This is a genomic window from Paenibacillus tabacirhizosphaerae (assembly GCF_040812395.1).
In the GTDB taxonomy this organism is placed as follows: domain Bacteria; phylum Bacillota; class Bacilli; order Paenibacillales; family NBRC-103111; genus Paenibacillus_E.
Genome location: NZ_JBFNXH010000005.1, coordinates 1 through 115343 on the forward strand (window position 1 = coordinate 1; position 115343 = coordinate 115343).

103 protein-coding genes, 2 riboswitches and 1 other annotated feature (1 of these 106 running past the window's edge) are annotated in these 115343 nt (G+C 47.5%); of the genes, 16 read left to right on the forward strand and 87 right to left on the reverse strand.

The features are described from left to right. Positions 1-655 precede the first annotated feature (655 nt). From mqnC to metA, 4 genes are all read right to left on the reverse strand, one after another. On the reverse strand, positions 656-1792 hold the full coding sequence (mqnC, locus tag ABRS97_RS10690; RefSeq protein ID WP_367813654.1) for a cyclic dehypoxanthinyl futalosine synthase: 1137 nt from the start codon (positions 1790-1792) through the stop codon (positions 656-658). Positions 1793-1991: 199 nt separating this feature from the next. Next, positions 1992-3164 (reverse strand): trans-sulfuration enzyme family protein, encoded by a 1173-nt coding sequence (locus ABRS97_RS10695; protein ID WP_367813655.1) that lies wholly within the window; start codon positions 3162-3164, stop codon positions 1992-1994. Next, a complete protein-coding gene (locus ABRS97_RS10700; protein WP_483312442.1) occupies positions 3165-4334 on the reverse strand; it encodes an aminotransferase class I/II-fold pyridoxal phosphate-dependent enzyme in 1170 nt (389 codons plus the stop codon). It abuts the gene before it with no gap. 33 nt (positions 4335-4367) lie between these two features. After that, the gene (gene metA, locus ABRS97_RS10705) at positions 4368-5309 is read right to left on the reverse strand and encodes a homoserine O-acetyltransferase MetA (protein WP_367813659.1); all 942 of its coding nucleotides are present in this window, start codon (positions 5307-5309) and stop codon (positions 4368-4370) included. Between the two features lie 99 nt (positions 5310-5408). Further along, positions 5409-5539, reverse strand: a riboswitch (SAM riboswitch). A gap of 264 nt (positions 5540-5803) precedes the next feature. Between metA and ABRS97_RS10710 the strand changes: the two genes are divergently transcribed. Beyond that, positions 5804-6037 (forward strand): hypothetical protein, encoded by a 234-nt coding sequence (locus tag ABRS97_RS10710; RefSeq protein ID WP_367813661.1) that lies wholly within the window; start codon positions 5804-5806, stop codon positions 6035-6037. A 58-nt stretch (positions 6038-6095) separates the two neighbouring features. Here the strand turns inward: ABRS97_RS10710 and ABRS97_RS10715 are convergent, their stop codons facing one another. Beyond that, on the reverse strand, positions 6096-6473 hold the full coding sequence (locus ABRS97_RS10715; RefSeq protein ID WP_367813663.1) for a hypothetical protein: 378 nt from the start codon (positions 6471-6473) through the stop codon (positions 6096-6098). A gap of 99 nt (positions 6474-6572) precedes the next feature. Then, entirely contained in the window at positions 6573-6977 is a 405-nt protein-coding gene (locus ABRS97_RS10720) for a helix-turn-helix domain-containing protein (protein WP_367813665.1), read from the reverse strand. Between the two features lie 410 nt (positions 6978-7387). Between ABRS97_RS10720 and corA the strand changes: the two genes are divergently transcribed. Continuing rightward, positions 7388-8323: a magnesium/cobalt transporter CorA gene (corA, locus tag ABRS97_RS10725; RefSeq protein ID WP_367813667.1), complete on the forward strand. Its 936-nt coding sequence runs from the start codon at positions 7388-7390 to the stop codon at positions 8321-8323. Between the two features lie 59 nt (positions 8324-8382). Here the strand turns inward: corA and tyrS are convergent, their stop codons facing one another. Both tyrS and ABRS97_RS10735 read right to left on the reverse strand, forming a co-directional pair. Then, a complete protein-coding gene (gene tyrS / locus ABRS97_RS10730; RefSeq protein ID WP_367813668.1) occupies positions 8383-9642 on the reverse strand; it encodes a tyrosine--tRNA ligase in 1260 nt (419 codons plus the stop codon). Between the two features lie 46 nt (positions 9643-9688). Further along, positions 9689-9917, reverse strand: a binding site (T-box leader). Between the two features lie 68 nt (positions 9918-9985). After that, a complete protein-coding gene (locus tag ABRS97_RS10735) occupies positions 9986-10999 on the reverse strand; it encodes an HRDC domain-containing protein (RefSeq protein WP_367813670.1) in 1014 nt (337 codons plus the stop codon). A 202-nt stretch (positions 11000-11201) separates the two neighbouring features. On the opposite strand from ABRS97_RS10735, the gene ABRS97_RS10740 reads away from it, so the two are divergent. After that, positions 11202-11498 (forward strand): DUF3055 domain-containing protein, encoded by a 297-nt coding sequence (locus ABRS97_RS10740; RefSeq protein ID WP_367813672.1) that lies wholly within the window; start codon positions 11202-11204, stop codon positions 11496-11498. A 68-nt stretch (positions 11499-11566) separates the two neighbouring features. Beyond that, the gene (locus ABRS97_RS10745) at positions 11567-11869 is read left to right on the forward strand and encodes a hypothetical protein (RefSeq protein ID WP_367813674.1); all 303 of its coding nucleotides are present in this window, start codon (positions 11567-11569) and stop codon (positions 11867-11869) included. Between the two features lie 246 nt (positions 11870-12115). On the opposite strand, the gene ABRS97_RS10750 is transcribed toward ABRS97_RS10745, so the two are convergent. Beyond that, on the reverse strand, positions 12116-13600 hold the full coding sequence (locus ABRS97_RS10750; RefSeq protein WP_367813676.1) for a tagaturonate epimerase family protein: 1485 nt from the start codon (positions 13598-13600) through the stop codon (positions 12116-12118). Between the two features lie 178 nt (positions 13601-13778). On the opposite strand from ABRS97_RS10750, the gene ABRS97_RS10755 reads away from it, so the two are divergent. Next, positions 13779-14624 (forward strand): AraC family transcriptional regulator, encoded by an 846-nt coding sequence (locus ABRS97_RS10755; RefSeq protein ID WP_367813678.1) that lies wholly within the window; start codon positions 13779-13781, stop codon positions 14622-14624. A gap of 175 nt (positions 14625-14799) precedes the next feature. Here ABRS97_RS10755 and ABRS97_RS10760 read toward each other — a convergent pair whose 3' ends face one another. The 5 genes from ABRS97_RS10760 to ABRS97_RS10780 form a co-directional block, all read right to left on the reverse strand. After that, positions 14800-15675, reverse strand: a complete 876-nt coding sequence (locus tag ABRS97_RS10760) for a 5'-3' exonuclease (protein ID WP_367813680.1) — start codon at positions 15673-15675, stop codon at positions 14800-14802. 132 nt (positions 15676-15807) lie between these two features. Beyond that, positions 15808-16350: an NADPH-dependent FMN reductase gene (ssuE, locus tag ABRS97_RS10765; RefSeq protein WP_367813682.1), complete on the reverse strand. Its 543-nt coding sequence runs from the start codon at positions 16348-16350 to the stop codon at positions 15808-15810. Between the two features lie 170 nt (positions 16351-16520). Next, positions 16521-19736 (reverse strand): glycosyltransferase family 39 protein, encoded by a 3216-nt coding sequence (locus ABRS97_RS10770; protein ID WP_367813684.1) that lies wholly within the window; start codon positions 19734-19736, stop codon positions 16521-16523. A gap of 88 nt (positions 19737-19824) precedes the next feature. Further along, on the reverse strand, positions 19825-20052 hold the full coding sequence (locus ABRS97_RS10775; protein ID WP_367813686.1) for a DUF7667 family protein: 228 nt from the start codon (positions 20050-20052) through the stop codon (positions 19825-19827). A gap of 106 nt (positions 20053-20158) precedes the next feature. After that, positions 20159-21082 carry a LysR family transcriptional regulator gene (locus tag ABRS97_RS10780; RefSeq protein ID WP_367813688.1) on the reverse strand — a complete coding sequence of 308 codons (924 nt, stop codon included), beginning with the start codon at positions 21080-21082 and terminating at the stop codon, positions 20159-20161. Between the two features lie 120 nt (positions 21083-21202). Here ABRS97_RS10780 and ABRS97_RS10785 point away from each other — a divergent pair, with 120 nt between their 5' ends. Then, positions 21203-22066: an SDR family NAD(P)-dependent oxidoreductase gene (locus ABRS97_RS10785; protein WP_483312443.1), complete on the forward strand. Its 864-nt coding sequence runs from the start codon at positions 21203-21205 to the stop codon at positions 22064-22066. Here ABRS97_RS10785 and ABRS97_RS10795 read toward each other — a convergent pair. The 20 genes from ABRS97_RS10795 to ABRS97_RS10890 all read right to left on the reverse strand — a co-directional run bounded on the left by ABRS97_RS10795 (position 22056) and on the right by ABRS97_RS10890 (position 44435). After that, a complete protein-coding gene (locus ABRS97_RS10795; protein ID WP_367813690.1) occupies positions 22056-23075 on the reverse strand; it encodes a hypothetical protein in 1020 nt (339 codons plus the stop codon). The two genes, ABRS97_RS10785 and ABRS97_RS10795, sit on opposite strands and share 11 nt — an antisense overlap. 16 nt (positions 23076-23091) lie before the next feature. Continuing rightward, on the reverse strand, positions 23092-24462 hold the full coding sequence (locus ABRS97_RS10800) for a peptide ligase PGM1-related protein (RefSeq protein WP_367813692.1): 1371 nt from the start codon (positions 24460-24462) through the stop codon (positions 23092-23094). Between the two features lie 30 nt (positions 24463-24492). Then, positions 24493-25506, reverse strand: a complete 1014-nt coding sequence (locus tag ABRS97_RS10805) for an LLM class flavin-dependent oxidoreductase (RefSeq protein WP_367813693.1) — start codon at positions 25504-25506, stop codon at positions 24493-24495. After that, entirely contained in the window at positions 25496-26776 is a 1281-nt protein-coding gene (locus ABRS97_RS10810; RefSeq protein WP_367813695.1) for a type III PLP-dependent enzyme, read from the reverse strand. Before ABRS97_RS10810 ends, ABRS97_RS10805 begins: the two co-directional genes overlap by 11 nt. A gap of 3 nt (positions 26777-26779) precedes the next feature. Beyond that, complete coding sequence (locus tag ABRS97_RS10815) at positions 26780-27481, reverse strand: dTMP kinase (RefSeq protein WP_367813697.1); 702 nt, start codon at positions 27479-27481, stop codon at positions 26780-26782. 21 nt (positions 27482-27502) lie between these two features. Next, positions 27503-28630 carry a nucleotidyltransferase family protein gene (locus ABRS97_RS10820; RefSeq protein ID WP_367813699.1) on the reverse strand — a complete coding sequence of 376 codons (1128 nt, stop codon included), beginning with the start codon at positions 28628-28630 and terminating at the stop codon, positions 27503-27505. A gap of 30 nt (positions 28631-28660) precedes the next feature. Further along, a complete protein-coding gene (locus ABRS97_RS10825; protein ID WP_367813701.1) occupies positions 28661-30136 on the reverse strand; it encodes a class I adenylate-forming enzyme family protein in 1476 nt (491 codons plus the stop codon). 1 nt (position 30137) lies between these two features. Next, positions 30138-30392 (reverse strand): phosphopantetheine-binding protein, encoded by a 255-nt coding sequence (locus ABRS97_RS10830; RefSeq protein WP_367813703.1) that lies wholly within the window; start codon positions 30390-30392, stop codon positions 30138-30140. A gap of 27 nt (positions 30393-30419) precedes the next feature. After that, positions 30420-31559, reverse strand: coding sequence for a BtrH N-terminal domain-containing protein (locus ABRS97_RS10835; RefSeq protein WP_367813704.1), 1140 nt, complete (start codon positions 31557-31559; stop codon positions 30420-30422). 30 nt (positions 31560-31589) lie between these two features. Then, a complete protein-coding gene (locus tag ABRS97_RS10840; RefSeq protein ID WP_367813706.1) occupies positions 31590-33164 on the reverse strand; it encodes a bifunctional metallophosphatase/5'-nucleotidase in 1575 nt (524 codons plus the stop codon). A gap of 36 nt (positions 33165-33200) precedes the next feature. Then, positions 33201-34025, reverse strand: coding sequence for an ABC transporter permease (locus ABRS97_RS10845; RefSeq protein WP_367813708.1), 825 nt, complete (start codon positions 34023-34025; stop codon positions 33201-33203). Between the two features lie 7 nt (positions 34026-34032). Continuing rightward, positions 34033-34824, reverse strand: coding sequence for an ABC transporter permease (locus tag ABRS97_RS10850; RefSeq protein ID WP_367813709.1), 792 nt, complete (start codon positions 34822-34824; stop codon positions 34033-34035). Then, positions 34796-35806 (reverse strand): ABC transporter ATP-binding protein, encoded by a 1011-nt coding sequence (locus ABRS97_RS10855; protein WP_367813711.1) that lies wholly within the window; start codon positions 35804-35806, stop codon positions 34796-34798. Before ABRS97_RS10855 ends, ABRS97_RS10850 begins: the two co-directional genes overlap by 29 nt. A gap of 12 nt (positions 35807-35818) precedes the next feature. After that, a complete protein-coding gene (locus ABRS97_RS10860; protein WP_367813713.1) occupies positions 35819-36079 on the reverse strand; it encodes an acyl carrier protein in 261 nt (86 codons plus the stop codon). 223 nt (positions 36080-36302) lie between these two features. Further along, on the reverse strand, positions 36303-36953 hold the full coding sequence (locus tag ABRS97_RS10865; RefSeq protein ID WP_367813715.1) for a response regulator: 651 nt from the start codon (positions 36951-36953) through the stop codon (positions 36303-36305). Between the two features lie 66 nt (positions 36954-37019). Continuing rightward, positions 37020-39110 carry a methyl-accepting chemotaxis protein gene (locus tag ABRS97_RS10870; protein WP_367813717.1) on the reverse strand — a complete coding sequence of 697 codons (2091 nt, stop codon included), beginning with the start codon at positions 39108-39110 and terminating at the stop codon, positions 37020-37022. Positions 39111-39210: 100 nt separating this feature from the next. Next, positions 39211-40842, reverse strand: a complete 1632-nt coding sequence (locus ABRS97_RS10875) for an alpha-amylase family glycosyl hydrolase (protein WP_367813719.1) — start codon at positions 40840-40842, stop codon at positions 39211-39213. After that, positions 40839-41687: a sugar ABC transporter permease gene (locus ABRS97_RS10880; RefSeq protein ID WP_367813721.1), complete on the reverse strand. Its 849-nt coding sequence runs from the start codon at positions 41685-41687 to the stop codon at positions 40839-40841. Before ABRS97_RS10880 ends, ABRS97_RS10875 begins: the two co-directional genes overlap by 4 nt. Next, positions 41684-42997: a carbohydrate ABC transporter permease gene (locus ABRS97_RS10885; protein WP_367814276.1), complete on the reverse strand. Its 1314-nt coding sequence runs from the start codon at positions 42995-42997 to the stop codon at positions 41684-41686. The genes ABRS97_RS10880 and ABRS97_RS10885 overlap by 4 nt, the downstream gene beginning before the upstream one ends. Positions 42998-43118: 121 nt before the next feature. After that, positions 43119-44435 (reverse strand): sugar ABC transporter substrate-binding protein, encoded by a 1317-nt coding sequence (locus ABRS97_RS10890; protein ID WP_367813723.1) that lies wholly within the window; start codon positions 44433-44435, stop codon positions 43119-43121. A 486-nt stretch (positions 44436-44921) separates the two neighbouring features. On the opposite strand from ABRS97_RS10890, the gene ABRS97_RS10895 reads away from it, so the two are divergent. Beyond that, on the forward strand, positions 44922-45947 hold the full coding sequence (locus tag ABRS97_RS10895) for a LacI family DNA-binding transcriptional regulator (protein WP_367813724.1): 1026 nt from the start codon (positions 44922-44924) through the stop codon (positions 45945-45947). 18 nt (positions 45948-45965) lie between these two features. Beyond that, positions 45966-47930: a glycoside hydrolase family 15 protein gene (locus ABRS97_RS10900; protein WP_367813726.1), complete on the forward strand. Its 1965-nt coding sequence runs from the start codon at positions 45966-45968 to the stop codon at positions 47928-47930. 68 nt (positions 47931-47998) lie between these two features. On the opposite strand, the gene ABRS97_RS10905 is transcribed toward ABRS97_RS10900, so the two are convergent. The 6 genes from ABRS97_RS10905 to ABRS97_RS10930 all read right to left on the reverse strand — a co-directional run bounded on the left by ABRS97_RS10905 (position 47999) and on the right by ABRS97_RS10930 (position 53957). Then, positions 47999-48655, reverse strand: a complete 657-nt coding sequence (locus ABRS97_RS10905) for an HAD family hydrolase (RefSeq protein ID WP_367813728.1) — start codon at positions 48653-48655, stop codon at positions 47999-48001. Positions 48656-48806: 151 nt separating this feature from the next. Further along, on the reverse strand, positions 48807-49988 hold the full coding sequence (locus tag ABRS97_RS10910) for a DNA sulfur modification protein DndB (protein WP_367813730.1): 1182 nt from the start codon (positions 49986-49988) through the stop codon (positions 48807-48809). After that, positions 49988-51163 carry a DNA sulfur modification protein DndB gene (locus ABRS97_RS10915; protein WP_367813732.1) on the reverse strand — a complete coding sequence of 392 codons (1176 nt, stop codon included), beginning with the start codon at positions 51161-51163 and terminating at the stop codon, positions 49988-49990. Before ABRS97_RS10915 ends, ABRS97_RS10910 begins: the two co-directional genes overlap by 1 nt. A 91-nt stretch (positions 51164-51254) precedes the next feature. Then, positions 51255-52430, reverse strand: a complete 1176-nt coding sequence (locus ABRS97_RS10920) for an LL-diaminopimelate aminotransferase (RefSeq protein ID WP_367813734.1) — start codon at positions 52428-52430, stop codon at positions 51255-51257. A 56-nt stretch (positions 52431-52486) separates the two neighbouring features. Beyond that, positions 52487-53584, reverse strand: a complete 1098-nt coding sequence (locus ABRS97_RS10925; protein ID WP_367813735.1) for a site-2 protease family protein — start codon at positions 53582-53584, stop codon at positions 52487-52489. 7 nt (positions 53585-53591) lie between these two features. Next, the gene (locus ABRS97_RS10930) at positions 53592-53957 is read right to left on the reverse strand and encodes an arsenate reductase family protein (protein ID WP_367813736.1); all 366 of its coding nucleotides are present in this window, start codon (positions 53955-53957) and stop codon (positions 53592-53594) included. A gap of 191 nt (positions 53958-54148) precedes the next feature. Here ABRS97_RS10930 and ABRS97_RS10935 point away from each other — a divergent pair, with 191 nt between their 5' ends. Further along, complete coding sequence (locus tag ABRS97_RS10935) at positions 54149-54784, forward strand: pyridoxamine 5'-phosphate oxidase family protein (RefSeq protein WP_367813738.1); 636 nt, start codon at positions 54149-54151, stop codon at positions 54782-54784. 51 nt (positions 54785-54835) lie between these two features. Here ABRS97_RS10935 and ABRS97_RS10940 read toward each other — a convergent pair whose 3' ends face one another. The 22 genes from ABRS97_RS10940 to ABRS97_RS11045 form a co-directional block, all read right to left on the reverse strand. Beyond that, complete coding sequence (locus ABRS97_RS10940) at positions 54836-55777, reverse strand: RluA family pseudouridine synthase (protein WP_367813740.1); 942 nt, start codon at positions 55775-55777, stop codon at positions 54836-54838. Then, entirely contained in the window at positions 55774-56343 is a 570-nt protein-coding gene (locus tag ABRS97_RS10945) for a cob(I)yrinic acid a,c-diamide adenosyltransferase (protein WP_367813742.1), read from the reverse strand. The genes ABRS97_RS10940 and ABRS97_RS10945 overlap by 4 nt, the downstream gene beginning before the upstream one ends. 15 nt (positions 56344-56358) lie before the next feature. Next, positions 56359-57951 carry a cobyric acid synthase gene (locus ABRS97_RS10950; protein WP_367813744.1) on the reverse strand — a complete coding sequence of 531 codons (1593 nt, stop codon included), beginning with the start codon at positions 57949-57951 and terminating at the stop codon, positions 56359-56361. Continuing rightward, entirely contained in the window at positions 57938-59050 is a 1113-nt protein-coding gene (cobD, locus tag ABRS97_RS10955; protein WP_367813745.1) for a threonine-phosphate decarboxylase CobD, read from the reverse strand. The genes ABRS97_RS10950 and cobD overlap by 14 nt, the downstream gene beginning before the upstream one ends. Positions 59051-59100: 50 nt before the next feature. Next, positions 59101-59952, reverse strand: a complete 852-nt coding sequence (gene cobS, locus ABRS97_RS10960; RefSeq protein ID WP_367813747.1) for an adenosylcobinamide-GDP ribazoletransferase — start codon at positions 59950-59952, stop codon at positions 59101-59103. Further along, positions 59928-60920, reverse strand: a complete 993-nt coding sequence (cbiB, locus tag ABRS97_RS10965; RefSeq protein WP_367813749.1) for an adenosylcobinamide-phosphate synthase CbiB — start codon at positions 60918-60920, stop codon at positions 59928-59930. The genes cobS and cbiB overlap by 25 nt, the downstream gene beginning before the upstream one ends. Positions 60921-60948: 28 nt before the next feature. Next, a complete protein-coding gene (gene cobU / locus ABRS97_RS10970) occupies positions 60949-61515 on the reverse strand; it encodes a bifunctional adenosylcobinamide kinase/adenosylcobinamide-phosphate guanylyltransferase (RefSeq protein ID WP_367813750.1) in 567 nt (188 codons plus the stop codon). Positions 61516-61608: 93 nt separating this feature from the next. After that, positions 61609-62658: a nicotinate-nucleotide--dimethylbenzimidazole phosphoribosyltransferase gene (gene cobT, locus ABRS97_RS10975; protein ID WP_367813752.1), complete on the reverse strand. Its 1050-nt coding sequence runs from the start codon at positions 62656-62658 to the stop codon at positions 61609-61611. A gap of 24 nt (positions 62659-62682) precedes the next feature. Continuing rightward, positions 62683-63459: a heme ABC transporter ATP-binding protein gene (locus ABRS97_RS10980; protein WP_367813753.1), complete on the reverse strand. Its 777-nt coding sequence runs from the start codon at positions 63457-63459 to the stop codon at positions 62683-62685. Between the two features lie 5 nt (positions 63460-63464). Beyond that, on the reverse strand, positions 63465-64502 hold the full coding sequence (locus tag ABRS97_RS10985) for a FecCD family ABC transporter permease (protein ID WP_367813755.1): 1038 nt from the start codon (positions 64500-64502) through the stop codon (positions 63465-63467). After that, positions 64503-65510: an ABC transporter substrate-binding protein gene (locus ABRS97_RS10990; RefSeq protein ID WP_367813757.1), complete on the reverse strand. Its 1008-nt coding sequence runs from the start codon at positions 65508-65510 to the stop codon at positions 64503-64505. A gap of 154 nt (positions 65511-65664) precedes the next feature. Next, positions 65665-65864: riboswitch (cobalamin riboswitch) on the reverse strand. Positions 65865-66043: 179 nt separating this feature from the next. Beyond that, on the reverse strand, positions 66044-66571 hold the full coding sequence (locus tag ABRS97_RS10995; RefSeq protein ID WP_367813759.1) for a hypothetical protein: 528 nt from the start codon (positions 66569-66571) through the stop codon (positions 66044-66046). A gap of 61 nt (positions 66572-66632) precedes the next feature. Continuing rightward, entirely contained in the window at positions 66633-66899 is a 267-nt protein-coding gene (locus ABRS97_RS11000; RefSeq protein WP_367813761.1) for an aspartyl-phosphate phosphatase Spo0E family protein, read from the reverse strand. Positions 66900-66966: 67 nt separating this feature from the next. After that, positions 66967-68172, reverse strand: coding sequence for an aminotransferase class I/II-fold pyridoxal phosphate-dependent enzyme (locus ABRS97_RS11005; protein WP_367813763.1), 1206 nt, complete (start codon positions 68170-68172; stop codon positions 66967-66969). A gap of 15 nt (positions 68173-68187) precedes the next feature. Next, positions 68188-68679 carry an Lrp/AsnC family transcriptional regulator gene (locus ABRS97_RS11010; protein ID WP_367813765.1) on the reverse strand — a complete coding sequence of 164 codons (492 nt, stop codon included), beginning with the start codon at positions 68677-68679 and terminating at the stop codon, positions 68188-68190. Between the two features lie 185 nt (positions 68680-68864). Next, positions 68865-69155, reverse strand: coding sequence for a hypothetical protein (locus ABRS97_RS11015; protein ID WP_367813767.1), 291 nt, complete (start codon positions 69153-69155; stop codon positions 68865-68867). 148 nt (positions 69156-69303) lie between these two features. Beyond that, complete coding sequence (gene cysK / locus ABRS97_RS11020) at positions 69304-70212, reverse strand: cysteine synthase A (RefSeq protein ID WP_367814278.1); 909 nt, start codon at positions 70210-70212, stop codon at positions 69304-69306. A gap of 83 nt (positions 70213-70295) precedes the next feature. Beyond that, complete coding sequence (locus ABRS97_RS11025; protein WP_367813769.1) at positions 70296-71609, reverse strand: MFS transporter; 1314 nt, start codon at positions 71607-71609, stop codon at positions 70296-70298. A gap of 111 nt (positions 71610-71720) precedes the next feature. Continuing rightward, positions 71721-72212, reverse strand: coding sequence for a hypothetical protein (locus tag ABRS97_RS11030; RefSeq protein WP_367813771.1), 492 nt, complete (start codon positions 72210-72212; stop codon positions 71721-71723). A gap of 171 nt (positions 72213-72383) precedes the next feature. Continuing rightward, the gene (locus tag ABRS97_RS11035; protein WP_367813773.1) at positions 72384-72803 is read right to left on the reverse strand and encodes a DUF350 domain-containing protein; all 420 of its coding nucleotides are present in this window, start codon (positions 72801-72803) and stop codon (positions 72384-72386) included. 82 nt (positions 72804-72885) lie between these two features. Continuing rightward, positions 72886-73566, reverse strand: a complete 681-nt coding sequence (locus ABRS97_RS11040) for a PspA/IM30 family protein (protein WP_367813775.1) — start codon at positions 73564-73566, stop codon at positions 72886-72888. A 131-nt stretch (positions 73567-73697) separates the two neighbouring features. Continuing rightward, positions 73698-76058: an endonuclease MutS2 gene (locus ABRS97_RS11045; protein WP_367813777.1), complete on the reverse strand. Its 2361-nt coding sequence runs from the start codon at positions 76056-76058 to the stop codon at positions 73698-73700. 247 nt (positions 76059-76305) lie between these two features. Between ABRS97_RS11045 and ABRS97_RS11050 the strand changes: the two genes are divergently transcribed. Both ABRS97_RS11050 and ABRS97_RS11055 read left to right on the forward strand, forming a co-directional pair. Continuing rightward, entirely contained in the window at positions 76306-76674 is a 369-nt protein-coding gene (locus tag ABRS97_RS11050; protein ID WP_367813779.1) for a phage holin family protein, read from the forward strand. 191 nt (positions 76675-76865) lie between these two features. Next, positions 76866-77246, forward strand: coding sequence for a cupredoxin domain-containing protein (locus ABRS97_RS11055; RefSeq protein WP_367813781.1), 381 nt, complete (start codon positions 76866-76868; stop codon positions 77244-77246). Positions 77247-77324: 78 nt separating this feature from the next. On the opposite strand, the gene nasC is transcribed toward ABRS97_RS11055, so the two are convergent. The 9 genes from nasC to pheS all read right to left on the reverse strand — a co-directional run bounded on the left by nasC (position 77325) and on the right by pheS (position 92168). After that, on the reverse strand, positions 77325-79460 hold the full coding sequence (gene nasC, locus ABRS97_RS11060; protein WP_367813783.1) for an assimilatory nitrate reductase catalytic subunit NasC: 2136 nt from the start codon (positions 79458-79460) through the stop codon (positions 77325-77327). A 9-nt stretch (positions 79461-79469) separates the two neighbouring features. After that, complete coding sequence (nirB, locus tag ABRS97_RS11065) at positions 79470-81842, reverse strand: nitrite reductase large subunit NirB (protein WP_367813784.1); 2373 nt, start codon at positions 81840-81842, stop codon at positions 79470-79472. A 60-nt stretch (positions 81843-81902) separates the two neighbouring features. Next, a complete protein-coding gene (locus ABRS97_RS11070; protein WP_367813786.1) occupies positions 81903-83078 on the reverse strand; it encodes an MFS transporter in 1176 nt (391 codons plus the stop codon). A gap of 19 nt (positions 83079-83097) precedes the next feature. Then, the gene (nirD, locus tag ABRS97_RS11075; protein ID WP_367813787.1) at positions 83098-83433 is read right to left on the reverse strand and encodes a nitrite reductase small subunit NirD; all 336 of its coding nucleotides are present in this window, start codon (positions 83431-83433) and stop codon (positions 83098-83100) included. Between the two features lie 15 nt (positions 83434-83448). Next, the gene (nirB, locus tag ABRS97_RS11080; protein WP_367813789.1) at positions 83449-85878 is read right to left on the reverse strand and encodes a nitrite reductase large subunit NirB; all 2430 of its coding nucleotides are present in this window, start codon (positions 85876-85878) and stop codon (positions 83449-83451) included. Positions 85879-86814: 936 nt separating this feature from the next. Next, a complete protein-coding gene (locus tag ABRS97_RS11085; protein WP_367813791.1) occupies positions 86815-87366 on the reverse strand; it encodes a CvpA family protein in 552 nt (183 codons plus the stop codon). A 9-nt stretch (positions 87367-87375) separates the two neighbouring features. Continuing rightward, a complete protein-coding gene (gene zapA, locus ABRS97_RS11090) occupies positions 87376-88452 on the reverse strand; it encodes a cell division protein ZapA (RefSeq protein WP_367813793.1) in 1077 nt (358 codons plus the stop codon). A gap of 92 nt (positions 88453-88544) precedes the next feature. Then, positions 88545-90998, reverse strand: a complete 2454-nt coding sequence (gene pheT, locus ABRS97_RS11095; protein WP_367813795.1) for a phenylalanine--tRNA ligase subunit beta — start codon at positions 90996-90998, stop codon at positions 88545-88547. A gap of 135 nt (positions 90999-91133) precedes the next feature. Further along, the gene (gene pheS, locus ABRS97_RS11100) at positions 91134-92168 is read right to left on the reverse strand and encodes a phenylalanine--tRNA ligase subunit alpha (RefSeq protein WP_367813797.1); all 1035 of its coding nucleotides are present in this window, start codon (positions 92166-92168) and stop codon (positions 91134-91136) included. A 561-nt stretch (positions 92169-92729) separates the two neighbouring features. Here pheS and ABRS97_RS11105 point away from each other — a divergent pair. Together ABRS97_RS11105 and ABRS97_RS11110 are read left to right on the forward strand one after the other, a co-directional pair. Next, positions 92730-93167, forward strand: a complete 438-nt coding sequence (locus ABRS97_RS11105; protein WP_367813799.1) for a MarR family winged helix-turn-helix transcriptional regulator — start codon at positions 92730-92732, stop codon at positions 93165-93167. A gap of 72 nt (positions 93168-93239) precedes the next feature. Further along, positions 93240-94877: an MDR family MFS transporter gene (locus tag ABRS97_RS11110; protein WP_367814279.1), complete on the forward strand. Its 1638-nt coding sequence runs from the start codon at positions 93240-93242 to the stop codon at positions 94875-94877. 49 nt (positions 94878-94926) lie between these two features. Here ABRS97_RS11110 and lepB read toward each other — a convergent pair whose 3' ends face one another. Further along, positions 94927-95451 carry a signal peptidase I gene (gene lepB / locus ABRS97_RS11115; RefSeq protein ID WP_367813801.1) on the reverse strand — a complete coding sequence of 175 codons (525 nt, stop codon included), beginning with the start codon at positions 95449-95451 and terminating at the stop codon, positions 94927-94929. 172 nt (positions 95452-95623) lie between these two features. On the opposite strand from lepB, the gene ABRS97_RS11120 reads away from it, so the two are divergent. Then, positions 95624-96544 (forward strand): aldo/keto reductase, encoded by a 921-nt coding sequence (locus tag ABRS97_RS11120; protein ID WP_367813803.1) that lies wholly within the window; start codon positions 95624-95626, stop codon positions 96542-96544. A gap of 25 nt (positions 96545-96569) precedes the next feature. Further along, positions 96570-97526 carry a glutaminase A gene (gene glsA, locus ABRS97_RS11125; protein WP_367813805.1) on the forward strand — a complete coding sequence of 319 codons (957 nt, stop codon included), beginning with the start codon at positions 96570-96572 and terminating at the stop codon, positions 97524-97526. A 28-nt stretch (positions 97527-97554) separates the two neighbouring features. Here the strand turns inward: glsA and ABRS97_RS11130 are convergent, their stop codons facing one another. From ABRS97_RS11130 to nikR, 7 genes are all read right to left on the reverse strand, one after another. Continuing rightward, on the reverse strand, positions 97555-98817 hold the full coding sequence (locus ABRS97_RS11130) for an APC family permease (protein ID WP_367813806.1): 1263 nt from the start codon (positions 98815-98817) through the stop codon (positions 97555-97557). A gap of 202 nt (positions 98818-99019) precedes the next feature. Further along, positions 99020-100663: an S-layer homology domain-containing protein gene (locus ABRS97_RS11135; protein ID WP_367813808.1), complete on the reverse strand. Its 1644-nt coding sequence runs from the start codon at positions 100661-100663 to the stop codon at positions 99020-99022. A gap of 28 nt (positions 100664-100691) precedes the next feature. Continuing rightward, the gene (locus ABRS97_RS11140) at positions 100692-103052 is read right to left on the reverse strand and encodes a family 14 glycosylhydrolase (RefSeq protein ID WP_367813810.1); all 2361 of its coding nucleotides are present in this window, start codon (positions 103050-103052) and stop codon (positions 100692-100694) included. A 401-nt stretch (positions 103053-103453) separates the two neighbouring features. Beyond that, positions 103454-103642 carry a hypothetical protein gene (locus ABRS97_RS11145; RefSeq protein ID WP_367813811.1) on the reverse strand — a complete coding sequence of 63 codons (189 nt, stop codon included), beginning with the start codon at positions 103640-103642 and terminating at the stop codon, positions 103454-103456. Between the two features lie 17 nt (positions 103643-103659). Beyond that, positions 103660-105309: a copper resistance CopC/CopD family protein gene (locus ABRS97_RS11150; protein ID WP_367813812.1), complete on the reverse strand. Its 1650-nt coding sequence runs from the start codon at positions 105307-105309 to the stop codon at positions 103660-103662. An 11-nt stretch (positions 105310-105320) separates the two neighbouring features. Beyond that, the gene (locus tag ABRS97_RS11155) at positions 105321-105722 is read right to left on the reverse strand and encodes a DUF2203 domain-containing protein (protein ID WP_367813814.1); all 402 of its coding nucleotides are present in this window, start codon (positions 105720-105722) and stop codon (positions 105321-105323) included. A 104-nt stretch (positions 105723-105826) separates the two neighbouring features. After that, on the reverse strand, positions 105827-106312 hold the full coding sequence (gene nikR, locus ABRS97_RS11160) for a nickel-responsive transcriptional regulator NikR (RefSeq protein ID WP_367813815.1): 486 nt from the start codon (positions 106310-106312) through the stop codon (positions 105827-105829). 134 nt (positions 106313-106446) lie between these two features. On the opposite strand from nikR, the gene ABRS97_RS11165 reads away from it, so the two are divergent. Continuing rightward, positions 106447-107334, forward strand: a complete 888-nt coding sequence (locus ABRS97_RS11165) for a PhzF family phenazine biosynthesis protein (protein WP_367813817.1) — start codon at positions 106447-106449, stop codon at positions 107332-107334. Positions 107335-107350: 16 nt separating this feature from the next. Here the strand turns inward: ABRS97_RS11165 and ABRS97_RS11170 are convergent, their stop codons facing one another. The 8 genes from ABRS97_RS11170 to ABRS97_RS11205 all read right to left on the reverse strand — a co-directional run. Next, positions 107351-109081: a diguanylate cyclase gene (locus ABRS97_RS11170; RefSeq protein ID WP_367813819.1), complete on the reverse strand. Its 1731-nt coding sequence runs from the start codon at positions 109079-109081 to the stop codon at positions 107351-107353. Positions 109082-109206: 125 nt separating this feature from the next. Continuing rightward, on the reverse strand, positions 109207-109599 hold the full coding sequence (locus ABRS97_RS11175) for a gamma-glutamylcyclotransferase family protein (protein WP_367813821.1): 393 nt from the start codon (positions 109597-109599) through the stop codon (positions 109207-109209). An 83-nt stretch (positions 109600-109682) separates the two neighbouring features. Further along, positions 109683-109970, reverse strand: a complete 288-nt coding sequence (locus ABRS97_RS11180) for a CD3324 family protein (RefSeq protein WP_367813822.1) — start codon at positions 109968-109970, stop codon at positions 109683-109685. A 770-nt stretch (positions 109971-110740) separates the two neighbouring features. Then, entirely contained in the window at positions 110741-111502 is a 762-nt protein-coding gene (locus tag ABRS97_RS11185) for a LamB/YcsF family protein (protein WP_367813824.1), read from the reverse strand. Positions 111503-111819: 317 nt separating this feature from the next. Continuing rightward, a complete protein-coding gene (locus ABRS97_RS11190; RefSeq protein WP_367813826.1) occupies positions 111820-112845 on the reverse strand; it encodes a 5-oxoprolinase subunit C family protein in 1026 nt (341 codons plus the stop codon). Beyond that, positions 112842-113597: a 5-oxoprolinase subunit PxpB gene (pxpB, locus tag ABRS97_RS11195; RefSeq protein ID WP_367813828.1), complete on the reverse strand. Its 756-nt coding sequence runs from the start codon at positions 113595-113597 to the stop codon at positions 112842-112844. The genes ABRS97_RS11190 and pxpB overlap by 4 nt, the downstream gene beginning before the upstream one ends. Further along, complete coding sequence (locus tag ABRS97_RS11200) at positions 113594-114388, reverse strand: alpha/beta hydrolase (protein ID WP_367813830.1); 795 nt, start codon at positions 114386-114388, stop codon at positions 113594-113596. The genes pxpB and ABRS97_RS11200 overlap by 4 nt, the downstream gene beginning before the upstream one ends. A 46-nt stretch (positions 114389-114434) precedes the next feature. Beyond that, positions 114435-115343: the 3' portion of a bifunctional metallophosphatase/5'-nucleotidase gene (locus ABRS97_RS11205; protein WP_367813832.1), read on the reverse strand. 687 nt of this gene lie beyond the right edge of the window; 909 of the gene's 1596 nt are visible here — the last part of the coding sequence; the start codon falls outside the window, past its right edge; the stop codon is at positions 114435-114437.

Sequence of the window (115343 nt, forward strand, 5' to 3'; positions counted from 1 at the left end):
AAAAGACATCCGCCCCCTAAAAAATGGAGGTAGATGTCTTTTTTGCAACTTATGCGAGACGCCCGTAAAAAAACATAAGTTCTTCAGTGGCCTCGAATTCATCAGAGGTCATCTTTTTTAGTTTCTATTACAAACAGTCTGTATGGTAAAAGATCATTTCTTTGTAGCGTGTCTTATAAAGCGTTTATAGCCTATATATATTCCATAGACTATCAGTCCTATCAAAGAAACATAAGACATAATGGTAAGTATGATGCTGAACTGATTGAATATTATACCTATAACTCCAATTAATAAACTGGTAGGCAATATGAGGTTATTCATTGATTTATCGGTAAGGTAAGCAAAGATTGCCCTTGTCAAAGATATGAGTAACACAATGATATAAATCCAACTTGTAAATTGTGCTTTTTCAGTATTTTCGGAATAGTTAATCCACCATAAAAAAATGATAATAATTGCTATTAATAATGTATCCCAAAATTTGAATATCTTGTTCCAGCTCATGTCAGGATAACCCCCTCTAATGAATGACAATGGAATTCACATCTTCCTTCCTCAACTTACATTTTATACCATTAAAATCATTATAACACCAGAACACAAAAAAAAAGCTACCCCTTTCGGATAGCTTTTCACCAGTAGATTTTACCCCTTAGTTTTGCATCACAAAATCTTTATTCACTTTAACGCTATCGTCGTGGAACACACGCAGCGTCTCGTATTTCGTATTGCGCTGCGCAGGGATTTTGCCTGCTTCACGGATGATTTGCAGTGTCGATCCAATGTTGACCTTGTGCGTCGTACCCGCCGCGGAGACAACATTTTCCTCGATCATCGTACTGCCAAAGTCGTTGCACCCATAGCTGAGGGTAAGTTTGCCCACTTCAGGTCCCATCGTAACCCAAGACGACTGGAAGTTCGGAATATTATCCAGCATAATCCGGCTAATCGCCAACGTCTTCAAATATTCTTCAGGCATCACTTTCTCCGCTTTCATGTTCGTGTTGTCAGGCTGGAACGTCCATGGAATGAACGCGAGGAAGCCTGGCGTATTCAATTTCTGCAGCAGCACGTCGTCCTGTGCATCACGGATACGAAGCATATGAAGCGCGCGCTCTTCAAACGACTCGCCGAAACCGATAACCATCGTACCGGTCGTGTGCATACCCAGCTTATGTGCGGTTTGCATCACGTCCATCCAATCCCGCCATGAGCCCTTCAATTTGCTAATTTTACGTCGTGTGCGATCATCCAAAATTTCAGCCCCGCCGCCCGGAAGGGAATCCAGTCCCGCTTCATGCAATTGCCGAACGACTTCTTCGAGCGATAATCCGTCCGAAACGTCTTTCATCTTCATAATCTCGGCTGGTGAGAACGAATGCATCGTGATATTGAACCGTTTCTTTATTTCACGCAAAATATTCGTATAATAACTGAACGGTAAATTCGGATTTGTTCCGCCCTGCATCAGAATTTCAGTACCGTCAACATCAAGCGTTTCTTGAATTTTCTGGAAAATAGTCTCATCTGGCAGCACATAGCCCTCAGCTGAACCAGGGGCACGGTAAAATGCACAAAATCTGCAATACACATCGCAAATATTCGTGTAATTAATGTTCCTGCCAATCACGAAAGTCGTGATCGGATCTGGATGCCATTTTTTCATAATCTGGTTGGCGGCATCGCCAATTTTTTCTATTTGATCGGATTCGAACAGCGTGATGCATTCCTCTACATCAATTCGTCCGCCCGAAAGTGATTTATGTAAGATGCGATCAATTGGTTTCACGACTACTCACTCCTTCTTTTTTCTAAAAGCCTGTATCCATCTATCGTACCATATTCCTTTCACATCGTCACGGCAATTCCCTACTTTCTGGAAGCGGTGATCGCTTAGACATCAAGGTTAAGAACCCAGCGGAGAATTACCGCCAGGTTCTAGGTATTGAGTTTATATTTTCGTTTGTATAAGGACTGGTAAGCCTAGTCTAGCTTCTAAGCGCTTGTTCCAAATCTTCTATAATATCTTCAATGTCCTCAAGTCCTACAGAATAACGGACGAGACCGTCTGTTATTCCGCGCTCCAGGCGCACTTCTTTTGGCATAGCAGCATGGGACATCATAGCAGGATAGGAAAGAATGCTTTCCACAGCCCCTAAACTCACTGCCACTAAAGGTATGCGTACCTTGCTCATTAGTTTCTTGGCTTTTTCGCCGGAGCCTACATCAAAGGAAACAACTGCGCCATAGCCAAGCGACTGCTTCTCGTGAACTTCTCTTCGCGGATGATTCGGAAGTCCCGGATAGTAAACAACATCAACATCAGGTTGTTCGGACAGCCACTGCGCAAGTCTGCGAGCGCTTTTCTCCGATACTTCCATACGTGCTTGCAACGTCTTCATGCCGCGAATGAGCAGCCATGAATCCTGAATGCCGAGCACATTGCCCATGCCGTTTTGAATTTGTTTCATGCGGCGTCCCAAGCTCGAATTAGCGACTACAGCCAGACCTGCAAGCACATCACTATGGCCTCCGAGGAATTTGGTCGCGCTATGCAGGACGATATCTATGCCGAGTTCGATGGGACGCTGATGGTAAGGGGTCATAAACGTGTTATCCAGCATAGTAAGCAAATTATGCTCCTTCGCCCAAGCGGCTACTTCGCCTATATCCGTAATTTTGAGCGTCGGATTGGATGGCGTTTCAATAAACACAGCACTTGTATTGGGACGCAGGGCCGCTTTCACCTGATTGATCTCTGTCATATCAACGAATGTGGACTCAATGCCCATACGATTCATGATTGTTGTAAGCAGCCGGTAGGTGCCGCCATACACATCCTCGGTACAAATAACATGGTCACCCTGCGAAAGAAGCATAAGCGCAGATGAAATGGCTGCCATACCGGAAGCGAACGCGAAACCGCGGTGGCCGCCTTCCAGCAAAGCAATGTAATCTTCCAAAGCCTGGCGGGTCGGGTTGCCCGAACGCGTATAGTCATACTCCGGAGATACTTCCAAATCGGATTGATGAAAGGTTGAAGCTTGGTACAAAGGCACGCTGGAAGCGCCAGTAGCCTCATCGATTTCCGCGCCAAAATGAATAAGTTTTGTAGCGAATTTGCCGTGCGGTTTCCGTTTATCGTCTTTGGAACTGGTCATTTATCGTACATCTCCTTCGATTTCAGCTTTCGCTTGATTGAGTGCATTAGAAAGATCGGCGATCAGATCATCAATGTGCTCGATGCCGACGGAGAACCGCAATAAGCGATCATCAACGCCAATTTGCTGGCGAATTTCCAACGGAATATCTGCGTGCGTCTGCACAGCCGGATACGTCATCAGCGATTCGACGCCGCCTAAACTCTCAGCGAAAGCAATCAGCTGGATATGACGCAGAATCGGTTCGACCAGTCTGGCATCCTTCACCTTAAAGGAGAAGATACCTGTATTGCCGCTCGATTGCTTGTTCTGTATGGCATACCCCGGATGGGTTTCCAAGGCCGGGTAAAACACTTCATCGACAAGCGGATGCTCCAGCAGAAACTTGGCGATCGCTGTTGCATTGAACTCGTGTCGTTCCATGCGCAGCGCAAGCGTCTTCATCCCTCTCATGAGCAGCCAGCTATCCTGCGGCCCAAGCACAGCTCCAATGGAGTTGTGCAGGAACGCCATTTGTTCAGACAATTCCTGGCCTTTGGTCACAATAAGACCGGCAAGCACATCGTTGTGGCCGCCGAGGTATTTGGTGGCGCTGTGTATAACGATGTCAGCGCCCAGCTCAATAGGGCGTTGCAGGAATGGCGTCAACAGCGTATTATCGACGATCGACACGATGCCCTTTGAGCGGGCCCATGTACAGACAAGCTCGAGATCTGTAATCATCATAAGCGGGTTCGTAGGCGTCTCAATAACGAGCCCTTTGGTATTAGGCTGGTAAGCGGCCTCAAGGCCATCCAGATCATTCGTATCTACATAAGTAGCCGTCACGCCAAAACGGGACATAATTTTCTCAAGCAGACGGTAAGTCCCGCCGTACAAATCCAAGGAAACGATAAGATGGTCGCCTTGGCTGAAGTAAGCAAAAATGGTTTGCAGAGCCGCCATACCTGAGGAGCAAGCGAATCCTGCATCTCCCGATTCTAACTGAGCGATTGCATCTTCGAGCACTTTACGGGTTGGACTCTTGGTCCGCGCGTAATCAAATCCAGTGCTCTGTCCAAGCTTCGGATGGCGGAATGCAGTTGCTTGGTAGACCGGGAAGCTGACAGCTCCGGTTACGGGTTCTTGGATGGAGCCAATTTGGGCGAGACGGCTTTCGATTTTAAACAAGGGAAGTTCCTCCTTCAAAGGGTTCGTGTTCAATTATAATTGTGAGCTGAACAGGGAGCTGTTAACCGCATTCAGATCAAAGGGCGTCTGTTGATACACATAGTAATTCAACCAGTTGGAAAACAGCAAATTTGCATGCGCTCTCCACGTATTATAAGGTTGGCGGGTCGGGTCGTTGTTCGGATAATAATTTTTCGGAACGGCAATATCGAGCCCTTTATTCACATCGCGATCGTATTCCAATTTCAATGAGCACGCATCGTATTCCGAATGGCCGGTTACGAATATGTGCTTACCGTCGCGAGTCGCAGCAATGTAAACGCCGGCTTCCTCCGAAGCGGACAAAACCTCCAAATCCGGACATCGTTCAATGTCTTCCCTCCGGACGTCCGTATGACGGGATTGCGGCACATAGAAAACCTCGTCAAAGCCGCGCAGCAGCTTCGTATTCTGCACGTCCACCGTGTGTGGAAACACACCGAACATCTTGGCGTCAAGTGGATACTTCTGCACTCCGTAATGATGGTAAAGACCAGCTTGAGCAGCCCAGCAGATATGCAAGGTGGACGTCACGTTTTCTTTGCTCCAGTTGAGAATTTGGGTCAATTCTTCCCAATAGTTTACATCTTCAAATTCCATTTGCTCAACCGGCGCGCCTGTAATAATCATGCCGTCCAGCTTATCGTTTTTTATATCGTCAAATGTTTTATAGAACATATCCAGATGCTCAGCGGATGTGTTTTTGGATGTGTGAGTTTTAGGATGCAGGAGCACGAACTCCACCTGCAGCGGCGTATTCCCGATTAAACGCAGCAACTGCGTCTCCGTCGTTTCTTTCGTTGGCATCAAATTCAACAAAGCAATACGAAGTGGACGAATATCTTGGTGATACGCGACAGATTCGTCCATCGTGAAGATGTTCTCTTGATTTAAAATTTCTTTGGCTGGCAGGTTGTCAGGAATCTTAATCGGCATCCTGTTCACTCCTTTTCACAAATTTTGGGTTAGGTGAAAGCAAAAATGACCTTCTCTGGAATCAGAGAAAGGTCATGGAAACTCAAACGTATGTCCTTACTCTTATCTCCCAGATTCGCTTCATACAGCGTTTCCGCAAGAATTAGCACCGTGCATTCCTTTGACTTTGCAAAGGTTTGTCGGTTGCCGGGTATCATCGGGCTAGTCCCTCCACCTACTCTTGATAAGATCGACTTATTCAGTTGTAATTAATATTACTATAAAATGCTGCAATGTCAAGGGGTCGACGACCAGCTTAATGATCTGCTTGAATATGATTCGTGACCACTTTATCCATGAATATTTTTAACGCTACGGGTACACAATAAAGCCAAATTATTCATTCAAAGCCAGTGGAACATTGCTGGTACACTTTCTTCAATTGTGATAATATAGATACATATTGTATCACCCATTTATTTAACATACCCATTCAAACGAAAGAGGGTTGTCCAATGTCCATCAAAACATCAGACAGTTTTGACGCATTTGCTTCCTTGCATCGGTACTTCGCATGGATTGAATCCTCGAAGCCGACCTCCAAGCAGGCTGACGAGGCTATCGCATTGCTTTGCCAAATTTATGGAGCCAGCACAGAAGAGGAATTGTTACAGCTTGGCGACTCAGAAATTACTGCTGCTTATCAGGAAATGAAACATAAAATTTTGAAAGAAGCCGCTTTGGACTAGCTGATTACTTGGCTATGGCACAATAAAAACCCTTGGAGTCCAAGGGTTTATTTGTATTTTAATTTATTTCTCGCCTCTTTGTCTGGCGAATCCCTAAAAAGCCTTGAAGGAAGATGTCCGCGATCAGCGTATCGGTCTTGCGGATTTCGTTTCCTAGGTGCTTAAGAAAATGCATGTCCTTTTTGAGCATGAGACGTTCTGTACCTTTCAGTTCCGTATTGTGGTGCTTGATCAGCAGATGAACAACGTTCTCCTGCATGTCGATATCTACATTAGCATTCACAAATATGCGGTACCTGCCGGGCGTCGTTTGTTTGTATAGTCCGCAAATTTCACCCAGATCATCCAGATAGGTGAGTTTAACACCTTGATGTTTGGCCAACTTATACGGGCAACGTTCTCCTATTTCTTTGTATAAATCCTCTATACGATCCAAACAAATCAACTCCTCAAAAATAGGACAATTCTGGAAATAATTATATCACGAAAAATGATTAAAAAAATGGATAAAAAAAAATTTCTAGGTACTTTTTGACTATTTTTTACTTTGTTTACTCGCTTCGAGATCTTCAAGGAATGTAAATTCCATGAATTTTAATGTATAGACCAGTTTATCTTCATCCAATTTTCCTTTTTCGCGCAGCAAAGCTTCCGTATCTTTCAAAAACTGCGTCAACAAAGCCTGATCAACCACTTGGCTTGAACTCTCCCCACCCGAAGTAAAATAAGTCTTTTCCGCACCAGGCCGTCCTAATAAGTAATCGATAGTTACATTAAAGTAATCGGCAATTTTCACCAAATCCGCGTACTGCGGCTCCGTCTTGCCTAGTTCATAATTAGACACCGTCGCTCTTTTTCTCCCCAAAAATTCCGCCAATTCGTCTTGAGAAGCGCCTTTTTTCAAACGGAGCTCTTGAATACGATTCCGAAATATCGTCATGACGATTCATTCTCCCACAAGTCAAATTTAAATGACAAGAAACTTTGCAGCACGCAAACTTTTTTAACATTTTCCATCAATTTGATCATACAACGGCTCTTAATTTTGGGCAATAGCTGAAACTAGGAAGCACCCTTCTCCTCTAGTTCCCATACAGTATCCTAAACGTCGAAATATGACTCTCATTCCTACTTTTCGGCTTGAAACACGCAATATGAAGGGTTATACTAGACAAGTATTCGACACGGACGGAAAAGGGGGGCATACGCATGGACGGGGACCCGGGGAGTAGAAGCTGCTTGATTAGCAAACAATTTCATATGTTAGGAAGCAGCCGGTCTTCTATCCATTCGTAGCCTTCTTACGATTTAGAACACAACGGGCTGCTTCCATTCAAAGGGGTGGAACAGATGAAAACACGATGGGTACAAGACGGCGTATTTACTCTGATCGAGGACGTTACCGCCGCACTTACACCTCCGGAAACCGGCTTTTATTGGATAGATGCGGGAGTAGAGGATTTAGAAATTTTACAGCCTTTATTTCATCTCCATGATTTGGCCGTAGAGGATTGCTTGAGCGAGGAAGAACAGCGTCCTAAAATTGAAATTTACGACTCGCACTATTTTATCGTTATTAATAGCATTCGGTTTGACGACGAAGAAATTTTCCTGCGCGCTCTAAACATTTTCTTAGGCAAGCACGTCATCATTACGGTTACTAGACAGAAGATTAATGAACTTCGCGCATTGAAGCCTTTCCTCTGGGAAGAGGAAGTTAATACCGCTGACCGGTTCTTATACCATCTAGTCGATCTTGTCGTCGATAATTACGTAGCCGTCGGCGATCGTATCGAGGCCAAGATTGAGAAGCTGGAAGAAGACATTCTTATGGCGACTAAAAAGTCGCATTTGAATGAAATTATCGGGCTTCGTTCCGAAATTCTATGGCTTAAAAAAGTGCTCGTTCCTCAGCGCGACGTGATCGGTACGCTCGGTAAAAAGGATTTGCGATTGATCGACAATCGCTTGCAGAAATATTTTGGCGACATTTACGAGAATGCCGTTAAAATCGTGGATACGTTCGATACGCTGCGCGATCTCATGGGCAACTTACGAGAAGCTTATCAGTCCAGTGTCGCGAATCGAGCGAATGAGATCATGCGCGTGTTTACCGCACTGACAACGATCTTCATGCCGCTGACGTTCATCACCGGGGTATTCGGAATGAATTTCGATAATATTCTAGGACTACGCATTCCGCATGGCGATGAAATGGTGCTGGCGTTCATGGCCGCATTAGGGATTGCGATGTACTGGCTGTTTAAGAAAAAAGAATGGCTATAAACTTATGAAAGAGGCACCCACTGAGCGGCGTAACTGCTTATTGGATGCCTCTTTCCTGTTTAAACGAACTTTATTTGGACGAATTTGCGTTTGCCGACCTGCACAATATCGCCTTCTTGCGGTGTGATTAGTGTGTGAATGTCCGTTATTTTCTGCTTGTTCAATTTAACTGCGCCCTGTTCCACGCTGCGTCTTGCTTCCCCATTGGAAGCTTGCAATTGAAGGGAAACCAACAGCTTAATAATGGATATATGCCCATCCTCCAGCACGTCTCGATGCAATTCTGCAGCCTCGATTTCATCCGGCAAAGCCCGCTTCTGGAATACAGTTACAAAATGCTGCTCCGCTTCTCCCGCTGACTGTTCCCCATGATACATGCGCACGTATGCACTTGCCAACTTCATTTTCGCATCCCTCGGATGTACAGTTCCTGCTTCTAGGCCCTCTTGAAGTTCCCGGAGCTCCTCATTCGAAATCGGAGTGGTTAATTCATAATATTTCAGCATCAAGTGATCAGGAATGGACATCGTTTTGCCGAAAATTTCACTCGGCGACTCATCAATGCCTATATAATTACGCAAGCTTTTGCTCATTTTCTGAACGCCATCCAAGCCTTCGAGCAGCGGCATCAGAATGGCGACTTGCCCTTCTTTCATCTCATAGGCGCCTTGCAGTGTTCTTCCCATCAAGATGTTGAACGTTTGATCCGTTCCGCCAAGCTCAATATCACTTTGCAAGGAAACGGAATCATAAGCCTGCATAAGCGGGTAAAAGAATTCATGAAGATGAATGGGCTGGTTGCCCGCGTACCTTTTCGCAAAATCGTCTCGTTCCAACATTCTCGCTACCGTCACTTTGCCGGCTAGCTTCAGAACGTCGTCAAATTTGAGCTGACCGAGCCAGGATGAATTGTAATAAAAATTCGTTTGGGCCGGATCCAGTATTTTGTAAAGTTGCTTCTGATACGTCTCGGCATTTCTCTGAACATCTTCCTCCGTAAGTTGTTTGCGCGTTTCCGACTTGCCCGACGGATCGCCGATTCGTCCTGTGTAATCTCCGATGATGAGTTGAACTTGATGCCCCAATTGTTGAAATTGGCGCAGCTTTTGCAATACTACGGTGTGCCCGATATGGATATCCGGTGCGGAAGGATCTAGCCCAAGCTTGACTCTAAGCGGCCGCCCTGTCGCAACGGCCCCGATAATTTTCTGTTTCAAAGCTTCTATCGGAACGATCTCGGCAATGCCTCGGCGTATGATCGAAAATTGGCGTTCAACCTCAATTTGCTGCTCTTTGGTTAACTGCTCCCAGGTATGCATGTGACTTCCTCCTTTTTTTGAAAAAAAAGACAACCTCCACGCCCCACAAAGGGACGAGAAGATTGTCTCGCGGTACCACCCTAATTAAAGAGATTGCTCTCTTTCACTTAGAAATTTAACGGCTTATTGCCGGGCGAAAGCTACTAATGCCTTGGCAGGCATGTTCCCTTTTCCAACTCAGGACTGTAATTCAGATCTATGCTTGCACCGGTTCTCACCTGCCACCGGCTCTCTGCAGCATTGGCATATTTCCTACTCAGGGCGCTCGCCCATATCCGTCATCGCTTTATTCGATATGAAGATTAGTGACTATTTAAACACAATCACAACCCCCCTGTCAACTCTAGCTCGCCGCCTGAACTGCGATGCTATCTTTCTCCCTGCGGAAACGCAATCGAAGCAGGCGAAGCCATTCGTAGGCACGGTCCAACTCCTTGCCTTTAAGCTCTTCGGCAGCTGTCATACGTTGAAGCACAGGCTTCAAATAGCGGTCGCCCTCCGTCTCGAAAGCGCTCCATGCCTTGATCTGCTCTTCTTCCGGGATCGGGCTTAGCTCCGTTTCGATAAGCGGGTCCATATCGTAGCCTTCCCGCTCCAGTTCTTCAACCCATAGCAGAATTTCTCTGCGCGGCATCGTTATCGCCACCTGCAAATCATCCAGGCTGCCTCCGCCCGCTACGATTTCGAGCAACTTGCGTTTGCTGACTTCCCGATCAAGCTCTGTGCGCAGCTTTTGCTCTTTCTGTGCAATCAGCCAAGATTCAAATTTGGCAGTGTCCACGACTCTGGCGACCCAATCGAGCGGGAAGCCAAACGTTCGCACATGCTCAGCGGTTAGCCCCAGCACATCCGCAGCGTACATCGCTGTCTTTTGTGCGCCAAATCCAGGAATTTGCTGCAGTTCCTCCACACTGTGCGGAAGGAAAACCGAAATCATGCGCAGCACTCGATTGGTCGCCAAAATATAAGGTGCTTTCCCCTCGCGCGCAGCCTGCTCCCTCCTCCATACTCTTAAGCTTTCGAACACTTCTTCGTTCGGGAACTCCTCGCAGTAATACGTAAGCAGTTGTGTCATCCTGGCTTTGCCTGAAAGCCCTTGGGTCGTTTCCCAATCCGTATTTACAAGCGGCCGATACCCGCTTCGCATTTTATCGCGAAGGCCTTGCCGGAATGCGCTTAGCATTTCATCCCAGCTGATGCCCTGGTACCATTGATCCTGGATTAGTTTGCCGGCGGTATCCGGCTCATTCCAAAACACGTTCCAAATGCCTTGCGACTCCCCAATTGATACTTGTGCCGATATAACCCGAGCTTCCCCCGTTCCCTTCTCCAATGTGTTTAAAAATACAACATTCATGCTTTTCTCCTCCTGACAGTGGTTAAAATGAAGTTCAGAAAAACAAAAAAGCACCTCCTCCGCGCGTACGCAGAAAAGGTGCTTCCCTTTTTCGAATACCCAAATCATACCATGTTTGCCAGATAGGCGCAAGTTGTGTTTTGTAGCCGAGTCCATTTCGGTTATAATGAATGTCATACTAAGATGAGAATGGAGGGCCATCATGTCAGATTTTGATTTTTTATACGACCATTCGGAAGAAACGACGACCCGATTCGTTTGTTTTATCGGCGGCGAGTCGATGCATCGCTTTGATCTTGCCATTATGACAACAACCCGCTATTATGGCAAAAAGCTTGTCATTGATCTGCAAACAGGGCGCAGTGCAGTTATGGGACCGGACGACTTGGCAGAAGAAGGTTATTTGGAATATGCCTTTAAAATTTCAGAGGAACAAGCGCAAGAGCTGAACGGCTTCTTGTCTCAAGTCATCGGCTCTATTCACTTTACGGATATTTAAACCGCGTAATGGGGAAAATGGAAAAAGCTTTCTTATGCGTTGCCAGACAGGAACAGGAGGCTTTTTCCATGAGTAACGATGAAAATGAGCAAGAATTTACACAGTCCGAAGGTTTCATTCAAGAGCATTGGGATGGCTACACCGATCTAGAAACCGTTGAATCGCAGCGTAACGATCTGGTTCCTGAGGAGTTTCCTGAGGGTCCCTATGGAACGGACCTTGGCACCGAATCCCTTGGCAAAAGCACGCCATGGCGGAAAGACCAGCGCGCACCGAACCCGTTCTCATATGAAAATCGGGAACTGCACGAAGGGCTCAAACGCGACTATCCGGGCGAAGACGATCTGAACAATGAGCCTACGAACCAATAGGATGCAAACGGGAAGGCTACGATCACACATGGATCATAGCCTTTTTCTCATAGCGGCCTTTCCGCTACGCAGCGGGCTCCGTTCAGGATTTACTGCCGATAGGCTGCCGGTTTGAATGATCCTGCGATATGCCCAGGCTGGCAAATAGATCACCTTGCCTAAGCCATAATCTTGTCAACCCGAGCGCATTTTAGCCGCGGGAGCCGGCCTCTAAATGCGAGGTCGGCTCTTTGCAACACGTGCTGCTTATTTGCCCAACAGCTCCAAATGCTTGCCAATGTGATGCTTTAAGCCTTCGGTGAAGGCATCTTCCTGTTCCGAAAGTGTTTGGAAGAATTCGTCCGCGAATGTTTTACTGCCGTCCGCATTTTTAGCTTGCAGCAGCAAACCGTATGTGATGTGCAGCAATTGACGGGCGTTATTCTCGTTCATATATTCCGGTAATTGCGCATCTGCCACATTGGATAGAGAAACGATGGCGTTAATATCTGTCGTTACATGGTAGTATGCAGTCGCCTCTTCAAAGTGCTCCAGCGCATATTGATGCATGCGGCGGTACAACGAAGGGTTCACTTTCGTTACGACACGCACGGCTTCGAGCCAATTCGTACCCGCGGTCTTTAAGTGGAACAAGCCATTCGTGTACTGTCCGATCAACGGGAATACGCTGAATTTGTCGCTGCCGGAATGAATGCTTAATTTATATTCAAAATGAACCGCGATAGCCGCATGGCTGGCAAGCTCCTTCTCAAACTGCTGAATATCGCCAATGTAGTCGATCCCCTTCTGGAATTCCCCGCAAAAGCGCGGCGCCATGCTGAAGATCTTAACGCCGCGCTCGCGCAGTTCGTTCGCAACCAGGAAATGCGCCTCCGGTGATGTCGGAGTTGCCGTCTCATCGATCGAGATTTCGAAATCGACTGCACGCTCAAGCGTCGTGATATAACGGCGGAAAATGGCTTCCATGAAATCGATTGCCGCAGCATAAATCAGCACGTCTTTCATCAAAGATTGGCGTGTGAACGTCAAGCTGGCGCCTGGTACGTTAGGAGTCGCTTGCAAGTAACGTTCCTCATAGCTGTCGCGCAAGCTTGCAGGAAGCTGTTCGTACTTGACTGCTATTTCCGTTTCGGACAGCCCTTCAATCGTGTTGTCGATATTCTCCGAGCAATCCAGTGTTAACATCGTAAAGCCCAAACGCAGCGCATACTCGATATCTTCTTCCTTCTTCAAGTGATCCCCGTCTGCGCCATAACCGTCACGGTATCCTTCTTGAAATACTGCATAGGCGGCTGCGTCCAGCACATCTTCGTAAGTCCGCCCTGTTAAGGCAAGCTCACGAATGCTTTGCTGCGCCAGTACGGGGCGAATATCTTTTCCGCGGATCGTCTGAATATGTCCTGGGCTAGCAATACCAAGACGATCTCCCAAACCCATGGTAGCGACTTTCGTACCGAAAGCCTGCGGAGCTGTGTATGGCAGGAATTGATTAAGCGCAAGTCGATTTTCATGCGATAGCGGACATACTTTGCCGCCTTCGACGATCTCCCCCGTTAATTGATCGAAGATTTCGCCTTCACCTGCGGCTATAAGCTTTTTCCCTGCTGTGGTTTTTACTAGAAGCAAGGTTGATCTTCCAACTTTCGTTAAGGATGGTGCGTATACGGTCACATCGTCTGAGGCGAATGTGGACAGATTTCCGGATTGTAAGGCTTCTATCAGTTGCTTCATGGGAATATTTCCTCCTTCAAGGTTTGCAAGCGTTTGCTATATTTTTGTACGTTCATCATATCGCAATTTTCGTGATTTTTCTCTTCATCTATTCCTATTTTCCGCAAAAACTATTCATATTTTTCACAGGATACAAATGATATAATACATGCAGATCCTACCCAGAGGAGTCGATCCCATGTCACGCACGGTCACCTTCGGCAATGAAGAGGAAGGGCCCTTTTATATTCAACAAATTCACCGTTCCGGCTCTTTTGAACGCACACAGCACATGCATGAAATGTATGAGCTTTACTATCTGTACGAGGGAGAGCGCATGTATTTCATCCGCGACCGTTCGTATCTCATTCTCCCCGGTGATCTGGTTCTTATCGATCGGAGGGAGCTGCATGCCACCTCAGATTCCGGCAAAGAGGGCCACGCACGAGTCGTGATTAACTTTAGCGACTTGTTTCTGGAAGCGCCTCTGACCGACGCTCCCTTTCTGCTGGATGCCTTTACCCATAGTTCTCCCGTTCTGCGTTTGGATTTGCCTGCAAGGCGTGCAGTGGAGGAAATACTGGGCAAATTGCTTTTAGAAGCCAAAGAGCCTCAGCTCGGACAAATCTTCGCGCTTAGGCATCATCTTGTCGAGCTTCTCCTGTTTACGGCTCGCTTCGTTCGCGTGCATCCCATCACTTCACCTGAGCATGTGAGCCCGCTGCATCGCAAAATATCGACGATTGTCCGATATATTAACACCCATTATGCAGAAATCATCCGCTTGGAGGAGCTTGCGCTGCATTTCGAAATCAGTCCGGCGTACCTCAGCCGGATGTTCAAAGAAATAACTGGATTTTCGCTCGTTGAATATGTCAATCTGGTACGTATTCAAGAAGCTCAAAGACTGCTTATGACGACTAAAATCAAAGTCATCACCATTGCCGAGCAGGTCGGATTTGGCTCTCTTGTCCAGTTCGGACGCGTATTTCGCCAAATTACCAAGACCACGCCACTGCGTTACCGCCAATCTTCACTGACTTAGTGGAAAACGTGAAAGCTGTGGACGCTGAGCTGGGGACAGATACCTTGGAGCAAATTGAGCGTACTTTGAAACAAGTCGGACGCTTCGCTCCTGCGCATTAAACGGCAAAAAGGGACAGTCCCGCAACCATCGCGGTCTGTCCCTTTCCTATTCCTAGAACCATGTTCGTTTAGCTTTAGCTGATCAGCCTCATCAGGCCTTTATATGCGATCTCTTCGAATTTACTGATCACCTTGTCCCGATCCATAGCCCATTCGCAATCTTCCAGCGCGCATGCCACTGGCGCATCGAGGCGAATGGTTGCCAAATCGCGTGAAAGATGCAGCATGTCAAGCTCCGCTTCAATCTTAGCGCGAACTCCTTTAGGCAGAGCGGCCAAGTTTTCTAAAATGCCGTCAATGTTCTGATACTCGACCAGCAGCTTCGTTGCGGTCTTCTCGCCAATCCCTTTTACACCTGGGTAATTGTCAGCTGTATCCCCGGTTAAGCCCTTCAGATCGATAATCTGCGGCGGCGTTAAGCTCTTCTCCTCTAACAACGTATCAGGCGTGTATACCATGTAGTTTGAATGGCCTTTTTTCATAATAATAACTTCCGTCTGTTCATCAACCAACTGTAACATGTCATGGTCGCCTGTCAGAATTTGCACTTTGGTTTGAGAACGGTATGTACGTGCCAGAGTCCCAATACAATCATCCGCTTCGAAGCCGGTCACTCCGACATTCGGAATATTAAAGCTTGCTGTCACTTCCTTCACCAAATCGAACTGAGGAATAAGCTCATCGGGTGCGGGACCACGATTTGCTTTGTAAGCGTCAAATTTCTCGGTACGAAATGTTTTGCTCCCCATATCCCAGCAGCAAACAACGTGAGTAGGCTTGAACGTTTGAATCGCATCAAGCAAATATTTGAGAAAGCCATAAACACCATTAATCGGCGTGCCGGATTCAGTTCTCATGATATAACCGCTGGACGAAGTGGCATAAAAGCCGCGAAATAATAAAGCCATGCCGTCGACAAGCAGCACAGATCCAGAAGATGTTTCGGACAAAATAATCGCTCCTATTCTATAAATCGAACTGTTGACTTGTATGCGTATTATACCATGACCAGGATCGACCAGCACGCAAAAAACCGCCGCTAGTAAAACATACCAGCAGCGGCTCTTTCCATTTGGCTATAATTAGCGGCTTGTATGCCACTTGATTTCTTGAATGAATTCCGTCACCGACTCATGCAGACGTTCGGAAATTTCGTCGTCCAGAATCGCTTGTCCTTGATCGCCCCATGTCACTTGTTTATCAAGCACGTATACGCCTTGAAGAATGTTCTGTGCGCCAAGCGCGGACAATACGGGCTTAAGCGCGTAGTCAATGGCGAGTAAATGAGAGATTGTGCCACCCACTGCGAGCGGGAGCACAATTTTGCGATCGAGCCCTTTTTGCGGGAGAAGATCGAGGAACGCCTTCAGCACGCCTGTGTAGGACGCTTTGTATACGGGCGTAGCCACGAATACGGCGTCTGCTCCAGCGACTGCGGCATTTGCATTTACGATAGCTTCGCTATCGAACTTGGCATACAACAGATCCTCGGCAGGAATATCGCGAACCTTGATCCATTCAACTTCCAAGCCGGCTTGCAATAATTCAGCTTTAGCCACTTCGATAACCCCGTGCAATCGGGACGTAGGTGTCGGACTTCCTGAAATAATAACCACTTTTGCCATGTCATCCACTCTCCATTTATAAATTATATTTGAAAAAAAAGACTCCTCTGCCTTTGTTTTGCTTGCAAAGGGATGGGAGTCTCCAGCTATCCGGTCGACATGATTTAATTCATAGTAAATCACTTGGAATTATTTTATCATTCCTGTTTGGGATCGTCAACTCCCATTCATTAAAAAAAGTTCCAGCCGGGCAGCCAACGCAGGAAGAACGAGTACTTAGCAGGAATGATCATCCCGGATAAAATCGGATAGAACAGAATGAATAGCACGAACACGGCAACCAGATAACCATATACATATTTTCTTCTGTGGAGCGGACCTTCCTCCAGGTACTCTTTCACATAGTAAGTCAAAATAAGGATCAGGAACGGAACCATCGCGAAGTAATGATAAATGAACGTTAGCCTTGGCACCAAAATCCACGGCAAATATTGTGAGCAGTACGCGATGAGCAGCATGCGCAACTTTTTATCTTTTCGGCGGAACACCACATAAAACGAAAGCACAACGGAAACGAATCCCGGCCACCAAACCAGCGGATTCCCGAAAGATATAATGCTGGATAGCATCCCCTCCGGCATCAGCTTCGCTTGATAATACCAGATCGGCCTAAGCATCATCGGCCATTCCCACCACGGGGATGCGAATGGGTGCGTCGCCACGAGATCCTTATGATAGTTATACATATGCACCTGGTAAGTAACGACATCCTTCAAGTCGTGCCCCGGCCCAGGAACCATCATGAACGGAATGTAGGATAACGTATAGACGCCAAGCGGAATAACGACAAATGTAAGCACGCACCAAGCGATGGTAAGCAGCGTGTTTCTGGCGAAGAGCTTCCGCACGAGCTGCAGCCGGTCGCGCTCACCATCCGTGAGCGGCAGGCGCCCAGCTTTTGATAGGGATGTCCCCCGGGATTCCCCACCCCCCGGGGCCTTATCTTCGCTCAGCAATTTGCCTGCAAACCTGTACTCGCTGAAACGCTCCAGCAGCGATAAAAGCAGCAGCAGCGCGAGCCCTGCGCCTCCATAAATGACAATCCATTTGGAAGCGGCGCCAATCCCAAAAAACAATCCGGAAAGCCCCAGCGGCACCAGTGTCGCCCAAAGCCGTTCCCGATAAAAACTAAGCATGGAATAGCGATACATGTAGTAAAACATCAGCATGATGAAAAACACGCCATATACATCAATCGTCGCGATTCGCGTCTGCGCAAAGTGCATGAAATCGAACGTAAGGAGAAACGCAGCGATAAACGCATACTCCGAACGCCCAAACATTCGCTTCGCGAACACATACATGATCGGAATCATGCCGACACCGAACAGAGTGCCTATGATTCTCCATCCGAAAGGATTCAGGCCGAAGACATAAATCCCAATCGAGATGAGAATCTTGCCTAGCGGCGGATGCGTGCTTTCATAAGGTTCAATTTGATGCAGATGTTCATATGCGGTTCTGGCATGATAGATCTCGTCAAAATACGAGCCTTCCATATAGGTAGGCGTGTAAGGCACTACGCTGCCTTCATCGAATAGAAGGGCAGGTTTCCCTTCATCGTTAGCGTTCGTTTCTTGTTCAGTTACCTGAGCCACTGGCAGAACCGATGTGTCTCCATCTCCGAAAATGCCCACTTCATGTAAATGCAGCGCGGCGTTTTCCTGAGAATCGATCGTGATCTTCACGTATCTCGCGTCATGCTTAGGTTCTACCGTATGCCATGCTAATACCTTCGCATGATCGGATTTCACCGCAATCGGATCGCTCCATGTTTTCCCATCTTGTGAAAACCAATAGGAATAAGAGCCTTCTCCAACACCTGCAAAGCTGTTAATTCTTGTAATGGTATGTGACCCGCCGAGATCGGCGATGACGGCTTCCCCGGCTTTGGCCGGCTTCCAGAAAGTTGTTGGATCCTTGTGTCCACCAAGATGAAACAAAGCAATAAGTGTATATACAAGCACTAGTGCGCCAACGTAGATCATATCTTTTTTCGAGAAAAATCTTCCCTTGCCGCTCCGCTCGACACCGTCTTCTCTCGGATTAAACATAGCTTTCCACCGTTCGGAAACTGAAGACTTATTGATTTCAGGCTGCTGCGCATTCCTGTCTTTCGCAGGTTCCTGTTGTTGTGATCGTGATCCCACAAAAAGCCTCCATCCCAATAAGCATGCATAAACGAATAAAATCACATTTATAGCTGATGTCATTAGCATCAACGAATCATAACGCGGAATGTGATAATCGTGGTGAAAATTGCGCGAGAGCACATCCGCTAAATTGACAAAGTGAGTCACGCTAAATCCAATAAACAACCATAAAATCCTTCGATCTTTGAGGTAGATGAAGCTTGTAAGCGCCAGCAGCAGCCCGTAATGCAAATAACGTTCGTGCATTTTGGTCATGCACATGAAAACAGCCGTTATAAACAGGAAAGCGATATACAATAATGCACCGCGTTGTCCCTTGCTTCGTATGTACAAATAACTCGTGTATACAATCGCTAGCGCCATCAGCACCCAGCCTATCATTTGATAGGAAATGGGCCCTGCCCCTTTCGTCATCTCAATAAAGTTGCCGCCTAGGAGGGCCATCAAATTAAAGGCATTGAGCGAAGCGTACGGATAGGACGCCAGTGTACCTGAATACAGTTCAATCAGCCAGCCATATCCTCTTCCCATCGAAAATGGAAGCGCAAACACAGCGATTGTCGCTGCTCCGCTCAGAACGCTTAACAGGAAAGTCATCAGGCTCCGTTTGCGGACGACATCCAGAAGCAGAAAGATCCCGAACAACAACGCCTGAGGCTTCAACAAAATCGATAAAGCCATCCATACCGAGGCTTGAGGCAGCTTTCCCTGTTGCTGCAATAAGAATGTAACCAAAATAAATAACATAAAAAAAGAGTCAATTTGCCCCCAAATCGCCGAGTTCACCCAAATCGCAGGATCAAACGCAAACAAAGCAGCCAATCCAAATGCTTGCAGCCACAATCCGGCGCCTGCCCTCGCGTTTATAGCCAACCGATATACGATGAACGCGCTTGCCAAATCAGCCATCATTGCTGGCAGCTTTAAGATCAACAACGATTCGCTGCTTATCCACGGAATAGCAAGCTTGTGGTGAAGCAGCCCGACCAAATAGAGCACGTACATATACCCGGGTGGATAGTCCAGAAAATAGTCTTTAGCATTCGAATACAAACCAGTTAGACCCACTGTATAGGCGCGGTCTGACCACGCTAAAAACGTTTGCACATCCGTTTCGTAACCGATCCAGACAGGTGCTATGATTAGCCTAAACAGTAGTGCTGCGAACAGAAGAATGCCTAGGAGCAGCATTCGGTGAGGAGGGCTCCCCCATTGCTTGAACGAGCTTAACATGCGATATTCTCCTTTTCCCCAAACATGACTAATCCTATTATACTCGTCCACTTCCCCACAGAAAAGGAAAAAAGCACCGATCGCCAGGTCAGTGCTTAGGCTCAAGCTTTTCGATGCGTTCACATATTTCATGCAGCCAATCATAATCTCCTGTGAGCGATGCGCAAAGCGATAAATTTTCTAGTTTTAATCGGCTCCACACATAGGTCGCATTCGCTTCCAAACACAGCATCAGCTCATCCTGCTCCGTTCGTGACAACTCCCTCGCTCTGCGCAAAGTCCATAACTCTGCCATACGTTGATGAACAGCCAACATCGTCCAAATGCCCTCCTGCTTGTATAGTGGCTAACATTATGCAGTATGGACAAAGAACAGTGTTGTGAAACAAGGTAATGCAAAGCAGAACAAGCTACAAGTAAACTTAAGTTCGTACAATGTCCCCTCTGCTTTTGTGAATATCCGACAGTGGATACATGGGGAGAATGACGTTCAAGAAACCTTGCAGGATCGGCGAAATATCCCTCTTCCTCCAAGCAAGAGAAATGCGGTACACGGGCTCATTTACGCCTTGAATTGGCCTATAAGCGATATCATTTCTCAAATGAACAGCCGATTCATGCACCATGGCAATACCCATTCCGGAAGATACCAGTGACAACACCGTAACCATATTGACTGCCGTTTGTATAATGTGCGGGCTTATTCCGGCTTTCATGCATATATGGATCATGGCATCATAATAGGCGGTGCCAGTCTCTCTTGTTGTTGAGATAAAAGGCTCTCCCTCCAGATCAGACATTGCGATTTCAGGCTTGTCGGCCAACCTGTGATCAATCGGCAACGCAATCCGAACGGATTCCTCCCGGATCACGTGAAATTGCAGTTCCGGCTGATCCAACGGCACGCCTACGATTCCGACCGAAAGGCTTCCATCCTGAAGGGCGCGGATTTGTGCAGATGAGTTCAGCGTGTGCAGATTCACGTCGACCTCAGGATAACAAGCACGATACGCCCGGATAACTTGTGGAAGGATATCCCAAACTGTTGACTCAACGAAACCGACAGCTAGTGTTCCGCTCTCGCCTGAGAGCGCCCGCTTTACGGTTTGGATGGCATGATCCGATTGAGCAGCCAGCACTTTCACCTCATCCAAAAAAAGTTGCCCCGCCTCTGTGAGCTTGACGCTGCGTTTAGTCCGAATGAGAAGTTTCCCACCGAGTTCTCGTTCAAGTTGAATGATCTGTTGACTTAGTGCGGGTTGTGCGATTCCGACACGGGACGCGGCTCGACCGAAGTGCAGTTCCTCTGCAACGGCAATAAAATAGTTGACTTGTCTAAGCTCCATGTCCAATCCCCTTTAATCATATGATCAGCTTATTACAGCCATACAAAAAAGATATTTCACTTCTTATTTCTCCCATTCTACAATAAAATCCGAGTCTATTGTTAGGAGGAGGATTTAACTATGACCCCTAATCGAATCGCCATTGTCACAGGCGGCAGCAGCGGAATCGGCTTCGAAATTGCCAGGAAGCTGGTTCAGCAAGAAGTCTTGGTCATCCTCGTAGGGCGAGGAGAGGAAGCTCTTGCAGCGGCCACTGAAGATTTGGGTAACGGCACTCGCTGGATCAAGGCCGACGTTAGTGATCGCTCAGATGTGGAATCGCTTATCAGAAAGGTCGCCGAGTGGACCTCCTATGTGAATATTCTGGTCAATAATGCAGGTTCAAGTGGCAATGTAACCACACAAACCCTATCCCATGAAACGGAAACGACTTGGAATGAGGTCATCGCCGCCAATTTAACAAGCGCTTACCTCATGACGGCGGCTGTCGCTCCGTATTTAACCCGTCCTGGCGGACGAATCGTGAACATCAGTTCAATCGCAGCATTCAGCGGCGGCAGCGGTGCGGGATCATTGGCGTATGCGGCGGCGAAGTCCGGCCTGCACGGGCTCACCTATGCTTCGGCACGCGAATTGAGCGGAGAAGGCATCACAGTCAATGCGATCGCGCCTGGACTAATCATTGACACGAAATTTTTCAAGAATGGTTTAACCGAGGATCGGCTGAACAGAGTCATTGCCCAAAACGCCAGCGGCACGCGCCGGCCGTACCGAAGATATCGCAGAAGCTGTCCTTTATTTGGTATCACCAGATGCATCCTTCGTCACTGGAGAAATTCTAAACGTCAATGGAGAATGGCTCTTTGGCCGGTAACTTGCGGAAACAACTGCTGCTCTGAAAAAAAAGACCGGGACTCTTTATTTTTCAAGGAGTCCCCGTCAACTAATTGGAGCTTAAACTATTCCACATTCCCTAAACGATAACAGGCAGCGTCTTAAGCGACTCGACTACACGATGAATCTGCTCATACTCATTTTGCTTAATTTGGTTCAGCAATTGTATGACAGCATGCAAATTATCTTTATTTCTGGATCTATAAAACTTAATCAGCATATTTCTAGCTGACTCGCTGCTTTTTTCAATCTCCTTAAACTTCTCGTAAAAACCAGCTTCCCGGTCCAAGTAACCGCGTTCAATCAAGAATTGGATTCTTTCCGACATGCAGTGCTTGTGCTCCCACAACATATGCGCATAGCGCAGGTCGACGTACCCGTCCGGATTTTGCAACAAATGCTCCATATACAATTGGAGGATCGGGTAAGTATCCATGCCAAATATTATAGTTGACTCTGGCTCCGCCAGGAGTCGGTATTTGGCCGCACTATCTCGCGCATACAAATAATCCTCTAATCCCTCAATGACCACTTTAATATCAAAGGTAAACGTGCCCTTTTCATTAAATTGATAGAGATAAATCTGTTCGCAAGGGTTCGGAATATGATCCAAATGGTGATACCCTTTCTCAAATTCTGCAAAACTTATGACCGATTTATCAAATATCAGCCTCTCATTATAGCCAAGAAGATTAAATGTTTCCTGTTCATCATCGAAACCATAGACAAGAACGTCGTGTGTCCGGTTAAATTTCTGGTAAGGAACACGGTTAGGCACGTAAAATTCATCTAGGTTTAAATATACATAATGTCCGAGGCTCAATGAATCCTTCACAAAATCCACAATCGAAGTCCGAAAAGTGGGGAAAATCCCTCTATCCAACCGCTGAACCTTTAACCAAGGATTATAAGCGTAATCCAATTCGTAAAAGGCAAATGGGACCGGATGCGTCAAAAAATTTTGATGAGTCGATACTTGAATATAGTTACAGTAGATCCACTCCCAGCTCTTCTCGTGATTCATTAGAATCGCAAGGGGAAACGCAGAAAACTGCCAGCATTTCATTGGCGGAATTTGAATGGGCAACTCCTTGGACATCGCTTTTACACCTCCATCATGTGGTAGATAATGACTGGCGATTCGATAAGCTGTCGACTACCTCTTCAAGCTTAGTGCTATAACGTTCGTTGGTGTCCCACTCCTTGGCTATGATCAAAACAAACAAGCGGCCTGTATATTTTCCGCTCCCCGCATCGCGTCTGGACGGCAAGGTCCCCGATGTATAGGCGATCACGCCTTCACCACTTTTACGATCATATAAGATGCCGTTCTCTTCTAAGGCTTCTTTCAATTCCTTGTACGCAATGGGTTGTTCCGACAACACTTTCAAATACCGGGAGAACACTTTGCCTTCTTCAAGTACGTGAGCGATAAACGAGATATAGGTTGACAACGTGAATCTGCCGTTAATTTCAATAATCGGGATAATCGTGTGCTCGCTTGTAATGATGGAATCAATGCCGGCGACACCTGTATATCCCATTCCGAACAAATAGGCGCCAATTTTTTCACCGTAGCTTTTGTATGCTTGCAGCGTATCGTCATTAAGGTCTGCCGGGACTTTGGATCCGATATAAACCGTATCCCGCAGTATTTGTTGTTTAATGGAAAACACATCGACAGAGCCGTCCGGCGCGATATAGATTTGGTAATTCACGTCCGCTTCTTTCTGATACCATCCCTCTACCAGCCATTTACTATCCGGATTGTTTCGGGATGATCGAGCCAATCTGCCCAGTAAAGAAGATAGCTTGTCCTCACTATCAATGATATATAAACCTTTGCCCGATGCTCCATGAGGCTCTTTGATAATTACCTTTTCGAAAGCAGGCGAACTGCTTACTAATCTATCATATTCCTCCCTGATCTCCTGCACATTGGCGCAAATCTTGCCTTCACAAACCTCCAGCTCAAGCCGCTCAGCGATTTCTCGGTTGAATATTTTATCATTGACGGCTGCATTAACCTCCGAAGAAGCACCGATTAGACGGAGACCGCAATTTTCTGCAATTTGTTCCTCCAAACGGGTCACCGCATACGGCACGAAGTATACATCTTCACGCTCCGAGGAAATATCTATCAATTGTTGTTGAAGGCCTTTATCCTGTAAAACAAGCTCCGAAATGGGCGTCAACAAATCGTCCCCTTCAACGATCAGCATACGCGGAATTGAGAAGCCAAGCTCCTGCAGCGCATTCAAATAGCTCACATCCGGCAGTTTCCTAAGAATCAAGACATCCTGCTCGCGGCACAATAGCAAATTCATTTCTTCCACGCGGTTTACAAGCATATCTTCGTTCTGATCAACGACACCAGCGCTTACACGGTTCCAATATTTCTCCGCACCAATATTTAGCAGCCATATGAGGATGCCCTTATCCCGCTGCGTCGTGAGATAGTTGACTAAGTGAAACGTATCCGCCATTATTGCATACTCTCCCTTCTCCTACCAACGTCATCGCGTGCGTCTGAAAACCCGCTCAATATGCTCAAAATCCTGCTCTTCCGATAGGTTATTAATAATGAACTTGTTTACGCCAAGCTCCAAATATTTCAGCAAGTAGTCAGCAACGTCATCATAGCTCCCAACTAAAATCGGATTGAATTCCGCGCCGCTTTTAAAGCCTCCGAGCCAGTACACATCGTCATATAGCTCCTGTTCAATTGCTAGAACAGCCATGTTCTTATTCCATACGGACTCCGACTTCGTTTTCAGCAAAGTGAGCCGCTCGCTTTTCTTCGTTATTTGATATTTGTTCGATGCATAATCCCACGCATCATCCTTCGTTTCTCTGGCAATAATGCCAATTCTCATGCCAAGATCAATCTGTTTGGCAGGGAACTTCTGCTGAACAAACGTCTGAAACTGATCGATCGGCCCGGGATGTGTAATAGCGATATCCGCTATCCGATGTGCAGTTTCAATCGAAGCATCGGAAGAACCCGACATAAATAACTTCGGCTTCAAATGTTCGGGGAGCGTCGGTTCCAGCTGCAGTCCGCCGATCTGGTAGAATTCGCCTTCATAATAGACCGGTCTCTTGGAAAACAGTAATAGATTCAGCACATCCGTATATTCGGAGATTCGTTTGTAACGAGAATCGTGGCTTGTGCGATCATTGATCTGCTGCAGTTCCTGCTCTTTGGCCCCGGCTATCAGATTCAGGTTTACTTGGCGACCAAATATGTAGGCAATCGATTGTATGATTTTAGCTGCGGTAAAAGGGGGAATCGTATAAGGTTGCAGCGCCACTAGCGGAATTAGCTTGCGGGTATGCTGAGCGATTGTGATCGCAAGCGTCCATGGATCGAGAATCTGATGATTATAATACAGCAGCGAACCATTCAGCCCGTACGCTTCCGTGTTTTGCGCAATTTTAATAATCGATTGCAAATAGATTTCTTCACTACCAGGCTGAAATTGCTCATTCGCGGGTATTTCCGAGTAAATGTCCACGTTATAAGACACTGATTTCACGCTCCTTCTCGCCTATGAGACCTCCTATAGCATGCTGGCCTCGGAGGAAATCTTGCGGTTTTCCGCGTTCCCTTAACACGTGGAACTGCTGATTCCTGTGCATGACTTCTGCCGGCAGCGAATGGCTCAAGAAGAGAACAGGGCTGTGCGTCAACCCGTAAGCCCCTGATTTATCAATGACGAGGATATCGCCTGGAAGTGCTTTTGCCAAATTAACTTTTTGGCCCAAGACATCGGTCGGTGTGCACAATGAGCCTACAACATTGACTTCTTCCAACTCATCATGTTCTTTGCCCAGCAGATACATCGGAAAATTATTTCTGACATATCTTCCCAGGAATGCAGTTGAAGCATGTTGGTTGGAGCCTCCGTCACACACAACGAATTGCGTACCTTTGCTTTCCTTGACATACAGCACTTTCGTTAGAAATGCGCCGGCTTCGGCCATTAGAAATCTTCCGCTCTCCACGCCCATCCTTGTGTTCGCAAGCCTGTCCCGATACGTTTCCCATACCTCGGTCAGCCCCTCTTTGACCAGATCCGTATTCAGAGGCTGTTCTCCATTAAAGTACGGTACGCCGAATCCGCCTCCGAGATCCAAAAAGTCCAGTGGGAATGCATACGTATCAGAGAGCGAAATGGACAGCTTAATGATTTCTTCTATATTTTTGACAATACTGCTCGCATCAAGCATTTGCGTACCTGTAAATATATGAATGCCTGACAAATTGACGAAAGGAAGTGACTGAATCCGTTCAATCGCCTCTCCTACAAGGGATTGATCAATGCCAAATTGCGTAGGCACTCCAGTCATTTTCATGCCTGCGCCTGAAAGATTAAAGTTCGGGTTGATTCGAATCGCGATACGAACCGATTTCTTATCTTGGCTCGCAATCTCATTAATGATAATCGCTTCTTCCAAAGATTCGATATTGATGCTGTAAATGTTTGCCCTAATCGCATGCTGGAGTTCTTCGTACGTTTTGCCTGGGCTCGTAAAAATAATATGCTCCGGTTCAAAGCCGGCTTCCAGTGCGACATGAAGCTCGCCTAACGAAGCAACTTCAATCCTGCTCCCAAACTCTTTGAACAATTGACAAACACCCAGAAGCGGATTGGATTTCAGAGAATAAAATACTTCAAACGATTCCGGCAATTGGCTTTTTAGCAAACGATATTGGGATTCAATCTTTTCACCATCGTAGGCATATAATGGCGTGCCGAAAGTTTCGGCCATCTCCTGCAGCATTTTCTTATCCATCTCTTACCTCCATTGGGACAAAGATTCTCTTAGCGTCGATTCTTTGTTGAGTCCTGTTTTTTGATGCATGTATCCATCAACTTTATGGCTAAGATGTTCAAATGATTCATGCTGATCGACGAAAATGATATTCGTGTCTCCACGCTCCTGCAGCCCCTTGAACAAACGGACATAAGCATCTCTCGTCTGTTCCAAATACTTCATGTCTTGATTTTGCAATTTCTTGTTCGTATGAAAAAGAACTTTCCCCCTGGATTGAATGCGCTCCAAGCAAACAGCAGGGGGAGTGTCATAGAACAGTACCAAGTCCGGTTGCCTGACGAATCGTCCGAACATACGCCCCATCATCGTTCCGGCACCATTCACAGAATCCCGCGTTAATGCCGTATATACGTAACGATCGGCGATCACGATCTGACCTTCATCCAGTGCTGGTGAAATAACCTTCCAGTAGTCGATAAAAAAACTAAGCCACTGCAGCAAGCTATAAATGACAGAGGTTAATAGTCCGAACTTATGCAGTTGCTGGGTGATCTTGCGAATTAGCGGGTTCGAGTTCCACTCAACCATAATCGGGCTTATGCCAGATGTCGACATGTAACGCTCCAGCTTATGAATGCCTCCGCTTTTGCCCGAACCGCTAATGCCCTCATACACCAGCAGAGTTCCCTTTGCTTGGTTAATGACAAACTCTTCTTTTTTCATTCGCTCACCGTGCGGTTCTGACTAATTGGTGGTTGGTGCATAATCTTGAATTTTTTCCAAGCTGCCGAACCGTTTCATATCGAAGAAGCGTGAGATTAAATCCTTGTTCCATTTATACACGATATTTGAATTCGCTGGATCCACGACCTGTTCCAAGAAGTCCGTTTGCTCAGGCTTAATTTGTGCAAGCATGTTAATGAAGCCTGTGTTTTCATTCAATACCGGGAAGAATGTCAACGTATGCGCGAGTGAATAGTAACACTCATTGATAATATCGTTAGACTGCATAATATCGATCAGTTTCTGCCAATCAAGCTCTAGATTAGGGTCTGTGAGGAATGCATAAATATCTACGAACTTATACAAACCGAGATCCCGCTGCCACTCTACCCAGTTCAACACCGCCGCTTCTTTAAACAAATGAACGCACAGGTGGGCAATGAAGTATTCTTTAGGCAGCGCGCTTACCGGGTGAACTCCGTCAAACAAGTAATCCTCAGCTTGCTGCACGAAATTGTCTACTGCTTGCTCAGTTCCTTCCGCCATCCAATCCAAGGAGAAATTGATGTCCACTTCAATCAAATTGATGCCTGGCTCTTGCGTAATTTTGCGATACGGCACAACTTCCCCGTAATTCATCCGATAATTCAGAATTTCTCTTCTTGTAGCCGGGATGACCGTGTTTTCATTCTCATCATGAAAGCCCTGAATGAAATCCAGATCCTTCAGTACCTTCCCGCATGCCGTCAAATCCTCCGAGCGAAGCAAGAGGTCAATATCGCTGGAGATTCTGCAGCCAATCGGATAGATGGAATTGGCCAAAATGGAGCCTTTCAGAAACGTATGAGGAATACCACTTGTTCTCATCGCATCAGCGATTTTCAGAATTGATTTTTTGTGAGAATTCGTCCGATGGGATTGAATTTCATGAATCAAATACAGGCCAAATTCAAACTCACGGTTAAAAAATGGAGCGCTGATTTGCCGCAATACGTGATAAGCGATACCTGCTGTGCGGTTATAGATGAGATGCCCTAACACTTCCGCCCAATCCAGTCTTTCAGCAATTAATTCCAGAATCCGTTCTTTGTTAGGCCTCCTGAATTGCGCCAATTCCAATACAAGCTCTTGTTCCAATGTTTTTGTCATAATAGTGCTCCTTCATTCGTTTTTTTGGGTTTAGACGGGTTGTCTTCTCATGATTTTCCCCGCCGAATTTCTTGGAATTTCGCTCACAATTTGAACGATATCCGGGAATTGATAGCTGGCTAATCGACTTTTGCATAGATCGATCACGTCTGCAGACGTTAAGACAAGATCAGGATGTGGAACGACGGACACCTGCAGTTTCTGCCCGTACCTCGGATCAGCAGCACCGGAAACGACACATTCGCGAATGCGCTCGTCCTCAAGCAGCACATCTTCGATCTCCTTCGGATAAATATTCATGCCGGCCCGAATGATCATGTCATCTTTGCGGCCTTCAATATACAGGAAATTGTCTTCTCCCCGGTATACAACATCGCCGGTATACAACCATCCGTCCTTTAATTTCTTGGCCGTAAGTTCCGGATTTTCCCAATAGCCTAAGAAAACATTAGGTCCTTTGACGATTAGTTCCCCTTTTTCACCAATACCAAGACGATTCCCCTCTTCGTCTATGATCTCTGCTTGCATGCTGGCAATAGGAATTCCGATACATCCTTCCTTCACGGTAAAATAATCTGGCGGCAGATAAGTAATTCTCGGGGACGCCTCCGTTTGGCCATACAACATATAGAAGCTAACATGTGGAAACTTTTCGCTTATTTTCAAAGCAACCTGTTTATGCAAATATTCGCCCATCAAGGCAACTTTCCGTAATTTAGGCAAAACACGTTCGACTTTATCCATGGCAAGCTGATAAAAGACTGTCGGCGTCGTACAAAAGACCGTAATCTGCTCTTTTTCCATGAAACTAAGCAATCTGCGAGGCATGAAAGGCTCGTTATAAAACGTAATCTGCGCCCCGCAAACGCATCCCAACAAAAACTCCCCCGTCATGACCGACGCATGGCTCAAGGAGCGGTTAATGAGAATATGGTCATCAGAGGTTAGCCCAAAGTAACGTTCGATGTCTTCCATATTCGCCTTCACGTTGTCATACGTTAGAATCGTCCCCTTGGGTTTGCCGGTGCTTCCTGACGTATACATAACGAAAGATGCAGGCATAGACGAACGAACAGAAAGTGGGTCGGCAGTTGGCTGCCGCTCCCCTGAGGATACTGAATCTGGTGTTACAATGGCCGTTTTCTCAGCTTTACAGGCATCCTTTACACTGGAAGGAAGATACGCGTCTGAAGAAGAGACGAGAAAATCCGGTTTGGTTTGCTCAATAATTTGTACGCATCTTTGCTCCCCATACTTAGGGGACAAAGGAATGACCGTAACGTTAAGGGAAATGAGCGCTAACGCGTAGATAGCCTCCATATACGGAAGTTCATCCAAAATGGCAACGCAGCTCCCAGCCGGAATCGTGGAACGAAAATTTTCGGCCGTGCGAAGCACAATCTCCCGCAGATCGCCATAACGTACCAACGATCCGCTGGGATCGATAAAAGCGGGACGGTCGGCATTTTTATGAAAGGATCGTTCAATCAGGCCCCATAAGTTCATCTTAGTCCGCTTGTTGATCTATCGTTTTTTTAACTAATGCCGTTAAATCGCCAATGTTGCGTAACGCGCCAACGCCGAGGTCAGACTCGTCGAAAGTAAGGTTGCAATTCTCTTCGATCAAAACTAGCAATTCAACATACTTAATGGAGTCAACGCCTAAATCTGAAAGCAGGACATCGTTGCTAAGCTCCCGATCTTCAACACCTACCGCAACTTGCTGCAAAGCTTCTTCTATTTGCTTCTTAATATCGAACATAAATGTTCATCTCCCTTGTAATTTAATTTATAGCGAAGCTAATGAATCCGATGTGCGCATGCATTCAACAACCTCATTTTCCAATTCCATAATGACTTGCAAATGCTTGTCTAGATCATCAATGATCTTCAAAGATTTGGAGATGCCGAGTTTGAGGGACAGATTGGCGCAAATATCCCATCGTTTAGCGGATTCCTCCAGCAATTCCAGCACTCGAGCCGAAGCATCCTGAGACAGGACATGACCGATCTCTTCAATGAATGCCCTAAATCGCTTTCGGCTCCTAGCCAATGTCTTGAAGGATGTGTTGTAATACGAACGGAACAAATAGATCGCTTTTTCGTCAAGTGGCTGCTCCTTTCTTAGCAGCAGATCGCTTCGGAAAGCCTCCATTCGGCCAAGTCCGCACATTTGACCAAGTATTTCCTGTTGACCAAGCATCCTGCGGCAGCTTTCGTTCAAAATGGATACAATTCGATCTTCTGATACGTTGAATGCTGAACCAACCTGTATCTCAATCCAGAGATTACGAATGGGTCTTTCATACTGTCCAAGCAGCGGGTTGGACAAGGGATTATTTGAAACTCTTGTTGCATGAATAACATCCATCGGAAGCGTTCCTAGAAAATCAGTACCACTGGACAGTTCATAACGGTCAAACAATGTATAGCTCTGCGTTTCATCGTCATAACCGGTTATGACTACAGCATGCAGTCCGTGATCCTTCTGATAGGCCCGATGATAACTCATATCATGTAAGTCAACGACGGTAATTACAGGCTTATCGGCGTGGATGAGCGTTCTGAGCCGGGCTTCAGCCACTTTACTGTCATCGTGGATGTACATGTTGATCTGAATGCTGCCCTCTGCCCCTTCTTGGCATTCTGCCACTTCATCCGTATAGTAACGGGTTCCCGGCAATTGCAAGAATACGAAGGAAGTATTCAACTCTTCCGCTTTAAACTCTACCGATGTTAAATCACGGTAGAGAAAGTTCGCTCCAATCAAGCCAGTTGCGTTGTCGTACATAAAAGATAAATAATCAGCGAGTATGATTCGCGGATTGTAACCCATGTAACTGAGAACCGATCCATAGGTATTCGTAAAACAATCATTTACATACGGCTCGAAATAGCGCGGTACGTTATCGACAACATGTTTACCCATGCTTCCCCCACCTTGCTCTTTATCTTGATCCTACTTGTAACGCTCATTCGTAATTTTGATTCGCCCTTCAAGTCCAGGTGACACGGTACCTTTGGCTTTAATATATTTGGCTAATACATCCCTGAGCAGCTCTCCACGACTGATCTGCTTGGCGCCTTCAAACTCCTTGTAATTATCTCCGCCATTAACCAAATAATCGTTCACCGCAACTTTATACAGCTTCTCTTTATCCAATGGCTTACCATCCTTGGTTACGCTGACCAACCGTTTACCCGCTTGCTTGGATCCATCAAATTCGTAGCTGATGCCCGAAACTTGGAGAAAACCGCCGTTGCTTGACCCAATTGGCCACTCTCTTAGCCCTCTTTCGAGTGCTTCATAAACAACTTCGCCTTTTACTTCAATCGTCATCAAAGAGTTAACGAAAGGTAATGGTTTTCCGATGTTATATAAGCTAATATCACCTTTCGGGATACTTTCGCGTATGCCCCCTCCATTCAGCAGAGCAATGTCCGCTTTCCCTATCTCTTTCATGGCATCCGTAATTAAGTTTGCCAAGTTGGTCTCCTTCGATCTAACTTGTGAACGGATACCGTTCAGTTGCACAGTAGATGTTCCGGCAATTTCTTTTCCTTGTTCAAAGGCGATGTCATAGTATTTCTTAGCTACTGCTGCCACAGCTTTATCTTCTATGGAGCGGTCTTTTGATTGAATGACGCTCCAACCGACAGTGGCAACCTTACCATTTTTAAAATACAGATCCGCAAGCCCAACATGCGTAGTATAAGAGCCCGGTTCGGCAATGTAGGTATGATTTACTTTCTCTGCTTTTTTGTACAACCAGTGATGATGTCCGCTTAGTACAAAGTCAATTCCGTCGACTTTCTTCACAAGCTCTTTGTCCAGATCATCACCCAGGTGAGAAATCAAGATGATCGCATCCACACCTTGCTCTTTTAGCTTAGCAATGGTACGGCGCGCAGCAGGTTCCTGGTCTTCGAATGTCACGCCGTTTGGATCCAACACATTCATATTCGACAATGCTTCCGGAACGGTTAGACCGAATAGACCAATCTTTTTACCTCCTACAGTCACTATCTTGTATTGTTCAAAAGCTGGCTTACCGTCTTTGTATACATTAGCCGTTAGAATCGGGTACTTAAGCTGCTTTTTAATTTCCTGCGACCGATCAAATCCGAAATCCAAGTCATGATTACCTAAAACCATCGCATCATATCCCATTAAATTAGCGGCTTCCACAATCCCCTCAGCCTCATTCACATTCGCTTCGTTCGTACCGTGAAACATATCTCCGCTGTCCAGGAATAGGGAATCCGGATTTTTCTTCCGAATCCCGTCCGCAATACCTTTAACGAGCGGCATGCCCATCTCCACACTTATCTCATCCAGTGTATAGTAGCCCCCATTCGCTTCGTCATACACCAAATGACCATGTACGTCGCCTGTATTAATCACACTTATTTTTTTATCGTAATAACCGACAGATAGCAGCACATCGTTGAAATTCATATATTTAACTATATAAAAAACGGAAACTGCAACTACAATTACTCCAATGACAATCAAATTCGTATATTTTTTCATTAAAAGGCGTCTTCCTCTCAATTCTTATGGCTTATTTTAAAACATCGAATTTCCGGAACTTGAGTAGCTTCTGACTCCAAGCCTCCATAACAGGTAGACTAGGCTGAACATCACAATGCCAACTAAAGGAGACAGATACATGTAACCTCCCCAGAATGAAGCCATGTCGCTTTTCCTCAAGAAATATTGAGCAGGGAAGTAGTTGACGAAGGAGAACGGGACAACAAAGATAAGCAGCTTCTGAATCAACGCAGGATAGAAGCTGATCGGATATCCGGCTATTCTTCGAGAATTAAAAAAGATCAGGTTACGCAGATTATCAGCCCGTATCGCCCAAAAACTGAAGCAGGCCGACAGCATGAAAATAGAAGCTTGAATAATAGCTCCGCCTAGTAAAGCAGCTATGTAATAAAGACTGTTCTGTAAATTCCACTCGATTCCGACTGAAAAAGCCGTATTCATGAATAGCAGGATGCCTACGATTCCATGGCCAAGTGTCGCCGGATAATCCACTCTAGAGGCTATAATCTGAAACATCAAGCCGAGAGGACGCGTGAGCAAACGGTCAAACTCGCCCGAATACACCAATTGGTCGAAGTCTCTAACCCCCGCAAACAGCAAAACAAACAAGCTGTAAGACAAAAATAAGAAACTATACAAGAAGAACAACTCATTCATTTCCCAGCCTTTGATGTGTAGAAACCTGCTCAAAATTAGAAACATAACCACGACGCTGATCATTTCCCGACAACAAATTGCGATCGTAATTAACGTCCGATCAAATTTGTACTCGAGCGTCGTTTTCAAGCTAAGCTGCGAATACCTATAAAAGACGACAAGCAGGTCCGCTATCGATTTCACCTCACATTTATCCCCCTTGTACAACCAATTTTTTGGCTGCCGCCTTCCACATCAGCTGTCCGATTGCAAAAAGCACAACTACCCAAATGACCTGGCGGATAATTGCCGATACGATTTCTTCTTGAGGAATCATGCCTAGGTAAATCCGGATTGGTGTGTAAAACATCGAATCGAATGGCGTCAGCTTAATAAAATCAACCAACCACGACGGCATAAACCATAATGGTATTAACGCGCCAGAGAAAATCATGACAGCGGCGTCTTTAATCGTCACCAGACTGAATGTCCAGTAGAACCAGAAAGAGCTCATCCAGACGATAAAGTTCATAGAATACAACACCAGGTAACCAAGCAGAGCGCTCAGCAAGAAACAAAGCAGCATCGAATTGGAGAAAGGCGGCAGCAGCTTAAACAGAAATATCGAGATGATAAGGGCCGGAGCAAACTGCATGATAAGCCGGAACAATGTCGTTCCGACGTTATACGAGAAAACATAGAGCCTGAAACTGATAGGCTTTAACAGGTCGGATGAAATGAGACCGCTTCTTACTTTCGACTCAATGAAATATTCATCCATCATGTACACGACCTGCAGAAGGAAGGATAAGACGATATAGGTGGCCAAAATTTTAAATTGAACGCCCTCGAGAGTTTCTTCTTCTTCGTAGATCGCTTTCCAGATCGCGATATTAACAAAAATCATAACGATCGCATTGATGACTCCTGCAAAATAATCCATCCGATAGACCAAATTATTCTGGAATGATTTTTTAGCAAACTCCAGATAAACTCTTATCAAGGTGTATACCCCCTTGGTAAATTTCCCTGATAACCCCTTCAATTTCAGGTTCTTGGACAGTCAAATCGAGAATACTATAACTCTGGGATAATCGATTTATCAGCTGTGATACTTGGACTTCGTTTTTTTCGAATCTAAACCACTTTTTATTATCCTCTTCATTAATCAGTTCAGCCCCGGGAATCTTGACATTGGCATAGTTCTCGCTGAACTCAACGGCAAGAATACGGCTGCCCCCATACATTTCTTTAATTTCTGCAACAGTTCCGTCATAAATTTTCGTACCCTTGTCAATGATGATCATTCGTTGGCATGTCTTTTCGATATCAACCATGTCGTGGGTCGTAAACAGCATTGTTGTGCCTTTTTCCTTATTAATAAGTTTGATAAATTCTCTAATATTCTCTTTCGCTATAACGTCGAGCCCGATCGTCGGCTCATCAAAAAAGATAATTTCAGGATCATGCAAAAGCGCAGCTGCAATATCAGCTCTCATCTTCTGTCCTAAGCTGAGCTGCCTGACGGGCTGTCTAATGAATTCATGCAAGCCCAGCATCTCGCTAAACATATCCAAATTGCGCCGATAGACGGCTTCCGGAATTTTATAGATATGCTTTAACAAATCGTAAGTATCGCTAACAGGCAAATCCCACCATAGCTGCGTTCTTTGCCCGAAAACAACGCCTATTCGCGACGTGTTCTTTTTCCGGTCTTTATAGGGGGAAAGCCCTCCTATAGAAATCGTCCCCGCTGACGGTACCAGAATGCCTGTCAGCATTTTGACCGTTGAAGATTTGCCCGCGCCGTTTGGACCAATGAACCCGACAGTTTCTCCCTTTTCAATTGAAAAATTGATGTTATCGACTGCCCGCCTCGTTTGATATTCCGGTATCAATAAGCCTTGAATCGCTCCAAGTAACCCTTTCTTCCTCACGTTTAATTTATACTCCTTAACCAAATCCTTAACCTCGATTAATGCCATGCATAGTCCTCCTCAATTCACTGAGTGCTGTTCTAGCTTTTGTGAAACAATAAGACTTAATTTGTTAATCGAATTAAGGTTGTCGAGCAGGAGCTCATCATCTTGGAACACAACCTGCAGCTCTTCCTCTATTTGTATCACGATATCCATACAATTAATGGAATCCATACCGATAGTGTTTAGCGGCTCGTCGTAATTAATCCCCCTCAACTGCTCAGGATCCATATTTAGAACAGCAGCTATAATATCCGAAATTTTTACATTTAAATCCATAATTTTCACTCCTTTTCCATCTGCAAATTTGCCATCATTTTCTCACTTTTTATCACTTTTTGTTTAACTTTCTTTCACTGTAATTCATAATTATACTTGCTTGTTCAAATGACACTAGATGCCCTGCGTCACGAATAAATGTCTTCATTACTAATTCAAATGCATAAAAAAAGGAAACAAGGGTTGTCATATTATCCCTGTTTCCTAATTTTTCATATATGTCTCAACTAACCAGGTGATTACGGAGTGCAAAAACGACAAGTTGAATGCGATCTCTCAAATCCAGTTTTTTTAAAATTCCTGAAATCGTATTTTTAATTGTCCCTTCGGACATAAAGAGACTCTTCGCGATTTCCCGATTTTCCATACCCTCCACGATATGTTTAATGATATTCAGCTCCCTTTCCGTCAATTGAACATCGAGCGTGTTCGTATGTAAGAAAGAATTTTGTCGATACGCATTCACATGTTCGACAAAACTGAACAGCGCATCTTTATGCATGATGCTAAGTCCCATGACAGCGCTCTTCACCGCCATAATCAATTCATCGGGATTGATATCTTTTAATATATAGCCGTTCACGCCGTTATTAATTGCTTGGAGCATGATTTCCGCATCTTTGCACCCCGTGAAAATGAGAACTTTGGTTAAAGGAAACTGCGTTTTTATTAGCTTAATGCCTCCAATTCCCACACTATTGGGCAACGAGAAATCCATCAACACGACATCAGGGTGCAATTGCTCGCATAGTTTCAACGTATCTTCCACATTCGCAGCATAACCAACAACCTTCAGTTCTTTGTCCCTCTCCAGTATAAGCTTGATGCCCTCACTCATAATTTTGTGATCATCGGCCAATACAATTTTAATCATTTGTCCTCCTTTAATCTAACTTGTAAATTTCAAAATTAAGATCAGCTCCTCCTTTGTCTGTAGGGATTATGTGTGAAACGTAACTAGAGATGTCTTTAAAATATCCGACAGTTCCTCCAGTTTCTCTGATAATTTAACCAGCTTTTCGCTAATGGATAACTGCTCCGCTGACAATGATGCAACCTCTTCGGTGGAGGCAGTCGTTTGTTGAACAACTGAGCTTACACAAATCATCGATTCGGACAAAATATGTTGAGATTGCACCAATTCTCCGATAGAAGACGATGATGCATCGATTTGCTCAATATACCCGCTCATTTCCTCCTTCACATTCTCAAATATTACGGCCGCTTCCTTCACCGAGTTCATCTGCTCATTAAATATTGGAGAAGCCATCAACAAAACAGAAACCGTCTGCTCGATCTCCCTCTGAATGTCCTCCGTAATTCCCGAAACCAGATGAATGGATGCTTTGGATTGATCCGCAAGCTTGCGCACCTCTTCCGCAACGACCATGAATCCTTTCCCTGCTGCTCCTGCTCTGGATGCTTCAATAGCTGCATTCAATGAAAGAATATTCGTTTGCTTAGTCATGTTATTTAATAACTCAAGTATTTTTCTAATAGAATAGGTGCTTTCCTTGAGCCTGTCTACCTTTTCGACAATAGATTGAGTCAGTCTTTCATTGGCATTCGTCTTTTCAATCATCACTTGCATGTACGCTGTCCCTTGCTCACTCACCTTTTTCACGCGATCAGCGGCTTGTTCCATGTACATATTCGACTGCGTTACCTTAGCCATGGTGTGCCCAATATCTTCAGTTAAACCATTCCCTTTTTCTGCTTCAACGGCTAGATTGCTTGCTCCTAGTGCTATTTCACGAGTTGCAAAGGCAATCTCCTTGGCAGATACCGACGTCCCTTTCGATACTTTGGATAACTCCGTTGCCGTATCCAATACTTCTTTCGCTGAAGCATTTGTTTGTTCGACTAATGAGCTTATCTGCTGCATCATCTTGTTGAAACTTTGACCTAGCCTCCCAATCTCATCCTGGCTCTTGAACTCGGTGCGAACGGTTAAATTTCCGCGTTGCCCTTGTTCCATCAATGTACATAACACATTTAAAGGCTTGCCAACCAAGAAGACCATGAAGTACCCGATGACAACCGCAAGCACAACAGCCATGAGGGTAATAGCCAGCGTAATATACAAAAGTTTGTTCGTTTCTTTGATGAAATCACTGGTCGGAGCATCCCCTGTTAACACCCAATTCGCAGTATGGAGCTTTTTATAGACGATTAACTGTTGGTGTCCCTTCGGCTCATTAGCAAAAAATGACTCTTCCTCCTTACCTTCTTTTCCAGCTAATAGGGAGGATTCGCTCTCCAATTGGTCCGCAACTGCGCTATGCACAATATGGTGGTCATCTGTAAGGATCATCGTTTGACCATTTTGACCAATCTTTACATTGGAAAGCACCTCAGCCAGAGCCTCGCTTTTAATTTCTAGCGTTAACAAATACTCGGCCTCAGGATTTTTTAAATTTTTCAGCAATTTGCCCATCGTAAAAGTAGGCTGAGTGTTTAACGTATATAGCCCCTTCTTCATTGAAGGGATCCATACAACTTTCCCATCTTCATCCATAATCTTTTTCATCCATGCCTGATTCGCAGGACCGGTGACAATGGCATTACTGTTGGCTGATCGAAACGCTTTGGCAATATCAAGATTTTTGGGGAGCAGCGTAATCCGCAACAATCTTGGATCCGAAGCGACAAGTGCATCAAGCTTCCTTTTAATTCTGAAATCCGCATCATTCTTCTTCGCGGTATCCCCATTCTGTTGATTCATTAAGATCAAATCATCCTTCAAGACTTGATCCACGAGCAATTGCCTTGACAAGGCTTCATACTGTGCCAGCATAAAATCAAGTTTATCCGCCGCTTGAACGATCGTTTGCGAAGAGGCTGTCGCCACCTTGTCCATGATAAGGTTCTTCGCCACCGTGTACGACGCAATGCCAAGAACAGCTGACAAACCTACCGTTGTCACGAATAAGATAAGAAATAATTTGCCTCCTACGGATTGAATTGGATTTCGTAAACGAAAGCGAAAACGAAAACGAAACATGGTGCGAATTCTGTCTCTTAGAATCATGCAGATAACCCCCTTTTTTCACTGCTCTCTACTAAACCAAAGGCACAGCCTCATAACAACAAATGAGACTGCACCCGTTTTCCCTTTATTTACGTGTTAATCATTTCAAAATAACTGTACTGTATGGAGGAATTGTCAATTTGCCATCCTCCAGTTTCACTCTCTCTTTCGTAGAAAAAGCAACTGTTTGAAAGTGGTCGGATTGGCTCATCTTCATCTCAACCATTTGTTCCTTACCTGATAGATTATGGACCACGAGTACCTTTTCTTTAACAGTCATCCGGACAAATGCAGATATACTCGGATTGCTGACCTCGAAGCTGCGAATGTCACCGTCCCTTAGAGCAGGTTCACGTTTACGAAGATCAATCAACTTTTTGTAATGGCTGTAGATGGACTCGGGATCTTGCAACTGCGCCTCTACAGATGGTTGAGAGCTGCCGCCGTTTGACAGCGCCGGTTCCCAATTCGTCTGCCCCTCGCCTTTGCCGCTTTTATACCAGAGCATGGGTTCACGCTTATTTTCATCCTGCCCTCTGCCCTTCATGCCTATTTCGTCACCGTAGTAAATGAATGGATTACCTGGGACGGTTAACAGCAGCGAGGCAGCCATTTTGGCATGATCCACATTTCCATTCAATGCGCTCATGACCCGATCCAAATCATGATTCCCAAGAAAAGGCGCATCAATGAAAGCACTGTCTGATGCTTTGGCAAACAGCTGGTAGTTCCGCATCAGCGAATTGGCCAAATTCGAGGACTTTTCCGTATCGGCACTGCTCAGAAGCACTTTATTCAAGTCGAAATTAAAGGTGGAATCGAAAGCGTGATCCAGAAAAGGAGCAACAACGGAGGCGGTATCCCACACCTCGCCGATCAGGTAGGCTTTCGGATTCGTTTCTTGTATTCCCTTACGAAACTCTTGCCACCATGCCTGATTTTTCTCCACGACCTCTTTGCTGCCTTTGGAAGATTGAAAGTCTTCATAAACATGTTTAGCCGCATCGAGCCTAAAGCCATCTACCCCTTGTTTAAGCCAGAAATTGCCGACCTTGATCATTTCTTTGCGAACTTGAGGATTATCAAAATTAAGGTCGGGCATACCTTCCCAAAAAACGCCCAGATAGGTAGCATTATCTTTCTTATGCCACGCCGCTCCCCCAGTAGCGCTTGTCTCAGACAGTTTGACAGGGTCCGTCTCATCTGTCCAAACATACCAATCTCTATACGGGCTGTCCTTTCCTTTCATAGCATCAACAAACCATGGGTGCTTAGAGCTCGTATGGTTAAGGACCAGATCCATAACAACCTTAATGCCTTGTTTGTGTGCTTCCTTCATCAGTTCGCGGAAATCATCTAACGTACCGAACTGCGGATTAACGTTGTAGTAATCCGTCACATCAAAACCGTGATAGCTTGGCGATGGATTGAGCGGAGTGAGCCAAATCCCCTCAATCCCAAGCTCTTTCAAGTAACTTAACTTCTGAGTTATTCCTTTTAAATCCCCGATGCTATCCCCATTGGAATCATTGAATGATCGGATGAAGATTTGGTAATAAACTGACGATGGCTGCTCGTCAATCTTCAGCGGTAAATCAACGTTTTCCGCCACGGAAGCTTTTGGAATTGCCGGAGCTATTTCCCCTTGTTCATTTCTCTCACAACCCGATAACCCTACCGAGAGCATGCATGCAAAGAGCAGCAAAGCAATCCTTTGGGATATCCTTATCATCCTTTACTTGCTCCAGCCGTCAAACCATCCACCAAATTCCGCTGCAAGAAGATGAACAGCACAGTAATTGGAATTGCGATAAGAACGGACGATGCAGCAAACAGCGTAAAATTGGAGCTTTGGTTCGCATTAACAACCTGGTCGAACAAACCGACCGCTAGCGTCCATTTATCCCTTGATCTGAGCACTAAACGCGCAAAGATAAAATCGATCCATGGACCTACAAAGGTGGTCAAGGCTACATAAGTAATCAGCGGCTTGGTCAGCGGCAGCATAATTTTGGAAAATACGGTGAAATTGCTGGCTCCGTCGATCCTGGCCGCCTCGTCCAAACTGCGTGGAACAGCATCAAAAAAACCTTTTGCGACAATAGTAGTAAATAAAGGCGCCCCCGCAGCGTACACGATAATGATAGCCAAGTGCGTATTAAGCAAATTCATTTCTTTGAGCAAAATGAAAACCGCAATTAAACTAAGAAACCCAGGAAACATATTAAGAACCAAGATTGTAGATAAGGTAAACCCCCGTCCCTTAAACCTGAATCGGGATACTGCGTAGCCACAAAGTAAAACGAGCAGCGTACCTAAACACATCGATATGATGGCGATCTTGAGTGTATTCAAGTACCATTGACCGAATAAAAAGCTTTTTGATGTAAACAGCAGTTTATAATTGTCCAGAGTAAAGCTCTCCGGAATGAGCGTTTTACTGTACAACGACCTGCCAGGCCGGAAAGAGCCCAAAATAATCCACAAAGCAGGATACAAACTGAAGACGGACAACAGAATCAAGGCAACGTAGCTGAATGTTAAACGAATTGATTTCCCAAGCTTTAGACCGATCATTGAATCATATCCTCCTCTCGGAAAGAGCGTGATCTGCGGAAATTCCAGATGGAAAACGTTGCGATAAGAAAGAAAATAAGAATGCCAATTGCCGAAGCAATGTTAAACTTCAATTGGTTCAACGTTAAGTTAAACAACCATGTAACAAGCAGGTCTGTTGCCCCCGCGAACTGATATTTACCGACGTTAGGGCCCCCATTTGTCAATAAGAAGATGGCATTGAAGTTATTGATATTGCCTGCGAACTGCGTAATAAGAACCGGAGCGGTCGTGAATAACACAAGCGGCATCGTAATCAACCTGAACTTTTGGAAATTAGACGCCCCGTCGATTTCTGCAGCTTCATACATATCACGAGAGATGGTTGTTAAAACACCCATAATCAATATCATGGATACAGGTATGCCTATCCACATATTAACAAGGATAACCGTGAATTTGGCCCAAATCGGATCCGTAAGCCACTGCGGCTTATATAAACCGAAATACCCTAAGTACTGATTGATGGGACCGAATTGAGCATTAAATAAGTTCCGCATCATAAGTAAGGAAATTAAACTCGGAATCGCGTATGGAACAATAAGAATCGTTCTCCAAAAGGTCTTGAAACGAATATCTTTTTGCTGAACGAGCAGCGCGACCAGAAAACCTCCAAAAAACGTCGTCACCGTTGCTGAAATCGCCCAGATAATCGTCCATCGGAGTACGCCAAAAAAGGTAGCGCTCCATGTCTTAAGCAGGAGCAGGTCCTTAAATGTTTGAAATCCTACCCAGTTCACTAATTTTGCCGGCGGCACGTGGTCAGGAGCTGAATAGTTCGTAAAAGCAATCATGACCATGAAAATGATAGGCAGAATGGTAAAAAACAGAATACCGATCCCCGGTAATATGAGGAGCAGCTCGGCGAACTTTTTATCTAATGTATATCTGATAGACTGTATGAAGTTATTTGGCACTTTGCCTGCTTCACGCTGTTTCCCAACTACATAGGCGTCCCTGATGCTCATTACAAAGACGGTAAGAATAAGGAAAAAAGCAAGAACTGTCGTAATCCCTTGAATCATCAAAAAAATAGAATGGTCTCCGGGAATGTTAACAGACACGCCCTTTACCTCAACCTGCCGTGTTGGCGTCACTCCTAGGGTGAACAACCCGAAAATCGCTTTTCCCAACTTGTCATAAAAATAAAAAACGCCCAGCGCTTCTACGAGAATCAGCAATATCCCCTTGATGAACTGGCGATTGTAAAGCTGACCAAACCCGCACCATAAGACGGATAGAACGGCAGCGTTAATGCGATGTCGAGACATCTTTAAATCATTCTCTTTCACAGATTCAGTCCGTAATTGGCTCATGAACCTTGCTCCTCTCCAACAAATGGATGAAATCACCCCTTTAAGTGCAGTGGGTGATTTCATCTGCTAACGAACCTTATTTCTTAGCTCCGCTATTCGCGTCTTTAATTTGTTTAACAGCGTTATCAAGCGCTTCTTTTGGATCTTTGCCGGAATTCCAAATGTCGCTTAATGCAGCACCAATCGGAGACCAAACATTTTCCGTTTCAGGAATGGATGGCATTGGGACTGAGTTTTTGGACTGTTCAACGAAAGCGGAAACGAAAGCATCATTCTTGATTTGCGGATCATTTTGCGCCTCTTTGTTCGTTGGTACCGCGCCGATCGTTTTAAAGAGTTGCAGTTGAGCTTCTTTGCTCGTTGCAAAATGAGCATACAGCTTTGCGGCATTCGGATATTTCGTGTAGGCATTGACAGCCAATTCTTGTACACCTGCGAAGGTGATCGCTGTTTTTCCGTTTACTGTCGGAACAGGAGCAACGCCGAGATTATCGCCTAGTGCGGTTTTATAAGCAGCTAATTCCCAAGGACCTGTAATGTCCATTGCTGCCTCTTCTTTGGTGAACAGCGATCTCTTGATATCAGGATTAATATCGCCCGCGTTAATAGGCAGCACTTCTTTCTTTAGGCTTGCGTACAACTTCATCCCTGAAACCGCGCCTTCCGTATTCAAACCTACGTCGGTAGGATCATTGCCGTTTTTACCGAACACATAGCCTCCGCCAGCAGCGAAGAAATGATAGTTGAAGTAGAAGTTCCCGGCTTCCCAAATTAATCCATATTTATTTTGATCCTTATTCGTGAACGTTTTGCTGAAAGCAATCACGTCATCGAACGACTTAGGAGGCGTTTTGACCAACTTTTTGTTGTAAAACATAGCGATCGTTTCCGATGATCTCGGGTACGCATAAATTTTGTCTCCGCTTGTCGCTGCGATAATGGAGCTTTCTGTATTCTCTTTCTTGGTGGATTCGCCAAAAATGTCATTTGGCAGAATCAGACCTGCATTCACCGCTCTGCCCAAATGGTTATGCGGGAGTACGATGACGTCAGCTCCAATTCCTGCAGGACCGTCGTTTGTGAGTCGGTTAACGTTGTCCGGAGGGCCTACCTCATCAATCTGTACATCTACGTTATATTTGGCTTTAAATTGTTTAGCGATTTCATCTGTGAAGGGTCTTTCTTTCGCACCATCCCAGACGAGCAATTTAGCTCCCGGCTCCGGCTTAATGCCTTTATCGTCCAGTGCTGTTGAAGCAGCCTCAACATTTGGCGCTGCTGAAGTGCTTGGCGCCTGCGTTTCAGGTGTAGAAGTCGTAGTCGTTCCGCAAGCAGTTGCAGTAAGCGTCATCGTCAATGCGGATAAAACAACGAACATTTTTTTCATTTTCATGTTTAGTACCCCTTTCAATTTTGTAATGCGTTGTAGCGACCTTGGAAACCCCATTTGTGCAAACGTTTCTACTCTTAAGTCATTCACGTTTTCGAGAAACCGGTTTCCCGACATCTAAAATCTGTTTGAAAACGCTTTATACTTGTATTTATCATACATCGAAGAGCCTGAATTGTAAAAACGTTTGCACTGCCCATTTTAGGTAATTTATGCCTTTTTCATTCGATTTAACTCACGATATCTCCGTTTTTCTCAAATTTTCAAATTTATCAATTCTTTTTTGAAAATGACGTAAGTACCCTAATATTCATTCCTATATTTACATTTACATAGTAAATGCGCTAACATGAAAAAAGGAATGAATGCGAATTCAATCGTTTGCGCAAATTCAACTTAGAGATGTGTGCCTCCTGCCATTTGGAACAAGACAATGACAGGCGTTTATGTAGGAAATCTAAGAATCGTTATCCTAGGAGGATTACTTGCATGTCAGTTACGATTATCGACGTAGCCAAAAAAGCAGGAGTGTCACCATCTACCGTGTCTCGCGTATTGTCTGGGCATCCCCGTATAAGTCCAGCTACCATCCGGAAAGTCAAGGATATTATGCAGGATATGGGCTATCACCCGAATGTGATGGCTAAAGGTTTGGTTTCCAAAACAACGCAAACTATAGGTATTCTTCTGCCGCGTTCGGCGGAAGAGCTTTTCTTGAACCTGTTCTTCTCGGAAATCATCCGCGGTGTCGTTACACAGTCAACTCGCAGCGGCTATGATCTTATGATGACGACAGGAACATCGGAAAGCGAAGAAGTTGAAGCGGTCACCCGACTTGTCAAAGGGCGCAGAGTCGACGGAGTCATTTTGCTTTACTCCCGTAAATCTGATCCTGTCATTGCCTTTCTGAAAGAACAGCAATTTCCATTCGTGCTTGTTGGACGCAGCGAGGATTATCCGGAAGTTCTTTCCGTTGATAACAACAACGTGCAAGCTGCGTACGATGCAACCCGTCATCTTATTGCACAAGGCCACCGCCGAATTGGATTTGTCAGCGGACCTCCTAACCTTATTGTTTCCAAGGACCGGATGGAAGGCTATGTCCGAGCCATGAAAGAAGCCGGATTTGAGATTCAGTCCGAATGGGTGATGGAAGGCGAGTTTTTACAGGAAAGCGGTTACAGGGCCATGTCATTCTTCATGAATCTGCCGGAACGCCCAACTGCCCTCGTTGCCATAGACGACATTGTTGCCTTTGGCGTATTGCGAGGATTAACTGAACTTGGCTTCAAGGTTCCAACCGATCTCAGTTTAGTTGGATTTAATAATATATCGATGTCAGAGCTGGCATCTCCGCCTATCAGCTCGGTGGATATCGGTATTTATCAGCTTGGCTACACGGCATCACAAACTTTGATAAGAGCAGTTAAGGGAGAATCGATTCACCATAATCACATTATCATTCCTCATCGACTGGTAACCCGTGAATCCTCTCTTCACTCCATACAAAACTAAGGAGTTGTTAACGAACAAATGAATCAAGACAAAAAGCCTTATTTAATCGACGCAATCACCGGAAATTCCAAATTCCTCGCCTCCCTAGGCCGGACAGGGCGCTTATTTCGTCTCTGGTGGCCTCACATTGACTATCCTCAGCATGTGGATGAAATTCGTACTGGCCTATTCTGGGATGGCGCTGCCGAGCAAACTACTTGGTTTGACAGTGTTGAAGATGGCTGGCAGCATGAATCAGGCTATGTTCCGCGTACGAACATTTTCCGTGTGCAAGCAACGTCTGCACAGCACCCAATTGCTATTGAATCGTTTGATTATGCGGTTCCCCAATCCGACATTTATGTAAGGCAATACCGATTCACGAACCAAAGTGCGAAACCAGCATCCTTTAAGTTCATTTATTTTTCATCCTTCCGTTCGTTGGAAACACAATATTATCATACGACACAATTTGATCCATCCCTGGATGCATTGACGCACTTGCGCCATGCTTATATTTTTTCGCTTTCCAGTTCAAACGTTTGCACTGGATATCAAGCAGGAACAGCATGGCAGACTGCTCAAGCAGGCGCGCTGAACGGCAACCTAATCGATATGGCTCCAGATGGCGCGCTGTGCTGGCAATTGACGGATGTTCAACCAGGCCAAACCGTTGAAATCCCTGTCTATATTGCCGCAGGCTCTACGCGTCAAGAGGCAGCCGATACCTTAGCCCAAGCAAAAAGCCAGCCTGCTTCTTATTGGTTTGAGCAGACTTCCGCCTACTGGCATAAGTTTTTGGCTGACGCCGTTCCTGCACCGAACGCGTCCGATGCGATTCGCGAGCTGTACGAGCGTTCGCTGCTCACCATGAAGCTGATGTCCGACGAACAAAGCGGCAGTGTCGTTGCTGCGCCTGAGTTCGACGAAGGCTTTACCCGCTGCGGCGGCTATGCGTACTGTTGGGGCCGTGACGCCGCCTTCATTACAACAGCCCTTGACCGCGTCGGGCTGAGCGACATGTCCACTCGCTTCTACGAGTGGACGCTGACGGCCCAGGACGCTGACGGGTCCTGGCAGCAACGCCACTACCATGACGGGCGCCTGGCGCCGTCATGGGGCTTGCAGATCGACGAGGGCGCGTCGATCCTGTGGGGGATGTGGCAGCATTACAGCCACATTCAGGATCCTGCCTTCGCCGAGCTGGTATGGCCAGCAGTGGCGAAGGGAGCCGATTTCCTCGTTCGCTTCCTGGACGAGGAAACCGGTCTGCCCTCACCAAGCATCGACCTCTGGGAGGAGCGCTTGGCGGAGCATACGTACTCGGCAGCAGCTGTGTACGGCGGTTTGAAGGCAGCAGCAGCGTTCGCGCAGCTGCGCGGGTTTGAAACTGAGGCGGCTGCATGGTCGATGGCCGCAGAAAGCATCCAGCAGCGCATCCGTGAGCTCTGTTGGAACGAAGAACGCGGTTCCTTCTACCGCGGAGTGAAACTTGCAGTGACTGAGCAAACGTACCTGCAGGGAGAGAAACTAGGAGCGATAGCTTCCATTACAACGGATGCTAAAGGTTATTCCACTTACTTTCTCAAGCATGACCCTGTTATCGATATTTCTTTACTCGGTATTTCTGTTCCATTCGCTGCCGTTTCCATTGATGATCCCATGATGGTTTCTACAGCTGAAGCAATCACAAAGACTTTAACTGTTCCAGGCGTAGGTGGAATTAAACGCTATGAGGACGACAACTATATCGGTGGCAATCCATGGATTCTGACAACCCTTTGGTTGAGTCATTACCATATTGGCAGAGCTGAGTACGACAAAGCGAGAGAACTCCTGCAATGGGCAGTCGATCACCGCACGGAGACGGGGCTCTTGCCTGAGCAGATTGATAAAGAAACCGGTGAAACGGCTTGGGTCGTACCCTTAACATGGTCGCACGCCATGTTCATCTTGGCGGTTTCCATGCTTGCTGAAGTTAACCAACTGCAAAGCAATTCATAATCAAAGCCCGCCTTTGCGCTTTTTGCAGCAAAGGCGGGTTTCATTTTGCCTGTAGGTTTCTACCGTATTTACATATTCTGTATCAGCCTATCAAACTCGATATCGGACAGAGACTTTAAACGCAGGTGCACCTCTTTGGGAAATTCCAACCTGCGAGTAAGCTTATTCGGTACGATTACACACCGCATCTGCGCTCGAATCGCAGCTAGCGCCCCATTAGGCGAATCCTCAAAAGCAATCGCCTCGTCTGGAGCTACTTGAAAATAATCCAACACCTGAATGTATAAATCCGGATCGGGTTTTACACGTTTCGTGTCTTCATTCGTTCTTAAACATGCAAAACATTCGAGCAGATTAAGTTTCTTCAAGAAAGGAAGCACCCACGTTTTCGGTGCGCTGGATGCCAGCCCAATTTTCAGTCCGAGCCGTTGTGCAGACTTGATACAATCTTCCACGCCTGGGAGGGCTTTTTCTTCGCGAAATAGCAGATTAAATCGATCTCTTCGCTTCTCACGCAATTGCTCACGATCGTGCGCGATGCCCGTTTGCTGCTGTAAATACGTATACGGATCAAAGGAATCTGATTGCCCGCCGATTCTCGCGCTATACTGACTAAGCGGCAATTCGACTCCATATTCCTTCAACAGATCGCGAAATGAGTAGTATTCGTAAGTTTCCGTGTCCATGATTAATCCATCAAAATCAAAAACAATTGCTTTTATCAAGGGCAATGCACCTTCTCTCACTTTATCGCGTTACCATAATAAAGCAACTGTACAACAGATTACAAAATATGTAAACCTAATTATATACAGAAAAAACCTTTCTACCACTCAACATCGTTGAGAGCGAAAGGTTCTCCAGGGGTCATTACCGTTAAGATGCCGGTGAAGCCACTTCTTCATCCGAACTGTCACTATCTGTTCCTTCAAGGAAAAATTGAACAAGCTTCACATGTTTCTTCAGTGATTTTTCATGAATGAGATTGATTTTACCGTTATCCAAGGATCCAAATACATAGATCAGCTCTTCGTTATCATGCGACCAGTCGAAGCCATCAAGAATTTGCAGTGACTGTGTCCATTCTTCATTGTACTGTCCATCCTGAAACAAAAAACGGTTCGCGTAGAGCGCAATACTTTCTTGAATTACACGATTAGCAGACGTGTATGTCGCTAGACCTGGCTGCTCCGGCATAATCGGCAGTATCGTATTGAAGAATTGATGCAAAATCTCCACATACGTGGATGGGTCATGACGAATTTTCCGCTGCAATTCATAGGAAGGCTGCATTCTGCCTGAAAATAACATAGTAGCCGTCGCATACAACCAGCTAAAGCAAGTGAAGTTGCGGTTGAACGAAGTTAGGTTGCTGCGGCGCTCAACGCCGGCAGCCTTCAGATATACGTTATGATCAACGACCTGCTGAATGACCAGATTTAGCGGATCGATCGAATCAAATGAATGCCCGAGCTCTTTGCTAACCAGCTGCACTTTGGAGTTTATGTCGCCGAAGAGCTGCTGCTCTTCTTCCTCTGTCAAGCCGATATAGATTTGCACAGCAAGCTGTGTTTCCATCAAATCCAATCGTCTGCCTTCCAACTGATTGACCGTTCCCTCCGCTTCCTCAACCTCTTGTCTTAGTTCGGTATCTTCCGGAAATTTACGCTGTTTGATTTTCAATAGAGCCAGCTTTTTCTCGTAGCGTCTGACTTCCTTCTGCATCTGCTCATTCACGTAGCCAAGCGCTAGAATCCGGTGCTGCCCATCCAAAATGCTCAGCTTCGAGCCGTGCTTAAGCAGAAACTCTTTCTCGCCCTTCGCCAGTTGATTCACTTCCCGCAAAGAAAGCGTCACCGGTCCGAAAAACACGTGATCCAGCTCCCGTTCCTGCAAATAGGTAGAAATTTTCCGTCTCTGCATGTTGCTAAGCTTACGTTGGACCATAGGATCAATCATGGTGTAGTTAAGCAAATCCTGAACGCGCAGAGCCACTGTGGAGAGTCCAAACTTATCGCAAAACGGATGAATCGTCATCTTTAAGCGCAAACCTTCCATTAGCCGACATCCTCCTTGGAGCTTTCCGCAGGAAAGCTTTCTTCGTAAGCGCTAGCTTCACTGATCAGAAATACATTCTTCTCTTGATAAAAGTTTTTGATGTGCTGATACGCTTTCATGATGCGGGTCCGTCTTGGCAAACGGTCTTTCTCATCCCCGACATAGATGCTGTTCCACTGAATGTGCGGAATGATTTTAAGCGCGTGTTCCAGGGCATAACGATTAAATCTGCCTGTTTTCGTAGCCTCTTCATGGATGAACAACGCTAAGGCAATTTGAATGTTCTCGGACCAGACCAACTCGCCTTTGGCAGGCGATGGCAAGTAGTGCAGCAAACCATTAAAATATGTGCCAGCCAAGGAAACATGCTCCTGCAGTTCCTTTTGATCATACTGATATCCGTTATTCCGGGCTGCCGATTTCATGCGGCCTTCAAACAGGGCGATTAAGATTTCTATCAGCAAATGATACGAAAATAAATATTCAGGCGATTTCCCGCGCTCCGAGAACATATCGACTGTTAAGGCTTGCATGGCAGGCTCTTTGGCAGCAAGCTCCGTGGCAGCGACATGATAAAATCTCCGTTGATCGCGCAGCACCGCCAAGTTTCCGCCAAGTTTGCGAGGAAGCTTGTTGATGTCGGAAAATAACTGGCGCTCTTGTCTGGCATTAATGTCCAAGTACGTCATGGTTGAAATCGGGAATGCGTACAAGCGGCGCAGCTTCTCTGTAATCTCTTCCATTTTCTCATATTCCCGCCGATCCTTGGCGCGGGCCATCTGACTCTGTAAAGTTTCCATAATACGTTGGAAAGCAGCCAAACGATGCTGTCCGTCAACGACATACAGCTTCTCTATCGGCTGTAACCGCAGCACGCCATGCTCATCATCATAATGGCCTGCGCCCCTGGCCGAAAAGATGATGCCCGGGAAATAGATTGGCTGCCGGTTTTCTAAATACAAGTTGACATAATCAATCAACTTCGAAAGATTACGCGGTATAATCGCGCGCTGCACTTCCAAATCAACCTCATAGATAGAAAATAGCTTGCTCATGGGCAAGGTTGCTGCAATTGTGGGCTGACCGAATGTCTGCCCCAAAGATCCTGGTATTTCTACGAACGATGAAGGTTTTTGCTCAGCTAAAAGCTCGGATAATGAGGAAATTGCATCCATATGTGTACCCCTTTCAAATGAAAGCTATTTGAAACTTTTGCATAACAGTCGATGTCTCTCATTCTCCTATTTTTACCAAAAGCTCCATATTTCATTCCATAGAACGAAGCCATTCGCCGATTCGATTTGCAGCCTCCACTAATCTGGCTTCCTCTTGCACTAAAGCAATCCTGACAAAGCCTTCCCCTTCTGCTCCGAAAGCATCGCCCGGGATGACGACAACACCTGTGCGATAGAGCATTTCCCGGGAAATTTGTCGAGAAGTCCAGCCTTTTGGTACTGGCGCCCAGATGAACATTGTCGCTTTTGGGGGTGTGATTTTCCAACCTACTTGGGCTAAGGCTTCAATGAAAACATCTCGTCTTCTTTCATAGATGCCAGCTACGGAGTGAGTATTCTCCATATCTTCCTCCAACGCTGCAATTCCAGCGGCTTGAATCGCTTGAAAAACGCCATAGTCAATATTGGACTTCAATGTTTTCAACGCATGCACCGCTTCGGCATTTCCTGTCAGAAAAGCAATTCGGCATCCTGCCATGTTGAAACTTTTGGACAAGGAGTGAAACTCAACCGCTACCTCCTTCGCGCCTTCTATCTCCAATATGCTCATAGGACGATAACCGTCAAACGCCATTTCGGAGTAGGCAAGATCATGTACGACAAGCAGGTTTTGCTGCTTGGCATAAGCAATCAGACGCTCGAAGAAAGCCCGATCTGCAACAGCCGACAGCGGATTGCTAGGATAGTTGAGCAAGATGAACTTCGCATTTGCAGCCACGTCTGCCGGAATGTCCTCCAATCGCGGTAAAAAATCGTTTTCGGCGCGAAGAGGCAACAAATAGGGCTCCACTCCCGCTAACACTAAACTAGCTGAATAGATGGGATAGCCTGGATCAGGGACAATGGCGATATCCCCGGGATCACACAGTGAAAGCGCCAAATGTGCAAGCCCATCTTGTGAACCCATCAAGGTTAGGATCTCACTTGCCGGATCAAGATTCACTCCGAAACGATGCCGATACCAGCTGGCAACCGTCTCACGGAAAGCCAGACTTCCCTCCGAAGTGGGATATCCATACATGCCGGGATTCCTGACAGCTTGAGTAATTGCTTCAATTATTCGTTCTGAAGGAGGTCGATCGGGACTGCCTATTCCTAAATCTATGACATCTACCCCTTGGTTCATAACCTCTCTCTTCCATTCCGCAACTTCTGAAAAAATAGCCGAGCCTAATTGACTCAGCCTTTTTGATCCTCTAATCTGCATACGTGGCTACCTCATTCTAATAAATTAATGGCATTAATTAGTTGAATGTAAAATAATTATGTTATATTCCCTACCTGGTGAACAAGCCTGATCATGTATAACAAATACAAAACGAGAGCCAAATAGGCGGCACCAAATTTTAGGCGCGTTTTGGCGGAAACCTCGTAGTACCGTTCATGTTGTCCGAGAGGCGCGAAATCCACTTGAACCTGCAAGCCCAGGAACAAACCGCTGTCTTTCTGAAACCGTTCCACTTTAACGACGTGAACTCTTTTAATGATGGCTTGCTGCGGTAAATAGGCATGTCCTTCAAATCCAATGCCCTGCCAAAACATCACGATGGTTTGACGTCCGCTTGTTGGCCCCTCTAACTCGGAATACGTCGTGAACTCCAGATCGCGACTATGATTTTCACCAGGAATCATGTACCCCTGCTGCAGCAAATGCTCCGCATTCATTTCAAACTTCGTAGAGACGGATACCAATTCTTCGCGATTTCTGTATTTCACATATTTTTTATATAAATCCCAAGCAAATAAAGCCCAAATAATAAAGAATATTACCCTGTTCACTGTGTTGTCCAGATAATAAATAAATACCAATCCGCCTATTAGACCCACAATCCACAACCAGCGAGTGACTGCTGTGGAAATGCGTCCTCCATCCAGCGGATGAATCGGCAATAAATTAATCAAATTCAGGTAAAATGCCGCATACGCAACCGAAACAATGACTGGAATATCTGTATATACGCCCAATGCGAATGCAGCGGTCGCCCCTATGGTTCCCAGGATGGGACCTCCAATACCGATAAAAGCCTCCGTAGCGGCGTCCGTGGGATTCTTTTTCATCGTAATCAAGGCTCCCAAAAACGGAATGAATACAGGCGCTGATACAGGCAGGCCTTTCATTTTGGCAGCAACGACATGACCGAGCTCATGGATCAGAATCATAAGAACAATCCCGATGGCAAATGGCAGCGGCCACAAACTTGCGTAGGCCCAGACCGTAATGAACATGGTGACGATAGCTCCGCCCACTTTTCCAAACTTTAAGGCTGCAAGGAGCAGTTTACCTTGAGATAGCAGGACAGCGACTAACCCTCCGAGCGCCCACGGTGACTTCTTGGCCCCAGGCTTTTGCTTCTGTTCCAAAGTTACTTCACCCCTTCGCCCAAACTTCCTCGTACTCTGCTTCCTTAAAGCCAACCGTAACTCGAGTACCATCTGTCACGATAGGGCGTTTTATTAGCCTTCCGTTAGAGGCGAGCAGTTCCAGCATGTGTAGTTGCGACATACCAGACAGCTTATCCTTCAGTCCCATTTCCTTATATACTTCCCCTGACGTATTGAAAAACTTCTTAATCTCCAAACCGCTGTCAGCAAGCAGTTTAGCCAGCTCATCTGATGATGGTGGAGCTTCAAATAACGGCACATTCTCTGAAATCTCTACATCATGCGCTTTCAGCCACTTCAATGCACTACGGCAAGTGCCGCATTTATCGTAACAAAATACTTTTACTTTCATCCTTATTTGTGCTCCTTTTGCAGGTAAAATGAATAATGAGGTTATTTAAAATTTTGAGCTAATCGATGCGGAAAGTCAAGCTGTACGCCCTTATTTACGCTTACATGGTACATTAAAATTAGATGAAATTGGTTCTTTTTAATTAGCCACTCGTTGGATATAATTTTCTAAACTATCGAGGAGGGATATGCATGAGAAGAAAGGAATTCGCTGTCCAGGAACTAAAGGATGTTGAACAATTTTTGCAAGAAACTTCGTACGGGTATTTATCCACGATTGGCGAAGATGGCTGGCCACATTTGACGCCGATTAATTTCGTTTACCTGAAGGGCCATATTTATTTTCACGGCTCCAGAAAAGGAAGCAAAATGACCGAAATCGCTGCTTTTAATAAGGTCAGCTTCGCTGTTTCCAAAGAGTATGCTATTATTCCATCCTTTTTCACCGACCCCGAAAGGGCTTGTCCGGCCACATCCTATTTCAAATCCGTGCATATTCGAGGCGAAGCCGGACCTACAGAGGATTTGTCCGAGAAAGCCGAGGTGCTCAGCGCACTGATGGCGAAGCTCCAGCCTGAAGGCGGCTATACGCCGATTACGCCAGAAGATCCGTTGTACCGCCCAGAGCTGAAAGGGGTCTCCGTCGTGAAACTTACCATTCACGAGATGACTGCAAAGTTCAAGTTCGGTCAAAATTTAAACGAACAACGCCGTGAACATATGATCCACCAGCTTTCTGAACGCGGACTTCCGGATGACCAGGAAACAGCCGAGCTCATGCGCAAATATTGCCCGCACCATCAGGAACTAGGTCAAAAAGGGCAATGATACGCAAAAAACCATTCAGGATCGCGAGCACCTGATGGTTTTTTTGCTGTTTTACATGTTCGTCTGGAGCCATGCCTGTAAAGCAGCTAAATCAGCTGGCAGCGGAGCGTTGTACTCGACCCACTCGCGCGTGCCGGGATGCACAAAGCCAAGTCTGAAAGCGTGCAGCGCCTGCCGGGTAAGTCTCACAGAAACCTCCGATGCGGCTTCGCTTTCTTCGAAAGATGGCCTTGTATACATTTTATCGCCAATCAACGGATGGCCCAAATGCTTCATATGCACGCGGATTTGATGCGTTCTGCCTGTTTCCAGCCAGATGCGCACCAATGCGGCCTGAGCATACTGTTCGACGACTTCGTAATGTGTGACCGCCGAATAGCCGCCTGGCGTAACGATCCTCACATGAGGCTGATCAGGATCTCTATCGATCGGCTCATTTATTGTGCCTGTTGGTTCAGATACAACGCCCCATACGAAGGCAAGATACTCCTTTTTTACCGCATGCTGAATCATTTGCTCGGAAATTTGCTGGTGCACATAAGGTGTCTTCGCGATCGCAAGGACGCCAGAAGTTTCTTGATCCAGCCGGTGCACCGGCCGAAAGCGGCAAGTAATGCCGGCTTGCTGCCAATGATAGACTACGGCGTTCGCAATCGTATTGACGTAATGCCCATGCGTTGGATGCACGATGATGCCGGCGTCTTTGGCCACGATGATCAAGTGCTCATCCTCATGCAGAATGTGGAGAGGCAGATCCTGAGGCAAAATATCGTCAGACTGCTCCTCCTCCATCCGGATTTCGATCCGGTCGCCTGCTTTGACCTTCACGCTAATGTATTGCCGGATGCCATTGACGGTAATGCCTTGTTCAGTTAGTTTGACACGTGAGAGCAGCTTGCGGGATACCATTAATCTTTTTTGCAAGACAGTCTTCAGAATAAAGCCTTCTTCCTCAGGCGGTACGATATAAACAAGCGGTTCATAATAACTCATGATTTACGTCTAAACACCTCAGCGCTGCGCGCATACTCCACATCAGCCACACCTTCACGGTGATTAGCCGTGCGGGCAATGGTAAAAAAGAGATCCGATAACCGGTTCAGATAACGGCGTACTTCCGGATTAATTTCTTGCGTCCTGGCTAACGTTACAACTCTGCGCTCTGCTCTGCGGCACACCGTACGGCACACATGAATGGTCGATGATACGGTACTGCCCCCCGGCAGAATAAAACGGGTAATGTCTGGTGTCTCCGCATCATATTTGTCAATCCACGCTTCCAACGCATCCACCATCTCAGCGCTCACCTTGTAAGGACGCAGCTCTTGCTTCAACAGCGCCAAATCCGATCCGCAATCGAACAATTCGTGCTGCACTTGTAGCATATCTGCGAGCAAATCAGGGTACTTCTCCGGGTCCATAAAGCTCATCGCTTGGCCCAAATAGCAATTTAGTTCATCAACTGTTCCGTAGGCCTCTACGCGATCATCGTCTTTTGCGACGCGTCCGCCAATGACGCCGGTTTGTCCTGCATCCCCTGTACGGGTATAAATTTTCATCCGTCACCCTCCTGACTACTTGGTTACTCCCATAATCTCATAAATGCGCTGCATATCCAAGTGGCTGCGAACATGCTCCGCTAGTCTGTCAAAGGCTGCTTCTCTTCGCTCCTTAAAGCGCAGCCCTCCCTGAATGGGAGACAAGCCCTTATGACTGCGAACCGTATTCAACCAAGCTCTGCGAAAATCATCATTATGTAAAATGCCGTGCAGATAAGTGCCCCATACTTGCCCATTACCCACAAAGGCTCCGTCCTCATGTGACTCTTCTTTTATATACTGGGCCTCGCCATCAAAGTGAGCATGAATTTGAAAAGGAGCATCCGCAGGGGCGATATGTCTCGTCCGTCCCATGTGAATCTCATACCCATCGACAGCAATGCCAGATCCGTTATTGGCAAAAAGCAGGCTAGTCCCCCGAACCTGTACAGTCCGCTTATCAGAGGTAAATACAGTTTCCGTGGGCAGCAGCGCCAATCCTGCCAGCTCGGGGTGATCCGATTCGTACCCATTTGGATCCAGCAGCGTTCTGCCTAACATTTGATAACCGGCACAAATGCCAGCCACCCAGCCTTGCTCCTGCTGCGCAAACGCAATGATGCGGTCAGCAAGCCCTGATTCCTTCATATAGCGCAGATCATCCATCGTATTTTTGCTGCCGGGAAGCAGGACAATATCCGGCTGTCCCCACTCGGACAGATTGGTAATATAGCGGAAATGGACATCGTCTTCTTCCTGCAGCGGATCAAAATCCGTAAAGTTCGAAAGGCGCGGTAATCGAATGACTGCGATATCGAGTTGATCGTCTGTTTTCACGCTTGGGCGCTCGCTCCGCTGGCGCTGAGCCCTTTTGGAATCCAGAGAAGCGGAATCCTCATCCTCAATCCCCAACTGAGGCAAATAAGGAATAACGCCCAGCACGGGCTTCCCCGTCTTCGCCTCCAGCCAGTCAAGACCGGGCTTCAGAAGGCTTACATCTCCCCGAAATTTATTAATAATAAAGCCCTTAACGCGATCTCTTTCTTCCGGAGTCAAGATTTCCAGCGTGCCCACAATCGAAGCAAAGACACCACCGCGGTCAATATCCGCAACAAGCAAAACCGGAGCGTCTGCCCAACCGGCTAGCCGCATATTTACAATATCCCGATCTTTCAGGTTAACTTCAGCCGGGCTTCCAGCACCTTCAAGAACAACGACGTCATAGATGCTGCGCAGACGGGCCAGCGCATCCTTCACAATTTGCTCCGCTTGGGGCAAATAAGTTTCCCGATATGTGCGAGCGTCGAGGTCCAGGTACGGCTTGCCATGCACGACGACCTGTGCAACCATGTCCTGCTTCGGTTTCAGTAGAATGGGGTTCATATCAGTTGTTGCCAAAATCCGGCAAGCATCCGCTTGTACGCCTTGCGCACGGCCGATTTCTTTGCCGTCGAAGGTCACATAGGAATTGAGCGACATATTTTGCGATTTAAATGGCGCCGTTTGCCAACCATCTTGAACGAGAACACGGCACAGCGCAGCGGTCAGAATACTTTTGCCAACATCGGATGCTGTTCCTTGGATCATTAGTGTGGCGGCCTCAGCTGCAGTCATTTCATCCATGATCATTTCCTCGACTCCGATCTCCGGCTAGTTCCTGCATCATCGCCCGCAATCCTTGAACTAACCGTTCATTATCCTCACGCAGCTTTATGGCAACACGGCAAAAGCGCTGGTCAAGCCCTTCGAACAGGGATGCGTCTCGAATCAAAATCCCTTGCTTCCCCATATGTCTTTGAGCCTGTTTTACATCAAACCCCAGCTCTTGCGGAAAAGAGAATAATAAGAAATTCACAGCGCTTGGCGTGACTTCAAGTCCCAACTGCTGGAGCTGACCCATTAACCAAATCTGTTCCGCCTGCAGCCACTGTCTGCTTGCTTGCTCAAATTCCACATCGTCAAGCACCGCCGCCCCAATGCGCTGGGCCAAATAATTGACACTCCACTGAACCTGCAGCTCCTGAATGCGCTGAATCCAATCCGGGTGCGCCACCATGAATCCTAAGCGAATCCCGGGTATGGAAAAAAACTTTGTCATAGAGCGAATAACGAACACATTTGAGCTGGTCGAAGCGAACTTCAACATAGAATGCTTTCTCTCATCTGGCACAAAATCCATGAATGCTTCGTCCACAATTAACTTCCGTCCGCTTTCCGTGATTTGTTTCAAAATGGCGGGTGGAATCAATCGCCCTGTTGGATTATTCGGATGGCCCAAAAAGAGCACATCGCTCGATAGAAGAGCCTTCTTCACATCATCTTCCTGTAAATCAAAATGATAATGAGCATGGAGTGGAATGGAGTGAATGTCGCCGCCTGCTTTATGTATAGCTTCCTCATATTCGCTAAAAGAAGGTCTGGCTAAACCTGTAACCGGAGATTGCAATACCCGGGCAATGAGATCAATTAATTCTGCGGCTCCGTTGCCAACGGCAATACTCTCCATCGGAATATCGTATTTATGCGCCAGCTTCCTGCGCAGCTCCCTAACCGCAGGGTCAGGGTATTGAACCATGTCACGCCACTCCGTTGTCACTATATGTTCCACGACAGAAGGCGGTCCAAGCGGATTCATATTGGAGCTAAAATCCAGAAATTGATCCTGCGAACGTCCGAATGCCTCTTCTGCTGTCCGGAGATCTCCCCCGTGTCCATATCGTTCCAGCACTTCATCACTCTCCTTCCATGTAAAGAACTATCAACAAATTTAAAGACTACTCAAGGCAAAACCCCAAGTAACACGACTACTCCAAGAAGCAGCAGGCCCTCCAAAAGTTCATTCAAAGCGCCATATGTATCACCGGTCAATCCGCCGAGTTTACGGCTTATATACGCTGCTGCCAGACAGCCGACAAGACAAGTAACAACAGGAAAGCCGACAAGCACACTCCAAATAGGCATATGGCCAAAAAAGGCTGTCAAGCTGCTATGACCGATAGCAGCAACAAGTGCTGTGAGTAAGAGAGCCACAAATGTACATGCAGCCACATGACCTTTAGTAACCCCGCGAAATAAGCCCCCAAGTCCAGAACCGCTTCTCGCATAAGGCCAAGCGTGTATCGCGACAACCATAAACCAGCGACTCCAAATCGGAATAGCGGCAAGAAGGAAGCTTGCCGCCTTCCATATATGCCCCGCCTGATTACTGATCAAAAGGCTATAAATCATTGAAAACTTAAGGAGCAAATGCAGCACACAAACAATAACGCCCATGGCGCCTACGCGACTGTCTTTCATAATTTCCAACATTTGCTCGCGAGGCCTGTGGCTAAGAATGCCATCTGCAGTATCCATTAATCCATCCAAATGCAAGCCTCCTGTCAGGAGGACCCACAATCCGAGCAATATTACAGCCGCTGGCATGGCTGGCAGCACAAGCCGTAAGCCATCACCCGCCAGGAGCAGCAGAACGCCAATAACGAAGCCTGCCAATGGATAAAAGACAACGCTTCTGCGAAACACTTGTGCCGTATACTCGATCTGCACCGGAATCGGCAGACGGGTTAAAAATTGAAAGGCTGCTATGCCTCCATGCAGCCACTTTATTAGAGCCAAACGAGCAGTACGCACAGCAGTCCTCCCATCACTACAAAGCTGACGCCGTACAGCATACGTACGGCTAAGACAATATCCCGCTGCGTCCGCTCCCGCAGCGGCCAACCGAGGCGGGCGCGCTCGCTGGCGGCGCCGCCATAAACGTTCAGCCCGCCCAGCTCAATCCCGAGCGCACCGGCTACCGCCGACTCGGGAATTCCGCTGTTCGGGCTGGGATGCAAGTGCGCGAAGCGGCGGATCGCTGCCGCCGACCGCTTCGCCGAGAGCCCCGGCTGCAGCAGGGCGACGAGAATGAGCAGGAGGCCGGTCAGCCGGGCCGGAATCCAGTTCATGGCGTCGTCCCAGCGGGCCGACGCCGTACCGAAATGACGGTAGCGGTCATTTCGGTAACCGACCATCGAATCCAGCGTATTCGATGCCCGGTACAGCATAGCGAGCGGAGCGCCGCCCAGCAGCGCATAGAACAGCGGTGAGATGACCGCGTCGACGATGTTCTCGGCTACCGTTTCCACAACCGCACGCGTCAACTCCGCTTCACCGAGGTGTTCCGTGTCCCTGCCAACGATGTAGCCCGTGTATTTGCGAGCTTCTGCGAGATCGCCGCTGCGCAATGGTTGATATACAAGATATGCCGCATCTTTTAAGCCTTTAATGGCTATCGTTGTAGAAATAAGCCATGTAGAGACGAAGTAACCCAGCCACACATTTATCCAATGTGCTGCCCAAACAAGCGCTGACACAGCCATGAAGCTAAGAATTATCGTTGTACCGGCTAGTACAACCCCCTTCACTTTTAGCCGTGTGACACTCTCATTAATCGCACGACCTTCACTTTCTTTGCGAAGGCTGCGTTCCAGAAATCGAATCCACCGTCCGATCAGAATAACTGGATGCGTCGGCCATTTCGGATCGCCAATGAGCCAATCTATGACTATAGCTGCGGCCGTCATTGCCACAATTTCCTGCCAAGAATACAACCACACTCTCCATCACCGTTCCATACATAACGCTTTAATCCAAGCGGTATGCCCTACTTTTTAACTCTATGGGGATGCCAGCTGTCACCAGAAATACTTGATCGCATGTTTCAGCCAACCGCTGGTTCATTCGGCCAGCGGCATCCCGAAATTTGCGACCCAGCGCATATTCAGGGACGATACCACTGCCGACTTCGTTCGTCACAAGAACGAGATGTCCGCTGAAATCGGCAACGGTCTCTACAAGCGCATCCACCTGCTTCATGACCAAATTGGCTGCATCAGCATCTCCTTCGTAGCGAAGAAGCCAATTGGAGAGCCAAAGCGTCAAACAGTCGACCATCACTACTGCCTCACGGCAAGCTCCCGTCTCCTGCAGTTGAAGCAGAAGCTCCTGCAGGGCATAAGGCTCCTCCCGGGTATCCCATGGATACCCCGAATCCAGCCTCATCTGCCGATGCAAACTGACACGCTCCCTCATTTCCTCATCATAGATGTGGGAGGTCGCGATATAAATGCCGCTCTCGCCGCCCCGCATCGAGAGCTTTTCGGCGAAAGAGCTTTTGCCGCTCCGCGCGCCGCCCGTCACTAAGATCGCCATGGCTTCCTCCTTCTAAGAGTTTTGCCGTAGCAAAACTTTCTTCGTAAGCATAAGCTGAGTTTTGCTGCAGCAAAACCGGCATCGTAAGCCTCATTAACCACGCGACACGCCAGCGCTGTCGAATGTCGCCATTTCCTTCATGATCTTGCCAGCGGCGTCGATCAGGTTGAAGCAAAGCACAGCGCCTGTACCTTCACCCAGGCGCATATCCATCTGCAGCATCGCTCCGAGGCCAACTGCGTCAAGCAGCTTCGCGTGCCCCTGCTCATGCGATAAGTGCGAGGCGAGCATATAAGACGCGCTTAACGGCGCTAACCGGCTCGCCACTAAGGCAGCCGCCGACGAAATGAAGCCGTCGATAACCACAGGGCAGCGATTCTTCGCTGCGCCCAGAATCACGCCAACTAGACCGGCGATCTCAAGTCCTCCGACCTTCGCAAGCACGTCAAGAGCATCCTCAGCGTTCGGTTCATTGATGGCGAGCGCCTGCTTGACAACTGCTTGCTTATGCAGCCAACGCGCATCGTCAATGCCTGTTCCCCGGCCTACGGCGCTGCCGGTTTCCAATCCCGTCAGCGCGCAGAGAATCGCCGCGCTCGCTGTGGTATTGCCAATCCCCATGTCTCCCGTAGCGAAGAGACTGTAGCCTTTGGCCACGTAGGCATCCACTACATCTGCGCCTGCGAGGATCGCTTGGAGGGCTTCTTCGCGTGTCATTGCCGCTTCGCGTGCCATGTTGCGCGTTCCTTTTCTTACTTTACGGGACAGGAGAGCCTGGTGCTCCAGATCCGCATTCACGCCGATATCCACACAGACAACATCCGCACCTGCGTGACGTGCCAATACATTGACGGCAGCGCCACCCGATAAGAAATTCATCACCATTTGCGGCGTGACTTCAGCCGGGAATGCGCTTACGCCTTCCTCGCACACACCGTGATCGCCCGCCATGACGATAACGGCCTTTTTTTCAAAAACAGGCATGACCTCACCCGTAATCCCCGCCACTTGACGAGCGATATCTTCCAGCTTGCCTAAGCTTCCTGGCGGTTTCGTCAACTGATCCAAATGCTGATTGGCAAGATTCACGAACTCTTGGTGTAACGGTTTAATGCTTTCAACAATATGATCCAAATGATTCATGACTAAAAATCCCCTGTCCGTTGACTATTTTCCTGGCTGCAATAAAATTTGCGGAGCGTGATTAAGCGGATGCTGTAAAACGATGGGCTCCGTACCATACACCTCAGCAATTAAATGACTTGTAATAATTTCTTTAGGCGTCCCGATAGCCGCCACGCCCCCATTGTGAACAACCATCAATCGGCTGCAGTACTGCGCCGCTAAATTCAAATCATGAAGAACGGCAACCACTGTCAGTTCGGAATCGCGCTGCCATTCCTTGATATAGTCCATCATCTGCACCTGATAGCCGATGTCCAGAAATGTCGTCGGCTCATCGAGCATGAGCAGCTTCGGCTGCTGCGCCATGACTTTGCCTAACGCAACTCGCTGACGTTCGCCGCCGCTAAGCATCTCAATCTTTCGCTGTGCAAGTGGATCCAGACGCAGCTTGGCAATAATTGCGGCAATGAGCGTTTCGGCTTCCTCTGTGTCTTCGCCGAGCCAACTTTGAAAGGGGTATCGGCCCATTTCCACGACCTCTTGAACGGTAAATCCGACCGGAGGCAGAGCATCCTGCTGAAGCACCGCCAGCCATCTGGCCAACTCTTTACGAGAATAGGAGGCAACTGGATGTCCATCCAAACGAACCTCCCCATCCGTTACCGGATCTACACCAGATAACAACCGCAAAAGCGTTGACTTGCCGCTGCCATTCGGTCCAATAATACCGAAAAACTCGCCTTGCTTAACCTCGAAGCTGATTCGATCCAGCACGTGCTGGCCTTTGAAGCTACGAGAAAGCTGCTCAACCTCAATCATTTTCATCAACCTCTTAACGTTTTCTTATCCTTATGCAGTAAATAAGCAAAGAATGGCGCCCCTAAAAAGGCTGTAATCACGCCTAACGGAATTTCAGTAGGGCTAAGCAGCGTGCGGGCCAGCGTATCTGCCCATAGCACGTAAATCCCCCCGCCTATCGCGGAAAGCGGTATAATTAAACGATAATCCGGGCCTACTAACAACCGCACCAGATGCGGCACAATAAGTCCTACAAAACCTATGACGCCTGCTACTGAAACAGCAGCAGCTGTAATAAAAGTGGATACAACAAGCACAATCAGTTTCGTCCGTTCCACATGAACTCCTAGATGAGAAGCCTGACGTTCTCCAAGCGCAAGCAAATTCAGCGGTCTTGCATAAGAGATAAGCACTACAAAACCAATGACCAAGTAGGGCGACATTGTCCATGCATAGGACCAGCCCCGCATCGCCAAGCTCCCCATGAGCCAAAATACGATTTCATTAATAACTTGGTTCGAAATGGATACCATAAACGACACAATAGCCCCTAAGAAAGCTTGCATGACTACCCCGGATAAAATCAACGTTTCCATCTTCAGCTTCCCATCGATCCGAGCGAGCTTTAGAACAAGCAATAAGGATATGAGGCCTGTTACAAATGCCACAATAGGAATAGACCACTGACCAAACCACGCATACTGCAGCCCGAAATAAATTAGAAAAGCTGCGCCAACCGATGCGCCTGACGATACGCCAAGCGTGTAAGGATCCGCAAGCGGATTGCGGAGCACCCCTTGAAAGGCAGCGCCAGCAACAGAAAGCGCAGCTCCCACCAGAATCCCAAGCAATACTCGCGGAAATCGCACTTTGAGAATGATCTGCTCCGAGGATTGCGGCCAGCTGACATTCATGTGTCCTCCCACCCAAGGGAGTTGATTGCCAAGTATCCCTGCAATTTGCAGTATAGGCAGCCGAGCAGCGCCGAGCGATAGACTGATCAGAATAGAAAGAAGAAGGAGTACTAAGCCTACTCCTCCCCACAACATCAATTTTCTTTTCATTTATTTCACCAGTTCAGGATAGATGCCTTTCGCCATTTCCAACAATCCATCTGTCATTCTTGGACCTGGGCGGCTGAGCAGATTTTGGTCAACGCCAATAACTCTCTTGTTTTTCACAGCGTCAATTTGTTCCCAACCGCTGCGGGCACGGATAATCTCGTCTAACGGCTTTTTCGTTTTGTCATCGACAAACCCTTGTGCGTAAAGAATCACGTTAGGATTCTGCTGAATAATTTTCTCTTCGCTAATTTGCTGCCATCCCTTTGTATCTGCAGCCACGTTGACGCCGCCAGCGAGCTGGATCAGCTCGTCCATGAACTCCCCACTGCCTACGGTCCAGCCAGGGCTGAACTCAATGTACACCTTCTTCTTAAGCTCACTCTTTACGTCTTTCACCGCATCGACGACCTTTTGACGGTCGGCTTTCATCTTCGCAACAACTTTCTCCGCCTGCTCTTGATGGTCGGTAATAAGGCCAAACGTTTGGATATCAGCGATCGCTTCATCCAATGTCTTGGGCTCGACTTTGAACACATTGAGGTTCATAGCACGGAGCTTTTCTACGGTATCAGCTTTCATGGATACACCTGTAAAAACCACACCTGCATTCGCTGCAATCAAAGCTTCTTGATTAGGCTTAACAATACTGCCCATTTTAGGCTTCGATTTAGCCGCATCCGGATAATCATCGAAGTCCGACACACCCACGATTTGATCAGCTAAACCGAGCGCAAATAAGCCCTCCGTTTCTGCTGGTGATACGGATACGATGCGTTCAGGCGCCTTTTCGAACGTAAATTCCTTGCCTGTCGCATCCTTTAATTTCAATGGATATTGTGTTTTCTTAGCTGACTCTGCTGTCGGTGCTTTTGTCGTTGAAGCGCCCATTTTCGCCGGTTCTGAAAGCTCAGGCTGTGCCTCTTTCTTGCCGCAGCCGGCAAGGCCGACAGCAGTTGCCATTGCTGCAGTAAACAGCAGCGCTTGTTTCCACTTTATTTTCGTCATCATCTGGTACCTTCCTCTCCAAACCGTTTGTTTCACCCTCGGATAGCAACAAAAAACCCCTGCGTTCCTTAAGAACGGAGGGGACGATAAATCACGGGTATCGCGGCAATGAGCCCATTGCCTCCTGATTTAACGCAACCCTTTTCCTCGAAGGATGTCGTAATCGGCACCATGGGCAGGTCTCCTGGCTTACGGGCATGATCATCCTCGCCTTCCCATTTGGCATATAGCAAAACAGTGGCATTTCGAGGTTTTCCCGGGTTACAGTGGCGGGACCGCTCCGGATTTGCACCGGCTTCCCTTTTAAGCGGCGAACTCAGAATCGAGCTTGCCAGCACCTATGGCTGCAAATAAGTCAATTTGAATCACTTTGTCGATTATAGTTGAGATTCATCTGTAGGGCAAGCTTGAAGTATTTGCCGCGCTAAATTAGCTTAGGTCAGCTGGCAGCGAACGATATATATATTCATGGAATCTGTTTCCTGTATGAAAATGTCTTGATTGCCCGGACCGCACTCATCCAAACGCCCTACACCCTACTTCTGCGCAATAACTTTGAGCACTTGTTTCGCTTCATCAACTTTTTTTACATTTTGCGGTATAAAGGCGACAAGCCCCTTCCCGTCAAATCCTTGCTCCTTCATCCACTTGTTGTCTGAGAGCGGAATCCCGTACAAATGCTTCTCGGCAGACTTGCCGTCCTCTTTCATTTCAATAACACCTGCCGGGTAATCCTCAGGCTTAATGGCGTCGTCCAAGGAAACGAATCCAGCCTGGCTCGTCAATGTTTTAAACTGCTCTTCCCCCAGAATGAAGATCCCATTCTCCCCTGCGGCAAGCTCAACAATCATTTTCTCCATCGAAAATATCGGCGACGTTACAAGTTTAACGGTGGGAGTCTCACCGATCTTGCTTTTCAGCGACGCTTCCAGCTTGTCCCCTATTTCACTCGGAAAACCATTCTGTCCCATAATGAAGATAGATACATCCGGCTTCGGACCACCGCAACCAACGAGCAATACCATGAGCGCAAATATCGTGACCAACAGCAACTTCACTTTCATGCAGCAATAGTCCCTCCGTCTTAAGCTGAATGCTTCGATAGTCATGAGAAAAGCCGGCTCATCACCGACTCTTTCTCCCATTATTCATATATTCATTTATTTTGCGATCGAGTACTGTGCTAAGTTCAACCACGGATTCCGAGGTCATTTCTCTTCCATCCACGACCATCTGTTCTAGCATTCGTCTCAGAGAATGAATCTCTTCCTCCAAGGAAGTAAGGGAGTTGGCTTTCTTCGCATGCTTGAACAACCAACGCGATTCCGACTCATTTTCGTGAATATGCAGATGTGAGCGATAGGTTGAAAGTTGATATTCAATAGAAGCCATGCTTTTCCCTCCTTACTTCCAGAATACCAGTTTTTGTTCCCAATGAAAATATGAAATCACATCTTTTTTACAATTTTTTGAGAAAATTTCCGATTCTTTCAAGTGCTTCATTCAGTTGCGAGACACTATAAGCGTAGGAACAGCGTAAAAACCCTTCTCCGCCTAGTCCGAACACGTCTCCCGGCACTGCTGCAACCTTTGCTTCAAAGAGCAAACGTTGTGCGAACTCATCCGAAGTCATGCCTGTTGCGACTATGCTGGGGAACGCGTAAAACGCGCCCTGCGGCTCATGACACTCGAGTCCAATATCACGGAACCCTTTGACGATGAGCCTCCGTCTTTGATTGTAGGACTCCATCATCCGGTCTTTTTCTTCCAAACCATTAATCAACGCTTCGTGCGCTGCAACCTGTCCCATGACGGGGGCGCACATCACGGTATATTGATGTATCTTCAGCATGGCGGAGATCAGCTCACGGTGACCGCAGGCATAACCCATACGCCAGCCAGTCATGGCGAACGCTTTGGAAAAGCCGCTAACGAGAATCGTACGGTCTCTCATACCTGGCATAGCTGCGAAGCTGACATGCTTCACGCCATAGGTAAGCTCAGCATAAATCTCGTCGGAGATGACAATCAAATCGTGCTCTTCAACCACCTTGGCAATCGGCAGCCAGTCCTCATAGGTCATGATCCCGCCTGTTGGATTACTTGGGTAGCAAAGGATCAATATTTTGGATCGCGGCGTTAATGCCGCGCGGAGCGCCTCTTCCGTCAACTTGAACTGATCTTTGGCAAAAGTCTCGATACCGATAGCTTTGCCGCCGCTGATGCTTGTAATGGGCGAGTAGGAAATATAACAAGGCTCCGGAATCAGGACTTCATCTCCAGTTGTTATCAATGCCCGTAAAGCCAGATCGATGGCTTCACTTCCGCCTACCGTAACCAGCACTTCATCGGATGGCTCATACTTTACCTTGAATGAGGTATGCAAATACTCTGCGATCGCTTCACGAAGCTCCGGAATCCCGGAGTTCGGCGAATACTTCGTTCTGCCGCGTTCCAGCGAATATACCGCTGCCTCGCGAACATGCCATGGCGTCGAAAAGTCAGGTTCACCCACACCTAAGGAAATAATGTCGTCTTTGCTGTTGCTGACCAAATCGAAAAATTTACGAATTCCCGATGGTTTGATCTCTCGCACCGCAGGAGCGAGGTAATCCGTCATCGACTTTGCCTTCACTTGCGGGATCGTTATGTCATCTTTGATCATCGAAGTACCTCTTCCCTACGGCGAAACAAGCATTCGGTGATCATCTTCCTGATCCTCGAATATAATGCCGTCCTGTTTGTATTTTTTTAATATAAAATTCGTTTTTGTAGAAAGCACACGATCAACCGGCGACAGCTTGTTGGAAACGAATGAAGCGACCTCTTTCAAGGAACTGCCCTCAACTTCAACGAGCAAATCATAAGCGCCGGACATGAGATAAACGGATTTTACTTCCGGATATAAATAAATCCGTTCCGCGATCGCATCGAACCCGCGTCCGCGTTCCGGTGTAATTTGCACTTCAATCAGGGCGGTAACCTTTTCGTCATCTACTTTGCTCCAGTTTACCACTGTTGCGTATTTGACAATGACCTTATCCGCTTCCATCTCGCTTATCGCTCGCGCCACCTCAGCCTCCGCCGTTCCAAGCATGGTGGCGATCAGTTCCGCGCTGCGGCGGGCATCTTCCTTCAGTAGTTCGAGAATTCTTAGCTTCAAAGTATCCATGGTTAAACCTACCTTTCATTCATTGTTAATATGTCATCCTACAATCTTACAATGAACTGCTGTCCGAATTCAATTAGTGTGCATACCTAAGAGGCAGATTATTTTTATATAACCAAAATTTCCATCCCTAACAAACCAAAAAGGCCACAAGGATGCTCCTCTGGCCATCAACTGCCACCTGATTACTATCTTTGTGGCAAACTGCACTTCGATTCTGCTTGCAGCAGCTTATACACCGTCGCTTCAATCTCGCGATGTCTATATGAAGGACGAACATGAATACTCATGGCTTCCTCCAAACAACCGATACCAACCAATTCGCTCTCATCGTACACTGAGATGAAATATTGCGGGCTTTGGACGATTAGGTCCATTGGCAGCCGGATCCCTGATAGTATGCACTCATTTGTATAAACTTGTATGAAATCAGCAAGTCGATCTTTCTGCGGAACCTCATTGACATAAGCTAAATTCACTGTTACAACCACCTTTCTTCAAAACAACTTCTGTTAATAATTATACTTATTATCGCATTTTTATTCAATACATTCATTAAATAAAAACAACAAAAGCGCCGATCCCCCATTTCATCGGGATTGCGGCGCCTCTCCATACATGCATCGATTAAAATATGTCCATGCTCAAATATCTCTCGCCCGTATCTGGAGCTATACAGAGCACTCTCTTGCCTGCTCCCAGCTTGCGTGCAACTTGCAGGCCTGTCCACACGGAAGCGCCTGCAGATGGTCCTACGAGAATGCCTTCTTTGCTCGCAAGATCTCTTGTCGTCTGGATCGCATCCTCATCGGACACTTGCACAATATGATCGTAAACACTTGTGTTCAAAATGGCCGGTACGAAGCCCGGACTCGTTCCAACAAGCTTGTGCGGTCCAGGGCTGCCGCCAGACAACACAGGCGAACCCTTAGGCTCGACTACATAAATCTGGATCTGCGGCAGCTTCACTCTGAGCACCTCGCCCGTGCCCGTAATGGTGCCTCCGGTTCCTGACGTAGCAACGAACGCATCAAGCCGCTGCTCCATCTGCTCCAGAATCTCTAAAGCCGTTGTCGTCCGATGAATGTTCGGATTCGCCGGATTCTCGAACTGCTGCGGAATGTAGCTGCCGGGGATCTGATCCCGCAGTTCCACCGCCTTGGCGATCGCCCCTGGCATCCGCTGCGCCGCGGGCGTGAGCACAACCTCTGCTCCGTAGGCTTTGAGCAGATTAATCCGCTCTTTGGTCATGTTGTCCGGCATGACCAGAATCGCTCTGTAACCCTTGGCTGCGGCGTTCATCGCCAGGCCGATGCCCGTATTGCCGCTCGTCGGCTCTATGATTGTAGCGCCAGGGAGAAGATGGCCCGCCTTCTCGGCCTGCGCGATCAAATTATAGGCGGCGCGATCTTTCACACTGCCACTCGGATTGAAATACTCGAGCTTTACATAAAGCTCGGCGTCACCTTCCTGAACCAAACGGTTAATTCGCACGGCAGGCGTGTCCCCGATCAGTTCTGTAATGCTATTGACCATTTTTTTGTGCGTCACTTTTTCCCCTCCGCTCTCTCAATTCTCCTTGTACCATACTCACATTTTTAACGGGATTACTGCGGTTGTCAAGGTTTGCTAAGCGTTAATTGCTTTCTCATGAAGACCCAACTGACTAGCGGAGAGCTTCCGATGATCAAAAGCAGTACACTCAACACCCCTGGTTTCGTGCTCCAGGATACGACGCCAATGAACAACAGCACGCCGAGTACCCGGCCTGCATTCAGACTTAATTCTCGAAGGACGACATACTCTTCACGTTGCTTGGCGCTGCGTTCGTCCGCACCGATCAGGTCAAATACCGTAGACACCATAGGAACCGCGAATAGCGGAAGGAAGAGCGAAGCGCCAATGCCGAAACTTAATAATGCCGGATAATTCATTTTCCAGAAAAATGGTACAATAACAACAACCATCATCAGTGCGCCTACTAACATCGTGACTTTTCTAAACTGCGGCTTAACGAATTTCCCCGCCGCCCAGAAGCTGACCAATGAAACCGCTGAGGTCATCAGCACAAAATTGCCCAAACTGGCTTCGCTGGACGTAGCAATATAGACCAAGAGGGCAATCATGAAACCGAATACTCCCTCCCTAAATCCCTGTGCGACCAAGGCCAAACTGACTCGCCTCCATGGCGTATCCTGCTCCTTCAAGCAACGAATGGGAAGAAACCATTCATACGTCCCTTGAGCCTTCCTTTTTTTCAAAAAAAAGCTGACTACAACGCCGAGAACAAATATGCCTAAAGAAATCGAAAAAATTAACCGATAGCCGGCAGCACCCCCAAGACCGACAATCAGTAATCCGGAAATCCAAGGAGCAACAATACCCCCGCCTGAGCCCAGCAGTCCCATCCAGCCATTAAATCGATCCCGATTGTCCGGGTCTGTAACTTCGAAATAAACAACATTGAAAGCGATCCAAAACAAGCCAGATGATATTCCCTGCACCATGCCTAAACCTATGAAATATTGAAAACTGCTGCTTCCCAGCCATAAAACAAGCATATAAAAGCACGCGGATACGGCTACGCCTACTCGCAGGCAGTTCATTTTGTTATGCTCCTTGACCCATTTCCCGGCTAGCCAGAACGTAATGGCCATTGTTAAATGTGTCGTTAGCGTAAACCAGCCAATTAACGTATAGTCGTTTTTAGCCTTCCATAGGTAAACGCCGACAAAAGTTCCTGATAACGCATTCGCAACACCAAACAAAGCATGGACGGCCAATAACAATATAGCTTGAGCGTCCAGCTTCCCTTTTTTCGGGGAACTCCGTTCCTCTGTTAAACCGCTATCGCGACCTTCAAAATAGCTCCTCTGGACGTTTTCCTTCGTCCTGCCTGGATGAACCCGCTGCCCGCTCCAATCTTGCTGCATGCCGCACCTCATCTTTCCCCCGAGATTGAAATAACTCTAGTTAAGTTTCCCCAATCGGATAAAAATATAAGAATACGAAAAAACCGAACCCCAGCAGGATTCGGCTTCTTGTTACTTCTCTTTAATTTGTTCAACCATTAATAACCGATCGGTATCGGACAGAAACTTTTCCACTTTAAAACAGGAGGGACATACGTAAACATTCATTGTCAATGGCCCCGATACGAAGGCGCGACCAAGTAGTTTCGGGATATGCGGCGTAAAGGAGTCCCCCATAACCTCGTTGCCGGCTAATAGCATAAATTCGTGGCATCCCGAACATTCCGGCGCTTCTTCCTGTTCATCTGAAATGCGCTGAATCGCTTCTCCATAGCCGTCCAGCGGCTCATCAGAACCATCCCAAGCCGTCGATAAGTCCTCGTCCGGCTCCACATCTTCTTTGAAACGCAGCGGTTGGCCTGTTTGTTTGACGGTTAGCTTAATGCTGCGATAGTCATTCAATTCATTAAAGCAGTGCGGGCATTCTTCCTCGGGTCCAATCTCCGGATCCCAAACAATTTCTGTTTGGCACCAAGGACATACCACTTCTTCGTTGGCACTCATTCCTTAATCCTCCACATGATTCTTGCATACTTCTACTTCAATAAATAATAAACCCCTGCCGCCATAAACACAAATGCGATAGCAAACAAGGTTCCCCACAAGTATTTCATTACCTAGGCCTCCACGACGAAAAAAGAATGCGGTCTCTGTCACATGCGGCTCTTGAAAATCTTAGGTGACGCAGGCTCCAACTACATACGATATAGAGATCGAAATCATCATAGAAAGAAGTCCCACTGCCTTATTATCCTTTTTAATTTCCTCATCGATTTTAAAATAAGGCGTCAAAAATTCAAATATGAAGTAAGCCACAAGCAATAACAGAAATCCGTAGCCTGCCCAGATGAGAGAATGAATCATTGTGTCCTGGTTCAAAATGGCAAACCGGAACAAATTGCAGATCCCGAAAATTTTGCCCCCCGTAGCCATCGCCACGGAAATATTCCCTTTTTTAATTTCTGCCCAATCGTCATACTTCGTGACCAGCTCAAAAATAGTCAGGAACACCACGAGTGCGATAATCGCTACTGCAAAAAATGCGAGTGTTGATAAATACGGGTTACTGAGCAATACATCCACCTCTTCGTTCATCTTGACTCCTGCCTTCCCTCACAAAAGGTAGAAGAGACTGAGTGTTCCTCAGCCTCTCGCAGGTACGTTTATTAGTATATCATTAGGATTGTTTTTTTTCAGCAAGCTTTGCTTTCATTGCCGCTAATTCGTCGTCAATCGCACTGTCGGAACTGCCTAGTTGGTCTAACTCATCGTCAAGGCTGCGGTTTTTAGCGCGGATTTCTCCGCTCGCTTGCGCTTCTGCTTCCATTTGAAGCACTTTCTCGCTCATACGGTCAAAGCCTTTAGCCGCATTATCCGTACCGAAACCGGACATCGCTTGGTTGATCTGCTTCTGTGCTTTCGCCGTTTCAGCGCGAGCGATCAGCAAATCTTTCTTATTCTTCATTTTGTTGAATTCGTCTTTCATTTCTGTCAACTGATTGCGAAGCTGATCCGCATTCGTTTTAGCAAGATCGTACTGACGTTTAAGCTCGTCGAAACGCTCTTGATGCTCTTTTTTATCTTGCAGCGCGCGGCGGGCCAACTCTTCGTTGCCTTGCTCCAAAGCTTTGAGCGCTTGCTCGGAACGCTTCGTCACCATTTCTTCAGACTCTTCATATTGCTGCTTGAATTTTTTCTCGATGGCAATTTGCTTCGCTACCGCAGTTTCCGCTTCCAGGATGTCTTCTTCCATATCGCGCAGGAACTGATTCAGCATTTTTACTGGATCTTCTGCTTTGTCAAGCAAGTCGTTAACCGAAGCCATCGTCATGTCACGCAATCTTTTGAAAATTCCCATTTGTAAATTCCTCCTAATTTTGAACATCTATGATTGGGTGTTGCAAATACTTTTTTGTTCACCGGTGCTTACACACATTACATACGTGCTATCAAAGATGGGGTTTCAAAAAAAATGAGAATTTTTTCAGATTATTTCAATTCGACTACGGTAACCCCTGCGCCGCCTTCGTTATAGTTGCCCATCCGGTAGCTTTTGACGTGTTTGTGGCGGCGTAAATATTCCTGCATGCCCGTACGCAGCACACCCGTTCCTTTGCCATGGATCAAATAAACTTGGCCCAAGTTGCCTAAGAACGACTCATCAAGAAAGCGATCCGCTTCGATCAGCGCCTCCTCCATGTTGAGGCCGCGCATATCAAGCTCGCTCCGAATATGCTCATCCCGCGTCCGCTTAACCGTTGTTGCTGTCTGCTGCGGCTTCTTCTGCGCAGCTGAACCGATCTTCTCAAGGTCGGACAAGTTGACCTTCATCTTCATAATACCGAGCTGCACCGTTGCTTCGGTGCTGGAGACGATCTCTACCACGTGACCCTTCTGCCCCAGGTTCACAACCCGCACTTCATCGCCGGCCTCGATGCGCTCAGGCCGCTTCTTCGCCGCGCGAGCTTCGCGCTTCTCGCGCAGCTCCGGCGCCGCCTGATCCAGCTTGCGGCGCGCCTCAATCAGCCGGTGGTCCTTGACCCCGCCGGCTTCTTCCTGCGCCATGCGCCGCAGATCGGCGATGACTTCGTCCGCCTCGCGGCGCGCCTTGGCGACAGCCTCGCGCGCATCGCGCTCGGCTTTCTCGAGCAGCTTGTCACGCTGCTCGTCGAACTTCGCCTGCTGCGCCTCCAAGCCCCGGCGCAGCTCTTCGGCCTCTTGCCGAAGCTGCTCTGCGCTTACGCGCTCTCTTTCTGCAATCAGGCGGTTCTCCTCGAGCGACGCGATCATCGATTCGACGCGAAGATCCTCTTCGCCTACTTGAGCACGCGCATGCTCAATAATACGACGTGACAAACCAAGCCGTTCTGCTATGGCGAATGCGTTGCTTCGCCCTGGAACACCCACTAGCAAACGATAAGTAGGACTTAGCGTCTGGATATCAAATTCCATGCTGGCATTGATCGTGCCTGGCTTTTGATACGCATATGCCTTCAGCTCCGAATAGTGCGTAGTCGCAATGATCCGGCAGCCGATTTGATGAATATAATCTAAAATCGAAATCGCTAACGCCGACCCTTCAGCGGGGTCTGTTCCTGCTCCGAGCTCGTCTAGCAGCACCAAGCTTTTTGGCGTCATATCTCTCAAAATATTAATAATATTGGTCATATGGCTAGAAAAAGTACTCAAATTCTGCTCGATACTCTGTTCATCGCCGATATCCGCATAAATCGCGTCGAAGACACATAACTGGCTGCCTTCCTCGGCCGGCACGAAGAGACCTGACATCGCCATCAAACTAAGGAGGCCCACTGTTTTCAGAGAAACGGTCTTACCACCTGTATTCGGACCTGTGACAATAATCTGCGAGTAGTCGTTCCCTAGCTCCAGATCAAGAGGCACTACCGCTTCCGCTGAAATTAACGGATGGCGGCCGCGTTTAATTTTAATAAAACCTCGATCATTTAATCTTGGCTGAGTTGCTTTCAATTCACGAGCCAGGCCTGCCTTCGCAAAAGTAAAATCAAGCTGGGCCAGCAGTTCGACATCCGACACAAGGAAATCCACTTGCTCCGCGACAAGCTCGGTAAGCATCCGCAAAATCTTCTCAATCTCGACTTCTTCTTTGAGCTTAAGCTCGCGAATTTTATTATTCAACTGAACGATGGACTCAGGTTCGATAAAAAGCGTTGCGCCCGAGGCCGACTGATCGTGAATCATCCCGCCAAAGCTGGAGCGATATTCAGCCTTAACCGGTATGACGTAACGGTCGTTACGAATCGTAATCAAGACATCCTGCAGCATCTTCTGTACGGAAGAATTCCGAATCATTTGTTCCAAACGTTCTCGGACTCTGGCTTCACCCGTGCGAAGTTCACTGCGTACACGTCCTAATTCCGGACTCGCGCTATCAACTACAACCGCATTTTCATCAATACAGCTATTGATTTTGTCTTCTAACTGTTTGTTCTCGGTCAATAGATCGACTTGATCCTTCAGCATCGGAATGGCATATTCCTCATGAACCGCGACCACGAATCGTTTCAGCCTCCGGGAACCGAACAGCGTCGTCGAAATATCAAGCAGTTCTACCGGGTTCAACATCCCGCCAATTCTCGCACGGTGCAGGGATGCACGAATATCCCGAATGCCTCCAAAGGGAGCGTTCCCCTTCAGCCTCTCCACATTCACTGCCTCGTCGGTAGCCTGCAAGCGGAGCTTAACCAATTCAAAATCTCCAATAGGCTCCAGCTTTTCGGCGGCATCCTTGCCTAAGGAAGTTGATGCATGGTTCATCAGTTTATGTAAAATCTTCGGGTATTCTAATGTTTTTATAATTTTTGCGTTCAACTGTCTTCAACCTCTTTTCTCTACGCTATATTATAAACCAAAGCGAATAGGATTAGCTACGGAGACAATCGTTATATGGAAGATGCTACCTCCCATATTTCCAAAAGAGGCTGGACACACTAAAATATGCACCCTTCCTCATGCCAAAAGGAGTTGCATACCTTCAAAAACGCCAAGCATCGCTAGCAAGAAACACTTGTTATCGTGGGGAAAAACATCTCTTTACAAAATGAAGGAGGTACCCGAGATGCATCTTCTTGGACATCTTGTCAGGTTTATTGTGTCTGCTTTGGTTTTGATGTTTGTCAGTTGGCTGGTACCAGGGTTTAAGGTCGGCGGGTTCTGGAGCGCCTTTTTTCTCGCACTAGTCATTGCAGTTGCCGCATGGATCATTGAAGGGATCTTCGGCAAAAAAATCACTCCTTTTGGCAGAGGAATCGTTGGTTTCCTGGTGAGTGCGCTGGTCATTTGGTCGGCCCAATTCGTCGTAAACAACGTTTCCAGCTCCATGATAGGTGCAGTTCTAGCTGCTTTGGTCATCGGGATCATCGACTTGTTCATCCCTGTCAAAACACCATTTGAACAAGGTCTGACAGGAAGGGAAGATCATCGATAATTTTGCCGGTTCCTGTAATTGGCACCGATGGTAAAGCCCAATAAAAGATCGGTCTGCTGCGATTTCACGCCGGACCGATCTTTTTTTGACCTCATTTATTCATACTCATTCACTAGTTTGTCACTGCATTTTCAGAAACCGTCGTGTACAATGAAAGTGAAGTCAAAAAATGGTTTTACGGAGGGGTACATATGGTTAAAAAGTTGCTCGTACTCATGATGAGTGCTGCTTTGGTTATCGCCCTTGCAGCTTGCGGAAACAAAGAAAAGGCCGTCGAGCCGCAAACGACAGGTGCCGCGCAAGCTGGTGGACAGGCCGTTACGCTTAAAGCGACGAATTTCAAATTTGATCAAACCGAATATCGCGTCAAAAAAGGGGAGCCTGTGACTATCACCCTTGATAACGCTCAGGGTATGCATGGCGCTTCAATTAAAGATTTTAAGATTAGTCTGGATGGCGGCAAAAAAACAGCTACGTTCACACCTGACAAAGCAGGATCTTTCCCGATTGTCTGCTCGGTTATGTGCGGATCCGGACATGCTGACATGAAAGCGACACTGATCGTGGAATAAACGACATATTGGCATAGCATCAATGAAAAAGAGCACCCCATTCGGGTGCTCTTTTTCATTGAGACTATATCAGACGACTCACGTGTATTCCGTAACCAATGAGCTAACATTTACTGCACATGCCTTAAAACCTGGCATTTTACAGGTCGGATCGAGCGCATCGTGCGTGATTTTATTTACATTTTGGGTATCGCCCCAATGCATGGGCACGAATACGGTATCCTCTCGGATGTCACTGCTGAACCGACTGCGCACGTAGATAAATCCTCTTTTCGATGCCAGCTTCACGAGCGTGGCCTCTTCTATCCGATATTTTCTGGCGGTTTTCGGATGAATCTCTACGAACGATTCTACATCACACGCTGCCAAGGAATGACTCCTCCTTGTTTGTACGCCCGTTAGATAGTGCGTAAGCACCCGGCCCGTTGTTAAAATAAGAGGAAATTCTTCGTTGACCTGCTCCTTCGGCAAATGATTGCCGACAGAAGTCAACAGTGCTTTGCCTGCAGGAAGCGGAAATGACGATTCAAATAAACGTTTTGCTCCAGGATGTTCAGGCTCTGGACAAGGCCAATAAATGCCTTCTTCCTTCCGTAAGCGGTCATACGTGATGCCATAATAGTCGGCTACGCCGCCTTTGCTTGCCAGCCTTAGCTCGTTAAAGATGTCTTCAGCGTCGGCAAAATTGAAATATTGCCCTCTGCCCAGACTTTCGGCTAAGTCACAAAGAATCTGCCAGTCATGCTTCGCTTCACCCGGCGCTAAACGGCCAGCTTCCCTCAGCAGCACGCGTCCTTCCAGATTTGTCAGTGTACCCGCATTCTCCAAATAAGCGGATACAGGTAAAATCAGATCAGCCAGCTGAGCCGTTTCTGACATCAGGAAATCGGCAACGACGAGGAAATCAAGCTTCTTCAGCCCATCTTCTACGAAATTCGCATTAGGATTTGATACTAAAGGGTTGGAGCCCATAACGAACAATGCACGAATCTCCTGCTCGCTTATCTTCTCCATCATTTCATAGGCAGAAACGCCTTTGCCAGGCAGTTCGGTCGGATCAATTCCCCACACACTAGCGACATAAGCGCGATCCTCAGGATTTTCGATCAGACGATATCCTGGAAGCTGATCAGCCTTCTGTCCATGCTCCCTGCCGCCTTGACCATTCCCTTGACCTGTGACAGCACCGTAACCACAGCCAGGTTTGCCGATTTTGCCTGTCAGCAGAACGAGATTAAGGAAATTGCGAACCGCCATATGTCCGTCCGTCTGCTGCTCGACGCCTCTCGCCGTGAACACCATGCCTGTGGCCGCTTGCCCGTAAGCCTTGGCCGCTTTGCGGATCAACTCAGAAGGCACACCGGTTAAGTCGGCGATCTCATTCAGGTCGAGTGCATCCAAATGCGCCTTCAGTTCGTCAAAGCCTTGCGTGCGATTCTCTACGAACTTGGCGTCGATCAACCCTTCTTCAAGCAGAACTTTCAGCATGCCATTCGCCAGTGTCGCATCCATGCCCGGCTTGACTCTCAGATGGAGATCTGCCATTCGAGTCGTACCTGTTTCCCTCGGATCGATCGCAATGATAAAAGCGCCTTTTTCTTTTGCTCTGGTAAAATAAGGCATGAGTGTCGGCTGACACTCCGCAATATTCGTACCAGCCAGAATCATGCAGTCAGCCAGCTCGATATCGGACAATTGATTCGTCAACCCGCGATCGATGCCAAATACTTTGACCCCTGCCGAAGCCGCGGCAGACATGCAAAACCTTCCGTTATAGTCAATGTGCTTGGTCTGCAGCGCAACACGTGCGAACTTACCGAGCAAATAGGCCGATTCGTTCGTCAATGAACCGCCACCATACAGGCCGACCGTATGATTGCCGTGTTGCCCGCGCAGTTCAGTAAACTTGTTTACGATTTGTTGGTACGCATCCTCCCACGAAATACGGACGAACTGACCATCCTTCTTAGCCATCGGATACAGGATTCTTTCTCCGGTCAGCGCGTGCTGATACGCATTCATGCCTTTGATGCACAAACGCCCTTCCGAGGCCGCGTTCGGTTTAGGAACAACCGTGTAGCTCGGACGCCCATCCGCACTGCCCCTTTCTTCCAGCACTTGCATTTTGCACTGGACACTGCAAAAGGGACATTGCGTATCCATTACACGCAGCGTACTTGTACCGCTTTGTTCTTCTTTTACAATTAGACTCATACGCTCAGCTCACCTTATCAAAGCAGCCGTCGGCCGCAGATTTTGTTGCTGCTGTTTCGTCAGCTCTTGTTCCTTGTTCATCCTATCGCTCAATTCCGCTCGGAATAAGAGATCAAATAACCCCTCGCGCAGCTGCGTTATGCCTTTGCGTTCAATCCACTGTCCCGTCGTTTCACCGTAATTCGCCTCTTCACGATACCACTGTAAAAAGGCCATCGACAGCTCCAGCACGGCCGCTTCCGTCCGCTCCATGCACAGCAATTCTCCTTGGCGGAGCTTCACGCCACTGCTGCCGCCTACGTAAATCTCCCAGCCGCCTGGCGCGCCGACGATGCCAAGATCCTTGGCAAGCGTCCCCGCACGATGCAGAGGGCTTGCAGAGACAGCCACACTTACAGCCGCAGGCATTTGCATGTGTTCTAATCTAATCTCAAGCAACGCGCCCAATTGGACGGAATCCTGCAGAGCGCTCTGGTCGTAGCCGACTCCCGCGCAAGTGACGACCGAAGCAATCGGTTTGCCATAAGCCGGAGCCGCAACGGCCGGCTGTCCGAGCTCTGCTCCGACCGGGTCCACATGCTGGGCATCAATGCCCAGCAATTCCAGATGCGAGCCGCCCGTCAACTTCACCAGCGGTATGTTGTACTTGTCGACCACATCTGCGATTCGCCTTAGCTGGTCGGCGTTTGTGACGCCGCCGAACATGCGCGGCCGAGCGGCGTAGGTGCCGTCAGCGAGCAAGTTCGCCTCCGGAGTCACCGCAGCAGATCCAACCCCTGCCCCGGCTGCGCTTAGCGCCTGGCCGATGTAGTACTTCAAGGCTGGGTTGCACACTGCGCAGCCTTCCGCCTTGCTAAAGCCCAGCGCGCTCATCGCCTCGCGAGCTGTAGTAAACCCGCCTGCGCGTACTGCATCGCGCAGTTCATCATGGCTATGCGATGTGCAGCCGCACACGGTTTCTTTCGGCGCTGCCGGGGCATCTTTGCCACGCAAAGCCAGTTGCAGCAGCGATGACACGAGCGGCTTACAGCCGCCGCATGTACTTGACGCTCTCGTACAAGCGCGGACGTCTTCGAACGTCTCGCATCCGCTCTCGCGGACCGCGTCCATGATCGCTCCTTTTGTCACGCCATTGCAGGAGCATACAGTCGCTGTAGGCGCCAGCGACTCCACGTAGGCTTCGTCGCCAGCCACGTCTCCCGCTGCTTCTTCCAGCACAGATACATTCGCTTGCTGTTTAATATAACCAAGCAGCTTATTACCCTCGCTGCTGTCGCCGTACAACACCGCACCGACAATTTTATTGTCGCGAATAGCAATTTTACGATACGTGTTACGAACACCGTCGATCGCTTTGATTGAGGTCGTAATCTCGGAATCGCGAATTTCACCGGCTGAGAACACCTCGACGCCGGATACTTTCAGCTGCGAATACAAGATTGAACCTGGATAGCCTTCCGTATCCATGCCGCAAATCTTTTTCGCCAACACTTTGCCTTGCTCATACAGCGGCGCTACGAGACCGTATACCATTCCGCGATGCTCTGCGCATTCTCCAACCGCATAGATCCCCGGAATATTCGTTTCCATGGAATCATTAACGACAATGGCTCGATTCGTCTCCACACCACTGTCAGCCGCAAGCTTGATATTCGGGCGTACGCCTACGGCAATTACGACAAGATCTGCTTCCACTTTACTGCCGTCTTTGAACTGCAGACCTTCTACCCGTTTCTTTCCGATAATTTTATCCGTCTGCTTCTCAAGCAGAAAGCGCATTCCCTGCTTTTCCAGTTCCTTGCGAAGCATATTCGCAGAAGTCGGTGTTAGCTGACGCTCCATCAGATGGTTGAAAATATGCACGACATGGACTTCCATACCGAGATTGAGCAGTCCTCTCGCCGCTTCCAAGCCGAGTAAACCGCCTCCAATAACAACGGCTTTTTTGTAGGATTTGGAAGCCTCCAGCATGGTGTTGCAATCGTTAATATCCCGAAAAGCCGTTACACCCGGCTTATCCGCCCCAGGCAACGGAAGCATGAACGGCAATGAACCCGTAGCTAAAATAAGTCGATCATACTCGACAGAACACCCGTTTTCGCTAACGACCCTGCGCTTTTCCGTATCGATGCTGATTACCGGATCCCCTGCATACAGCGTGATGTTATTATCTTTGTACCACTGCCAATCATTAATCGTAATATCATTGACCGTCGTGTCGCCTTGGAGGACCTTGGACAGCATGATACGGTTATAGTTTGGATGCGGTTCCCCGCCAAAAATAGTAATCTCAAACATGTCGGGAGCAAGCGCCAAAATTTCCTCAATACAACGCACACCGGCCATACCATTCCCGATTAAGACAAGTTTTTGTTTCCCCATATACACTTAACCCCCACATTCTTGCACTGTAGTTCCGTCCTTGATCATGAATTCTATCCCTTAAGCCGCCGCACCCCGTTTATATGACACCATGCGTTTTGTTGCATAGTTCATGAAAAGACACACACAGGCAAAGAGCATGAGCAAAATGAAGCCTAATGTATACGTACCTGACAAATCTTTAACGATGCCGAGAAGGATTGGCGGAAAAAAACCGCCTACGCCCCCTGCGGCGCCAACGATGCCCGTAACCGCCCCCGTATTGCCCGAGGATACTTCGGGAACCATTTTAAACACAGCTCCATTTCCTACCCCAAACAAAGCAGCCGCAACCAAGCAGCTCACGCTAAATCCTGCAAAATGCTGCAAAGTTGCAGCCATCGATAACGAAGTAAGGATGATGCCCACAAATACGATCGCCAGCACTCTTCTCGAGCCTAAACGATCAGCTACATAACCCCCTAATGGGCGAATGACGGTAGCGACGACGACAAAACCAGCGGTTTTCATGCCCGCTTCCGTCGCTGACAAATGGAATAGATCCCTGAGGAATGTTGGTAAATAGGCACCGAAAGCAACGAAACCGCCAAAGGTCAAGAAATAAAAAACCGATAAGTACCAAGTCGGCTGTTCTTTCAGTACGATCATCGATTGGCGAAACGTTTTCACCTTCGTCGGCGGCGGCAAATCCTTCGTTCCTATCCAGAAGATGATCGCCGTGATCGCAATCATGATGGCTAAGCCCCAAAACACCCATGACAATCCGAAACTTTTAAACACCAAAGGCAGTGTAAAGCTCGCCGCCGCTCCGCCCAAATTCCCAAGTCCCGCTAACCCTAGCACAAATCCTTGCCTCTCAGGCGGAAACCATCTCGACACATAGGTCAGTGAAATGGCGAAAGTCGTACCGGCCATCCCAATGAACAACGCACATAGAAGCAGTTGCCAGTAGGAATGAGCCCATCCTGCAAGCAGGAGCGGAATCACCAGAAACAACATGGTGACTGCAAATACTCGCTTTCCTCCGAACCGATCCGTATAAATGCCCATCGGGATCCGCAGAATGGATCCGAGCAGAACCGGCGCAGCGATCAACACACTTTTTTGAATCGCGCTAAGATGATACAATTCCTGAATTTGTCCGGCAATCGGAGAAAAGACACTCCAGATGACGAACGATGCCATCATGGCAAGTGTTGAGAAGCCTAGTGCAAGGGCCGATCCATTTTGTTTCATCGCGAGCACTCCCCCTAGGCTAGGATGCCTTGATACTTTCCTCAGCTATATGCAAATACAAATCACCGTTCGCGTCATCAATCTCCACTTGGAAAGAGGTTACACAGCCTTCGTCCGGCGCCTCTACATTCCCATCCTGCAGATTAATCTTCCAATCATGAAGCGGGCAAAAAACATGATGATCACACACAATACCTTCGGAAAGCTTACCCGCTTTATGCGGGCAACGATTCTCAATAGCTTTGATTTCGCCGCCCGAAAGCTTGAATATCGCAATTTCCAGGGAGCCGATCCGGACAACCCTGGATCTCTTTTCCGCAATTTCAGATATGTTGCCAACGTGAACTCGTTTCATATGAATCATCCCCTCTTATGTCAATATGGATGGAGCCGGTTGATCTTCCAGCGGTACAAACGTTTTCCGCAGCTCTTGTTCTTCAATAATTTCCTTCCAAGGATCCTTCATAAGACTGAGCGATTTCTCGATGCGTTCCACGAGCGCGTCACGCTCTTCCTTGGTTGCCAGCACTTCTTTTATCGTATCCAGCCCAATGCGCTCTACCCATTCAGCAGTCCGTTCGTTGTATTTCCCCGTTTCACGGTAGTACTGCAGGTATGCGCCTGACCATTCCATTACTTCTTCTTCAGTCTTCACTTTGCACAATAAATCCGTTCCGCGGAGTTTCGTGCCGCCATTGCCACCAACATGCAGCTCCCAGCCTCCATCAATCGCCACAACGCCAAAATCCTTAATCGTTGCTTCCGCACAGTTTCGAGGGCATCCCGATACCGCCATTTTCACTTTGGCAGGCGTGCCTAACCGCTCATACTTCTTCTCGAGCTGGATGCCCATGCTCATCGCATCCTGTGTGCCGAAGCGGCAGAATGTTGAGCCAACACACGTTTTGACAGTCCGTAGCGTCTTTCCGTAGGCGTAACCTGAAGGCATATCAAGATCAGCCCACATGCCAGGCAGGTCTTCTTTCTTCACGCCCAGCAAATCGATACGTTGACCGCCTGTCATTTTCACGAGCGGCACTTCGTATTTCTCTGCGATTTCCGCAATCTTTTTCAGATCCTTCGGTGTCGTTACACCGCCGTACATTCTTGGAACGACCGAGTACGTGCCATCCTTCTGGATGTTTGCATGATTGCGTTCGTTCACGAATCGGGATTCTCTTTCGTCTTCATGTTCTTCCGGCCATACCATACCCAGATAGTAATTGAGTGCCGGACGGCATTTGGAGCAGCCTTCCGTATTCGACCATTCCAATACATTCATAACTTCTTTCGACGTTGTCAATCTCATCGTGCGAATCGCTTCGACCACTTCATCCCGGCCAAGTGTCGTACAGCCGCAAATGCCTTCTTTCACCGTCTTCACGCCGTCCGCACCGAGCACATAGGTGAGCACGTCGGCTACGAGCGGTTTACAACCGCCGCAAGAAGCGGAGGCTTTGGTGCATGCTTTGATATCGCCTACGCTGGAGCAGCCTTTCTCCTGAATCGCCTGAACGATTGCTCCTTTGGATACTCCGTTACAACCGCACACAATCTCGTCGTCACTCATGGCAGCGACCAGATCGGCGCCCGATTTGGTTTTGCCGCCTTCACCAAGCAGCACCGTCTTCTCTTTGCCAGTCACGTCTTCGCCGTTGCGAATCATGGCAAACAGTCGCGAGCCGTCACTGATGTCACCAAACAATACTGCACCGATAACTTTACCGTCTCTGATAACAACCTTCTTATATATTCCTTCAAAATCATCCTGTACACGAACTGCGCGAGTACCTGGCTTATCCGCGTATTCGCCAGCCGAGAACACGTCTACGCCCGAGACTTTAAGTTTCGTCGATACAACAGAGCCTTGATATCCCGCTGTCTCGACGCCTGCGAGGCGTTTGGCAAGCACGGCGCCTTGCTCGTAAAGCGGAGCAACCAGTCCATAGGCTACACCACGATGTTCCGCACACTCTCCAACCGAGTAGATGTTAGGTATGTTCGTTTCAAGGAAATCGTTAACGACGATACCGCGATTAATTTCAATGTTGCTGCTCTTGGCAAGCGCAATGTTAGGACGAATGCCTACGGCCATGACAATCAGGTCGGCTTCAACTTCCGTTCCATCTGTAAACCGAAGACCGGTTACACGTTTCTTGCCTAGGATGGATTCGCTATTTTTCTTAAGGAGGAAGTTCATCCCTTGCCGTTCCAATTCTTGCTGTAAGAGTTGAGAGGCCGTCCGGTCCAATTGGAGATTCATCAGATATTCATTAATGTGGACGACCGACACTTCCATATTCAAATTAAGTAAACCGCGAGCCGCTTCAAGTCCGAGAAGTCCGCCGCCGATGACGACAGCCTTCTTATATTTCTTGGCGGTTTCGATCATCGCTTCGCAATCCTTTATGTCGCGGAAGGCAATAACGCCTTCTTTGTCAGCGCCTGGGAGCGGAAGCATGAATGGCAGGGAGCCTGTTGCCAGAATAAGTTCATCGTAAGGAACGCTAATGCCCTTATCCGTGCTCACGATCTTGCGCTCCGTATCAATGCGATTAACCGTATGGCCCGTATGCAGGGTGATATGATTTTCTTCGTACCAAGACCAGTCATTAATAACAATGTCCTTCATATCGGCATCGCCGGCCAAAACCGACGAAAGCAGGATGCGGTTATAGTTCGGATGCGGTTCGCTTCCGAAGATTGTAATTTCGTAGAGGTTCGGTGCAAGCTTCAGTAATTGTTCCATACAGCTAACTCCTGCCATTCCGTTTCCTACCAAAACAATTTTCTTCTTCATTGGGATTCACGCTCCTGAGTTAGATATAATGTAACATATAATGTCATGTTATTACCAAATTAATCTTGTTGATCTCATTTCGCCATTATCTTGCGTTAATTTATCTAACATACGTACATTTATTAATAATGTACATTAGGATGTTGTATTTTTCAACAAAAATTTGTAAAAATCCTTGGTAGCCCTTACAATTTTATTTATATTTAACGAACATTATGGATGATAATCAACTTTATTGTTCGTTTTTATTGAAATATTAACCGAATTTATGGGGAAATGGCGAATAATACCAATCTTACCCCACCCTATTTAGCCACTCTAACGTCACATAAATTCACATATATCCGAAAGAAAGTAATAATCATTCATGACCTTACTGTCGGACCGCCAATTCCCCCTGCACAGCGATTTCGACGGAACTACGATGCCTTATTCCACGGTAACGTCCCTTTTCTCCCTCTGAAGAGGAACTAGGGTGCGTTAAATGAGTGAAAATCGTGCCTACAACCCAGCATTTCTTACTCATAACGCACGGCAGTTCCGCGAAATGTCACTACAACCGAAAATACCGCCGCATAACGCCCCTACGTTCCGCTCACTTGTGCAAAAAGACGATCTCTCGCAGATCGAGGCTGTATTTCAGTATTCCAAACCTCTGAGCCACTTCCGGATCTTCAACCTCCATCCTGCCAAGTGCGCGTACTACACGATGCGTGCGGAATCTCTCCGCTCTGCGAGCTCGTCACACACACATACTGACGGCATATGCTTTCTGGCGTGTTAGAATGGGTATCCCTAACGTTTTAGGATGTTCGGCTCCGTATCTCTACCCTACATCAAAAACAAAAACAAGGTGGAAGGTATGCTCCACCCTGAAATTTTATAAGTTCTATAACGTTAAAAAAGCTACCTCACCTTGTTTAAGGAGGTAGCTTTTTATGTAGAAATACCTTGTTTCCAAAGCTCTTGGAGCTTTCCTGCTATGTTGGGCAGTTCGTTGATACAATAGGGGGCGATCAAGGAGTTCCCGAGGAGTTTTTGCATGCCGTCTGAAGGCACAATCGTTATTACATTTACGGCAATGATGATAATTAACAACGCTTCCGCGAGTCCCAGAAGGGCTCCGGTCCAACGGTTAATAAAATTAAGACCTGGCACTTTGGCAATAAGATTGAGGCCTCTGCCTATGAAAACCAGCGCAAATTTGACGCCAAAAAAAAGTACTGCAAATGCAATCGCATTTAATATATAGGTATCCAGATTGAGGCCTTTTACGATGAATTCATATTTCTGATAATTCTGGTAAGTAGGCAGCGCTACGGCATTCCGCAGCAGGGGGGCGAAGTCCCGATAAAAGTAAAAAGCTATTAAATAGGCAAGAATGAAGCCGGAAAGCGAAACAATTTGGGCAATAAAACCCCGGAAGTAACCAAGCAGTAAACCTAAAGCTATAATGGCCAACAGGACATAGTCTAAGGTATTCATCATCACTGGCCGCTACCTGTCGGGGTCATCTGTTTCTACAAGCTGAATCCATTCGTTGTATTCGTTTTGAAGCTTGCCGTATTCTTCGCGCAGTTCGCGATATTGTTCCTTCACGGTATGCAGTTCTTTTTGCAAGGCTTCATCATGAAGCCCCTGCTGCATGAGTTCTTCCTTCTCTCGTTGCGATTGCTCCAGAAGATACTCTTTCTCTTCTATGAAGTGCTGTGTAAAAGCTTCGCGTTCTTTCTTCTGCTGCTCAATAAGAGATTCAATTTGCGTTTGGAACTGTTGGATTATGAACACTTTTTGCTCTTCAAATTGCTGGACAATGCCTTGTTGCTGCTGGGAATACGCTTGTACGGTATTCAAATGATCTTCCTTAGACTGCTTGGTGTAGGCGGCCTTTTCTTCTTCGTGCTGTGTGGCTGCGACTTCTTTGTCTTGCTCGAACCGGAGGATTAACGTTTCTTTCTCTTCGAGATACTGCTGCATGAACGCTTCTTTCTCCGCGCGATGCTGCTGGGCCGCTGCTTCTTGGTTCACACGATGCTGCCTCAGCAGCTCATCCTTCTCGCCCATGTACTGCTGAAGGATGATATCCTTTTCAGCATCATGGCGTTGCCCAAGCGCTTCTATCTCCGTCTTGTGCTGTTGAATGAGTGCTTCCTTTTCCTGCTGGAATTGCTGGCTTTGCACTTCTTTCTCTTGCTGCAGCTGCTGCCCATTTTGCTCAAGCTTTGCCGCTTGCTCACCCATCTGATGAAGCTTAGCTTCAAGTTCCTTTTTCAATTCATTGTAGTCTTGCAACAGCTTCTCATAGCCTGCCAAAGAAGCTTCTTGCTCTTTATGGGCGCTCGTAAGCTGCTCCATAACCTCATTAATCCGGAAACATTCATCTGCCATATTCACGGCCGCAAGCACAGCAATTCGTTGGGAATCCAACCGCGGATAGCCTTTGGCAATACGAAACATTTGGTCGTTTACGTATTCGGCTACGCGCTTCATGTAATTCGTGCTTGTACTGGCCATTAGTTTATATTGGTTGCCATATATATCAACGGTAATTTTAGTTTTTTCCTCAGAGCTCAACTTTTATATCCTCCCTTAGATGAAAGGCTGGTCCTATCGACATCAATTCGATAAGGCCAGCCAGTTTTCCTGCAACCAGGGTGAAAGTCACACTATTTTCTTAACTCTGCCTCGTACTGTTGTTCAAGTGCCCCAACAACCTTGGCATGAAGTTCTGTTACTTCCTCATCGAGCAACGTTCGTTCACCATGACGATATACAAGCGCGATCGCTACGCTTTTACGGCCTGCGCCTAGACGCTCACCTGTGTAAATGTCGAATACCTGGATGGATTCCAGCAGATCTCCCGCTACCTCGCGAATCGTTCGTTCCATATGTCCGACAGGTACGCTCGCATTCACAACCACAGCCAGATCGCGTCCAATGGAAGGATAACGAGGAAGCAGTTTATAGACGATGGCAGCGCTAGCTGCTGCTATGAGCGGAGGCAGTTCAACCTCAAGCACATAGGTGTCATCCAAATCACGTTCTTGCTGCAGCCCAGGATGCAGTTGTCCTATTCGACCAATAACTTGACGACCGTTATCGCCGCTCAGATAAAGCTCTGCCGTGCGCCCCGGATGGAAGCCAGTTGGAGCAGCTGACACATATTCAAGCCCTACAACTCCCAAGTAGTCCACAAGGCGATCAAAGATTCCTTTGAGATCGTAGAAATCAACGGATTCCGCTTTCTGCGCCCAATGGGACTTACGACGATTGCCTGTCAAAGCAATGGACAACAGCAGCTTTTCCTCAGGCTGTGTGGAGAGTGCCGACTCTTCCGTTGTATACACTTTAGCGATTTCAAATATCGCGACATCATCCATACTGCGATTGCGGTTGTAGCTGACAACCTCCAGCAGGTGCGGAAGCAGGCTGGTGCGCAGTTCGCTGCGATCTTCGCTCATCGGCATCGCCAGCGAAATAGGCTTCGCTGCCGGGTAAAGGCCTGGCAGCGCGGTATTTTGATTCGGGTGCGTGAAGGCATAGGTGATAACTTCATGCAGCCCGCTCTGTGTCAGGAGATTCCGCGTGATCCGGCGGATCGACTGCTCTCTTGTCAGCGAGCCAGGCGTCGTCGCGCCGCTCATCAAGGTTGTCGGGATGTTATCGTACCCGTAGAGGCGTGCCACCTCTTCGATCAAATCGACATCCCGGGAAATGTCTCCGCGGCGGCTCGGCACGTGTACGAGCAACTCGCCCTCACCTGCCTGCTCATAAGAGAAGTGCAGGCGCTCTATGATTTGACTGATATCGGCCAAAGAAAGTTCAGTGCCGAGATAATTGTTTACTCGGTCCGCAGCCAGATGGATAGCGACCGGTTTGTGAGTGCCGCTGACGGCTTCGACAATGCCGTCTGCGACTTGACCCGCTGCGTACTCGGCCATCAGGGCCGCAGCGCGGTTCAAGGCCGGAAGCACCGCTTCCGGGTTCACTTCCTTCTCGAAGCGAAGACTCGCTTCGGAGCGAAGGCCCAGCTGGCGCGAGGTACGGCGCACCGAGCTGCCGGCGAACTTCGCGGATTCCAACAGGATCCGCGTTGTGCCCGCGGTCACTTCAGAATTCGCGCCGCCCATAACGCCAGCGATCGCGACAGGCTTCGTACCGTCCGTTATTAGCAACATATGCGGCTCTAACGTGCGTTCCACATCGTCCAACGTGACGAGCTTCTCGCCAGCTTTGGCAAGGCGCACGTCGATGTGCCCGTTATTCAATTGATCCGCATCAAAAGCATGCAGCGGCTGCCCGTATTCCAACATCACGAAATTAGTGATATCGACAATGTTATTGATCGGGCGGATTCCTGCCGCCATCAGGCGATTCTGCATCCAAAGCGGCGAAGTTCCGACGCGCACGCCTTCAATCAAGCGAGCCGCATAATGCGAGCATTGCTCAGTTGCTGTGATGTTGACGCTGATATGGTCAGCGGCTTTCTTGGATGCGGATCCGGCAGCTTGCAGCGCTGCTTCCGCATCCGGCAGCTTCACGCCGCGGCCCAGGATGGCAGCGATCTCGTATGCTGCTCCGAGCATACTCAACGCGTCAGAACGGTTCGGCGTCAAGTCCAGCTCCAGCACTTTGTCGTTGATGGCAAGGACATCAAGAATGGAGCGTCCGACTTCGGTATCCTCAGGAAGAACTAGAATGCCTTCCTGAATTTCCTTCGGCAGCAATTTGTCATTCAGCCCAAGCTCTTTAGCTGAACAAATCATGCCCTGCGATTCAACGCCGCGCAGCTTCGCGCGTTTAATTTGCAGCCCGTCTGGAAGCGACGCGCCAACGATGGCTACGGGCACTTTTTGCCCAGCGTCGATATTTTTAGCGCCGCATACGATTTGCAAATCTTCACTTTGTGCTACATCTACAATACAAACGCTTAGTTTATCGGCATCCGGATGTTTCTCACGGGATTTTACGAATCCGACTAGCACATTCGTAACACCCTTGTTCCGATTTTCTACGATATCAACTTCAATCCCGCTCCGGGTAAGCTTTTCCGCTAATTCCTCCGCCGTGAAGCCTGTTACATCCACATATTCTGATAACCACTGATAAGACACCTTCATGGGTTGAACTCCTCCTTAGAGCTTTCCGTAAGGAAAGCTATCTTCGTAAGCACTACTGAGTTTTGCTTTAGCAAAACTGACTTCGTAAGCCATTGCCGAGCTTTCAAATCTATCTCCGTACCTTCATTCTTCTGCTTACAAGTGCAAGAACTGCTTCAAGAAACGCAAGTCATTCGTGTAGAAATGACGAATATCCTCGATGCCGTATTTCAGCATCGCAATCCGTTCAACGCCCATACCAAAAGCAAACCCGGTATATTCCTTAGGATCGTATCCTCCCATTTCCAGAACGCGCGGATGCACCATGCCCGCTCCGAGAATTTCGAGCCATCCTGTTTGTTTACACGTCCGGCATCCCGCACCGCCACACATTGCACAGCTAACGTCAACCTCAACGCTTGGCTCCGTGAAAGGGAAGAAGCTTGGACGCAAACGAATTTTCGTCTGCTTGCCATACATCTCTTGAACGAATTGCAGCAGTGTGCCCTTAAGGTCGCTCATTCGAATATTGCGGTCAATCACTAATCCCTCAATTTGCGTAAACATATGGGAATGTGTCGCGTCGTCGTCATCCCGGCGGTATACTTTGCCTGGGCAAATGATCTTAATCGGCACTTCGCCTTTCCGTTTTTCCATGGTTCTTACTTGAACCGGCGAGGTTTGCGTACGCATCAAAATTTCTTCTGTAATATAGAAAGAATCTTGCATGTCGCGAGCCGGATGATCTTTAGGCAAGTTCAAGGCTTCAAAATTGTAATAATCCTGTTCAACCTCAGGCCCTTCGGCTACGGTGTACCCCATCCCGATGAAAATATCTTCAATCTCTTGAATGACTTTGCTCAAAGGATGAACTGCGCCCTGCTGCGAAGGCCTTCCCGGCAAGGTAACGTCAATCATTTCCGCGCGAAGACGATTTTCTGTTTCCTGCTGAAGATACGCGGCTTGCTTCTCTTCTATGACCGTTTCGATTGCTGCACGAACATCATTCGCCACTTGCCCGATGACAGGCCTTTCCTCAGCGCTTAACGCGCCCATACCGCGCAAAATCTCTGTCAAAGGACCCTTTTTACCCAAATACTTAATACGCAGTTCGTTCAGCTCCTGCTGGCTTTGCACGCCGCTCAGCTCCTGGAGCGCCTCCTGCTTCAACGCTTCTAACCGCTCTTTCATCGCAATCCCTCCTGAATTCAATCCTCAAATAATCCCCCGTAAATAAACGCAAAAAAGACTCTTCCATCCCTGACAAGGGACGAAAAAGCCGTGGTACCACCCTAATTAGATTCGCCATTTTCCTGCCGGCATCACACCACACAGAAGCGAAATCTCACTTCATTCCAGATAACGGACGATGTGTCCGGTTCCTTCTACTGAGAGACTGCGACAAGCTTGTTGCCATCTCCGTTCAAAGGACTGCTCGGGAGCGAACTTCAGCAGCCTGATTCTCGGGGACAGCTCTCAATCTCCGGCTCTCCCTCCCTGTTAAGAAGCACTGCGTACTCTTCTCCGTCAAAGCATTTCCACGTATATTTATCAGTTATTATATGCAAGATACGCTTGATATGCAAGCTAACACATCGCTTCGTTTGGAATTCGGTGAAATTGTCCAGTTGACTTTCATTATAATATTGCTTATTATTTATTTAAATAGTTTAAATATTATATTATTTAAAGTTTAATTAGTTTCATAATTATCTTATTTAATTAATAACATACCTGTTAAGGAGGGATGCTATGGACAAGGCGCTTCTTGCTTCCTATACGGATCGCTTTCAAACTGCCTTCGAGATGACCCATCGCAAACTAAGCCAATCCGTATTTTCTAAATTGGAATCTGAATTAACTATGCCGCAATTTTTCATGCTCTATATGATTCGCCAAGAAGAATCTCCTAAACAAACGCAGCTCGCGGAGAAGATGGGCGTGAAACCGAGCGCCATTACGGTCATGATTGACCGACTCGTCCAAAGCGGGCACGTCGTCCGCAAACATCACGAGTCGGATCGCCGGATCGTCCTTGTCGAACTGACGACGTCCGGCTTGCAAGTATTACAGAAAGCCGAGGATGTGCATAAGGAAGTGACTGCTCAAGGACTATCCCAGCTCCCAGCCGAGGAATTGCATGTACTCGTTGAGGCCTTCGAGAAACTGGCTTCCTTTTACCAACAATAACTAATTTTGTAGATATAGCAGGAACCACACAACAAGAACTACACCCTCAAAGGAGTGATTCATGTGGAAACCATACAAAGCAATTCAGATCATTCGTCTGATGCTGTTGCGAGTCCCGCACTCAAAAATCGTGGATTGCTGCTGACCGGACTCATCATTGCTATGTTGTTCGGCGCTTTAGACGGAACGATCGTTGGAACGGCCATGCCGCGAATCGTCGGCGAATTCGGCGGGCTTGGACTCATGGCTTGGCTGACAACAGCTTACATGCTGACCTCTACGGTTGTCGTGCCGATTGCCGGTAAACTAGCAGACTTGATCGGCCGCCGCGTCATTTATGTCACAGGATTAATTATCTTTATCGGAGCCTCCGCTCTTTGCGGCATGGCGCAAAACATGACGGAACTCATCTGGTTCCGCGGCTTGCAGGGTATCGGCGGCGGTATCATGATGCCAATGGCGATGATTATTATCGGGGACTTGTTTACCGGTAAACAGCGGGCCAAATGGCAAGGCGTGTTCGGCGCTATTTTCGGATTATCCACCGTTATTGGACCTCAAGTAGGCGGATGGATCGTCGATTCTCTGAATTGGCGCTGGGTTTTTTATATTAATCTTCCCGTAGGTATTTTAGCCGTTATCTTAATAGCTATCGCTTTACCGAAACATAAAGCCGTTGGCAACGTAAAAATCGACATTCCCGGCATTGTAACGATGATTGTTGGTGTTGTCAGCTTATTGCTTGCTTTAACTTTTGGCGGCAAAGATTATGCTTGGAGCTCTTGGCAAATTATCGGCCTGTTCGTGCTTGCCGTCGTCTCTCTTGTTTCTTTCGTCATCATCGAGAGCAGAGCCAATGAACCGATTCTTCCTGTCCGTTTGTTCAAAAATAGAATCTTTACAACGATTAATGGCATCGGCTTCCTGATGTCGGTGGGCATGTTCGGAGCGATCATGTTCGTTCCGCTCTTCATGCAAGGGATCGTTGGCATTAGCGCCTCGGCTTCCGGTACGGTCATGACACCGATGATGATCACCATGATTATTGCCAGCATTGTTTCCGGTCAATTTATCGCAAAAATTGGCGTTCGCAAACAAATGTTTGCGGGGATGATCATTATGGCTGTTGGCTTTTATTTGCTAAGCACAATGGGGATTGACACAACCAAGCTGCTTGCCTCCAGCTATATGCTAATCTTAGGATTGGGTATGGGGCTCGTCATGCCAATTCTGACACTGGCGTTACAGGAAAGTTTCCCGAAATCGGAACTTGGTGTGGTCACATCATCCAGCCAATTTTTCCGTCAAATCGGCGGAACGTTCGGGATGACGATTCTGGGTGCCGTTATGAACCACAAGTCATCGGTGCTGCTCGATCAGAATTTGATACCTGTCGTGAAACAATTGCCTGCACAAGCGAGCGAAATGGCCAATCAATTGACTGACATGATTCATACAAACCCGCAAGGGTTGTATTCATCGCTGCTCAGCCCTGAGACATTGGCTAAAATGCCGCAGGAATTCGTGGAACATATGCTTCCTATTCTCAAAGACGCGCTTGTGACCTCGCTTCACCAAGTATTCGTTATCGGCTTGGTTTTCGTTCTGCTTGGTGCTGCGCTTACTTTCTTCATTGGCAACATCAAATTATCGGATCGTAAATCCAAAAAGGGCGAACCGGAAACAGAACCCTCTGCCGGCCTAGCCTAATTCAAAAAAAAATGCTCCTACCTCTTTCATGTAGAGGCAGGAGCATTTTTTATTCTATTTTCCCCATATGATTGAGCGGGAACAATCGGAACATCGCTTTGCCGATAATATCTTTCTCCGGAACGAACGGCGTCGGCCACATATGGGCATCATAGCTTTCATTTCGATTGTCACCAAGGAATAAATAATTGCCTGCTGGAACGGTCACTTCTTTGAATGTGTAGGTCATAGGGGACTTCACGTAAGGCTCGTCGACTTTCTCTCCGTTTCGGTATAAGGCACCATCTTTAATTTCAATCGTGTCGCCAGGCAAGCCAATCAAGCGTTTCACATAGCGATCTTTATTATCCGCAATAGGTGGCCAGAAAACAACGATATCACCAAATTCAAAGTCAGTGAGCGGCTTCATTTTCTCCACGATCAGCTCATCTTTCAACTGAATGGTTGGAAGCATGGAACCTGTAGGCACACTCATAGCTTGAGCCACATACGTATTAATGAGAAATGCCGCTATCACCGCAACGGCGATGCTTGGCACCCACTCTTTCATCAAGCGAGTTATAGCTTTCATCATGACCTCCTGCTTAATTGCTTTGGCTTATATAAACTCTATTTACACAATAGATGATTTCACAAGTCCTTACCTTAATATAAAATAAATATTACTGGTTTCTATTTGTTTTGACATGCGGCAAGCAATAGCGTTTAATGAGGTTGGATACCCTAAAAAGCAAGGAGAGAGCGCCATGAAATATCGCAGGCTTGGAAAAACAGATTTGAAGGTTTCCATCGTCGGGGTGGGCACTTGGCAATTCGGCGGGGAGTGGGGCATTGACTACACACAGGCTGAGGCCGATGCGATTTTGGATCAAGCAGCCGAGCTGGGCATCAACCTGATTGATACCGCGGAGTGTTACGGTGACCATCTATCCGAATCCTTTATAGGCAGTTATTTATCGCGGCGCAAACGCCAGGATTGGGTCGTTGCTACCAAATTCGGGCACCATTTCCATGAACGGTTTACTAGAACGGATACGTTCAGCGCCGAAGATGTTGTCAAACAGCTTGACGACTCGCTTAAAGCGCTGCAAACAGACTACATAGATTTATACCAATTCCATTCCGGGCCTGATTCTTTATTCGACAATGATGCGCTCTGGACTGCCCTGGATAAGCAAGTTCAAGCAGGCAAAGTTCGGCATTTGGGCACTTCCATTGGCAGCAACGCGAATATTCATCAAACGGATACCTCGGAAAAAGTAAATGCCCAAGCCATTCAGGTCGTGTACAACCGTTTAGACCGCGCTCCTGAAGAACTCGTATTTCCATCCTGCATACGTCAGGATCTGGGCGTGCTTGCTCGCGTCCCACTGGCAAGCGGCTATTTGAGCGGTAAATACAAGCCCGGCGCTATTTTTGACAAAACAGATGTTCGTCATCGCCACGATCCTGACAGCACGAAAGCGAAGCTCGAAGAAGTCCAGCGTATAGAGCGCGATGAAGTACCAGAAGGCATGGATATGGCCAAATGGGCGTTGGCATGGTGCTTGAAGCATGATGCTGTAACGACCGTCATCCCTGGCTGTAAAAATCCGGAGCAAGTCATCGCCAATGCGAGCGCGACTGAGCTAATTAGCGACAATCATCCTCAAGCTTGGAAAGCCTGAGCGGATAAGGAAGGAAGCACCTCTTATGAGCTACGAGAAGCAGCACGCAGAAGTGTGGAGCCGCCTCCACACACACTTGGACACATGGGTCCAGGCTAGCAAAGCACATGCGACAGACGGGAATGTCGCTTCCTACATTCCAGAGCTTGCTAACGCGCCGAAAGATGCGCTCGGCATCTGCATCATGGATGCGAAAGGCAACACTGCCGTGAGCGGGGATTATGAGCATCGTTTCACCCTGCAAAGCATTTCGAAAGTATTTACACTCATCTTGGCGCTCATGGATCGCGGCGAAGACGTTGTATTCTCCAAGGTGGGCATGGAGCCAACCGGCGATGATTTCAACTCCATGTTGAAACTGGAGCTTGTGGAGCCCGGAATCCCATTCAATCCGCTCATCAATGCGGGAGCCATTGCCATTTCTTCACTCATTGCGGGCAATAGTCCTTTGGAACAAACGGAACGCATTCTCGAATTTTTCCGGGATATTGCTGATAATAACGCTCTCGGCATTAATTTGGAGGTACACCGATCCGAATCCGATACGGCTCACCGTAATCGCTCGCTGGCTTATTTCCTGAAAGACAACGGAGTTCTTCAACAAGAAGTCGACGATGTTCTGGAAGTTTATTTCAGCCATTGCTCGGTCGAGGTAACTTGTACCGATTTGGCCAGAATGGCGCTTGTTCTAGCGAATAACGGCGTAGATCCCGTCAGGAATCAGCAATTGATTCCTCGCCGCTTTGTGCAGATCGCCAAGACTTTCATGTTTACCTGCGGCATGTATAATGCCTCTGGCGAATTCGCGATGAACGTCGGGCTTCCTGCCAAGAGCGGTGTGTCCGGCGGCATTCTTACTATGGTGCCTGGGCGCTACGGTATCGGGTTAGTCGGACCCGCTTTGAACCGTAAAGGCAACAGCACTGCAGGTGTACATCTGCTAGGTACGCTTTCGCAAGAGTTTGATTGGAGCATGTTTTAGACAAATATAAGTGAAAACCCCTTTCGGATTAATCTGATCTGAAAGGGGTTTTTCGTATCTTTTTATACCGCATATATCCTAAACAACCTAAGAAAACAATAACCGGCACAATCAAAAAACCATTTGAAAACGGGGCAACCGCCAAGCAGCAAAGTGAGGCGATCAGAGCTGAAATGCGTCCTATTATATCGTTCCAAAGCAGTTTAACACAAGCAATAGACGCAATCAGATACACAAGAATGCCCAATGTTGTCGGAATGAGAATTAATGTATCTACAGTAATCTCATCGTTGTAGCTGATCAGCAGTTCCAAGGCATTTGTGAAGAATACGAAGACTCCTGCCCTGTATGGGAACCCCTTGCCGCTTAATTTGGCGAACCACCCAGGAAGTTTGCCTTCTGTCGCGAGGGCATAGCCTAATCTTGACGAGCTCGCGATGTATACATTGAGAGTGCCAATGCAAACGATACAGGCAATTATTGCCGTAGCCGCCCCAGCGGTAAGACCAATCGATTTGCTCATTAGCACAGACAAAGGCGCAGCCATTCCCTTGTCACCATACGTATGTGTGCCAATAGTGACGACAGACAACAACGTATAGACAGCGCCGATCAAAAATACACTTGCCCATGTGCTCCGCATCACATCCCGCTTGGGATTGCGGAATTCCGGAACAAGGTGGGTGATGCTCTCCCAACCGAAAAACGCCCAGAAAATAAGTACGCATGCACGCCCTATTCCCGATATCCCGTTCGGCGCGAAGGGTTCGAAATGCTGCGCTTCCATGGTCGGAAACGCAAACACGATAGTGCCTATCAGCAGTACGAGCACGATGCCGCTAAGCGTTAGAGATACCATCCCGCTTATGCGCATCCCCAAATAGTTGCTCAACAAGGCCACGATAAGAAAAACAAGTGCGAATAGGTACAAGTATATCCGAGGCAGATGAAGCACCTCTGTCAAATAAGCAGCTCCGGTCAGACCGACGACTGCTTCCCCCGTCGCCACCCAGACGAAGAAGAACCAGCCAACGACCGCGCTCCAAAAGTGGCCAAAAGCATGCTGAACAATTGTAGCAATGCCCCCAAAGTGCTCGTATTTCAGCGCCAGCCGTGCAAACGTATAGGCAATCGGAATGCTGAGCAAAGAAAGAATGAGCCAAGAGACTATGGATGCCGGCCCTGCTACTTCTGCCGTATAACCCGGCAGTATTAAAATACCGGAGCCTAGGACAGCTCCCATGTACAAGGCTATGCCTTGCGCAAACGTAATACTTCGTTGTCCATTCATGAATACATCCTGCCTTTTATCTGCTGTGCTTGGCTTAGATTTCAAGTCCAACCAGCTTGTTAAGATGTATTATAGCCCACGCAAATGCGGGAATTACATGGACTTCGCGTATGATTTTTTATAGCTTAATGCTTATTTCTGAGTGAATAAGAAAGACCTCCTTACGCACCAAGCGTAAGAAGGTCTTTTGCATGTAGTTTCCTTAGTTAATGAATTGCAGTGATTTCAGCATTCTCTCCAACATAACAGTGCCTTCGGCACGCGTTGAGAGAGAACCTGGACGAAGCAGCCCCTCGGCATCTCCTTCGAGAATGCCTGCTTGTACAGCTTTCGAAATAGATGGAAGTGCCCAAGATGAGATATCACCCGCATCGGCAAACTTCAGCGCTTTACTGGCTGTTTCTTCCGTTTTTCCAGCAAACTTCAATGCACGTGTGATGATGACAGCCATCTGTTCACGAGTGATGTTATCGTCCGGCCCAAACTTGTCGCCATAGCCATCAATTAAACCTGCGCCAACGGCAATGTTAACATCTTTGTAAAACCAGTCCGTGCTAGCAACATCCGCGAATTTGTTCGTTCCCTCGCCGTCGGAGAGCCCTAAAGCTCTGACCATCAGGCTCGTGAATTGAGCGCGCGTCATTTTCGCTTGCGGTTCAAACGTTGTGTCCGTCATCCCGTTCACCAAAAGGTGGGAAGCCATCTTGGAAATGCTTGCTTCCGCCCAGAAGCCTTTCACGTCGCTGAACGACTTGCTGCCTGTCACAACGGCGTATGAGCTATTGCTTGTACGGTTAATAACTGCGGCATAGCCCGTAGCATCTTTAGTAAAGAAAGTAGGCACAGGGATCAAGGATCCGTCAGCGTTTACTTTTACAACAACAGAATGGGCTGTATCTACAGTTGAACCAACATGAACAGAACGAGCCACATAGACATTGCTGAAGCTTTCAATCTCTTTTTTGGTGCCGTTAGCATCCACCGATTCAACTGTAAACGTAACTGGTGTGCCTACAACTGTTAATCCTTGCGCAGTTGCAGATGTCTGCACTTGCTGAGGAATTGGAGCTTTGGCTTGCCCAATCGTTACAACGATCGTGCTTTTGCTTTGACTGCCTAATGCATGGAGCGGCAAGTTGTAATCACCGAATGGACTGATCACAACGATGGAAGCTTCGCTACCGCCTTTGGCTGACAAAGCATTCAGTATCTCTGTCGATAGAGTAACTGAAAATGAGTTCGAGCCGCTTGTCTGCGGAAGCGCCACTACGAAGGTTTTGCTGTCCGCTTTCGCATTTTGAATCGCAGCAATAGTTTTCGTATTATCCAGAGTCACTTGAGCGACGCCGTTCGCATCCACTTTCACATCAATCGCACCTGAGATATCGGTGATTGATGCGCCAGATGAATAAGTTGGGCTTACTGGGAGGGTAGGTGCAGTTGGAGTCGTGCTTGGCGTGCCACCACCACCTCCTCCACCTGTTGAGGGTGGAGTTGACGTTTCTATTAATTGAAACGTAGTTGTCTGTACATTCGTACCTTGCCCAATAGATACGGTATACACACCTAACGGCCAATTCTGATCATTGACAGGTATAGTAAACGAATCTTGAAAAGCCCCGTTCGTCACCTTTTGAGTATCATAAAACAGATTCAACTGGTTCGGGCCAACCACTTTCACAATTACATCTGTCAAGTTAGCCGTACCGTTAATCGTAACGGCACCACCTTTAACAACCTGAGCTGTAGCCTGCACGGTCAGACTCGGACTAGCATAGGCCATTGGAGCAACAGAACCCATTATCATTGCGGACATGGTTAAAGTAGCTAGTATTTTTCTAGGCACGGCAACGTTCCTCGACTTTCTTCTTAAATTAGTTTTGAATGACCAATGGCTCGGCTAAATTATTGCCCAAGTTGGTCGTGGAGCTAATATCATAGGAATCTACTACAAATACACGAAGTGTGTAGTTGCCGCTTGGTACGTTAAAGTAGGTAGAAACATCTTGTGCTGCAGAACCAGTAGATCCTACTGCATTAATACCTGCAGGTGTAGTTCCATTCATTAGCATGAAGATGACAACTTTATTTGAAATGGAAGCTCCAAAAGGTGTTGGAGCTACGTTCACGGACGCGCTTACGCCGCCGCTCGTGCTGAATGAATTTTTAGTAATTTTAAATGGATCTCCAGGAAGCTGTAGGACTGGAACGTTGTCGTTATAATAGGTAGCATCGGTCACAGTCGCCGTCGTTTGTGAATTTGCATCAACCGTGATTTGTACGGAATGTTTGCCGTTCACGACTTGGAGCGTATATGTTCCGACCGGCACTGAGAAAAAGTAACGAACTTTTGTTGAATCATTCGTCGGGCTAGTTACGCCATAAATGCCATTAACCGATTGCTTTTGTTCCCCGTAGACTGCAGATAAAACTGTATTTCCATCTCTGTCAAGCAAGCTAACGGTAGTTCCTACCTGGCTTGAACCATTCAGATCAACATCTCCGGTAATGTAGTGCGAGTGACTGCTATTTTCTCCTACAGCTCTCCAGTCTGCTTTGAACTGAGCAACGCCACCTGGAACATTCGGAACTGTCCAAGAATGGTCGGAACCCTGTTCCCAATTGACATTTCCTGATGCATCTTTCTTAATCGCTTTGAAGTTGTAAGTTTCTGTTGCCTTTAAAGTTGTGTTCACATGCCAGTATCCATTACCAACATAAATTCCTGGAATCGCATTTGCTGGTGTCCAATTACCAATGGCAGCATTGTTACCGACGATGTAAACAGTCTCCCCGGACGGATTGGCGTTCGCATCATAGACATTAAACGTCACGCTTTGACTTGGCTTCTCTGGGATTACTCCCGTTTTAATGACAGCAATAAATGGTGTGAGCAAGTTTGTAGGTTGACCATTCGGTCTCACAACATCCTGTAACCGCAATAAAGTAAACGTTTTGAAATTGTGTCGAGTTAACTCTTGATAAGCCGGGAGATACCCTTCGGCGCTTCCGATTGAAAGTGCATTTTCTCCTTCAAGTTCAATTCCTTTTTGTTCGGCTAAAGTGGCAACGTCATCAATCAGATCTTCTGGTTTACTAAAGTTTGGCGATGTACCGTTGCCATTCCCGGCATTAGTCATCTCAAGCATAGTAAATGTAAGATCAACGTTGCTAGCCTTATATTTATCAACGATTGCCGCATAATCATACAAGCCTGTTGCATGCTCAGCGGAGTGTGGAGCAGCCGGATTGCTGTACTGCCAGTGGATGCCAGGGATTTTAGCGCTTAGATGCACGCCGAATGTCGTGTCCAGATCCGTATGGGCTTTAGTAACAATGTCAGTAAAATGATCCGTAAGCACAGATTGATACCATGTCAAGAAATCCACGCCATATGGTTTTGAGTAGTCTCCGCTGGAATAGAACACATCTCCATTTACCGGTGGTTTAACTTCCGTAAAGTCAGCTAGCGAAGTGCCCCATGCCGTATTTAATTGTGCAATGGTTGTGTATTTTTGCTGCATGCTAGTTTGAAAAGCTTGAATGGCGCCAGTCGAACTCGCTTGGAATAAACCACGACTTGGGTAAGCCCACGGTTTCACGCTATCGTTGAAGTTATAGCTAGGATATCTTAGCTCTCCTGCTGGCCCTAAGCCGATGTGAAGCTTCTCAATGGAAGATTTGAATTTTGACATATGAGTCGCAAAAGATTTAAATGCACCGTCGTATAAATCATTGGCTTGCGTAAACCAAGGTGCAATATATTGCTTGTCGTAATAACCCGATTCCGATTTGAACTGCATTTCTTCTGCAGTTCCAAGCGACCAAACCCAGTCTGGGATTGGATAGTAACAAGTATCACCTACGTTGCCCCCGCATTGATGGAAGGAGAAGATTGGGGAAATTTTAAGTCCAGCATTTTGGATATGGGTGAAAAGTGTATCATAATAGTTCCAATCATAGTTTCCTTGCGTAGGTTCAAAATGGTTCCACCACATATCGACTTCAACGCCGTAAACACCGCTACTCTTCAATGTTGCCATTTGTCTATCGAAAGCATTGAAATCTGTAACATCGGCCAAGTTCAACATAACAACGATCTTCGTATTACTAGTGTCGCTACTTGCCTTAGCTGCAGGCGCATTTAAAGCGCTGCCAAAAAATAATAAAGCGGTTATTAATAAAGCAATAATTAACTTGTATGACTTCATGTTCTTGGTATTATGTACGTACAACAGACTCATCTCCTCTTTAAAATAAAAATAACAGCGTTTTCAAATCCGTTATAAATCGAAATCGAATGTAGTTATTTCATCCCCCTTGCTTTTAGTGCAAACGTTTGTGCAAAACTGTAAAAATAGTTTCTTTGGTGAGCAATTCATTTGGAAATATTGCCATTCTCACATCATCCACCAACTTGTAAACGCTTCATTCATGTCGTAATCATACAACAGCCGTATTGATTTGTAAAAACGTTTGCACAGTCCCTTTTTGCCTGTTTTTGCAAGATTATAGCTTTTTTCCTCGTACTATCTCTTATTTACTCAGTTTTTTAATTGAATCCGTTAAATTAATACTAAAAATAATAAAAGCCAGGCTAGCTGCACATCAGCCAAGATCCTGGCAATTCTTCTGCTCACTTCCTAATCGCTTTCCTAATAAACTGCAAAGCGCCAATCAATTCATCGATGCCTGCCTCATCCAATCGGATGGTCACATAATTCGGCGAGATGCCGCCGTCATTGATTTCAAGCAAAGCCGTCTGATCCTGATCATCCAGCTTCACCGAGAGATGATCTTTATCCAACACATCATGCCAAACCACGCAAGATCACATTCCTTCTAATATACGATAAATGCTTTATGATACACCGTTTCATTATCTTCCGTATCCATGACGCGCATCTCCAGATCCCAATTCCCGCGGAAAGGCAGGTAGGCGCCAGAAGCTTTGTAGCCGAACTTTGTAAAGCCGTAAGATTCTTCCTGCACTTTATCCTCGAAAGGAGCAAGCGGAACCGCGATAGGCGCTATGGATTCATCATCCGTATAATGCAAGATCATTTGCACTTGTTTTGGTTTTCCGAGTTTCTCCGGAAGCCACACTTTTGCGACAAACGTGTTCGTTCCCTGCACTTTCGGCGTAATATCCGCCGACACATGCACCTTCTCCCCCATCTGATGCCACGTCAGAGGTTCATTGGCTGGAATCGGGGCTACATAGGTAAGGATACCGACAAGCAGCATAATCACAACCATGAGGGATACATCAATTTTTATCCAAAGGCCTGCTCTTTGCGCCGTCTCTTTGCGCATGTACCCCCTAATGATAAAACCAACGATGGCAACAAGCAGCACGGCGCCAATTTTCACAAGGAGCAGGATACCCCAGCCCGCGTAGAGCAAATAATGCAGGTTTGGCAGGAACAATAGCACTGAAATAGAACCGGTTACTGCCAGCACGACGATAGAAATTAAGGCCATATTGGAAAAAGCCCGCAGGTATGCGCCTATATGAACATTGGACTGACGCCATTTCACCAACAATAGAGCCAACCCGCCAACCCACAGCGCTGAGGCAGCCAAATGGATGAAATCCAGTCCGATGGTCGCCCAAGTGGGGGAAAAGGAGGCCGCATGTCCGCTGAAGCTTTTGACTGCAAGTAAACTCAAACCCCAGACGATATCCAGCCATGCTGTTCTACCGACAACGACGAACCCAATAAAAGAAAGAAGCAAGAGCAATAACCAGGAAATGCCAATCGTCGTAGCGCTAAAGAGCTGCCATAATTCATCGACGCCCCCACCGCCCAACAGATCTTCAATATGCGTAAAAATAAGCAGCAGGAGAGCGACCAGTTGCGCGCGATGCAAGTTCAATGTCCATGCGGACACCGATTTCCTTGTTTCAGCTCCACCACTTCCAGGGAACCTCAGCCAACAAATCCAGCCCACTAACGCTAAAACCATGAAATACCATAGCCCTCGGAAAGCATACTGCAGCATAACTTTCGTACTTAACGATCCGGACAAGCCATGCTGATGCGTGGCATGCACCGATGGCAGCTCCAGAGATTGCTCCTGCGGCGGATTGCCAATCGTGATCGGGTAACTTCCCCCAACTGGATGGCCGTCGGCAGAGATTACATGGTAACTAATTAAATAAACACCCTCCGGCAGCTTGGGCAATGTGAGCTCTACACCGTTCCCCTCAGCATTCATCCTTGCCTTATTACGGGTGGCCTCATTACCTGTATGATCCAAAACCTTGATATAAAAGAGCCCCTCATCCAACCGTTCATTGAACGTAACAGAGATGGAGGCAGGAGATTCTTGGAGCTTGCTATCCGATTCCGGCGTAGCTTGTACCAATGATGCGTGAGCAGACGCTGTCTGAGGCACAATTACTGTGCATAGCATGACGGCAGCAAGCACGCATATCGCTAGGGCAAGCTGCAGCTTAATACGTTTCAAAACCTGATACATTTGCATGTCGTACTCCTCTATTCTGAAATGAGCTTACGCCCGGCAAACCCTTCATGCTTGCCATGATAATAACGGATGGCTTCTTCCCCCTGCTTCCAACAAAGCAGCACGTCTTGCCCATCCATCCTTCCCGGAAAATCAACGAGTCCCGTATCAATATCTTTCAGCTCCACGCCTTTGAGCTCAAAGCCTTTAATAAGCCCCTTCGCTTCAATCTGCAGAAATTCCAATTCTGTTTCCAGGAAGAAAAATGGATCCTTTTCCTCGCCCGAAACCTCGGCTTCTTCGTTTTTCATTCGTCGAAGCTCCATATACTTCACCTCAAAGTCGCGCTTCAAGGCTTGAATTTTCTTCAGTTCTTGGTCAATAACCGGAAGCATCGCGTTTGCTTCATCAAGAGTAAATATTTTGGTTGACATGAGGCACCTCCCTCACCTGATTTTATCAAAAAAAGAAGTTAACTACGAATCCGCCACGCTGATCCTGTTTCTGATCAACTCCACTTTATGCAGTTAGCCAGGATTTACCGCTTATCAGTTGAAGGCGTGCCCTGATGAGCATGCTGATGTTGGTGTTGGTGCTGCCCGGGATGCTCGTCCACATGAGTAACGGACAATTCCGCGTAGCCGACGCCTTTAAGCACCTGGATGCGCTGCTGGAGTTCCCTAAGCTGGTACACCTTGCCGCGGACAACAAGAATTTCCAAGCACTGCTGATGGTTTAAATGAATATGCATCGTAGAAATGATTTCATGATGGTAATCATGCTGAAGCTCCGTGAGCGTAATAGGCAAGTCGCTGACATGATGGTCATACACCATGACAATCGTTCCAGCGACCGTTTCGTTCGGCTGCATAGAGCTGGATGCGAGCAGTGCTTTACGGGCTAGATCGCGAATAGCTTCCGAACGGTTATCATAGCCCTGTAAGGCAATTAGCCGGTCATATTGTTCAATTAAGGATTGCGGCATCGAAATTCCGAAACGCACGAGAACCTCTTTGTCAGTCATCGGTATTGCACCTCTTCATCTTACATCATTTATTCTTACTCTAGCAGAAAGATGATCTTGATGAAACCCTTGAGCTCCGGCATTCGCTGCCACTACTTGAATATGATATATTCATCCTAAAAGGAGCTGACGCTATGACTGCCTTACCGCTAACATTCTCTATAGTTGATGTATTCGCTGAAAATAAATATGAGGGCAATCAACTTGCCGTATTCCGCCATACTGCACATCTAACTTCCGAAGAGATGCTCGCCATAGCGCGCGAAATGAATTTTTCAGAAACAACGTTCATCCTCTCCGATGAGCCGGTGAATGGCGGATATGATGTCCGGATCTTCACTCCGGCTGAAGAAGTCCCATTCGCAGGACATCCTACACTGGGAAGCGCGTTTGTTATTCAGCAAGAAATTATCGGTCGCCCCGTAGATCGCATTACGCTAAATTTAAAAGTCGGGGCCATCCCCGTGACTTTCGAGAAAGAACATGCAGGTATGGCTTGGATGCAGCAGCGGCCTCCGGTTTTCGGAGAGAGCGTTGATGCAGAAACTGTGGCCAGCATGCTCGGGCTGCCGATATCGTCCATCGATGCACGTTTCCCGATTCAGGAAGCATCCACCGGCTTGCCGTCACTCATCGTTCCGCTAACTAATTTGGAAGCGGTTCGAAGCTGCCGTGTCAATCTAGAACTTTATTTCCGCTTAATTGAAAAACTCTCTGCCAAAATGATTCTCGTTTTCTGCCCCGAAACGTATCAACCCGGCAACCAACTTAACGCAAGAGTATTCGGCGAATATTTCGGTTGTCCGGAAGATCCCGCTACCGGAAGCGCTAATGGGAACTTAGCCGGTTATTTGATCAAACACAACTATTTCGGCAGTGACTCCATTGATATTCGTGTAGAACAGGGCTTCGAAATCAAACGCCCTTCTATCTTGTACCATCGCGCACAGCAGGTAAACGACCACATTTCGATTCAAATAGGCGGTAAAACCATTTATACAGCAAAAGGGGAGTGGGTGTAAGCCCAACTCCCCTTTCTCATTCTATTTGCATCAACCGTTTGACTCTTATTTCGAGCTCTACCAGCGAAAAAGGCTTGGTCATATAGTCATCAGCGCCTGCCTGAAATCCCTTATCCAGCTCATCATCTTTCTTCTTGCTTGACAGCATAAGCACTTTCATTTCACGTTGAACCAAGTTTGGGTCCGTCTTGATCTTTTCTAATAGATGAAATCCGTCCAACTTTGACATCATACCGTCTAAAATGCATGCATCGTATGAGTTTTCCAAGAGTAAGCGATAGGCTTCCTCTCCATCCGACGTATGGGTGATTGCGATCGGCAAATGTTCCAAGTGAGAAGTTAAAATAGATCGCAGAATCGGATCGTCATCCACAATAAGCAATCGTTTCCTCGGAACTGCATGTGCCACTCCATGATCAGGCTCTATCCGGGAGACATACTCGCGTCCGATCAGAACCCGGTTTCTCCCTTGCTGTTTCGCTTGATACATCGCTTCATCCGCGTGTTGGATCCATTCCTCTACGGATAAACCCGGCCGCCAATCTGCAACACCCGCAGAGAAAGTAATGGAGAACGGCTTCCCCTCATGATGGGCAACTGGATTTCGGCGTGCTTTATCGAGGATGCTTTGCACAATTTGCATCGCTTGAGGAGCTGAAGTATTTGGAAGGGCAATCACAAATTCCTCTCCGCCAAAACGAGCCAGTAAATCAGTCGATCTCAGATTCACCTGCAGCAAATGCGCTAAGCCTTGAAGCACCAAATCCCCAACATGATGCCCAAAGCCGTCATTCATGCTCTTGAATCGATCAATATCAATAAAAACAAGAGAAATCGGAGCCGGATAGCGCTCAATCCGCTGCAGCTCCAAACCGATCTGCAGGTCGAAGTAACGCCGATTGAACACACCCGTCAGCGGATCGCGGAAAGCGAGCTGCTCGAAGTTTCTTGTTCTTTTTAAAAGACTATAAATTCGCGCGGTTAACTCTTCATATTGAAAAGGCTTTGTCACATAATCGTCGGCGCCAAGTTGAAAACAACGTACTTTATCGCTCAGGTCGCTTCGCCCCGAAAGTATAATAAGCGGCAACCACTGCAACGTAGGATCTTCCTTGAGATATTCAAACAGCTCATAGCCCGAATGCGGATACATCATCACATCCAGCATAACCAAGTCATACGTATGCTCTCGGAGCAATTTTTTCGCAGATTCCACGTCTGCGGCTTCATCCACATGGCAATCATCCAATTTTAGCCGGCGGATTAAATAAGACCGCAATACTTCGTCTTCATCGACGAGAAGCAGCCGGCTTTTCAGTGTGCCCAGAAGTGAACCTTCGCCAAAGCTCGTCTGTTCATCCAACTGCATTTCGGTCACGCAAATATTGTACTCCATGGACATTTGTTGCAGCGTTCCCTGACTCAAAAGGGTGCTTTCTTCAAGTGGACTTAAACCTTCAAACCTATTTTCACGTTCTGCAGCAGCAAATTGCGTCCACTCCCAGAGACGAGCAAGCTCCTCTGCAAGTTTGCCGATTCGGTGATACCCGAATACCGGCGCGCTCCCTTTTAACGTTTGAGCCATTCGATAAAATTGCTGCGTATCCTCATTGTTTGCAGATAATTGAAAAGTCGCAAGGAGTGTCTGAAACCTTTGAAGCTGTTTATGAAACTCGCGAATGAACAGCTTTCTTCCTTGCCTCATGATTTGAACCCCTTTGTCTGCGTTGTGTTTATCGGTGGTCATTGCAATAACATCCTTTATCCACTAAGCGATTTTCGAAGGATACCTTCACTCAATTTATGTAAATAAACCCAATTATAACATTTTATTATTTAGTATGAAAACATTAGTCTGATTGGTGCCCGAAATTAAGAATTTGCAAGGTAAGCTCGCCATGATCCGCTTGCTATTTCTTCTAACCCGCTGATGTCTTCCCAAATATAAACCCATCCCTCTCGGGAACCGCTCACATCGCGAACCCAGACGCGTTCGTATTCGTTATTTTCACCAGGGCCATAATAATCTTCGAGCGCATCTAACGCTTTCAGTCCTTCTTCCGTAATCTCAAACCATTCTCCCTTCACGGCATGAACCAAGTCATCGATCCGATCATCTTGAAGTAGTGCAAGTGCAGGATACGGACCTACATGATATAAACGTCCGGAGACGGACCCAGGTTGCACCGAAAGTAAAAATGGCGCGGCAACAGAATGGTTGCTCTCCCCCACAAGCAATGTCCCGTAAACGAATACTGAAATCAAAATAATCCCTCCCATGGCTTCGAACTATTTTAAATATAGCATAGTAGAAAAGAAAAAAAGCAGCACCTCGAGGGTTGCTGCTTCTACGCCTGATTGACGGTTAATTCACGAGTCTTCACGATAATTTTGCGGATGCTGTCTTCCGAAAGATGAAAGACTTTGATCAGTTCCATTACTGTGGAACCGTTCTGATACAACCGGAAAATTTCCCGATTTCTTCGTTCAATAATAATGCGTGTTCCGTTATTTTCGCCCCAGCCTGCACGTTTCTGTTCTTTCTTGGGGATATATACGATTTCGCCTTGGATATATTCTTGTAATTGTTTTAATAGGTTAGGGGGAAGAACGTCCTTCCCGTTCTTGTAACTCATGGATGAGAACCTCCTCAAATGTTTCGATCAAAGTAAACTTTGTCTGATTTGCAGAGAGTATCTTCATCGCCCCTAAACCTCCTACCATTCTCAAAAAATGGAATAAAAAAAACACGATCATAATCGTGCCTGTCGGTTGTATATTCAATTATACAAATTCAGGTGAACGGTTATTCCACGAATGATATTCAGTTAGGAGACGAGTACCTCTGCGGCCGCCGCAATCATCGCTACTGTCATTGTGTTCATTTTCTTGCACTCCCTTCACTTTGTATTTGTTGTGATACATTTCTCATTATATGTAAAAAAAATCTTGTTGTCTACTTGTTAAGTAAAGTTTATTGGGAGGCCTTTCGGCCTCCGTAGAACGATCGTCTCTGCTTACGCAGAGACCACCTCATCTGTTGTTGTAATCACCTTGATCACTCCTTTCCTCAGGAATCAGCCGGCCGGCTACCTCTATATTTACTCATATATTCTAGTATTGCTCAAGCGAAAGAATGGTTATATTGATTCTCTCCTAAGGAGGGGAGCTCAACTCGGCTATGCATGATTCTAAGCGCGAATTCGGCGGAACTATAGTTCGCTATTCCTCGAAATTGCTCCTTTTTTCTCTTCCATGCGGAACGACGATCCGCTATTTAGCCACGTTGGCACCAAGTACATATAATCTCGCGGTCATAAGATACCTGTGTTCCGCGAAAGTATGTCGAAAAGCAGAAAAGATGAAATTAACGGATGCTAGTTCCGCTCGGTTAATCTCGGGAATTCTATGGATGGCTCAGCGCGCTTACGGCAATACCGCTTGCGCCAAGCAGCGCGCGGATGTCGCGCGCGAACGCCACGGCGTGTACACCGTCGCCGTGGATGCAAATCGTGTCCGCGCGCATGCTAAGGTCCTCTCCCTCCAGGGAGAGAACCTTCCCCTCGCGGACAAGCCGCTCCACCTGCGCCGCAGCCTCCTCGGCGCTGGCAACTAGCGCGCCCGGCTGCTCGCGGGGCGTGAGCGAGCCGTCCCGCCGGTAGGTGCGGTCCGCGAACGCTTCGCTCGCGGTCCGCAGCCCCGCGGCGGCGCCCGCCCGCAGCAGCTCGCTGCCGGGCGGGCCGAACAGCGTCAGCTCCGCGCTGACGCTGGCTGTTGCAGCCGCAATCGCCGCGGCGAGATCATGGCGCTTCGCCGCCATGTGATAGAGCGCGCCATGCGGCTTGACGTGCTGCAGGCGTCCGCCTTCGGCGTGGATGAACGCCTGCAGCGCCCCGAGCTGATACAACGTCAGCTCGTAAGCCTCGGCCGGCGAAATCGCCATTTCGCGCCGGCCGAAGCCTTGCAGATCGGGGAGCCCGGGATGGGCCCCGATCGCGACGCCTTTGCGCATGCACAGCTGCACCGTGCTGCGCATCGTAGCCGGATCGCCTGCGTGAAATCCGCAGGCGATGTTGGCGGAGCTGACGTAGTCAAGCAGCTCCGCGTCGCGGCCCAGGCGATAGGCGCCGTAGCCTTCGCCCATATCACAGTTCAAATCGATACGCAAAGCCGTGAACCCCCTTAATTTCTCTGTCTTTATCCCTTAGTATTGTACTTATCTTTCGTACTCCGCACTAATCTTTCAGTATTTCTGTAATTATCCTTCAGTACTTCTGTACTTATCCTTCAGTACTTTTGCACTTATCTTTCAGCACTTCAGTACTTCTGTACTTATCCTTCAGCACTTCTGTACTTATCCTTCAGTACTTCTGCACTTAGCCCTCAGTATTCCTGTACCTACCCTTTATGACCATCCTGCCTCTATCACAATTACTCATAATTAGTCAATATTCGCTTCCCGTACATCTCCACTTCCTGCAAACCCTAGCCTCTATCCCGCAACCAAGCATGCACTCCCGCTTGCAGCATTCGCAAATCCCCCTCTTGAAGCAACAGCTCTTCCTGCGCCTCGCGAAGGCTCACTTCCCGAAAACGAATCCGACCCCCAGGCTTTATTTGGGCGACCAAGGGGAGATCAGCGCTAATCACCTGACCAATACGCGGGTAACCGCCTGTTGTTTGACAATCAGCCATCAACAAAATCGGTTGGCCGCTCGGTGGCACTTGTATCGTGCCTTGAGCTACGGCATCTGAGATCATTTCGCTGGAAAAGCCATTTCCCAGCTTCAGCTCCCCCCCTCCCAGCCGGTATCCCATCCTGTCAGAGTGCGGCGTCACCTCATAACTGCCAGCTAAAAGTTCTTCCATGCTTTCCGCAGTAAACCACGCCGCTTCTCTTCCGCGAACAATCCGAACAACTGGATGATCTTCATAATCAGAGTTACGTCCGGTATAAACCAGCCAGGGAGCTTGTAACAGCCCTTGCCCTTCACTCGCTCCTCTTTTTCCAATCGCTTGGAACATACGAGCGCCATTTGGCTCAGCAGCTCCTACAGACAAAATATCACCCTGCTGCAGCGCCCTACCTTCGAAGCCGCCTAAGCCTGCGCGCATATAGGTGCTTCTGCTGCCCATTACAGGCTCAACATCGAAGCCCCCTGCAACTGCCAGATAAACTCTACACCCTTGTACGGCATAATGCATACGGAGTACAGATCCGCTTTGGATAACAAATGGTCTCCATAACGGTACGGGTTGCCCATCAAGCACCGCTTCCATATCAGCTCCGCAAAGCGCTAGCAGCATGTCCTTTTGAGCGTGCAGCTCTGCTCCCTGCAGCGTCAGCTCCATCGAGGCTGTATTCACTGTATTCCCGACAAGCAAATTAGCTGTACGATGCGCGAATCGATCCATCGGTCCCGACGTAATCACACCATGCTTACGAAGCCCAAGACGGCCATTGTCCTGTATCGTTGTCAACAGTCCTGATTTCACGACTACAAAGCTCATATCCGTCGTTCCCTTTCCGCGAACTGCTCATATTGCTCTTCCTTAATCGGTACGAATCGTACCCTGTCCCCCACTTTAAGGAGCGAGGGATTAGCTGATTGCGGCCGAAACAATGCAATCGGCGTCCGTCCGATCAGGTTCCACCCGCCCGGAGTTTCCAACGAATATATCCCCGTCTGGCTGCCGCCTATGCCAACGGATCCTATAGGAATCCTTTGTCTAGGCACCGATTTGCGCGGAGTAGCAATTCGTTCGTCCATTCCGCCTAAATAAGGAAAGCCTGGCGCAAAACCAATCAAGTACACAGGATAATCCTGTGAGGAGTGTAATCCGACAACGTCTTCTGGCGTCATGCCATGATAATCGGCGACGGCCTGAAGATCAGGACCATGCATGCCTCCATAACAAACCGGAATTTCAACGCTTTGCGATGGCTCATCGGCCAGATCTGCCCTAAGGTTTTCATACTGAGCAATTGCGGTTTGCACGTGCGCAAACACAATCTCATAGGGTAGCAGCTCGTCAAGAAAGAAGTCATTTAATCTATCTTTAAACACGGAATAACCGTCATAATAAATCGTTATGCTCGTATAAGCCGTGACGATTTCTCCGAATCCTTGAAAACGGTTCTCTTCCAAATAATCGGCTAGCTGGCGAACCTGTTCATGAACCTTCGGGTCGATCGTTGTACCGAGTTGAATGACAATGGCTGAGTCTCCAAGCGCATAGCAATCATACAAAAGCCGGCTCATGCGAAGCTATGCTTTTTCAGCCATGCCGCACAAAGAGTCGGCCAGTTCTTCGCCTCAGGGTAATCCTCAGCCAAGCCGATGCCATGGCGGCCGCTTTCAAATACATGCAGATCAAAAGGCACCCGGTTCCGACTAAGAGCTGCCGTAAAGAGCAAACTATTCTCGACCGGAACTGAAGCATCCTCAGCTGTATGCCACAGAAATGTCGGCGGGGTGTCCGCTGTTACCTGCTTCTCTGTGGACATCAGCGTCATAAGCGCGTCATCCGGAGTCTCACCAAGCAAATTCAGCTTGGAGCCTTCGTGAGCGAACTCTCCGAAGGTTATTACCGGATAACACAGAATCATTGCGTCCGGGCGACTACTCTGTCTGTCAATCGGATCTGCTGCATGCGCATCGCCAGCATCATAAAGCGTGCCTGCCGATGAGGCTAAATGACCACCTGCTGAGAATCCCAAAATGCCGATCCGATTCGGATCAATCCGCCATTCATCCGCATAATGTCTAACTGTTCGGATAGCCCGCTGCGCATCCTGAAGAGGCGTCGGATGTTGATGAGGCGCTACCCGATAATTTAGGACGCATGCAGCAATGCCAAGCCCATTCAACCATTTGGCAACGGGTTCCCCTTCGTGAAAGGCACGTCTGCCATATCCGCCGCCCGGACATATGATAACGGCAGAGCTCACAGCTTTGCCTGCCAAGGGATACAACGTTAAGCTTGGACAGCCCTGATTCTCTTCTCCGATGCTTTCCTGGGCTGCTCCGGGCCATAGTTCGATTGTAGTCATCTTGAACCCCCCTTATTGTTTCTTCCTGCTCATGTAGCATCTACTTTTACGCCCAGATGACTTCCCAGTTATTATTAACGGTGGCTTCAATCGTGCCTCTTTCCATTATATAGCCGGCTAGCAGCTCCGCGACATCCGTCGGAATATCTTTAATGACGGGTTTATCCTGAAACATGGCATAATTTCCTCCGCCGCCGGCCCTGTAGTTGTTCATCACAACATCAAAGGAAGCAGCTAAATCGATCGGCGCTCCGTTATAATCCAACTGGATGACGCGCTCGCCTACAGGTCGGGAAATGTCGATTTTATATCCAATCCCTTCCCACATGTCATAGTTGTAGTGCTGCGGCTTCGGATCGCGGAATTTAGCGCTTACTTGAACCGCACCGTCCGCTGCCAGTTCGAAATATTCGGCCGATTGCTCTATCGCATCCTTGATGTCCTGTCCGGAAATACGAATGACCTTCAACGTGTTCGGATAGATGTAGTTCGATACGATGTCCCTCATCGTAATATCCGCTGGAAACCCAGGTGAGTAGTTATCGAACAACGCTGTATTCGAAATAGGCGCTCCTGAAAGCTCCATTTGTACGCGATTAATAAATTCGATCAAAGCGCTATCTTTCAGGCGCACTTGCATCGGATCTTTCACCAGCATATCGCCGGTCAGCTTGCCAATCGGCTGATCCAGCCACTCCTGTGTCTTCGCTTCATAACTTCCGACAAGCTCGATCAGCTTCTGATCGGCTTCGACCTGGGCCACAGGAATCAGCTCGGAGTTTTTGGAGACGATTGTCCATTTTCCTTCATTTTGCTCCAGCTCCACTTGCACTTTCCCGAGCGTAACTCCCGCAGTCCCGGGCTGTACGATGACAACGTCATTGATTTGAGCGCCAGCGATGCTGCGATGCTGATGACCAGTCAACAGAACATCGATCCCTTCGACCTCCATGCA

What these genes read in the sequence shown, in the direction of transcription:
- ABRS97_RS10695 (WP_367813655.1), bottom strand. Translation starts at nt 3,164, where the DNA reads ATGACCAGTTCCAAAGACGATAAACGGAAACCGCACGGCAAATTCGCT.
- metA (WP_367813659.1), bottom strand. Translation starts at nt 5,309, where the DNA reads ATGCCGATTAAGATTCCTGACAACCTGCCAGCCAAAGAAATTTTAAAT.
- ABRS97_RS10710 (WP_367813661.1), top strand. Translation starts at nt 5,804, where the DNA reads ATGTCCATCAAAACATCAGACAGTTTTGACGCATTTGCTTCCTTGCAT.
- ABRS97_RS10720 (WP_367813665.1), bottom strand. Translation starts at nt 6,977, where the DNA reads ATGACGATATTTCGGAATCGTATTCAAGAGCTCCGTTTGAAAAAAGGC.
- corA (WP_367813667.1), top strand. Translation starts at nt 7,388, where the DNA reads ATGAAAACACGATGGGTACAAGACGGCGTATTTACTCTGATCGAGGAC.
- tyrS (WP_367813668.1), bottom strand. Translation starts at nt 9,642, where the DNA reads ATGCATACCTGGGAGCAGTTAACCAAAGAGCAGCAAATTGAGGTTGAA.
- ABRS97_RS10735 (WP_367813670.1), bottom strand. Translation starts at nt 10,999, where the DNA reads ATGAATGTTGTATTTTTAAACACATTGGAGAAGGGAACGGGGGAAGCT.
- ABRS97_RS10740 (WP_367813672.1), top strand. Translation starts at nt 11,202, where the DNA reads ATGTCAGATTTTGATTTTTTATACGACCATTCGGAAGAAACGACGACC.
- ABRS97_RS10745 (WP_367813674.1), top strand. Translation starts at nt 11,567, where the DNA reads ATGAGTAACGATGAAAATGAGCAAGAATTTACACAGTCCGAAGGTTTC.
- ABRS97_RS10750 (WP_367813676.1), bottom strand. Translation starts at nt 13,600, where the DNA reads ATGAAGCAACTGATAGAAGCCTTACAATCCGGAAATCTGTCCACATTC.
- ABRS97_RS10755 (WP_367813678.1), top strand. Translation starts at nt 13,779, where the DNA reads ATGTCACGCACGGTCACCTTCGGCAATGAAGAGGAAGGGCCCTTTTAT.
- ssuE (WP_367813682.1), bottom strand. Translation starts at nt 16,350, where the DNA reads ATGGCAAAAGTGGTTATTATTTCAGGAAGTCCGACACCTACGTCCCGA.
- ABRS97_RS10770 (WP_367813684.1), bottom strand. Translation starts at nt 19,736, where the DNA reads ATGTTAAGCTCGTTCAAGCAATGGGGGAGCCCTCCTCACCGAATGCTG.
- ABRS97_RS10775 (WP_367813686.1), bottom strand. Translation starts at nt 20,052, where the DNA reads ATGTTGGCTGTTCATCAACGTATGGCAGAGTTATGGACTTTGCGCAGA.
- ABRS97_RS10780 (WP_367813688.1), bottom strand. Translation starts at nt 21,082, where the DNA reads ATGGAGCTTAGACAAGTCAACTATTTTATTGCCGTTGCAGAGGAACTG.
- ABRS97_RS10785 (WP_483312443.1), top strand. Translation starts at nt 21,203, where the DNA reads ATGACCCCTAATCGAATCGCCATTGTCACAGGCGGCAGCAGCGGAATC.
- ABRS97_RS10795 (WP_367813690.1), bottom strand. Translation starts at nt 23,075, where the DNA reads ATGTCCAAGGAGTTGCCCATTCAAATTCCGCCAATGAAATGCTGGCAG.
- ABRS97_RS10800 (WP_367813692.1), bottom strand. Translation starts at nt 24,462, where the DNA reads ATGGCGGATACGTTTCACTTAGTCAACTATCTCACGACGCAGCGGGAT.
- ABRS97_RS10810 (WP_367813695.1), bottom strand. Translation starts at nt 26,776, where the DNA reads ATGGATAAGAAAATGCTGCAGGAGATGGCCGAAACTTTCGGCACGCCA.
- ABRS97_RS10815 (WP_367813697.1), bottom strand. Translation starts at nt 27,481, where the DNA reads ATGAAAAAAGAAGAGTTTGTCATTAACCAAGCAAAGGGAACTCTGCTG.
- ABRS97_RS10820 (WP_367813699.1), bottom strand. Translation starts at nt 28,630, where the DNA reads ATGACAAAAACATTGGAACAAGAGCTTGTATTGGAATTGGCGCAATTC.
- ABRS97_RS10825 (WP_367813701.1), bottom strand. Translation starts at nt 30,136, where the DNA reads ATGAACTTATGGGGCCTGATTGAACGATCCTTTCATAAAAATGCCGAC.
- ABRS97_RS10830 (WP_367813703.1), bottom strand. Translation starts at nt 30,392, where the DNA reads ATGTTCGATATTAAGAAGCAAATAGAAGAAGCTTTGCAGCAAGTTGCG.
- ABRS97_RS10835 (WP_367813704.1), bottom strand. Translation starts at nt 31,559, where the DNA reads ATGGGTAAACATGTTGTCGATAACGTACCGCGCTATTTCGAGCCGTAT.
- ABRS97_RS10840 (WP_367813706.1), bottom strand. Translation starts at nt 33,164, where the DNA reads ATGAAAAAATATACGAATTTGATTGTCATTGGAGTAATTGTAGTTGCA.
- ABRS97_RS10855 (WP_367813711.1), bottom strand. Translation starts at nt 35,806, where the DNA reads ATGGCATTAATCGAGGTTAAGGATTTGGTTAAGGAGTATAAATTAAAC.
- ABRS97_RS10860 (WP_367813713.1), bottom strand. Translation starts at nt 36,079, where the DNA reads ATGGATTTAAATGTAAAAATTTCGGATATTATAGCTGCTGTTCTAAAT.
- ABRS97_RS10865 (WP_367813715.1), bottom strand. Translation starts at nt 36,953, where the DNA reads ATGATTAAAATTGTATTGGCCGATGATCACAAAATTATGAGTGAGGGC.
- ABRS97_RS10870 (WP_367813717.1), bottom strand. Translation starts at nt 39,110, where the DNA reads ATGATTCTAAGAGACAGAATTCGCACCATGTTTCGTTTTCGTTTTCGC.
- ABRS97_RS10875 (WP_367813719.1), bottom strand. Translation starts at nt 40,842, where the DNA reads ATGATAAGGATATCCCAAAGGATTGCTTTGCTGCTCTTTGCATGCATG.
- ABRS97_RS10880 (WP_367813721.1), bottom strand. Translation starts at nt 41,687, where the DNA reads ATGATCGGTCTAAAGCTTGGGAAATCAATTCGTTTAACATTCAGCTAC.
- ABRS97_RS10885 (WP_367814276.1), bottom strand. Translation starts at nt 42,997, where the DNA reads ATGTCTCGACATCGCATTAACGCTGCCGTTCTATCCGTCTTATGGTGC.
- ABRS97_RS10890 (WP_367813723.1), bottom strand. Translation starts at nt 44,435, where the DNA reads ATGAAAATGAAAAAAATGTTCGTTGTTTTATCCGCATTGACGATGACG.
- ABRS97_RS10895 (WP_367813724.1), top strand. Translation starts at nt 44,922, where the DNA reads ATGTCAGTTACGATTATCGACGTAGCCAAAAAAGCAGGAGTGTCACCA.
- ABRS97_RS10900 (WP_367813726.1), top strand. Translation starts at nt 45,966, where the DNA reads ATGAATCAAGACAAAAAGCCTTATTTAATCGACGCAATCACCGGAAAT.
- ABRS97_RS10910 (WP_367813730.1), bottom strand. Translation starts at nt 49,988, where the DNA reads ATGGAAGGTTTGCGCTTAAAGATGACGATTCATCCGTTTTGCGATAAG.
- ABRS97_RS10915 (WP_367813732.1), bottom strand. Translation starts at nt 51,163, where the DNA reads ATGGATGCAATTTCCTCATTATCCGAGCTTTTAGCTGAGCAAAAACCT.
- ABRS97_RS10920 (WP_367813734.1), bottom strand. Translation starts at nt 52,430, where the DNA reads ATGCAGATTAGAGGATCAAAAAGGCTGAGTCAATTAGGCTCGGCTATT.
- ABRS97_RS10930 (WP_367813736.1), bottom strand. Translation starts at nt 53,957, where the DNA reads ATGAAAGTAAAAGTATTTTGTTACGATAAATGCGGCACTTGCCGTAGT.
- ABRS97_RS10935 (WP_367813738.1), top strand. Translation starts at nt 54,149, where the DNA reads ATGAGAAGAAAGGAATTCGCTGTCCAGGAACTAAAGGATGTTGAACAA.
- ABRS97_RS10940 (WP_367813740.1), bottom strand. Translation starts at nt 55,777, where the DNA reads ATGAGTTATTATGAACCGCTTGTTTATATCGTACCGCCTGAGGAAGAA.
- ABRS97_RS10945 (WP_367813742.1), bottom strand. Translation starts at nt 56,343, where the DNA reads ATGAAAATTTATACCCGTACAGGGGATGCAGGACAAACCGGCGTCATT.
- ABRS97_RS10950 (WP_367813744.1), bottom strand. Translation starts at nt 57,951, where the DNA reads ATGATCATGGATGAAATGACTGCAGCTGAGGCCGCCACACTAATGATC.
- cobU (WP_367813750.1), bottom strand. Translation starts at nt 61,515, where the DNA reads ATGGCGATCTTAGTGACGGGCGGCGCGCGGAGCGGCAAAAGCTCTTTC.
- cobT (WP_367813752.1), bottom strand. Translation starts at nt 62,658, where the DNA reads ATGAATCATTTGGATCATATTGTTGAAAGCATTAAACCGTTACACCAA.
- ABRS97_RS10980 (WP_367813753.1), bottom strand. Translation starts at nt 63,459, where the DNA reads ATGATTGAGGTTGAGCAGCTTTCTCGTAGCTTCAAAGGCCAGCACGTG.
- ABRS97_RS10985 (WP_367813755.1), bottom strand. Translation starts at nt 64,502, where the DNA reads ATGAAAAGAAAATTGATGTTGTGGGGAGGAGTAGGCTTAGTACTCCTT.
- ABRS97_RS10990 (WP_367813757.1), bottom strand. Translation starts at nt 65,510, where the DNA reads ATGATGACGAAAATAAAGTGGAAACAAGCGCTGCTGTTTACTGCAGCA.
- ABRS97_RS10995 (WP_367813759.1), bottom strand. Translation starts at nt 66,571, where the DNA reads ATGAAAGTGAAGTTGCTGTTGGTCACGATATTTGCGCTCATGGTATTG.
- ABRS97_RS11000 (WP_367813761.1), bottom strand. Translation starts at nt 66,899, where the DNA reads ATGGCTTCTATTGAATATCAACTTTCAACCTATCGCTCACATCTGCAT.
- ABRS97_RS11005 (WP_367813763.1), bottom strand. Translation starts at nt 68,172, where the DNA reads ATGATCAAAGATGACATAACGATCCCGCAAGTGAAGGCAAAGTCGATG.
- ABRS97_RS11010 (WP_367813765.1), bottom strand. Translation starts at nt 68,679, where the DNA reads ATGGATACTTTGAAGCTAAGAATTCTCGAACTACTGAAGGAAGATGCC.
- cysK (WP_367814278.1), bottom strand. Translation starts at nt 70,212, where the DNA reads ATGGTCAATAGCATTACAGAACTGATCGGGGACACGCCTGCCGTGCGA.
- ABRS97_RS11025 (WP_367813769.1), bottom strand. Translation starts at nt 71,609, where the DNA reads ATGCAGCAAGATTGGAGCGGGCAGCGGGTTCATCCAGGCAGGACGAAG.
- ABRS97_RS11030 (WP_367813771.1), bottom strand. Translation starts at nt 72,212, where the DNA reads ATGAGTGCCAACGAAGAAGTGGTATGTCCTTGGTGCCAAACAGAAATT.
- ABRS97_RS11035 (WP_367813773.1), bottom strand. Translation starts at nt 72,803, where the DNA reads ATGAACGAAGAGGTGGATGTATTGCTCAGTAACCCGTATTTATCAACA.
- ABRS97_RS11040 (WP_367813775.1), bottom strand. Translation starts at nt 73,566, where the DNA reads ATGGGAATTTTCAAAAGATTGCGTGACATGACGATGGCTTCGGTTAAC.
- ABRS97_RS11050 (WP_367813779.1), top strand. Translation starts at nt 76,306, where the DNA reads ATGCATCTTCTTGGACATCTTGTCAGGTTTATTGTGTCTGCTTTGGTT.
- ABRS97_RS11055 (WP_367813781.1), top strand. Translation starts at nt 76,866, where the DNA reads ATGGTTAAAAAGTTGCTCGTACTCATGATGAGTGCTGCTTTGGTTATC.
- nasC (WP_367813783.1), bottom strand. Translation starts at nt 79,460, where the DNA reads ATGAGTCTAATTGTAAAAGAAGAACAAAGCGGTACAAGTACGCTGCGT.
- nirB (WP_367813784.1), bottom strand. Translation starts at nt 81,842, where the DNA reads ATGGGGAAACAAAAACTTGTCTTAATCGGGAATGGTATGGCCGGTGTG.
- ABRS97_RS11070 (WP_367813786.1), bottom strand. Translation starts at nt 83,078, where the DNA reads ATGAAACAAAATGGATCGGCCCTTGCACTAGGCTTCTCAACACTTGCC.
- nirD (WP_367813787.1), bottom strand. Translation starts at nt 83,433, where the DNA reads ATGAAACGAGTTCACGTTGGCAACATATCTGAAATTGCGGAAAAGAGA.
- nirB (WP_367813789.1), bottom strand. Translation starts at nt 85,878, where the DNA reads ATGAAGAAGAAAATTGTTTTGGTAGGAAACGGAATGGCAGGAGTTAGC.
- ABRS97_RS11085 (WP_367813791.1), bottom strand. Translation starts at nt 87,366, where the DNA reads ATGATGAATACCTTAGACTATGTCCTGTTGGCCATTATAGCTTTAGGT.
- pheT (WP_367813795.1), bottom strand. Translation starts at nt 90,998, where the DNA reads ATGAAGGTGTCTTATCAGTGGTTATCAGAATATGTGGATGTAACAGGC.
- pheS (WP_367813797.1), bottom strand. Translation starts at nt 92,168, where the DNA reads ATGAAAGAGCGGTTAGAAGCGTTGAAGCAGGAGGCGCTCCAGGAGCTG.
- ABRS97_RS11105 (WP_367813799.1), top strand. Translation starts at nt 92,730, where the DNA reads ATGGACAAGGCGCTTCTTGCTTCCTATACGGATCGCTTTCAAACTGCC.
- lepB (WP_367813801.1), bottom strand. Translation starts at nt 95,451, where the DNA reads ATGATGAAAGCTATAACTCGCTTGATGAAAGAGTGGGTGCCAAGCATC.
- ABRS97_RS11120 (WP_367813803.1), top strand. Translation starts at nt 95,624, where the DNA reads ATGAAATATCGCAGGCTTGGAAAAACAGATTTGAAGGTTTCCATCGTC.
- glsA (WP_367813805.1), top strand. Translation starts at nt 96,570, where the DNA reads ATGAGCTACGAGAAGCAGCACGCAGAAGTGTGGAGCCGCCTCCACACA.
- ABRS97_RS11130 (WP_367813806.1), bottom strand. Translation starts at nt 98,817, where the DNA reads ATGAATGGACAACGAAGTATTACGTTTGCGCAAGGCATAGCCTTGTAC.
- ABRS97_RS11150 (WP_367813812.1), bottom strand. Translation starts at nt 105,309, where the DNA reads ATGCAAATGTATCAGGTTTTGAAACGTATTAAGCTGCAGCTTGCCCTA.
- ABRS97_RS11155 (WP_367813814.1), bottom strand. Translation starts at nt 105,722, where the DNA reads ATGTCAACCAAAATATTTACTCTTGATGAAGCAAACGCGATGCTTCCG.
- nikR (WP_367813815.1), bottom strand. Translation starts at nt 106,312, where the DNA reads ATGACTGACAAAGAGGTTCTCGTGCGTTTCGGAATTTCGATGCCGCAA.
- ABRS97_RS11165 (WP_367813817.1), top strand. Translation starts at nt 106,447, where the DNA reads ATGACTGCCTTACCGCTAACATTCTCTATAGTTGATGTATTCGCTGAA.
- ABRS97_RS11170 (WP_367813819.1), bottom strand. Translation starts at nt 109,081, where the DNA reads ATGACCACCGATAAACACAACGCAGACAAAGGGGTTCAAATCATGAGG.
- ABRS97_RS11180 (WP_367813822.1), bottom strand. Translation starts at nt 109,970, where the DNA reads ATGAGTTACAAGAACGGGAAGGACGTTCTTCCCCCTAACCTATTAAAA.
- ABRS97_RS11190 (WP_367813826.1), bottom strand. Translation starts at nt 112,845, where the DNA reads ATGAGCTTTGTAGTCGTGAAATCAGGACTGTTGACAACGATACAGGAC.
- pxpB (WP_367813828.1), bottom strand. Translation starts at nt 113,597, where the DNA reads ATGAGCCGGCTTTTGTATGATTGCTATGCGCTTGGAGACTCAGCCATT.
- ABRS97_RS11200 (WP_367813830.1), bottom strand. Translation starts at nt 114,388, where the DNA reads ATGACTACAATCGAACTATGGCCCGGAGCAGCCCAGGAAAGCATCGGA.